Consider the following 112173-nt stretch of genomic DNA (forward strand, 5'->3'; position numbering starts at 1 on the left):
TCAGCAGCGCCGGTGAAGGGGGTTCTAAGTATTACAACAAACCTCCGCAACCGAAAAATGCAGCTTTTGGCAATTTTTTTCCAATATGGATGAAAGACAAACAAAAACAGATACTTAAAAGACACCCTCGACCATCATTTACACCAACTAATCCACCTTATCGACAAAACCCCAAAAGACCGGGAGCCTTTCCGCGCACCACCACCCCTACATATAGTCCAACGGCTGACGCCGAGCACAAGACTCAAGCGACTCGGCAGCGAGTCACCGAGTCGAAATTGGACAAGTGAAGTGACTCGGATGCCCGAAAATGAGCCCTCATAACGACGGGCTTGCGTATTTGAACCGGATGCTGTGTGGTCGCCTGTAGAATACGCTCGGGTTTGCTGTGAAATGACGACCACTGAAGACAAGGCCTTTCCCCGCATCCGCACGGTTGGTTTCGACGGCCTTCTGGTTTCCTTCTCCGATGTAATGGCCGAACCATCGAACCGCGCGGCGCTGGCGTTTCGCAGCGAGGTCATGCGCCAGGTCTGGGATGGCATCATTGAAACATCGGCCTCCCTCGCTTCGGCCTATATAAGGTTCGACCCGGAAAGACTGCCCCATGCAGATATTCAGGAAAGGGTTCGGCGACTTCTGGCGCTCCGAAACTGGTATGAGGCCCCTTTGCCAGCCGGCCGTTGCCTTTGGCGTGTTCCCACTGTCTATGGAGGCGAGCTGGCCCCACAACTGGATGAGGCTGCCGCAGCAGCCGGGCTGGATCCGGCTGAGGCGATCCGGCGGCTTAGCAACAGCCGGGTGCGTGTTCTGACCATCGGCTTTGCGCCAGGTCAGCCCTATCTGGGTCCGCTTGGGCCGGAATTCGACATTCCGCGCCTCAAAGAACTGACACCCATGGTCCCTGAAGGCGCGTTGGTTCTGGCGATCTCGCAATTCGTTTTGTTTTCGGGGCCGACGCCCACCGGGTGGCGGCACGTGGGTCAGACAGCATTCCGCTGCTTTCGGCCAGAAGCGCCTCAGAGCTTTGCGTTGAAGCCCGGGGACGAAATGCAGTTTGTTTCTGTCACCCGTGAGGAGCTTGAAGCCGCCCGCGCCGACAACGCGAGCGGCACCGGCGGCGCAACATGCCAGGAGATCGCGGGATGAGCTTGATTGTCCATCGCATCGGTCCCGCGTGCAACGTTCAGGATCAGGGCCGCGTCGGATATCTGGATCAGGGCTTATCCCGATCTGGCGCCGCAGATCTGACGGCATTACATGAGGGGGCGGCCTTGTTGGGCCAAAACCCAGGCCTTGCTGCGTTGGAAATGGCGGGGACTGGGGGCGAGTTTGAGGCAACGAAACCTCTGGGCATCGGGTTGACCGGCGCCCCGATGCAGGCCAGCATTGATGGTGCCCCGGTCGTTTGGAATGCGTCTCATCATATGGAAGCGGGACAAAGACTAGTAATCGGCGCAGCGACGCGCGGCACATTTGGTTACCTGCACGTCAGCGGTGGTATTGCGTCCCAAGCCTTTCTTGGGTCACGCGCGGCGCATCTGACGGCCAAGGTCGGGCAAACGCTCCGGGTCGGGGATAAGTTGCCCGTCGGCAGTGGACCAGGGGTGACAGGCATGAAGCTGGGGCACGATGATCGCTTTTCGGGTGGCGTGCTGCGCGTGGTCGCCAGCTTTCAAACCCCGCTGTTCGATCAGCCCACGTTGGATCGCTTTGCCCAGACCGAGTTTCGCCGGGGAAGTCGGGCCAACCGGATGGGAATGCAACTCGACAGTGCGGGGGAAGGGTTCGCCGCCAAGGGTCAGCTGAATATCCTATCCGAAGTCATCACGCCGGGCGACATACAGATGACGGGCACTGGAAACCCGTTCATCCTGCTGCCCGAATGCCAAACGACCGGAGGGTATCCCCGCATCGCAACAGTTCTGCCGTGCGACCTGCCGCGCGCCGCACAAACCCCGGCGGGTGGGTCGATCAGGTTCCAGTTTGTGTCACTGGAGGAGGCAACTATCCTGCAAGCCGCCTATCACGCCGGGCTGGCCAAACTGCCTGCTCAAATCGAGCCACTGGTTCGCGATCCGCATGACATACCGGACCTGTTGTCCTACCAATTGATCAGCGGGATGATCTCGGCCACCGACTAGAGAGGATTTTGGATGCCAAGCGTCGATCTAAATGCCGACATGGGCGAGAGCTTTGGCCCATGGAAGATGGGCGATGACGAAAACCTGTTGAAGATCATTACGTCGGCCAATATCGCCTGCGGCTTTCATGCCGGTGACCCCGATGTGATGGGTAAGACGATGAAACTGGCCGCCGAGAATGGTGTCGGCATCGGTGCCCATCCCGGCTTTCCTGACCTGCAAGGCTTTGGCCGCCGCAACATGAAAGTGCCTCATGACAGCCTGCGCAATATAGTGCGGTATCAACTGGGCGCAGCAATAGGTATGGCCAAGGCCGTTGGTACCGAAGTCCGGCATCTGAAACTGCATGGCGCGCTGGCCAATATGTGTTCGGTCGACCTGGACATGGCGCGGGCCTGCTATCAGGGCGCGCTGGATGTGGACCCGGATATCATCATCATGGTGCTGGCCGTTACCAAACAGGAAGAGGCGGCGCGCGAACTGGGTTGCAAATGGGTTGGCGAGATTTTTGCGGACCGCGCCTACAACGACGATGGCACTCTTGTAGACCGCAGCCTGCCGGGCGCTGTTATCCACGACCCGGACGTTGCTGGCCCCCGCATTCTCAACATGGTCCGCGAGGGCGCCATCATCACCGAAAGCGGGCAGCGGCTTGAGACCTCAATCGATACGATCTGCCTGCATGGCGATGGTCCGACGGCCGTACAGATTGCCCGCTCTGTCCGCAAAACCCTGATCGACGGCGGTGTCGAGGTGACAAAATTCATGCGATAGAAATCTGGTTGTTAGACTGACGATCTATTCTCGGACTGTTGCTCGTAGGGGATTCAGCCCCTAGCATGTCTGCAAGTGCATGTTCTGAATACCACAATTCCAAGCAACGCTATGCCGGACTGGTATGGGCAAGGAGATTGGCCAATGTCTTTTGATCTGATGACTTACGAACCGCGCGGCGACAAAAAGAACTCAGAGTTCTTTCACCAGTATCTGCCGATGATTTACGAACGCCGCCAAAGCTCGGGCGTGGCGGATCAGGTCGGGGCGATGCGGGCGATCGTAATTCAGGTTGAACCGGACGCGTTGTTCGACACGCTGCTGGAGCTCTACGTCATGACCCCGTACCGGCACACGGCCAGATATCTGGGACAGACGCACAAGTTCGCAGTGCTTCATTCGCATGCCGACTATCCCGTGATGATCGTGATGGCCCCTCTCAGCCCATCGTTCGAAGACTTCATCCCCCGCATCAACCGCATGTACCCGCTGGCCCGCAATACGCCTCAGACCCGCTATGTCGGAGAGGTGTTTGGCGCATCGGACCTGAAGACTCTGACCAAAACACTTGAGGATCAGAACATTCGGTTCGAGTACAAGGGTGACACCGAAAACCCGTTTTACACCCTAGACGGCTTTCGCTTTACGACTCCTTCGGATTTCACCTGCAACAGGGTCGGCTACTCATCGTTGGACTTCAGTGACACCGACAGTCTGGGCCTAGGCGACCGCATCTTGCTGAGCGATGACGAACAGGCCCGGCTGGATCAGGCGGCGGCGTTTGGGGCAGACAGCAAAATTGCGCCCCTGATGCTGGGGATCGACCATCTGGCCACGCGTATTCTGGCGGGCGAGCGTGAGGACGCAATCCTCGAGTTCCTGACCATGGTCCCCTATTACTTTTGGGGTGCGTATAATATCTTTGACATGAATTCGTCGACCAATGTGAACCGGAACGCAAATGTGGATGACGACAAGAAATCCCCCGCCAAGGTCTTTACCGCCAACAACACCCCGTCCTTTGTGAATTCGTTCGAACAGCTGCCGATGCCGACCGAGGACTTCGTGCGGAACTTTGGCCGCCGGCTACATCACATGGCCGTTGAGATTCAGGACGGTGATCATGGAGCCGGTGAAAAAAACGTCGACTTCGTGGTCAACACGCTAAAGGACAAGGGCGTGCCGTTCCTGGCCCATGTGGTCGGTGAATGTAAGGACGATCCGAACCTTAAACAGATCTTCTCAAAACACTCAAAATATACGCTGCTGATCACCGAGTATATCGAGCGCTGCCATCACTATGACGGGTTCTTTACCAAGGACAATGTGGCAGCTCTGACCGCAGCCGCTGGTCAGGACGAACAATACCAGCACGGTCACGTCTTCGACTGACAAAAAAAGGCTGCGAGTTTCCTCGCAGCCAATACCCATTCAGGAGAGAATATGTCGGGTCTTATGACGGCCCGATCATGAAACAGGTGACATTGCGGGCCTGCAGCCTGCGGCAGGCCAGATCAGCCTGTTCGCGGGTCATGCCCTGGAATGTCGCGTCAAAGCCGCGCGAGCTTTGGTTTACCTTGCGCAGCGTGCCTTCCAGAGTGGTCATTTCCGATAGCGCGGTTTTCAGAAGAATCTTCTCCGCCTCATATCGGGTGGTATAGCGGCCAACATTCACGCCCCACAAACGTCCGCCCGATGTGGACAGGCGCGTGACAATCTCTTGCTCAGGCTCTGGTTGGGCCGCCGGATCGGTTGAGGCCAGAACCAGATCTTCGGGTCGTGCCGAGGGCCGCGGTGTATCGGTACCGGCCGAAGGCTCGATGTCTGCCGCAGCAATCGCCGCAGCAATGCCGTCCTGGATCCGTGTGCGGTTCTTCGCAGCCGTTTCAACCACGGTGCCTGCAACCTGTACGGCTGCACCCGGTCCGGGACGCAGAACAGGACGCAGGCTGGATTTCGGCGCACCAGTCAGAGCTGCAACGGTTGCTCCCAAACCGGCATTTCCAGCATAGGCAGGGCGGGCCGGTTTCCGGATCGGCGCGCGCGAAGGGGCACGACGGAAACCCATGTCCAGCAACTCGGCTACTTTGGCATTCCGCGACGCACCAGATTTACCGCCAAAAACGGTCGCGATGATGCGTTCATCCTTGCGCTTGGCCGATGCCACCAGATTGAAACCTGCAGCTCGCGTGTATCCGGTTTTGATTCCGTCGGCACCCTTGTAGGCGGCCAACAAGCGACGGTTTGTATTGGGAACCGTCTTGATCCCGGCATGCGTGGATTGGCGCGAGAACAAGTTGTAGTACTGCGGATAATCATAAAGCAGGTGACGGCCCAGCGTGGTCATGTCACGTGCCGTGGACAAATGACCCGATTCCGTCAGGCCGTGTGCGTTCTTGAATGTCGTCCGGCTCATCCCCATGGCTTTAGCAGTGCGCGTCATACGACGCGCAAACGCGGCCTCGGACCCGCTGATCGCGATACCGATCGCAGTGGCCGCATCGTTGGCGGATTTCACCGCAGCCGCCCGGATCAGATACCGGAACGCGATCGTCTGCCCGCTCCGTAGGCCCAGCTTCGAGGGGGGTTCAGCCGCTGCCTTTTTGGTGATCCGAACTGGTGTATCCAGCGTGATCTCGCCGTTCCGCACCGCCTCGAATGCGATGTAGAGCGTCATCATTTTGGTCAATGAAGCCGGATGGAGCCGCGTATCAGCGTTGCGCGAATGCAGGACCTCTCCGGTTCGCGCGTCGATGACCATCGCCGCATAAGGTGCTGCCCAACCTTGCAACGGCGCGAAAGAGAGCAGCCACAAGAATGCTATAAGAAATAAGCCCATTCGGGCCGGAACTGTCCGCCGAACCTGCACGATCTTTGCCTCTGTCTACCTCTGGCCGCCGGATTTTCCCGGTCGGCGCGAATTTTATTTTATTGTTACCAAGGCTAACACAGAGACCCCGTGAAATAAACCGAAAGCGTGCAAATTCGCCGTTTCGTTATCGCTGCGACGAGGCACTATATATGGCGCTGGATGCAACCGAACGCACTACATCGGCACCGGCGACGTTTTCAGAACACGCACAGAGCACCGTTTTTCGGAAACTGCGGCGAATTGGCAACATCAACTTAATTGCCGAACAAGATCGGCCAATCCGCCCAAATTCTGTAATTCTTTGTACCGCGGGTTATCTGTTGGAGTTTCCGCCTTCTCAATCTCCCACACCAGCCCATGCGGCACATACACGCCCCAACATCCGGCCTCAATCGGGGCCACCACGTCAGAGCGCATCGAATTGCCCACCATCATCGCGGTATCCGTCCCTTCGCCGTGACGGGCAAAGATCTCGCGATAGGTCTGGGGTGCCTTTTCGGACACGATTTCGACCTCGTCGAACAGCTCTCCCAACCCGGATTGTGCAAGCTTACGTTCCTGATCGATCAGATCGCCCTTGGTGATCAGAATCACCCGATGTGTGTCTGCCACCGCTTCGATGGCTTCGCGTGCGTGGGGCAACAACTCGATCGGGTGCGCCAGCATCTCTTGTCCCGCCTCGACCAGTTGCCGGATGACCGAGGCTGGCACACGGTCTTCGGTCACCTCGATTGCGGTTTCGATCATCGACAGGATGAACCCTTTGATTCCGTATCCATAGTGGCGGATGTTGCGTTTTTCAGCTGCAAGCAAGCGGTCCAGCAGGTGATCGCGATCCGCATGATCTGCCAGCAATTCTGCGAAATGGGCTTGGGTCAGTTGGAAAAAACGTTCGTTGTGCCAAAGGGTGTCGTCGGCGTCGAACCCGATAGTGGTCAGCGCTTTTTCCATTTCGATTACGTCCTGCTGGCTCTTTTCTCTGACCCCTTGAACGTTATATAACGCTGCAGACAAACCGAAGCCTGAATCGGACAAAAGGCGCGCGATGACTAAACACATATGGATGATGTCTGACAGACCGGACGACGACGGTGATCCGTCGCTGTTGGTACAGACGCGCCCCAAGACCAAGCGCCCGCCCCTGTATAAAGTGCTGTTGCTGAACGACGACTACACCCCGATGGAATTCGTGGTCCACGTGCTGGAAAGGTTCTTTGGCATGACCCACGCCGAGGCGTTCGAGATCATGCTGACGGTCCACAAAAAGGGCGTCGCGGTTGTTGGTGTGTTCAGCCATGAAATCGCCGAGACCAAAGTGGGCCAGGTCATGGATTTCGCCCGCAGGCACCAACACCCCCTGCAATGCACAATGGAACGCGAAGAGTAAGCCTGTCCCGGCCCCTCTTCCAAAATTGCCGATGTCCCCTCGCCTAGACCTCGCCCTGCAAAGCGGCCTCGACCTGTCGCAACCACTCAGCGTGCTGGGCCCGACAATGGACAACGATCTGTCGAATTTGCTGCGCGAAACACAAGTGGTGCAGCCGTTCAAACCGTTTCACGACCATTTTGCAGCGCAAGGCTTCAACACAACGCCCGAGACCAGCGAGCCATGTCAGGATGCCATCGTCATTCTGCCTCGCGCCAAGGCACTGGCGCGCAGCATGGTGCATCAGGCCTGTCAGCGTGCCAGCGGGCTGATCGTGATTGACGGTGCCAAGACCAATGGTGTGGACAGTTTGCTGAAAGACATCCGCAAGCGCGTTGATGTCGAAGGCCCGATTGCCAAGGCGCATGGAAAGATCTTCTGGTTCCAATCCAGACTCGAAGCGTTTGCCGACTGGGCCGCACCGCAAGCGCAAATGGTCGACGGATTTCGCACCGCACCCGGCGTGTTTTCCGCTGATGGGATCGACCCGGCTTCGGCGTTGTTGCTGAAGTCTTTGCCTCAAAAGCTGGGTGCGCGAATCGCGGATCTGGGCGCGGGCTGGGGCTATCTGTCTGCTGAAGTGCTCAAGCTGACCAATCCCCGCGCGCTTCACCTGGTTGAGGCTGATCACATCGCCCTGACATGCGCGCGCACCAATCTGGCAGACAGCAATGCGCAGTTCCATTGGGCCGATGCCGTTACTTGGAAAGCGCCAGAGCCTTTGGACACGGTGGTCATGAACCCTCCATTCCATACGTCCCGCGCGGCCGATCCCGAACTCGGGCAAGGCTTTATCAAATCCGCAGCGCGCAACCTGACCCGCAACGGCAGCCTTTGGATGGTTGCCAACCGCCACTTACCTTACGAGGTCACGCTGGCTGACAGTTTTGCTCAGGCTCAGGAAGTGGCCGGTGACAATCGGTTCAAGGTGTTTCACGCCTCTCGCCCCAGGGTCTAATCCCGGTTAACCTGCGCCGCAACTCAGGAGACAACGCATGTCCTTTTCCATAGCCGGCAAGACAGCCATCGTCACAGGCAGCGCCAACGGCGTCGGGCTGGCCATCGGGCGCCACTTTGCGGATGCAGGTGCCAATGTCATGTTCGCGGACATGGACGAAAAGCGGTTGTCTGAAGAGTTGGGTGAACAGGCAGACGACAGCAACATCCGGTTCTTTGCCGGAGACCTTCGGGAAAAACTGACCATCGCAAACCTGCTGTCCGCAACGCTGGATGCCTTTGACCAGGTGGACATCCTGATCAACGGCTCGCGACAAGTGATCACGTCAGACCCGCTGGACACGGACGATGATTCTGTACGGACCCTTCTCAATCAGAACCTGATGCCTGCGCTGCGCCTCAGCCAAGCGGTGGCCAAACGCATGATCAAACAAGCAGGTGACGAGGACGAAGGTCCCGCGGGATCGATCATCAACCTGTCCTCGATCGCGGCGCGGCGCACGCACCCGGACCTGATGGCCTATTCCGTTTCCACGGCTGCGCTGGATCAGATGACCCGCTCGCTGGCGGTCGCTTTGGCACCCAACCGGATACGCGTTAACTCGATTGCTCTTGGATCGGTGATGAGTGCATCGCTGCAGTCTACACTGAAAGAGAACCGGGATTTCCGGTACGACATCGAAAAACACACGCCTCTGGCCCGAATTGCGGCCCCGAACGAGTTGACCGAGACTGCGCAGTTTCTGGCCTCGGACGCTGCCGGGTTCATCACCGGACAAATCCTGACAATTGACGGCGGCCGCACGTTGCTGGACCCCGTCGCAGCCCCAGCCCATTAAGCCCTATGTTCGACACAGAAAAAGCAACCGCCGCCGCCTGGTTCCGCGAACTGCGCGATGAGATTGTCACCGCGTTCGAGGCATTGGAAGACAGCCACGACACCGGCCCCCTGTCCGACGCCCAAGCCGGGCGGTTCGAGGTCAAGGAAACCAAACGCCAATCTGCGGACGGATCGGACGCAGGCGGTGGATTGATGTCGGTGATGCGCGGCGGGCGGGTCTTTGAAAAGGTCGGCGTCAATGTCTCGACCGTCTACGGAACACTGGGCGAGCGTGCGCAGCAGGCAATGGCCGCCCGCAAGGGCATTCCCGGAATGGCCGACGATCCACGGTTCTGGGCCTCAGGCATCTCATTGGTGGCCCATATGCAGAACCCTCATGCGCCTGCTGTTCACATGAACACCCGCATGTTCTGGACGCCCCACGCTTGGTGGTTCGGCGGTGGATCGGATCTGAACCCCTGCATCGAGTATGATGACGATACCGCGCATTTCCACGCCACTCAGAAACAGTATCTGGACCCGCATGGTCCCGGCCATTACCCCCGCCTCAAAGAGTGGGCGGATGAGTATTTCTATATCCCCCACCGCAAACGCGCCCGCGGCGTGGGCGGGATTTTCATGGATGATTACTGTACTGGCGATTGGACCGCAGACTTCGCGCTGACGCAGGACATTGGTCGCGCCTTCCTGCCCGCATTCCTGCCCTTGGTCGAAAAGCGCCGAGTGCAGGGTTTTGACGATGCCGACAAGAACACACAACTGGTGCACCGTGGCCTCTATGCCGAATACAACCTGGTTTATGACCGGGGCACGAAATTCGGCCTGGAAACCGGTCACGACCCGGATGCAGTGCTGATGAGCCTGCCGCCGCTGGCGAAATGGGTCTGAGGCCTTACCTAAACCCAAGGTCCAGTACGTTGTCCCAGCAGTAACCCTGCGCGGATCCAGCCGACATGTTTTCGCCCACTCGTTTCACCGTGATCGAATAGCCCGGAGTCGTATCCACCCCGTCAGGTGGGGTCAGCGAAAACTCGACCGTGCGGGTTCCCTTTTCGTATGCGCGTGAGATGTAAATCCTTTGCGTCGCCTTGGTTCTGAGCTTGGTGATTGCGTAATCACCGATCCCGCACCAATACGTCACCGGAGCGGACGACCCGCTGACCGCAACACGGTAGGTGCCGTTTTCCAAAGGTGTCACATCGGTCTGAAACCCTCGGTACACTCCAAACCGAAATCCCACAGCCTCGGCCAATGCTGGTAACAGCATAATCGCGGTCACCGCCGTTATTTTTAATACGCGCATAACTGCAATTCCCATTTTGAAACAGAACCTGCCCCAAATCATAGTGAACCCGGGAACCGAGTAAAGCTGCGGCACGAGTCCTCCCGACCGGACGCCCGGGGTAAAACTGTATCAATTCACGCCGTAACCAATTAGTATCAAGTCAGTTTTGGACCGAGGTTTGTTTTGAGCAAAGCGTTTCCAGAAGGTTGGTTTGACATTCCGCCCGAGAAATACGCGGATTTTGGCGCCATGTTCTATCTTGCGTCGCTGACCAAAACTCATCGGCCTCGCAATCTGGGGCAGGTTCTTTATGCCTTTGAAACACCCTTCCGGCTGAATCAATATCACATCTTTCGCCAGAACGGTTTTCCAAGGGGCTTTGTGACCTTTGCAGGCCTCAGCCCCGATGCCGAGCGTCGCTATGCCATTCAGGAAAAGCCACTGAAGGACACCGATTTTGCCAGCGGGACCTCTTTTTGGATCATCGATCTTGTGGCCCCGTTCGGACAAACAAATCAGATCGTGGATATTCTGAAAAAGGAAATCCCGCACCCGCGGGTTCGCACCAATCGAATGGACAGCGACCTGACCCGCAACCGGATCGTAGAATGGACCCGTGACGACGCCGGTGAGGTTCATATGAAGCTCTACCGAAAAAAGGAGTTTCGTGAGATCCTTGAGAAAGGAGGGGCATGAGATGGTATCCATCGTAGGCACGACAACCGGGACCGTGACCGGTGACCCTCCGAATGAGGCCACCGGGGATCTTGGGCTGAGCGGCTTCCCCTTGTCGCAGAACTGGTCGATCTCTGAACAACCGTCCCTAGGCGTGGCATCAATCGATCCGAATACCGGGGAATGGACCTATACGGTCAATCCAAGCGACTACGATGACATCCCATTCGGGACGACCGTCACGGACACATTCACCGTTCGGGTCACCGGGTTCGAAATCAACGATGAACTCGAAATAGCCCCTTACGATCTGACTCAAGAGATCACGATCTCCATAGAAGGTGTTTGTTTTACATCCGGCACTCTGATTTTGGCCGAAGGGGGCCATCGGCACATCGAAACGCTGGACGTTGGCGACAGGATCATGACCGCTGATCATGGTTTGCAACCGATCCGATGGATCGAAAGCAGCGCGCTGCCACCTGAAAGACTGCATGAAAACCCTGCCATGCGTCCGGTTCGGATTAGGGCGGGCAGTTTGGGTCAGGGGCAACCCAAGCGCGATCTGCTGGTCTCGCAGCAACACCGCATTCTGGTCAGCGGGCCAAAGGTCGAACTGCTGTTTGGTGCGCCTGAAGTTCTGATTGCGGCCAAGCATCTATGTTCTTGGCCGGGGATCGAAATTGAGGCCTCAGATGACCCGGTCGAGTACTATCATATCCTGCTGGACAATCACGAAATCCTGACGGCCGAGGGCGCATTGGCTGAAAGCCTGTTTTTGGGTGAGGAGTCCCTCTACACCTTGTCTTCCGACGCCCTTCAGGAACTGGCTGCGATCTTCCCGGACGCTCCTACCCCGAACGGAATGGGCTTTGGTAGGGCCGCTCGCCGTATCCTGCGCGAGTTTGAGGCGCGTGCTTTGGCCTAGTGCCCGCCCAGATGTCCACCGACATCCTGCGGCGCAAGGGCAACCGTTTTGATCACCGCGTAACAAGGCTTGCCCGGTTGCAACCCAAGCGCCTCGACCGAACGGCGCGTGACACGGGCCAGAACTGTGCCCGCGGGTGTCTTTACGGACACGATGGCCCCCGGCCCCTCGCCCGCACGGATCGTATCAACCGCGCCTTGCAGCACGTTCAAAGCTGACAAGCCTTCGGGCGGTTTGCTGGACAGGATGACTTCTTGCGCAGGGATGCGTATACGCAGTTCTTCCGCAACCTGATGCGGTATACGGGGCAGGTACAGGGGCGTACCGCCCGCGTCCAATTCTGTCAGCCCATCTAAATGATGTCGGACGACCCGCACCTGTAATACCGCGCCCACGGCCCGCACGCCCGCCGGTGCAACCGACGGATCGGCCAGAACCTCTGACGCAGGACCGTGCCGCAAAACCTGCCCATCCTGCAGCGCCACCACGGATGTGGCCAGCCGCGCGACCTCGGCCGCTGAGTGGGTCACGTAAAGAATTGGGACTGAGACCTCATCCCGCAGACGTTCAAAATATGGAAGAATCTCAGCCTTGCGCGCATCGTCCAGGGCCGCTAGCGGTTCATCCGCCAGGATCAAACGCGGGCTGGCAAGCAATGCACGTCCAATGGCCACTCGTTGCTTTTCACCACCCGACAAACCTGCGGGCCTGCGATTCAAAAGCTGCCCGATTCCCAGCATCTCGATCACTTTGTCCGGGTCTTCTCGGCGGGCCCCTTTGGGAGCAAACCATGTCCCATAGAAAAGGTTCTGGCGCACAGTCAGGTGCGGGAAAAGGCGACCTTCCTGAAAAATGTAACCCAACCGCCTTTTGTGCGGCGGCAACCACAGGCCCTGCGCGGTATCGAACAAATCCCAACCATCGATACTGACGCGCCCGGCCATAGGTTTCAGCAACCCTGCCACGGCATTGACGATCGTCGTCTTCCCGGACCCTGAACGCCCGAACAGAACCGTCACCCCCGGCGGAGCATCAAAGCTCAGGTCCAGCCTGAGGTCATTCAGATCGTGCTGAAGGCGGACGGACAGGCTCATGATCCGGCCACCCTTGCGGCAACGCGGCGGCCAACAAATTCGGACAGCAACAACGCCCCCATGGCGATCACGATTGAAATCACGACCAGACGAGTCGCAGCGGCTTCGCCCCCCGGAACCTGCAGGAAGGCGTATACCGCCGACGGCAGGGTTTGTGTTTGCCCCGGGATGTTTGAGACAAAGGTGATCGTAGCCCCAAACTCTCCCATAGCTTTGGCAAAGGCCAGGATCGCGCCCGCGATTACACCCGGCAAGATCATCGGTAAAGTCACCGTGGCAAACACAAAAAGACGCGAAGCCCCCAGCGTCGCGCCAGCTTGTTCAAGCTTTGGGTCTACGGCCTCAATCGACAGCCGGATGGCGCGCACCATCAACGGAAAGGCCATGATACCCGCAGCCAGCGCAGCCCCGGTCCAGCGAAAGGCCACCACGATCCCGAATTCCGCCAGCAGCTTGCCCAGCGGCCCCTGAATGCCAAAGGTCAACAGCAGCAGATACCCGGTCACCACCGGCGGCAGGATCAAAGGCAGATGTACCAGCCCGTTCAACACCTGCCGACCCGGAAACCGCCAGCGCGCCAACGCGTAGGCAACAAGAATACCCAAAGGCAAAGTCACCAGCGTCGCCCAGAAGGATACGCGCAATGACAGTTTGAGCGCCTCCAGCTCTGCCGGTCCCAGCCACCCCATGCAGTTATCCGTTTGGCAGGGCAAAACCCTGCTTTTTGAACACCACAGCCGCAGTCTCAGACTGCAGATGTGCCAGGAACGCACGCGCGTTTTCAGGGGCTCCTGTCGTCACAGCCGCCGGATAGATGATTGGAGGATGCAGCTGGGATGAAAACTCGGCAACCACGCGAACCCTGTCTTCGACCTGCGCATCCGAGCGGTAAACGATCCCCAGAGGCGCAGCACCCGTCGCTACAAGCGCAAGCGCCGCACGCACATTGTCCGTCTGCGCAATCTGGCCCTGGACGCCCTGCCATAACCCAAGGCTTTGCAATGCGGCTTTGCCGTAGATTCCGGCGGGTACCGCATCCACCAGTGCCATCGCAAGATAGCCACCGTTCAGAGCCGATGACAGGTCAACATCCGGCTGCATTGCGCCGAGGTCAGATTGACCCGCACCGCCGATCAGAACCAGCCCGTTCCCCAAAAGGTCGACCCGCGACGCGGCCTCTACCAACCCCTGGTCCTGCAGCACATTCATCCAATCCACATTGGCCGAGATAAACAGGTCCGCCGGTGCCCCAAGCTGAATTTGCCGCGCAAGCACTGACGAGGCCGCATAAGAAACGGTGACGTTCTTACCCGTCTCCTGCTGGTACCCCATCGCAACCTCATCCAGCGCTGTCTTTAGGCTTGCTGCGGCGAATACCAAAATCCCCTCAGCCCCTGCACGAAGCGGAGCCAGCACCATTGCGCCCAGAACCAGGGCCGCGATCAAAACTCGGCGCGCGTTGGACAGGATCCTGTTTCCCCCGCCTGGAAATTGCAGTTCCTTTCGGAATATCTGAGGCGGCATGTGACACGCAAGCGCCTTTGCACGCGCCTCACTGGGTTCTGCCCCTCAGTTCAACACAAATCGATTTTGAGTAAAGAAATTCTGCCGGACCCTCTTGCGCCCGGACGCAGGCTTGGCTACATGCACCGTCACGGGTGATTAGCTCAGTTGGTAGAGCGCTTCGTTTACACCGAAGATGTCGGGAGTTCGAGTCTCTCATCACCCACCATTCTCCCCAATGATCCCCGGCACCCAGCGTCAAAAACACCAGCGCATTGCAACCGATTGCAAGTCTGATGCATTAGTGCATAGTGTTTTCACAATGAATTCACGATTTAGCCTTACCCTGAACCGAGGGTGCCAATCATGGGTGTGACCCTAAAGGACGTGGCCGCACTGGCCGGTGTATCGCGGTCTGCCGTTTCCAGGACATTCACTGAAGGTGCGTCCGTTTCTGCTAAGACCCGCAGCAAGGTTGAAAAGGCCGCGAAAGAGCTGGGGTACAGCCCAAATGCGCTGGCCTCCTCGCTCACGACTGGGCGCACCAAGCTGATCGGTTTGATTTCCAACAACTTTCACAACCCGATCTTCCTTGAGGTGTTCGACCAGTTCACGCGGGCTTTGCAGGAACGAGGTCTGCGCCCGCTGATCGTGAATTTGACCGACGAAACAGAACCGGCCAATTCGGTCCGGATGCTGCGGCAATATTCGGTCGATGCGGCGATCGTCGCTTCGTCCACTTTGCCGCCCAGTTTTGCCAAAGCCTTTCACGACGCAGGGGTTCCTGTGGTTCACACATTTGGGCGCTCGGCAACCTCACCCGAGGTGCATGTGGTTGGGATCGATAACGTTGAGTGCGGTCGTATGGCGGCCCGCGAACTGCGGGCGCGCGGCTACAAGCGAATCGGATATCTGGGCGGCCCCAAAGATGCGACCTCGGCGATGGACCGATATCGCGGCTTCATGGAAGAGGTCGAGAAACACCCCGATCTGGAAGTTTCTCACTCGTTCGCAGGCGCGTATTCGTTTGAGGCCGGACGTGAGGAAATGCTGGCGCTGTTGGAGGAAAAACCGGCAGAAGGGTACTTCTGCGGCGATGATATTCTGTCCATTGGTGCCTTGTCCGCATTGTCGGATCATGGCCTGAAGCCCGGCAAGGACATCGGAATAATCGGGCTGAACGACATGGAGATGTCCCGCTGGGAGAGCGTGAACCTGACGACGATTCACCAGCCGATCAAACAAATCATCACATCGTCGGTCGATCTGGTCGAAGAGATGCTGAAAGACCCGGACCGCTATCCCGAGGCGCGGATCTTTCCCTGTCGTGTGATCGAGCGGGGCACTCTGCGGCCCCGCCTTTGATCAACGGAACATCGGCGGGCGCGCGTCCGTCCAGGCTCCGTCTGCCTTGGACGAGGCGACCGCGGCATGGACCGCCGCAATGGAACGGACCCCATCAGACGGCGTGGGCAGACCGTCCCGGACCTTTCCCACAATCGCGTCGGCCAGATCGCAATAGATATTTGCAACCGCCAGAGGGAAACCTTCGGGATGCGCGATGGCAACACGGGAAAGACGCTGCGCTTCGTCATGCAGCCCGCCTTCGCCTTTTTCGATGATCTGCGTACGGCCACCCACCGGGGTATAGATCAACTGATTGGGCTGCTCGGACGCCCAACGAAGGCCACCGGTTTCACCAAATACCTGAATGTCAAAGCCGTGCTGGCGGCCGATAGCCACTGACGAAGTCCACAACCGTCCAACCGCGCCGCCTTCGGTGCGGAAGTTGACCATCGCGTCATCTTCCAGTTCGCGGCTAGAGATGGTCGACGCCATATCGGCCGACAGGCTTTTGACTTCGTCATCACTGATAAAGCTGGCCATGTGCAGCGCGTGAATACCGCAATCGGCGAACTGCCCAGACACGCCGGCCATCGCGGGATCATAACGCCAGCGGACACGAGGATTGTCCGCGTCGGTGGCAGCGCCGTGGTGACCGTGGCTGAAATTGGTCACGACCAGCCGGACTTTACCGATATCCCCTGCGCGCACCATTGCACGGGCCTGTCGGACCATCGGGTAAGCGGAGTAACAGTAGTTCACCGCGCAAATCTTGCCCGAGGCTTCGGCCACGCGCACGATCTCTTCCCCCTCTTCCACTGTCATGGTCATAGGTTTTTCGCACAGGACGTTGAACCCGGCTTCAAGAAACGCTTTGGTGATTTCGAAATGGGTCGAATTCGGCGTAGCGATCGTCACTAGATCAATTCGGTCCGCCCGATCCGTTTCACCCGCCAGCATCTCTTGCCAGTCGCCATAGGCACGATCCGCAGCGACGCCCAGCCTTTCGGCGTATTCGCGACCGACATCGGGTCGATGATCCAGCGCGCCGGCGGCGAATTCGAACATCCCGTCGGCCAGTGCGCCCAAACGGTGCGCAGGTCCGATCTGGCTGCCTTCGCCACCACCAATCATTCCCCATTTCAGCTTTGCCATGGTTCTCGTCTCTCTTTGGTGTTTTTGTTGTTTTCAGCGCTCAGAAGTCGCCGATTTGTTGCCATTGCCGCCGCTCGGATGATGCCAAAGCCGCGGCCAGAACACGGTTGACCTCATGCCCGTCACGGAACGTTGGCCAGATCGCTTTTCCGGTATGAATTGCCTCAAGGAAGTCCTTGGCCTCGATTATGATCTGGTCCTGATAGCCGGTCCCATGTCCAGGTCCCTGGCAGAACGGCTCATAGTCCGGATGGGCGGGGCCTGTCAGGATCTTGGTAAAACCTCGTTCCGCCTCAGGCCCTTCTCGACGGTAGAACCACAGGGCGTTCTGATCCTCCTGATCGAACCTGATGGCACCTTTGGTGCCCGATATTTCATAGGCATAGCCCATCTTGCGGCCCGTAGAGATCCGGCTGACGTAAATGTTCCCCATCGCGCCATTGGCAAAGCGGCACATGATCTGGGCGTGATCATCATTGGTTACCTGCCCACCGGGACGCTCGTGGTGAACGGTTTCGACCTCGGCCATAACCTCGATAATCGGCCCGATCAGGGCAATGGCGCCGTTGACCATATGCGGGGCCAAGTCGCCGATTGTACCGTTGGCCATTCCGGTCGTGCGCCACGTCGCCGGAGCGTCGGGGTCGGCATAAAAATCCTCGGTATGCTCGCCGCGGAACCAGGTGATGTCACCCAGCTCTCCCTGCGCAATCAGCTGGCGTGCAAACTGGGTTGCCGGGGTCCGGACGTAGTTGAACCCCACCATGTTGGCGACACCTGCTGCCTCGGCCGCTGCGACCATGGCTTGACCATCTTCCAGCGACGAACCGAGTGGTTTTTCACACAGAACCGGCTTGCCCAATGCGAACGCCGCCTCAGCAATCTGACGATGCGTTGTTTGCGGCGACGCAATCACGACGGCCTCGACCGCCGGGTCATTGACCAGCGCGCGCCAATCCTCGGTCGACCGTCGGAAACCATAGGCTGCACGATACCGCTCGGCGCTTTCCGGGCTGGACGCGCAAATCATCTCAAGACGCGGTCGAAGCGCAGTGTTGAACACCGCGCCGACGGCAGACATCGCGACCGAATGAGCCTTGCCCATATAGCCGCCACCAACGATTCCAATTCCGATTTCAGGCATCCGTCACGGCTCCGAACAATGTATTTGCAACCGGTTGCAAAATCAGTATCGTGTGAATCGATTCAACGCAAGGACCAACGATCCTCGCCAGCCCCTTTTTGCCGGAGGTAACGACGTGAACGCTTTGATAGACGGTATCAAAGGAAACCGGTTTGCGGTCTTTGGCCGTGCTGGCATGGACCTTTATGCCGATCCTGTTGGCGTCAAAAGCGAAGACGCCGACACGTTCCACGCGGATCTGGGCGGGTCATCGGCGAACATCTGCGCCGGGCTGGTCAAACTGGGCAGCCAGGCGTCGCTGATCACTTCGGTCTCAGATGATGCCGTGGGCCGGTTCTGTTTGAACAAGCTGGCGCATTACGGCGTCGATACGTCCTATATCCGGGTCGTCGGTGGCGAATACCGCATGTCGCTGGCCGTCTACGAAAGCCGGATCGAGAATTTCCAGAATGTCATCTACCGAAATGGTGCTGTCGACTTTCAGGTGACCGAAGATGATATGGACAAGGTCGACTACGTTAAGTTCTCGGCGGTGATCTCTGCCGGGACGGTGTTCGCCTCGGAACCGTCGCGCAGCGCCACGTTTCGCGCTTTCGACAACGCCCGCAATGCGGGATTGCCAGTCATTTTCGACGTTGACTACCGCCCGTACAGCTGGCCATCCCCCGAAGTCGCCGCTGAGGTCCTGTCGCGTGCAGGCGAGGCCAGCGATCTGATCGTCGGCAATGACGAAGAGTTCGGGTTCATGGCCGGAGGCATCGAAAAGGGCTTGGACAAGGCAAAGGAACTGGCCGCAAAACCGGGGCGCATCGTCATCTACAAGATGGGCGAAAAAGGCGCGATCACGTTTGCAGACGGGCAAGAAATCGAAACCGGCATCTATCCGGTTACGGCCGTGAAACCCAATGGTGCAGGTGACAGCTTTATGGCTGGTCTGTTGGCCTCAATTGCAGCAGGCAGCGAGCTGAAAGACGCCGTTATGCGCGGTTCAGCCTGCGCATCAATCGTCGTTTCAAAACCCGGGTGTGCCCCGGCCATGCCAACATTGCCGGAACTGGACGCGTTTCTCGCCTCTCATCCCGGCCCAACGACATAGGAGACTTCCATGCATATCGCGCCCTATGACAATCAGAACAAACCCATCGTCGATGCCGATGACCCCACAGTCCCGCTGAATTACTTCAACATCGTCAAACTGAAAAACGGCGAGGCGTTCGAGTATCAGGTGCCGGGTTATGAGACCTGCATCGTTCCTGCCACCGGCAGTGTCGACGTTGACGTTGAAGGCGTACACTTCGCCAAGCTGGGCAACCGCGGCGAAGATGTATGGGACGGTGACCCGGAAGGCGTTTACGTTCCCGTCGGCGCTAAAGTTCGGCTGGTCTGCGTTTCAGACGAAACGGAAGTTTTTATCGCGGGAGCTAAGTACGATAAGGTTCTGGATCCCTTCGATGTGCGCGAACACGACTTGGTTCAATACGGCAGCGACGACACCAAAACTCATCGCAAGATCAAGCACATCCTCGGTCAGAAACAGCACGACAAGGTCGGTCGCCTGCTGGTCAGTGAGCTGTTCACCGTTGGTCAGGGCGGCTGGTCCGGCTTTCCCAGCCACAAGCATGACACCAACCGTCTGCCGGACGAAACCCGTCACGACGAGACCTACAACTTCCGCTTCAAGCCGAACTGGGGTTCGGGCCTGCAAATGTTGCAGCGCGAAGACAACGAGCCCGGTGACGCCTATCACATCGTCGACGGCTCAACGATCTGCATCGACAAGGGCTACCACCCCTGCTGTGTGCTGCCCGGATACGAGATGTATTACTTCACGATCCTAGGCGGCCTGTCACAGCGCTCTCTGGTCCAGTTTTTCCAGCCCACCCATGCCTATCAGGTCGAAACGATCCCGGGCATCAAAGACATGATTGCCAAGTTCAAATGACACTGGTCACTCTCAAAGACGTCCTGACCCCGGCATATGAACAAGGTTATGCCGTGGGTGGCCTTGTCACCCTTGGGTGGGAAGACATGCGCGCCTATGTGGCCGCAGCCGAAGCCGAAAATGCTCCAGTGATCTTGCAAGCGGGCCCAAGCTGCCGCGAGCATACTCCGCTGCCCATTCTGGGTAAGATGTTCCGCCATCTGGCCGAGAACGCCTCGGTTCCGGTCGTGGCGCATTTGGATCATGGTTATACGTTCGAGGACTGCAAGATCGCGTTGGACAGCGGGTTCACCTCGCTGATGTTCGACGGTTCGCGCAAGCCGCTGCAGCAAAACATCGACGAAACCGCCGCCATTGCCGAGATGGCGCATGCGGCCGGTATATCATGCGAAGGCGAGATTGGGTTCGTTGGCTATTCCGGTGGCGAAGGGTCGAACGGTACAGATCCGTCCGAAGCTGCCCAATTCGCTCGCGAAAGCGGCGTCGATGCGATGGCCATCTCAGTGGGTAACGTCCACCTGCAGCAAAACAAAGAGGGCGGGCTGGACAAAGCCCGCATTGCGGAAATCGACGCCGCAACCGACGTGCCTTTGGTCATTCACGGCGGCTCAGGCGTGCCGGTCGAACAACGCAGCCGGTTGGCGCGTGAGACTTCGATCTGCAAGTTCAACATCGGAACCGAGCTGCGCATGGCATTCGGCCACGCCCTGCGCGAGGCGGTTAATCGCGACCCGGAACGATTCGATCGCGTGACGATCCTGAAAGAAACCCATGACCCGGTCGAGGCCGCAGCGCGCATAGTCATTCGCGCCTTTGGAGCCCCGCCACAAGGGTAAAGCCCGGGGGCGGGGTCGGTTCAGATTATCCGTCCCGCTCCATGATCCATTCGACCTCGGGGGCCGGGACGAACCGCCATTTCCGCAGCGGTCCCGCCATGACGTTCAGATAGTACATCTCGAACCCATAAGGCGCGCCGCAGGGATGATGACCGCGCGGGACAGTCACGACATCTCCGTCCGAAACGGCCATGGTTTCATCCAACTGACCGTCATCGGTATAGACCCGCTGAATGCCAAAACCGTTGGCTGGATTCAGACGGTGGTAATAGGTCTCTTCCAGGTAAGTGATCCGGGGATAGTCGTCCTCGTCATGGCGGTGACTGGGGTAGGACGACCAGTGGCCGTTGGGTGTAAAGACTTCGGTCACCAAAAGACTGTCGGCGTAATCCTCGGCCTCCATCGCGATGTTGTTGATATAGCGCGTGTTCACGCCCTTTCCCCGTTTCGTCAGGGTGATACCGTCGGGGCCGATCCGGCGCGCTTCGTGACCACCTTTGCCCGGCGCGGAACACACAGCGATTACGCAATCGGTTTCGGCCACAGCCGTCCAATCAGTGCCATTCGGAAGGTAAAGGCAATGCGGCGGCGTCTTCTCGAACACGTTCATTCGGTCGCCCAGAACGCCCCAATCCTGCCCCGCCCCGGTAATGCTGGCCTTGCCCTCGACCATGACCAGAATGACCTCACGATCGCCGGTTGCCTCGCTGACCCTACCCCCAGCCCGCAGGTGGTAAAGGCCAAACCCGACATAGCGCCACCCGGCACTGGCCGGAGTTATGTCATGCACTTTTCCTCTGCGCCCAAAGGGCTTTTTGAGCAGATCCGACATGTGTTCTCTCCGTATGAGGCGGGCTTGACGGGCCCGCCTTTAGTTCCTCAGGCAGCTTGCCTTGTTTGCAGGGCCGAGAACGCCTCGGCCAGTTGTCCTTCGCTCCATCCTTCGGCCACCGCGCGGCGCAGAATATCGGCCTGACTTTCGGGCGCGTTGCCGCCGATGGGCGGGTCAGTGTCCAGATTGGTCGGGAATGGATAACCCTCTGCCGTGGCTGAAATAACGGCATCCAGTTCGGCCCCACTCAGTTCACCACGTTGTTTCAAGGCAACGAGAGAGGTGAACACCGCTTGGGACATGGATCGCCGATCAATGGCTTCCATCGCGCGTCCAAAAGCGGATGAGATTTGCAACAGGTTGGCCATCCGGTTGATATCTGCGCTGCGGTTTTCGCCCGCCGCGTGGAACAGCGCCGGATTGAAGAAAACGGCATCTCCCTTGTCCAACGGCAACTGAATGCAGTTTTCCTCGAAATGGGCACGGTGGCTCTCGTCGTGGAACGCAAGGTAGCCCGGCGGATACAACTGGGAAAAGGGCAACAGCTTGGTTGGTCCGCTTTCCACCGGCATGTCGCAATGCGCGACTGCACCCTGCAGCGTCAGCGATGCCGTAACCAAATGAGCGTGCGCCGGATAACACGCCGCGCTGTCCGCGCTCTGAAACCCCAGGTGGTAATCCCTATGCGCCTGTTGCGCTTTACCGCCAGGACGCACTTGGTTGATCTGAGCGGTGACCTGATAATTTGGCCCCAGCCACGCCTCACACGCCGCCGCTGTCGCGGTGTTCCCGAAATAGAGTGCAAATCCTTCGGGGTCACGCAGGCACTGCTTTTGCAGCGCATTCCAGATCCGGTCGTTCGCGTCCGACGCGGCGAAGTGATCGCCTTCGCCGGCACCACTTTGACGTTCCTCTTCGATGATCTGGCGAAAAACATCGCTGGCGCGATCGATGACAGATGTATCTGCGAACGCTCCCTTCAGGGCGATCACTCCGGCCGATTTACCCAAAACATGGCCCCACTCGGCCAACAGAGCTTTGCGCTTGCCTGCGTCGTCCAACAGCGGCCGCAATGCGTGCATGTCGTAGATCGGAACGTTCTTTTCAATCGAGGCGGCATGGGGCACCGCTTCGGCTGCAAGACTCTGCGAGGTCAACACCTTGAATTCATCCAGATCACAGGATTCACGGTCGAAGTAACCAACAAAACCCAGTTCTTGATTTACCATGAGACATCTCCCTTTTTCATGGCTTCGGTGTCGCCCCGCAGGGCTGGTTATTACGCTTGGACCTCCAATCCTGCTTGCGCGCAGACGTTGAGAATATGCTCATAGCCCTTCTTGGAATACTCGTAGGGCGGTGCCTTGGCCGGGTCTTGCTCGGCCTCGACCACGATCCAACCGTCGTAGCCCATGGATTTCAAAGCGTTCGCCACCGCCTGAAAGTCGATGCACCCGTCACCCGGTACTGTGAACGCGCCCGCGACGACGGCATCCAGGAAACTACGGTCGTTTTCGCGCACATCCTGAACAACTGTCGGACGGATGTCCTTGAAATGAACATGATGGACCCGGTCCCCCCAACGGTTCAGGGTGGCCATGACATCGCCACCGCCGAACAGCAGGTGGCCGGTGTCAAAGCACAGCTTTACCTCGGGACCTGATCCTTCCATCAGCCAGTTCACATCGTCTTCGGTTTCGATGATCGTGCCCATGTGGTGGTGGTAGGCCATCGGCATGCCCTGATCGCCCATCCATTTGGCCAACTCGGTGATCTTGGCGGCATAGGCCAAGACCTCATCCCTAGACAGTTTGGGTCGGTTATTGACCGGGGTACCGGCCTGCCCCTGAACGGTGTTCGAGCATTCGGCATAGACGATGCACGGGCTGTTCAGCGCCACAAACTGCTCGACCTGTTCGCGGACGGCTTCGCGTTCAGTCGCGAAGTCGTTGACCAGAGACGCACCCGAACACCACCCACCGCACAGCGCAATGTCATTGCCTTCGAGATATGCGCGCAACCCTTCGGTATCGCTGGGCATACGCTGGCCGCGTTCGACACCGACATAACCGATCTCACGCGCTTCCTTCAGTGCTTGCTCCATCGTATAAGCCGCCGTCAGGTCCGGCAGATCATCATTCTGCCAGGCGATCGGAGAAATCCCGATTTTCACGCTCATTTCGTGTTTCTTTCCTTAATCGCCAGCTCATAGGCTGCGCGTTTTTCGTTCACTTCGGGACGGATGCTGACTTCGGGAACCGCCACTTCCCACCACGTGCCGCCGTATTCGGTCGAGGGGTAGGGATCAGTGTCGATGACAACCACATAAGGCCCTTTGACATCGCCCCGTTTGGCAAGCGCTTCTTCAAGCTCAGCAACCGAGCTGACCTTGACGGAGGTTGCCCCCATTGCCGCCGCGTGGGCCGCGAAATCAATGGCCGAGGGATTCTCATGCACCGCATGGTCCAGCAGGTTGTTAAACTCGGCCCCGCCGGTGCCCATCTGAAGACGGTTGATGCAGCCAAAGCCACGGTTGTCGGTAATGACTACGGTGAACGAAACACCCATCATCGCCGCCGTCGCCATTTCAGAATTGGCCATCATATAGGTTCCGTCGCCGGTAAAGCAGATCACATCGCGATCCGGCTGTGCCATCTTGATGCCCATCGCACCGGCAATCTCATAACCCATGCAGCTAAAACCGTACTCCATGTGATAGGCACCTGGGCGCGGCGCTTTCCAGAGTTTGTGGAGTTCTCCCGGCATTGTTCCTGCGGCGCACATAACGACCGTATCGTCATTTGAGGCACGTTGGACCGCGCCAACAACCTGCATGTCCGTTGGCAGCGCGTTTCCGTCGCCCGGCGCATCCGTCAGCTTGTCGACCTTGCCGTACCATTCGGCCTTCAGCGTATCCGCCAAAGGATCGGCCCGGTATCCCTGCAACGCTGCGCCCAATTCCTCCAACCCAACAAGCGCGTCTGACTGCAGCGGCATCGCGCCGTGCTTTTCTGCATCATAGGCAGCCGTATTCAGGCAGATCATCTCGCGTTCCGGGTTGGAAAACAGGCCCCAAGACCCAGTGGTAAAATCCTGCAGGCGAGAGCCGACGGCCAGCACAAGATCCGCCTCGGCGCAGACCGAGTTTGCCGGTTCGCCACCGGTCACGCCTACGGGTCCAAGGTTCAACGGGTGATCCCATGCCAGAGCGGATTTTCCAGCTTGTGTCTCGGTGATCGGGATATTGTGCGTTTCCACGAAACTCTGCAGCGCATCAGTTGCGCCCGAGTAGTGAACACCGCCTCCGGCCACGATGACCGGGCGCTTTGCCGCCTTGATGGCCGCGACCGCGCGGGCCAGTTCGCCTTCATCCGGACGGATGCGGCGCTGATACCAGATACGCGGTTCAAAGAAGCTTTCCGGATAATCGTACGCCTCGGCCTGTACGTCCTGACAGAAAGCCAAAGTCACCGGCCCACAGTCCGCCGGGTCCGTCATCGTGCGGAACGCGCGCGGCAACGCGGTTAAAAGGTGTTCGGGCCGTGAAATTCGATCGAAGTACCGGCTGACAGGCTTGAAGCAATCATTGGCACTGACCGTTCCGTCGCCAAAGCTCTCGATTTGTTGCAGCACAGGATCAGGGCCACGTGTCGCGAAGACATCGCCGGGAATGATCAGAACCGGCAACCGGTTCACATGGGCCAGCGCGGCTGCCGTGACCATATTGGTTGCACCCGGCCCAATGGACGAGGTTACAGCCATGCCCCGCGTACGTCGCATTTGCTTAGCATAGGCGATGGCACAATGCGCCATGGTCTGCTCATTATGGCCGCGATAGGTCGGCAGGCTGTCCTTTACGGCATGCAACGCCTCACCCAATCCGGCCACATTGCCGTGACCAAAAATCGCCCAGACACCTGCGATGAATGGCTCTCCGGCCTCATTCATCTGCGCGCCCAGATAGCGGACCAGAGCTTGCGCTGCGGTCAGTCTGATTGTCTTGCCCATTGTGATCCCTTTCAACTTAAGGCCACCCCGGCCAGTCGGTTGAATTCTAGTTTCTTCAATATGTCCGGTCCACGCGGGAACGCGTCAGACCGTGCCGCCCAATGACCCTTCCAGCTCGGCCAGCTCCTGACCGCCTGCCATCAGGTCCTGTAGTTCCTCGGGCGAGATTTCGCCGCGTTTCGCGGTGCCCAGCGTCTGTCCCCTGTTCAACACGGTGAAGCGATCGCCGACAGCCAGTGCATGGCGCACGTTGTGGCTGATGAAAACCACGCCCACACCCTGACTTCGCACCTTATCGATAGTCGCCAGAACATTGGAAGTCTGACGCACGCCCAACGCCGAAGTCGGTTCGTCCAGGATCAGGATCTTGGCACCAAAATGCACCGCACGAGCAATTGCAACCGTCTGACGCTCACCACCGGACAAGGTACCTACGGCCTGATCCGGTCCACGCAGGTTGATGCCCATCTTGCGCATTTCTTCCATGGTGATTTCATCGGCCAGTTTCTTGTCGAAAAAATTGATCCCGGCGACCTTGCGCGTGGGTTCGTTACCCATGAAGAAGTTCCGACTGACACTCATCAGCGGGATCATCGCAAGGTGCTGGTGCACTGTAGCGATCCCGGCTGCAATGGCGTCACGCGGGTCTTCGAAATGCATGGGCTTGTCTTCGAAGAAGATCTCACCGGCTGTTGGCTTGTGGACACCGGACATGGTTTTGATGAAGGTCGATTTGCCCGCACCATTGTCCCCCAGCAGACAGTGACACTCCCCCGGTTTCAGATCAAAGCTGACACCGGCAAGGGCGATCACAGAGCCAAAGTGCTTCTGGATGTCGACCATCCGAATGATCGGTTTCTGGTCCTGCGCGTCGCCGTGATGGAATTTGGTATCTTCGGTCATCTCAGCGTTCTCCTGTGATGATACGACGGATGTAGGTGTTCAGGATTACGGCTCCCAGCAGGATAACGCCGAGGAACACTCGGAACAGCGAGCTTTCGACCCCTGCAAAGAACAGCCCCTGCTGAACCACGCCAAAGATCAGCGCCCCGAGAGCCGCACCCAGAACCGAGCCATAGCCGCCGGTCAGCAACGCGCCACCGATCACCACGGCGATAATGGCCTCGAACTCTTTGAGCAGGCCACGGTCCGCACCGGCCGAGCCGAACTCCATCACCTGACAGGTCGCAAAGACGGTCGCGCAGAAGGCGGTGAACATGAACATCAGAACTTTGACCCGGTTCACAGGAACACCCGAGTTCCTTGCGGCTTCGGCGTCTCCGCCCGAGGCAAAGATCCAGTTTCCGAACTTGGTCTTTGTCAGCAGCACGTGGCCAAAGATGATGATCACCAGTGCCCAGACCAGCAGCATCGGAATCCCGTCGACCACCGGCTGCCCCTGGCGCGTGCCACGTTCGAAGGTTTCGATCAGGCCGTTGTCACCGAGCCAGACGAAAAAGCCCTGCCCGATCTTGCCGCCGAAAACCGATGCCAGCCAGTCGCCCTCGGCCACGTCGCGGATGCCGCCGATGATGGTTTTCCGCTCGATGGTCTGGGGCAGATAGATGGTAAAACCGCGCAGAATGAACAGGAATGCCAACGTCACGATAAAGCTGGGCAGGCCCGTGCGAACAACGATGTACCCGTTGACCGCCCCGATCGAAACGCAAAGCACGAAAGTTACGATGATGGCCATCCAGACCGGCCAGCTGAGCGTGACGGAAAAGATCGCGATCATCATGCCTGCAAAGCCAATCATCGAACCAACCGACAAGTCGAACTCACCCGCGATCATCAGCAAACAGGCCCCAACCGCGATAATCATGAACTGAGCAGAAACCACAGACCAGTTCATCACGCCCTGGGCGGTGAACATACCGCTGTCAAAGGCGAACAGCAGAAAAAACGTAAACACTGCCACCGTGCCGACCATGCCACCCAATTCCGGGCGGATCAGGGCTCGGCGCAGGGGTGAGATCTCTTTGATCCGCTCGTCGCCGCCGCTTGCGGTTTGCGCTGACTCAGCCATTGTTGCCTCCTTCGCGCGTCGTTCTGAATGCTTGAATAAGGGGGTGCGGACACACGACCGGCGTCCGCACCGTTATGAAGATCAGCGGTATTCGCCCGCGAATTCTTCGATCTTTTCCAACCCGTCTGCGGTCACGAAACCGGGACCCGAGTTGATGTTGTTGCCCGGCAGAACGCCGTAACGGTGGTAGTTGGCCATTACGACAACCGGCAGATAGGCCTGCAGGAAGGGCTGTTGGTCGATACCCCACTGGATCACGCCGCTTTTGATGCCTTTGACGATCTCTCCACCCAGGTCAAAGGTGCCAAAGTAGATGTCACCAGCCATGCCGTTTTCTTCCAGCGCCAGAATGGTCGGGTCAGCCGAGGTCGGGCCGAGCGTCAGAACTGCTTCCGTTTCAGGGTTAGCTGACAGATACGCCAAAACACGGTTCTTGATCTCGGCCGGGTCCTGACCCGCGTCGATCATCTGCTCGCCCAACTCGATACCCAGACCGTCGGCAAAGCCTTGGCAACGTTCCTGGCTGGACGGCTGCACGATGTAGTGGTTCACACACAAGAAAGATCCGATGCCATCGTCTTTGGCGCGTTGGCCTGCAGCGAAACCGGCGTCGTATTCCGGCTGGCCCACATACATCAGCGCGCCAACCTCACGCGCCTTTTCTGGTGTCCCGGTGTTCATGATGATGACGTCGATGCCAGAATCCACAGCCGCCTTGATCGGGCCTTCCAGAATGTCCGGGTCGGCCAGAGTGGTGATGATGCCATTTGGTCCCGAAGCTGCGGCCTGATCGATGATCCGGGCCATGTCTGCCAGGTCACCGGTGGGCGGGTTGCGGTATTCAACCTCAACGCCCATTTGCTCGCCCGCCAAGGCGATGCCGTTTTTGATGGTGTTCCACCAGCTGTCACTGTCCGGGGCGTGGCTGATCAGAATGTACTTCTCGCCCTCCGCTGCCGCGCCAGTGGCACCGGCGAATGCGACGGCGCTGGCCATCAGAACCCCTTTTACGAACGTTTTCATTTCCATTCCTCCCAATAGAACTGTCAATCGTATTGTCTGGGCTTCAGCCCCAGTCATTCGGTCTTGGCCGAATCTCCTCCGCCCCCAAGTGAACCGGGGCTTTGTCCAGTTTCCGTAAATCCGATCATTTTGCAACCGGTTTCAAAACATCACTCATCATCACCGGCGTTCTGGAGCGCGCCGAACGGGTCGCAGCCTCGGCCATCGCCAGTGCTGCGACGCCGTCTTCCAAAGTGACCGGCATATCCGCCCCGGCTTGTACAGCGTCAACAAATGCACTCCATTCTGTCCGGTAAGCAGTCATGTAACGTTCCAGGAAAAAGTAGGTCGGCTTGGCACCGACAACACCATCCGCCGTCGACTTCACCACCGAGTTTTCCAGGATGTTATGCGCCTGAAGCAGCCCCTTTGATCCCAACAGCTCAACCCGCTGGTCATAACCATACACGGCGCGTCTGGAATTCTTGATTACAGCGACCCTGCTATCTGCGTAAGTCATTGTAACAACAGCGGTATCATAGTCCCCCGCCTGACCGATCTCAGGGTCGACAACTGATGTTCCGACGGCCGAAATCATTGTGGGCAACTGCCCCATCAGAAAGTTCGCCATGTCGAAATCGTGGATCATCATATCCCGGAACAAACCGCCCGAGACTTTGACGTAGCTGATAGGTGGCGGGGCCGGGTCGAAAGATGTGATCGATAGAAGTTCCGCCTTGCCGATTTCTCCTGCCTCGAACGAGGCTTTTAGCGCCGAGAAATTGGGATCAAACCGACGGTTGAACCCGACCATAACCGGCTGACCGGTTTCCGATGCGTTTGTCTGACATGTGATAGCCCGATCCAGATCCAGATCGACGGGTTTTTCGCAAAGCACGGCTTTTCCCGCGCGAGTCGCCGCCTCGATGAGGTCGGAATGCGTGTCGGTGGGCGTGGCAATCAGAACCGCATCAATGGACGCATCCGCGATGATGTCATCTGAACTGCGTGTTTCGGCCTGATATTCTTCCGCCAGACTTTCTGCCGCTTCGGGAACAGCATCTGACACCGCAGCCAATACGCTCTTAGGATGCTCACTGATGGCTTGCGCATGTACGCGGCCAATCCGTCCGGCCCCTAACAATCCGATCTTGAGCATGCGGCTTCTCCGAATCCAGTCTTCGCGCGCAGCATGTTTCTCTTTGCAACCGGTTGCAAGTTTTTTTTCATCAACCTGGGAAAGTTGCGAGGGATCGCCTTGTCCTCAGCATCCCTCAGACAGCCCGACAGGCACGCAGCCTGCTCTTGGTTTTGTTGTGTCTTGGGGAAATTGATCGCTGAAGAAAGCCGAAGTCTCCTTCGGCTTTATCGTGCTGTCATTGATTTACTTGCGCCCGCTACACGCCAGATTAAACGGCGTCCGCCTCGACACGGGTAACGGAAAAGACGACATCTTCGAAATCAAAATCCCCGCCACCGGTCAGATCTTCGAATCCAATGATCATCGCCTCACCGCCTCTGGCGATTCCGGACAGCGCGTGTTGCTGATCATCGGCGTTCAGTGTCGCTTTTTCCGAGTGGAAAGTGGTAACGCCCGCCGAATCCCCGTTCACCGTCAGAACAAAGTCGAATTCATCATCCACATCAGCCAAACCGCCGTTGCTGGCGATGAACCCAAGATCGTCGGTATCGGACAAACCTGCCGCCCAAGCCGCCCCATCCTGAACAACGAAGAACCCGAGGCGGTTTCCGTCCGCAAGATTGCTGAGCTCTACCGCTCCGTTGGCTTCTTTGGTGTTGGCAAAGATAAGGCGCACATTTGCAATTTGGCCATTTTCAAGGATGTCATAGACGCCCAGAACATTGTTGAAATCTGCGGTTCCCAGATTGACCATCTCAACGCGGAAATCCGCGGTGCCGTCACCTTCAAGGAAGTCCTTACTGACGATCCCGTTGACCGCGCTGTCCGCAACACGGACTCCGGGCGCAAGGCCCGGCAGGAAATTCGCGTAACTGACGACTGTGTTTCCATCCTTGGTAAAGACAAAAACGTCACCATCCGCCCGACCGTCACCCAGCAGGATCGTCAAATCCGTATCGCCATCGCCGTCTGTGTCAACTTCCAAGTCCGAGTTGCTGTTGAACCGGATATTCGAGCGGCTGACCTCGACCCCTTCGATGACAAGCGATTTGCCAGCTTCAAACCCTGTGACGACATCCCGATCCAACTCTTCCGGGGTTCCGCTGACCGTTTCGGAATCGCCAAAAGACACGGTTTCCAGCGACGATGTCGACCCGGGGCCATCCGCTGGCTCTGTCGGCTCAGGTGCGACGACCACTGGTTCTGAAGGTGTCTCTGATGCACCGCTCGTATCAACCTGCACCGCAGCCGAGGTACGCGCAAAATTCTGAGTGACGATGATTGCGGGAACGCCGCCGAATGAGCCGACTTCAATCCCGATGCCGATATACCTCAGGTTCGGATCAAGAATATTGGCGCGGTGATCGGGGCTGTTCATGAGCGAGTTGTGCAGCCCCACGACGTCGTCCGAGAACCCGGGCTCTCCACGTTGGCTTTGCCAGGCAATGTTTTCAGCGGTCCCCCATGAACCAGACAAAACAAAGCCTGCGTCACGCATACGTTGAGTGGCCGAACTGCCGCCCTCGCCGGTGTGAGAGAAGTTCCCGGTCGCCAGCATCCATTGGCTGTGCTCTTCCGCCGACGCATTCAGACGAAGTTCAAGCGCAAGGGGCTCAAGGCCGCGCGAGGTACGCTCGGCGTTGATCAGTTCTAGCATTTCCCGCTCAAGTGTGCTGGCCTGAGTCATCCCCAACTCTCCATTTTTGCGCATATGTCGAAGCCACGTTGGGCAATAAACGGGCAGATAGCAGTGCAAAAGACTGGACCCGTCTCAATCGGCAAAGTCTTGCCCGTACGCGTAGTCGCTATGGCAATATCTTGCGTAAACCAGGATCAGCTGGGGCAATATCTACGCATTGGAATACGTAACTCATCCAGTCGCCGCCCCGCTGGTATCGCGGTAAGCGCATCCAAATATTGGCGAAAATGGCGATCCCGGAAGGACTCGAACCCTCAACCTGCTGATTAGAAGTCAGCTGCTCTATCCAGTTGAGCTACGGGACCGCTGGGCCCTTCTTGCGGTTTTTAGTTCCGGGGTTCAAGAGCCAAGCGCATAAAGGCGCTGTTCGGATCATCTTCATACCCGAAAATTGGCCCGCAATAGGAATAGCCAAGCCGTTCATAGAGTTTACGGGCCGCCAAATAGTCCGGCAGATGCGCGGCACCGGTCTCGAGAACAAGGGCCTTTGCTCCCTCAGCGCGGGCGACATCGGTTAGGTGATTCATCATTTTGCGCGCCAGACCGCGCCCACGTGCCTGCGCCACGATGTGCACCGATTTCACCTCGACCGTACCATCGGGCAGAGCTTTCAGAGCGCCACAACCAACCGCCTGATCGCCATCGAACATGGCCCAGAACCGAATCCCGTTCCCGGCCAACGCATCAGCATCCATGGTGTGGTTACTTTCCGCAGGCCCGGCTGTTTCACTATGCGCAAAATGAGCCTCTATGACCGGGCGCAGTGCGTCCGCGGTCGGGTCGGCTTCACGGATTTCGATCATTCAGTGTGTCCAGGGCGCGCGCCGATCAGTGGCGAAGTTTTCGCCATAGCCACGCGCGCGCAGGTTGGGTTTGCGCTTGTGCGGCTCACTGACCTGAACCTCGATCCCATTGTCTTTGGCGTAATCCAACGCCTCTTCCCTGGTGTCGAACTTCAGCCGTACCTGAGTTTGCGTGTCATCAGACGACGTCCAACCCATCAGCGGATCGACCTCCCGCGCGGACGCTGGCGCATATTCCAAAACCCACTTGCGGGTCTTGGCCATACCCGAAGTCATCGCATTCCTTGCAGGCTTGTAAATCCGTGCGCGCATGTCGCCTCTCCGTCCTCACTTGGCTGGCAATGTTTATGCGTCAGAGCGCAGGCCGGGACAAGGTGGCAATTGTCGCGGTCACTCAGGCGCCTGATGACAGAAACTGGCACCAGACCCGTTTATGAATCGTAACACCCCATGAAAAGGACACCGACATGATCCACCACGAAAGAAGCCTTAGCATTGACGCCCAGCCCTATGCCGTTTGGGCTATCCTCAGCCGCTTCATGCATATCGATGACTTCGCACCGCAGGTCACCTCGGTCGATGCTTTGACCAAAGGCGAAATCGGCGTCGGATCAAAACGGCGCTGCCACTTCGCAAACGGAACCTCGCTGGTCGAAGAAGTCACCGAGTGGCACATCAACAAGGGGTACCGGGTGCGCCTGTCTGAAATGGCGGCCATGCCGCTGACCGAAGCGTATGCGGCGATTACAATCGAACCCTTGGCCGGCGGCCGCTCGCGTGTGATTTGGAGCATGGACTACCAGATGAAATACGGTCCCTTGGGCTGGCTGATTGGTCAAACGCTTATGAAAGCCATGATAAGCCGCGTTCTGGATGGCAACCTGAAAGCCCTCGCCGACAAGGCACAGGCAGACGAAATCCCGTACATGCAGTTCGCCTATTACTGAAACTGAGTTTCCAAGCCGGATCAGGCCTTGCAGTTGGACAAAATAAGAACAAATGTAAGGGCCAGACCCGGAGCCTGTCCATGCCATACGCCCATTCCGACAAGACGCAACTGACCGCCGAAGACGTCCGCGCGCGCCTGAAACTTGAGGGCGGCAAGCAGTTTGTCATGCACACTGAATTCGCACCCGCAGGGGACCAGCCGACTGCCATCAAAGAACTGGCTGGCGGAGTTATGGACGGGGAACGCGATCAGGTTCTGCTGGGCGCGACCGGCACGGGCAAGACGTTCACCATGGCCAAGGTGATCGAGGAAACGCAGCGCCCCGCCATCATCCTTGCCCCAAACAAAACGCTGGCGGCGCAGCTCTACGGCGAGTTCAAGGGCTTCTTCCCTGAGAACTCGGTCGAATACTTCGTCTCGTACTATGACTACTATCAGCCCGAAGCCTATGTGCCGCGGTCGGACACCTATATCGAGAAAGAATCCCAGATTAACGAACAGATCGACCGGATGCGCCACTCGGCTACCCGGGCGTTGCTGGAGCGCGATGACGTGATCATCGTGGCCTCGGTTTCGTGCATCTACGGTATCGGTTCGGTCGAAACCTACGGTGCGATGACGCAGGACCTGAAGGTGGGCAGCGAGTATGACCAGCGGCAGGTGATGGCCGATCTGGTCGCCCAGCAATACCGCCGCAACGATCAGGCGTTTCAGCGGGGCTCGTTCCGGGTACGGGGCGATTCACTGGAAATATGGCCCGCGCACCTTGAGGACCGCGCGTGGAAATTCTCGTTCTTCGGAGAAGAGCTGGAACAGATCACCGAATTCGACCCCCTGACCGGCGAACGCGCCGCGACGATGGAACAGGTTCGAGTATATGCGAACTCGCACTACGTGACGCCGAAACCGACAATGCAGCAGGCGATCATCGGGATCAAAAAGGAATTGCGCATCCGGCTGGATCAACTGGTCGGCGAAGGCAAATTGCTGGAGGCGCAACGGCTGGAACAGCGGACCAACTTCGATCTTGAGATGCTCGAGGCCACCGGCGTCTGCAATGGGATCGAGAACTATTCTCGCTATCTGACAGGTCGCGCGCCGGGTGAACCACCCCCGACCCTGTTCGAATTCATCCCCGACAACGCCATCGTCTTTGCCGACGAATCCCATGTCAGCGTCCCGCAAATCGGCGGCATGTACCGGGGCGACTATCGGCGCAAGTTCACGCTGGCCGAACACGGGTTCCGCCTGCCGTCCTGCATGGATAACCGCCCCCTGAAGTTCGAGGAATGGGACGCCATGCGCCCGCAATCCGTCTTCGTCTCGGCGACGCCTGCGAAGTGGGAGATCGAACAGACCGGCGGCGTCTTCACCGAACAGGTGATCCGCCCCACGGGCCTCTTGGACCCCGAGGTCGAAATCCGTCCCGTCTCCATGCAGGTGGACGATCTGCTGGACGAGGTGCGCAAAGTGGCCGCTGATGGCTATCGCACGCTGGTCACCACGCTGACCAAACGCATGGCTGAGGATCTGACCGAATACCTGCACGAACAGGGTATCAAGGTGCGCTACATGCACTCGGATATCGACACGCTGGAACGGATCGAAATCCTGCGCGACCTTCGCTTAGGGGCCTTCGACGTGCTGGTCGGCATCAACCTGCTGCGCGAGGGTCTCGACATCCCCGAATGCGGGCTGGTCGCGATTCTGGACGCAGATAAAGAGGGCTTCCTGAGGTCTGAGACTTCGCTGATCCAGACCATCGGCCGCGCTGCGCGAAACGCCGATGGCCGGGTGATCATGTATGCCGACAAGATCACCGGCTCGATGGAACGCGCGCTAAACGAAACCAACCGCCGCCGCTCCAGACAGATCGCCTATAACGAAGAGCACGGCATCACGCCTGAGACGGTGAAGAAGAATGTCGAGGACGTTCTGGCCGGTCTCTACGAAGGCGACGTCGACATGAACCGCGTCACCGCCACCATCGACAAACCGATGCACGGCGCCAACCTCGAGGCCCATCTGGACGGCCTGCGCGAGCAAATGCGCAAAGCCGCCGAGAACCTGGAATTCGAAGAGGCCGCCAACATCCGCGATGAAATCAAACGTCTGGAAGCGGTCGATCTGGCCGTCGCCGACGACCCCATGGCGCGCCAATGGGCGGTCGAGAAAGCCTCGGAAGACGCGGTGAAATCGCGCGGGCGATCAACGGCTGGGCGTCCGGGGCAGCGGGGTGGGAACGTGAAGAGAAGGAAGCGATAGGACAAAAGTGGCTGTCGAGATCAAGTTAGCAGTTTAGTTGGCACAAGCCTTGGGCTGAACCTCTGTACTTCGTCGTGTGGCCTTGATCCGGATCAATGTCGAAACATGAATATGTTGGCAGTGTGCGACGTATGAAGGCTCACAATCCAACCGGCGTAGACGCTTACAAACCTGCACAGATTGCAGAACTGGTTGAAACATCTGGTGTCGCAAAGGCACATCTTTCCATCGTTCAAACGCTGACACTTGCAATACTCGCAGGTGTCTTCATCGGCTTCGGCGGGGCCGCCTACACTATGGTTATGACCGGCGTAGATCCCGGATTTGGGCCAGCCCGGTTTCTTGGTGGGGTGGTGTTTTCTCTGGGCCTGATCCTTGTGGTCGTTGGTGGGGCGGAACTGTTCACCGGAAACGCGCTGATGACCATCGCGGCGGTGGACCGAAAAATCTCGATGCGTGACCTTTTGAGGAACTGGGGATTCGTGTATCTTGGGAATTTAGTCGGAGCCGTCGCACTAGTCCTGGCTTGCGCTGCAAGCGGTTTGCTGGAAGGACCAATGGGGGCCACTGCTGCAGCGATCGCAAATGGCAAGATTGATCTCTCTCCAACGCAAGCCTTTGTACGAGGCATTCTGTGCAACGCCTTAGTGTGCCTTGCCGTCTGGCTGAGCTTCGCCGCCAGATCGGTCGTGGGAAAGGTCATGGCAATACTCTGGCCAATTGCGGCGTTTGTTCTGTTGGGTCTCGAACACTCGATCGCAAATATGTACCTGCTGCCTCAGGGTGCACTAGCAGGTGCCGAACTCGGTTGGGGCGCCACCATCAGCAACCTTTTTTGGGTGACAGTCGGCAATGTAGTCGGAGGCGCGGGCGGTGTCGCCCTCGCCTATCGACTTGCCTATTTGGGCAAGGCAAGCGGCTGACACTACCTCAAGTCCTGTCTCGATCGACAAAATCCATACACTACAAGGTTGCAGCGCAGCCCTCTCTCCTCCACGTTCGCAATCACAGATTGTGATTCCAAACGGCTGATATGACGAAACCCAACACCCTGCCCAGCACGCATGAGGTCCAAAGAGCAATTCAACGGGTGCGTGGTACCCGCGTGGTACTGGCCGAGGATTTGGCTCAGTTCTACGGAAAATCCGTCAGCGCCTTCAATCAGGCGGTCTCGCGCAACAAGGACCTGTTCGAGGGCTACCGCTTTCAGCTGACCGATGCCGAGGTCGCCGATTTGCAATCACAGAATGTGATCTCAAAACCCAAGGGCCGCGGTGGGCGGCGGGTCAATCCTTGGGTCTATACGGATTACGGCGTGGCCATCGCCTCGGCCCTGTTCAAGGACCCGCGCGCGATCAGGATTACCCGGATGATCACCGAAGCCTTTGTCGACGGCGCGAATGCTCTGGCCGAGACCCCGCGCAGCGTGCCGGAAATCCTGCCGCCCGAAGGAGCCCCCGCCCCGCTGCTGCCCAATGGCGAGCAGTTGCGGGCTTTGGCCGAAAACATCCTCGATTCCGGGCAGCAGAGCCTTGTCGATTACATCGCCAACCCCACCACCAAGCGACAACAGGCGGTGGCGGTGATCATGAAGACGCTGGCCGAGACCGCAGGCGAGGAGGTGCGAACCCAGCAGGAACGCCTGCGCCTGCGCATCGCCGAGCGTTTGGCCACGGGCGACTATACCGACGATGACGACCGGAAAGGCTTGTTGGAACTTTTGCAGGCAATGAAGAGTTAAACGCCCAGTTCAGCCCGTAGCTTTTTGGTCAGCTTGGCCACAACCAAATCATAAGACGTCAAGATATGCTCGCGCAGCGAGGTGTCGCTCATCCCGCGTTCCTCGTAGACTTGCAGCCATTTCATCCCCCGCGACGCCAGGTACGGCGCTGGGCGGATGCCGGGTTCATCGCCCAGCACCTCAAAGGCCAGATCGGTGGCCTTGAAGGTGAACGCATCCGCACCATCATTCCAGCCGCAAATCGCAAAGACCTTGCCACCCACTTTCCACACGTCCGCATTGCCCCACTGCACGACGTGGCTGGTGGCCTTGAGGCTGGCGCAAAAGCTGTTGAACTCATCACGGGTCATCGCCCCAACTTTGGCGATTGGCCGGGGTTTGGCAAGCGCTGGGCGGCGCTTTATCCTTTGTCCCAGTGCACCACCACGTCGAACCCTGCCGGCGCGGGCGGGCCTTCGAGGAATTCAGCGAACTGGCCCCAAAGCTCTGTCACTTTGGGGGCGTTGGCGTTGGAAAGTTCTTCGCTTTGGACCACCGCAACAACAAAGCCACTGCCATCTTCGTTCATGACGTTGGTAAAGCTGTGCATGCCTTCCATGCCCATGATCTGGTCTTTCAGCTCATTCATCCTGGCCTCGGCCGCATCGCGCATGCCGGGCTTCATTTTGAACTGTGTAATACGTGCGAACATGACTTCTCCTCCCTCGCTGGGCGAAATCCCCGATGACCGCCGGACCGGCGTGACGGGCGCAGTCTACCACACTCTGTCAGATTCCCCGATCAGCCTGTTCAGGGCCGCACGAATTTGGCCGTACCAAGCTGCCGCGATTGTGGAGCCTCGGGTCGTAGGGGCGATTGCAGAGCCTCGGCTGATTGGGGCGTCGCGGTGATCGGGGCTATTGTGCCGCAGGCAACCCCATCCCCATCCGCATCGTTGCGCGCGTGATAGCCCGGCTCGCCCTTTCGGTACGGGCCCGGTATCAATGAACCAGCCGTGTCGCAACTCACCATCGCGATAAGGTGGAGCAGCGCCTCGTGGCTTTCGAATTCAGAGGTCCGCAGGTACACAGCGACCGTAATCGCCGCAGTGGTCGCTGGCAGCATGAGAACCATCAGAACAATGCGCACGGGCGACAGCGCCCGCCTGCGTAGTGCGTCCGCACGGCGATGACGTGCTGAGGTTCTTGAGGTTTTTTGCGGATTGTCCTGATTGGGCTCATTATGTTCCATGCATGAAGCCTTAGATCGAATTTATGGCAAAACCGAGACCCGCCCCCGTCGTACCTTGGCCAATAGGCATATAGGGTCAGGCCGGAAATCAGTTGTGACGGCAAATACGCAGATGACAAAGACCGACCCCTATCGTCCCGTTGACGAAACAGCCAGACAAATGGCCCGAAATCTGATCGAGGAGGCAAGCTATGGTGCGCTCGCCGTGTTGCGCCCGGATAGCTCGTTGCCGTCCGTTTCACGCGTGGCTCTGGCGACGGACGATGACGGCCTGCCGATCACGTTGATCTCAACTCTTTCCGATCACACACGAGCATTGCAGGCCAATCCGGACTGTGCCCTTTTGGTCGGGGAACCCGGTGAAACCGGCGATCCGCTGACGCATCCGCGACTGACATTGCACGCCACCGCCCGGTTCGTTGCGCGCGGGACCAGAGAGCACGATGCACTGCGCACGCGCTATCTGAGCTTGCGTCCGAAGGCAAAGCTCTACGCGGATTTTACCGATTTCGGCTTTGTCCGGTTTTCTGTGTCCGATGCCGTACTAAATGGCGGATTTGGCAAGGCATGGCGCCTTGCCCCGACTGATATATGGCCCGCTTAACGCACCACATGAACAGCGCAGGCCGCATGGCGCACCACATGGTTTGCTGTTGAGCCCAACAGCAAATCCTGCATCCCCGGGCGGTGAGATGCCAGAATGATCAGGTCAGGCTTATGCTCATCAGCCCAATCCAGAATGGTTCGGCCCGAGTGGCCCTCCACCAACACACCTTTGGCGTTGGGCAGCTTTTCCGCCAGAGCGTCCAACTCGGTCTGTAGGGCCTTGCGCGCCTCGGACAGATATTCAGGCGGCATGTAGGAAATGGCATAGTTCGGAATGTGCTCGACAACGTGCAGCAGGGTGACCTGCGCATCTGGCGTCGAAAGCACTTGGGCCAGTTTCAACGGTCCAGAGATGTCTCGTTCGGCATCAAAGGAAATTGGGACAAGAATGTTGTGATACATGACGCGCACCTCCGTTTTCACACCTAAAACCTGCACCAGGTCAGACGGTTAGGCATTGATCCAGATCACGCTCCGCCAAATGTCTCGGCCACGTCATACATGACGGGCTCAAAGCTTTTGCACAGCTCGTTGATCTTGCGATTACGGTCCCGCATCTCTGGGGTTCGCAGCATGGCCAGAAAATCTTCACGGCTTTGCCACTGCGAATAGTTGGCGATCCGGGTCTGAGCATCATTCACATGAAGACCTGCAGACACAAAACCGGGTTGTTTCGAGATAAACTCGGCATAGGCATCCGTCAGCGCCTCCAACAAGTCCTGACAGGTGCCGGGCGTCATTTCAAAGGTTGTGATGACAGTCTGTACGCTTGCGTCTTTGGCAATGTTCGGCATCTGGATTCTCCTTTGTCTCGCCTAAGCTTAACATAGGTTGCCCAAAGGTCTCGCCTTTCCTTCACCTGTCCACGAATTGCGAAGGACAGCAAAATCCTAACGATCCGTTAACCATGCTCGCGGATGCTGCGCGCATGCGATGGGTTTCTTTCCTCCTTGTATGGCTGCTGGCGGTCTCCCCCGCCTGGTCTGGTGCGTGGTTGCGCGACAAAGGCAGTGCCTTTGTGTCGGCAGCCGTAACCGCCTTTGCAGACCAGAGCCACGGCTACGACTTCAAGGGCTCGCTTTACGCGGAATATGGGTTGCGGGAAAACCTGACCCTTGGGCTGGATATCGAGCAGAACCGCGAAATTTACGGCCACGCGCTGATTTTTGCGCGTCTGCCCGTTGCGGATTTCGGAAACGCTGGCCGCTTTGCTGCTGAATTAGCGGTTGGCGCGCATCACCAACAGATCCGTGCCTGGGCGGTGTACAAGGCCACCCTGTCCTATGGAAAAGGGTTTCAGACCGGTTGGGTCAGTGGCTGGGTCGCAATTGACGCCGCGCTAGAGTACCGAACGCATGACGCCCTGTATCGCAAGTTGGATCTGACGGTTGGCTTGTCCTCTGCACGATTGATCAACCCGCTTTTGCAGATCGAGACCGCCTACCGCAGCGACCGCCCTTTGCATTGGAGGATAAGACCCTCGATCATGATCCGTGCAAAGGACAGCCCGAGGACTTGGGTTCTGGGTGTGGAGCGCAGTGATGCCCGCAAGAACACGGGCATCAGATTGGCGCTTTGGAACACGTTCTGAATCACTGGCAGGGGTAGCCCCGCTCGGTTATCCATACGCATCATGGTCGAAACCGAACCGCTTAGAGGCAAGGGCCAGCGCAACTGAATGTTGTCCCGGTTTGCCCCCTGCTCCAACTCGACATAGGGTGTCGCGTGTACGATCTGCGCGCCTGCGTTTTTCAACGGACCCAAGACGGCAACCGCATCACAGCCCCGCGCTTTACCGCCAAAGGGCAGACGGCCGCCAGCAGAGATTGACCAAACCGATGATGCCGAGTTTTGCGAGCTTCGGATCCGCAACGGGTTTTCGACCTTTGCGTTGATACCGTTGAACGTATTGTCCTCGAAAATCACGTTCAGATGCGCCGAATGGTTCAGATCGGCAAAGCTGGTGTCGACACGTTCGGCCCGGTCGATACGGCCACTGCTAGAACGGAATTTGTTCCCCGTCACAACGACTCCGTTCAGGTAATGCCCCGCACCATGAGGTCGAATAACGATCTGACTGAACCAAGGTGCGACTTCATTTGCATAGAAAATGTTGTCCGAGATCGTCATCGAGCTGAACGAATAGCCGCTGGTATAGACGGGATTCGCGTCGCGTTCGTTCGTCCACTCTACAAAACAGTTATCGACGTAATTCTCGGAAATAGTCGAACTGTTGTAGGTCCCGATCATGATCAGTCCGGCACTGCGGACACCCTGCGGGATGCGGTCGCCCTGAAAGAAGTGGTTGCCAAGCACGAGGTTGTTTGTCCCCGCCAGTACAGCAAAATGAAGGAACCGCACCGCGCGATTGTGGCGCAACTTGATATCGTTGGCACTGGCGTTCAACGCGATGGACTTACGATCAGGCACGTTCAGGGATTCTTCGGTCGACAGGAACTGGCAATTATCGATCAACATGCCCTGACACCCGGTTCCGTGCGAGGTGATACCACGGTCCTTGGGACGGCTGATAAAGCAATTCGTCACCGCAAACGTGCTGCCGGAAGGTGCAAGCCGGATTGCGCTGCATCGACCGTTGCACTGGAACTCGATCTCTTCCATGCCAAACTTGCGCAACGTACTGAACCCGCTGAAATCAAGAAGGTATTTGAAAGACTGAAAGGTGAAAGTCTGCGTACCTGACGCATCAAAAATCGGATCGTTCAGCGTGATTTCACCCGCCCCGACATCTTTGGACCGGACGTAGATTTCGCGTCCCACACCGTTGCCCTGGACCAGCGCGCCAACCGGGATGTTGGCAATGTTTTCGACATTGGTCAGCTTGGTGGCGTCAGACGGGTTGTACGTCGCGACCGAGGTGAAAGTCTCGGTATCCCAGGCCGCGCTGCTTTTGACATCAAACTGCCCGTTGCGGATCACGCGCCGGGTCGAAAAACCGCCTTGCCGGTTCGGAACCGCAGCCGCCATGTCAATCGGTGCCGTGACCGAAATTTTCCGACCACCCATATCCAGCGATTCATGATCAGAGTTGTTCAGCAGGGCTTGGAACGCTTTTTTGAACGCCAGCTCTTCGTCTCCAAACGCCGAGATATAGGCTGGAAGGTCGAAATTCTTGGTCAGCAACAGCATCTTGTCGTCGGGCATGGTGATCGTGCCCTCAAAATCCATCTCGGATGCCATCGAGGTGTTCTGCGCCAGAAGATATGTGCCTTTGGGAACATAGATCCGACGTCCGCTGGCCGCCTGATCAGCTGCTTCGAAAGCGGCGGAGTCGTCCACAACGCCATCGCCAATCGCCCCATAATCCCGCACATCGACTGTGCTGATCATTTCGCGCAGGAAGATACTGGTCGCGTCTGTGATCTGGATATCGTCTACGCGTATGACCGCGCCATTCGCACCATCGATGTTCAGTCCAAAATGACCATAAAGCGCAGCGACGCCCCACGGCATATCGACGCCGGATCGTTTACCAGTGCCAACAATCGCCGTGATTTCGTGCACTTTGCCGTAACCTGACAATTGGGTCGCCGGGCCCTGATCGATCACACCCGTTACCTGCTGATCGCCCGCACCACCAGCCCAGGCGGCAATACGCACCTGCGGCAAGGGTCCACTGATCGCCTTGACCCGAGCCTTGATCTGCAGGTAGCAGCCGGGGATCAGAGGCGTTTGGCCCATGTAGCGCAGCTTTTGCGTGGCCTGCACCTTCAGAATTTCCAGACAACCGCCGAAATCCGGGTCTGCAGGAACAAATGCCCCAACGCCAGAGCCTTCGTAAATCGGCGAACCCGGAGTACCGTCGCCTCTGGACCAGACGTTCAGACCATTTGCAAAAGCAGCTGGCATAAAGACGATTCCGTCGGTGATTGCCTTGTTCATAGAAATCCCTTTCCCAATCGCGCGCCGCAGATCGCCACGCGCACAAACCCAGTGTCCGGGGCTGCCCGAACGCAGAGGCCTGAGTAAAGAAAAGGGATTAACCGCCGCTCATATCACCGTGACGGTGGTGTTGCGCTAGGCGGCTGGGTCGGAATTGCCCAAAAGCTGCACACCGTTGATCTTCCAGCCGTTTTCCCGCTGCACCATTTGATAGTCCAGAATGTGCACTCGCCCGTCGCCATCTGTAATCATGACCTTCTGCCACAAGGCGCCAGCGATTTCGCGAAGTTCCAAGAACCTCACCTCGGCGGGTCGCCAGACCATGGGATAGCCATTGCGGACCATAGCTCCGAAATTCTCGGGCGTCCGAAACAGGTTTTGGATGTTGGGGCTGGCAAAGGTAAAGGCGGTGACAAAATCGTCCGCCTCAAACGCCTTAATTTGCGCCGCGATGTTGGCTTCGATCTCATCACTCTGGGCAAACGCACCCGAGGCCAGTCCGGCACTGAGTGATAGGGCAAGCAATAAACGACGCATAGGGCCACCTCCTGACGAAAGGGTAGCCCCATGCAATGTCAGGTCAAATCAGACCAGCTCTCCGGCCAGCGCCTTGTCGATCAGCGCGATGGTTTCCGGCACGCCATAAAGCGCGATGAACCCGCCAAAACGCGGGCCCTGCGACGCGCCCAGCAGCACCTCGTAGAGTGCAGTGAACCACCCACGCATCGGATCGAACCGCTCGCGACCGATGGAATAGACCACCGATTGCAGTGCCTCGTCCTCGATCGGTCCATCGTAGGATTCAAGCGCGCCTTTCAGCGCCTCCAGCGCTTCGCGTTCCTGATCGGTCGGTGCGCGGTGCTGGCGGGTGGGTTTCACGAAGTCGTTGAAGTACCGCACGGCAAAGCCGGCCGCCTGATCCAGATCGGGATGCGTTTCGGCCGTAGCTTCGGGCGCATACCGGCGGATAAAACCCCACAGCGCCTCTTTGTCTTCGGCACCCGACACGGACGCGAGGTTCAGCAACATTGCGAAGTGCACCATCAGGGTGGATTCCGGTACATCACCACCGTGGATGTGCCAGACAGGGTTGTTCAGCTGAGCCTTCAGATCCTGCCCCGGATAGGCACGCAATTGCTGGTGGTACTCATCCACAGCCTTCGGGATTACATCAAAGTACAGACGCTTGGCAGTTTTGGGCTTCTGATACATGAAGTATGACAGGCTTTCCGGTGCGGCATAGGTCAGCCACTCCTCCATCGACAACCCGTTGCCTTTCGACTTCGAGATTTTCTGGCCCTGCTCATCATTGAACAGCTCATAGCTCAGCGCCTCGGGCGGCTGTTTGCCCAGCGCCCGACAGATTTTCGAAGACTGCGTGACCGAGTCGATCAGGTCCTTGCCCGACATCTCGTAATCGACGCCCAGCGCCGCCCAGCGCATGGCCCAGTCCGGCTTCCACTGCATTTTGACGTTGCCGCCGGTGACCGGGATCTCGACCTTTTCGCCATCGGGCTCCTGATAGACGATCGTACCTTTGGCCACGTTGCGTTCCAGCGTCGGTACCTGCAGCACGTGGCCGGTCTTTGGACTGATCGGCAGGAAGCACGAATAGGTCTCGCGCCGCTCGGGCCCAAGGGTCGGCAGCATGATCTCCTGAATCTTGTCAAACCGCTCCAGCGCAATCAGCAACGTCTCGTCAAACTTGCCGCTGGTATAGTAATCGGTGGCCGAGGCGAATTCGTATTCGAACCCGAAACTGTCCAAAAAGTCACACAGCATCGCGTTATTGTGCTGCGCAAACCCCGCGTGCGTGCCGAACGGATCGCGCACCTTGGTCAGCGGCAGATGCAGGTCTTCCTTCAACTCTTCCTGCATTGGCACGTTGGTCGGCACCTTGCGGAAGCCATCCATATCGTCCGAGAAGCAGATCAGCTTGGTCGGGATGTCGCTAATCTGCTCAAACGCATGCCGTACCATCGAGGTCCGGGCGACCTCGCCAAACGTGCCGATATGCGGCAGGCCCGACGGACCATAGCCGGTTTGAAACAGGACGTATCCCTTTTCCGGGGCGGCTTTCTGATAGCGTTTGAGCAACCGGCGCGCCTCTTCAAAAGGCCAGGCCTTGGACGACATCGCGGTTTCGCGCAGTTCAGACATCAGATTTGCTCCATCGGGAAAAACATTGCCAGTCGCCCCATGCAACCGACCGGCCCCTCCTATTGTGCCGGTGCAGCATGAGTCAATAAAGAGGGCTGTTTTTCCTGATGGAAAGGCCGTTCTAAGCGGTCAACTGATCCAGCTTGGCCGCCCAGATAAAGTCATTCTCGCTGAGCCCGCCAATCTCATGGGTGGTCAGTTTGACGTCCACGTAGCCCCAACCGAAACAGACATCCGGGTGATGCCCCTGCTGATCGGCAAGCCACGCGCAGAGATTGGCCAGATAAGTCGCCTTGGCGAACCCTTTGAATTTGAAATGACGGCTTAGCAACTTTGCATCCGTATCCAGCTGCCATTCCGATGATAGCTCGGCCAAGTGAGTGTTGGCCTCATCACGTGTCAGCGCAGGTACGCCACCAGAACAGGGCACGCAGGTTTTGTCCGACAGGCTGCAAGTTTCTCCGGTTAGTGTCATGATCCGTTCACTCCGCTGCGGTTGCTTTTTCAGGGAACTTGTTTGGCAACAATCCAAGAGATTGAGCGTGCCGCACATCGGCCAGCAGGTCACGTTCGGCGGCTGCAAACAGTTCCTCGGGCGACTCTAGCACGAAATAGCCCATCTGATGCATGTCGATCCGGTAGGGCGTGCGCAGGATCGTCATGATGTCGAAGGGATCGCGGTCAGGAAGATCGCTCTCGACGGCGTAGACCAACTCGGTCGGCGACGAAGCAAGCCCTGACCCAAGTGCCTTGATCTGACCATTCTGACGGCGCAGACCAAACTCGATCGAGAACCAATACAGTCGGATCAACCAAGAATAATCCTTGTCACTCGCCTGAACGCCAGCCTTCCCGATGGCATGGCTGAAGGCAGCGAAGCGCGGATCACTTAGCAAGGGTGTATGGCCGAAAATCTCGTGAAAGATATCGGGCTCTTCAATGTAGTCGAAATCCTCACGCGACCGGATGAAAGATGCGGCAGGAAAAACCCGGTCGGCCAGCATTCCAAAGAAGGTCTTGAAACCAATAAGGGCGGGCACCGGCTGCACCCGCCAACCGGTCAGATCCAAAAGCCGCTCTGATATGGCAGCACAAGAAGGCACAGACGTTTTTGGCAAATCCAGACGGGCCAATCCGTCCAGGTAATCCTGAGCCATGTAGCGTTGAACGTTTTCCTCTTGTGCAGCGTAGAGATCCGCCCAAACAGCGTCCTCTTCCGGGGTGTAGGCAATATGGCCGCGCGCGTCGGCGATTTTGGCGACATATTTGGTCGACTTGGGCATCACGTTTCCTCCTCGGGAAAAGTTTAACGCCACTGGTCGGAAAATTTGGTTTGGAATAACATATCTTCCCCGGTATTTTGGCAAATACATCTCACTGAGTCATAATTTATGAAACAAACCCTCCAACCTGCCGACATCGCCATTCTGCAAGAGCTGCAAGCAGATGGTCGCCTATCCATGCAGGACCTTGCTGATCGCACCGGGCTTTCCGCCTCCCAATGCTGGCGGCGCGTGCGCGATCTTGAGGCCGGCGACATCATCGCGGGCTATGCCGCACAGGTCCGCGCAAAATCCGTTGGGTTGAACGCAATCGCCTACGTCCATGTGGCCCTGCGTGAACATCAGGAGGACAGCATCAACGCATTCCTGCGCCTGATCGAGACTGAACCACAGATCGTCGAGTGTGCTTCAATAACCGGAGATCACGACTTCATCCTAAAGGTCTATGCCAAAACCCCCGAAGAGCTTGAGCACTTCATCATGCAGCGCCTTTTGAAATCCGGCCTGGTCCGCGACACGCGCAGCAATTTCGTGCTGCGCCAAACCAAAACCCGCGGACCGTTGCCCATTCTCTAACGGCGGCGACGCGAAATCCGTTGAACCCTCGCGCCAGCCCACCTATCGTGCGGGCGCAGAAAGCCTAATCAGGACGACACCATGACCGATCAAGTACCTCACCCAATGTCCCCTCAGGATTGCCTTGTTGCGATCATGGTTGCGATCTCTGCCTCTGACGAAACCATCCGGACGGCCGAACTGGTCAAGATCGAAGGTGCGGTAAACATGCTGCCGGTGTTTGCGGAATATGATATCGACCGCACCCGCCGCGTGTCGCAGATCGTGTTTGACCTGTTCGAACAAGAGGACGGGTTGGATGCTCTGTTCGGCCTGATCCGCGACAACCTGCCAGAGCGGCTGCACGAAACCGCCTATGCCCTTGCCTGCGATGTGGCGGCGGCAGATGGATCGCTGGCCGAGACCGAACTGCGGCTGTTGGAAGAAATCCGGTACGAGTTGAACATCGACCGTCTGCACGCGGCGGCTATCGAACGGGGCGCGCGGGCTCGCCACACCACCTGACCTCAGCTTCCGGCCATTGACCCCCAACGCTCGATTAGAGCGCGTTGCAGTTTGCGCGAGCGACTGTTCCAACTGCGCGCGCCCTGAGGCCGCTCACGATTTGCACGCGGGATCGTCGCCCGATGGTCGACATCAGCGGTAAAGATGGCAAAGGCCAAATCCGCACCACCCGGTGTTGTGATGAACCCACCCAGACCGGATACGAAATTCAGCGTCCCGGTCTTGGCATCCACTTTGATCGGGTGGTTCTTGACGGGTCGCCCTTGACTGTCCGCAAGGGTGAATTTCTTCAGCAGCGGTCGCAACGCACCCGCCTGTTTCGCAGCGACCAGAGCGGTCACCAAATCACCCGGCGCCATGCGCGAGGCATCACCGAGCCCCGAGTGATCCACCATCGCGATCCCCGTCACGCCATAGGTTTCAGCCGCCCAACGATTCATCTCGGCAGCCGAGTCCTGCAGCGTCTCCAACTGAGCGCCGCGCGCCTTGGAAGCCGCCATGCCGACCATTTCAGCCGTCAGGTTGGTCGAGTACTTCAGCATACCGCGCAGAATACTGTCCAATGGATCGCTTTGGTGCACCACCAGCACTGTGCCCTGCGGCGCTTCGCGTGTGACTTGTACCCGGCCCAGCACAATCCCATTTGCGCGCGCAAGTGTCTGGAAAACATCGCCCGCGTACAGCGCGGGTTTGCGTACCGGCAACCACCGCGCGCCGCCATTGCCAAGCGCGCCCTTGGCCACGGTCCAGCGATCCTGCCGCGCGCTGGATTCATAAGTGTAAATTGGCAGCTTGCGGTTCTCGACCCGCATCGAGGCCATTTCGACCGAAGGTTGGTAGCGTGCACTGCGCGCATCCATTGTCACGTCATAACTGGTGCCGTCACGCTTCCACTCGAAATGCACCCGATTGAAGTTCAACGATATCCCACTGATTGAAGGGCTGTAGCCCAGATGATCCGGCTGCCCGGGATCGATACTGAACACATAAGGCAGAGCCCCTTCGTAGACCTTGAACGCACCCTGAACTTCGGTAATCCCGGCCTCGCGCAGGTTCGCCGCCATCGTCGCCAGAGCGTCCGTATCCAGCAAGGGGTCGCCTCCGCCAACAAGGATCAGATCTCCTTTGATAATCCCGTTTTCGATCGGGCCATCTGCCATGAGAACCGTCTCGAACCGGTGATCCGCGCCCAGAACATCCAACGCATAAAGCGCCGTCAAAGCCTTTCCGACGCTCGCCGGAGGCAACCCCTGATCGCCTCCGTATGCCTCAAGCGCCGCACCTGTTGCGGCGTCGGCTACCGCGAACACAACCTCGCCTCGTAGTCCGGCCGCCTGAACCAAACGCTCGGCCCCCGAGGGCAGGTCGCCGCGCAATTGCGGGCGCAGCGAGACCAATGGAGCCTCGGCCAAAGCCATACCAGGGGCCAAAGCCGCGCCCAGCCCTGCTAGAAATCCACGTCGAGAAAACCGATCAGCCATGGGTCAGATAAAATCTCACGGAACAAATACGCACAACCATTGATGTAGATTATGCGCGCATTGGGGCTATTCCGGCAACACCCTGCCATCCCATTCGCCGCGCGCCCGGATCTGGCTCGAGCTGACATCGACCATCGGCACGTTCACGAAACACCACGCGGGCGCATCGGCCCGTCCCAGCAGATGTCGCGCCTGGCCATCGATCCGGTATTTGGCATAGAGCCGCGCCGCAGGTGACATGCGCGCCGAAATCCGATCACCGGGACGCGCAATCACCCCCACAGGCACGCTGTCCATGATCAGCCGCCAGTTCTTCCATTTGTGGAATTGCGCCAGATTGTCCGCGCCCATCAGCCAGACGAACCGCACCCCGGGATAAAGCCGCCACAACGCCATAAGCGTATCCGCAGTGGCCCGCGTTTTGGTCAGCGCTTCGATGTCCGTGATCTCGACCCGGGGATGATCGATGACTGCTCGCGCCGCCTCGACCCGTTGCGCCAAAGGTGCGGGCCCGCGTGCTTTCAAGGGATTGCCGGGGGACACCAGCCACCAAACCCGATCCAGCCCAAACGCTTTCATCGCCTCAAGCGTTACATGCACATGCCCCTGGTGCGGCGGATCAAATGACCCACCGAACAGCCCCACGACCTGCCCGGGGCGTGCGTATGGAATGCTGTACCGATCCATGCCATGCTGATGTTCAGAACTGCGAGGCGTTGTCAATCAACAGGTTGCACCAGATCACCCAGCGCAACCCGCCCGGGCCGCACCACTTCGGCGCACCACCCGCCATGCCCGCGAACGGCAGAGTATCCACCTTTGCCCAGCGCCTCCTCCATCCGGCTGCACGGCGCGCATATCACGGTAAAGCGCAAAATCGCCTCGCCTACCTGCACCTTACGCCCCTTGAGCGCCGTGAGATTTATCCCGGAAACCACCAGATTGCGCCGCAGGGTTTCCGGGGAAACTGGTCCCTGACCCAGATAAGAGCCGATTGCTTTAAGGTGCTCCCGCTGAATCAAAGTCACCGCCCGCTTGCCTGCTCGACTTCTATCGCCGTCCAGCCCGTCCGCTGAAATTCCGGCCACGTCAACAGTTTCCATTACGTCCCGTCGCGAGGGCCGCATCCCAATCCAATCCACCCGCCCTGGCTGGGCCCAACCCGCTATCAATTTGGCTAGTTCCGACAAAACACCCCTCCCCCCTAGCGGACTAAACTTAGCTGAACCCGAATCCATACTAAATTCCCAAAACCACCAGCTTGCCCCGCTCGCCCGGCTCGGATATCCAGCGGTTTAACCCAATTTCCCCGACCCAGAGGACGCGACATGGCCGCCTATCAATATGTCTACCACATGCAGGGTGTCTCCAAGACCTATCCCGGTGGCAAGAAGTGCTTTGAAAACATCCACCTGAGCTTTCTGCCCGGTGTGAAAATCGGTGTCGTCGGCGTCAACGGCGCGGGTAAATCGACACTGATGAAGATCATGGCGGGCCTCGACACTGACTTCACCGGTGAGGCATGGGCGGCCGAGGGCGCCAAAGTCGGCTATCTGCCGCAGGAACCGCAGCTGGATGAATCCCTCACCGTCCGCGAAAATGTCATGCTGGGCGTGGCCGCGAAAAAGGCCAAAGTCGACCGCTTCAACGAGATCGCCATGGAGATCGCCGAGAACTATTCGGACGAGTTGATGGAGGAAATGACCACCCTGCAGGACGCGATCGACGCCGAAAACCTCTGGGACCTCGACAGCCAGATTGATGTGTCGATGGAGGCGCTGCGCTGCCCGCCGGACGACGCCAATATCGCCAACCTCTCGGGCGGTGAGAAGCGCCGCGTAGCGCTCTGCAAGCTACTGCTCGAAGCGCCCGACATGCTGCTGCTCGACGAACCGACCAACCACCTGGACGCCGAGACCATCGCCTGGCTGCAACAGCACCTGATCGACTACAAGGGTACCATCCTGATCGTCACCCACGACCGCTATTTCCTGGATGACATCACCGGCTGGATTCTGGAGCTCGACCGTGGCCGCGGTATTCCCTACGAAGGCAACTATTCCGCATGGCTGGAACAAAAGGCCAAACGGCTGGAGCAGGAAGCCCGCGAGGATAAGTCCAAGCAGAAGACTCTGCAGCGCGAGCTGGAATGGATGCGTCAGGGTCAGAAGGCCCGCCAGGCCAAATCCAAGGCCCGGATCAACGCCTATAATGAGCTGGCCGAACAGTCCGAGCGCGAAAAACTGACCCGCGCCCAGATCGTCATCCCCAACGGCCAACGCCTTGGCGGTAAGGTGATCGAGGTTGAGGGGCTGTCGAAACACATGGGCGACAAGCAACTGATCGAAGGGCTGAACTTTGCCCTGCCCCCCGGCGGCATCGTCGGCGTCATCGGCCCCAACGGTGCCGGTAAATCGACCCTGTTCAAGATGCTCACCGGTCAGGAACAGCCCGACAGCGGCACCATCACGCTGGGCAACACGGTCGAGCTGTCCTACGTTGACCAGTCCCGTGACGACCTGAAAGATGGCGATACCGTGTGGGAGGCGATCACCGGCGGCGCCGAAATCATCCAACTGGGTGACGCGCAGGTCAATTCCCGCGCCTATTGCTCGTCCTTCAACTTCAAGGGCGGCGACCAGCAGAAGAAGGTCTCGCTGCTGTCAGGGGGTGAGCGCAACCGCGTCCACATGGCCCGCCTGCTGAAAGAGGGCGGTAACGTCCTGCTGCTGGACGAACCGACCAACGACCTGGACGTCGAAACCCTGCGTGCGCTGGAAGACGCGCTGGTCGATTTCGCAGGCTGCGCCGTGGTTATCTCGCACGACCGCTTCTTCCTCGACCGGATCTGTACGCACATCCTGGCCTTTGAAGGTGATGCGCATGTCGAATGGTTCGAGGGCAATTTCGAAGACTACGAAGAAGACAAGAAGCGCCGCCTGGGACCGGACGCACTGGAGCCCAAGCGGTTGAAGCACAAGAAGTTTACGCGGTGAATGACGTTTGGCGAACACGTGCCAAAAAGTGGCGGCGCAGCGTCCGCAAGTTGCTGGCGCCACTCCGGGCACGCGTTCGGCCATATAGCGGGCAAGAGATCTGCATCATAGTCGCAAGCAATGGGCGGTCCGGAAGCACGCTGACCTATGCAGCCTTTGTAAAATCAATGGAGGAAGTTGACCCTCTTGCCGGAAAACGGTCGGCATTCGTTGAGCGGCTGAAGGAAGCCACCTTCCAATCTCCGTGCGTTTTCAAGACACATGATTTCCCGGATGCGCTGTCTTCCTGGCCCGAAAATACCCCTGTCGTCTTTTGCTTCGGATCTTCCAAGGAATCGGCATTCTCAGTATATTCCGCCAAGGAAAAATACGGCGACGCATGGGTTGAGCAGCACTTCTACAATCTGAATGCGACCGGCACCTATGATGAGTTGTTCGAACGGGATGTCCTGCAACAGGCGCGGCAGGTAAAGGAATAGGCCACCTTTGAAAGTGTCCCGGTTCTGTGCGTGCACTATGATGCGCTTTGGGAGCATAAAGAGACCATTTCGCGGTTTGCCGGTTGGAAATTCAACCCACCCGAGCGTCGCGACCGTGCACCTAAAAACATCCCGAACCACCTCAGGGCGGCTGCGGACAGGGTCTATGGTCCAATCGACTCAGTAATCGACCAACTGCCCATGTGCTTTGTTGCTTCTTCCATCTACCGCAGAACCGTGGACGAGCTACCCATAAACGATTAAGCACCGCTCGCACCCCTTGGCGTGATCCTCCCTTGTCCTGCGCCTTTCAGGATGCCATATCCAAGGGGCAAACGTTTTTCTATTTCGACCTACTGTCTCCGTCATCGGCGCTCAGTCACTCGATCCAGACCGACGACGCCAGGCTGCCGCAGCAACGTGGGCAGCACCAAACAGGAGAAAACGGATATGCCCGCAGGCACCGTAAAATGGTTCAACACCACCAAAGGCTACGGCTTTATCGCACCCGAAGATGGCGGCAAAGACATCTTTGTACACATCTCGGCAGTCGAGCGTTCGGGCCTGACCGGCCTGGCCGACAACCAGAAAGTCACGTACGAGCTGCGCTCGGGTCGTGATGGCCGCGAAAGCGCCGACGACATCGCGCTGGCCTAAAGCCATGAAAGGGCAGAGGAAACCTCTGCCCTCTTAATTTCTCGCAGGGCAGTGTCGCAACACAAGTGTGGCTCTGCGATGACATCACATTTCGTTTACTCTTCACCAATGATTGACCAGATCGGCTATCATTCCGACACTGGTTTATGATTTTTCTGTTGTCCTGAAGAGAGCCGATATGTTCACACGTCGCACATTCCTTGCAGCTTCCGCAGCCGCGGGCCTGACGCCCGGTCTTGCGTCGGCCAAGAAAAAGGCCGTTGAATACGACCCCACACCTCAGTTCGTTCGGGTCAAGAAACAGTTCCTGCCCGGCCAGTTGCTTGTCGCGCCACGGTCGTACTATCTGTATTTCATCACCGAACCGCGCAAAGCGATCCGCTATGGCTGCGGCGTTGGTAAGGCGGGGCTGGAATTCACCGGCACTGCCACCATCGACGTCAAGAAAGAATGGCCAACCTGGCGCCCCACAGACGAGATGATCGAGCGCGAGCCGACCACTTACGCCAAGTTCAAGGACAATGACTATGTCCAGCCCGGCGGCGGAGACAATCCGCTGGGGGCACGCGCGCTTTACCTGTTCCAGAACGGTGTAGATACGTATTTCCGCATTCACGGCACCACGCAGCCGCAGACCATCGGTCGGGCGGCTTCGAACGGGTGCATCCGGATGTTGAATTCGCACGTGATCGACCTGTACGAACGTGTCCCGATCGGTACCGTCGTCACAGTCGTCTAAGACGCTTACGGCCCGGACCAGTCGACATCTGTCGCCTCTTCGATCTGCAATAGCCCGTCCGGCCACGGTCGGGTCAGCGCCTTGGCCTCGTCTTCTGTGCCATTAAGCCATGTCCAAACGTCACCAGGGTTCAGCAGCACGCCCATACGATGATGTATCGGCTCAAGATCATTATTGGGCGGACACGTCACCGCAGCAAACTGGTCCACGCGCAAGCCTCCGGGCGCTTGCCACGTGTCGGTTATGGCTGCGAAGAACAGCGGCTTTCCATCGGCTGAAGCTATGCGCCAAGCGGTTTTGCGGCGTTTTTCGCCGGTCCACTCATACCACCCGTCCACCGGGACCACAGCTCTGCCCACGCCTTCGAAGGCTGTCTTGTCAAAGACGGTTTCGGAGCGAGCGTTGACGATGGTCTCCATTACGGGCCTGCCACGGGCGTTGACCCGGCCTACCGGGATCATTCCCCAACGCATCGGTCTAAGGCCATCCGAGGTCAGCACAATCACCTCCTGCCCCGGTTGGATGTTTTTGCGAGGAGGCTGCGCGGCGATCTCGTCCGAAACATTTAGGGCCTGAGCAATTTCGGACATCGAACGTGTCAGAAAAAAACGCCCCGGCATGGTTCAGTCCTGCCCAGCTGACAGATTGACCAGTTCCAGCACGGACGGCCCAAGCGCTTCGACAATCCGGGCCACACCCTCTTTGTTGGGGTGAATCCCGTCAGGCTGCATGTACTGCCGAACTGCGTTCGGATCGCCATTTGGTTGAAGCCCCTCAAAGAAACTTTCCGCAAAAAGCAACTGATACTCACCCGCCAGATCCGGGTACATCGCATCAAAAGCCTGCTTGTAGTCGACCCCGTAGTTGCCCGGTGCCTGCATGCCAATCAGCAGAACGTCGACATTCGAGCCTCTTGCGGATTGAACAATTGTTTCAAGGTTCGCGCGCGACACAGCCGGGTCGATGCCGCGTAGCAAATCATTGCCACCCAGCGCCACGATCATACCATCAACCTCCGGCGTCAGGGTCCAATCCACGCGCGCCGCGCCACCAGCGGTGGTATCACCGGACACGCCCGCGTTGATCAACCGAACGTCCGCGCCCTGACTCTTTAGCCATTGATCCAGCTGAGGCACAAATCCATCCTGTTCCGGCAAACCATACCCTTGTGTGAGCGAGTCCCCCAATGCCGCGATCACCACCGGCTCGGCTGTGGCGGCAAAGCCGCAGAACACAAACAGCACCGACATCAAGGCCTTGCGCATTTTTTGAACCGCTCCATATCCCAATTGTCCGCCCCCTTTCTGGAAAGACCTATGACGACACCTGTTCTTTCGCTTAAAAATGCCGCTTTGTCGCTGGATGGCAATGCCGGACGGGTCGATATCCTGCACGAGGTTAACTTGACCGTCCAAAAAGGTGAAACGCTGGGGCTGGTTGGGCCGTCCGGGTCGGGCAAATCTTCGCTCTTGATGCTGATGGGCGGCCTGGAACAAGCGACCGGCGGAACGATAACAGCGCTCGGCCAGAACCTGACCGATATGGACGAGGACGCCTTGGCCCGTTTTCGACGCAATGCCATGGGCGTTGTGTTTCAGAACTTCCACCTGATCCCGACCATGACCGCGCTGGAAAACGTAGCGACACCTTTGGAGTTGGCAGGTCAGAAAGATGCGTTTCAACGGGCCGAGGCAGAATTGGACGCGGTCGGGCTGTCCCATCGGCGTGACCACTACCCGGCGCAATTATCAGGCGGTGAACAACAGCGTGTGGCACTTGCAAGGGCCGCGGCTCCGCGTCCGCAGATATTGCTTGCGGATGAACCCACCGGAAACCTTGATGAAACGAACGGCGCGGCCATCGTGGACTTGCTGTTTGGCCTGCGGGACCGACACGGGGCAACTCTGGTGCTGGTGACCCACAGCCATAGCCTGGCGCGCAGATGCGACAGGGTTGTTCGTTTGCGCGACGGGCGGATCTCGGAAGACAGTCAGCAAGAGGCGGCGGAATGAGCCTTCGGCTGGCCGGGCGGCTGGCACGCCGGGAACTTCGGGGCGGTCTGCGCGGGTTTCGCGTTTTTCTCGCCTGTCTGGCGCTTGGGGTCGCGGCGATCGCGGCTGTCGGCTCGGTCCGCCACGCGATACAGGCCGGCCTGACCGAAGAGGGCGCGGCGCTGCTGGGCGGGGACGCCCAGTTGGAATTCACCTATCGCTTTGCAACTGATGAAGAGCGTAGCTGGATGGACCAAACCGGGACGAACGTCTCGGAGGTGGTTGATTTCAGATCAATGGCCGTGGCCGGTCAGGGCGACCAAACGCAGCGCGCGCTGACGCAGGTCAAGTCGGTCGATGACGCTTATCCGCTGCTGGGCACACCGGTTCTGGACCCTCAGATGCCCCTGTCGACGGCCCTTGGCGCGCAGCAAGGTCTACCCGGCGCGGTTATGGACCCGGCACTGATTGACAGGTTGGAGTTATCCGTCGGGGACCAGTTTGCCCTAGGAACGCAGGACTTCGTTCTGAAAGCTGCACTGATCCATGAACCCGACGGGGCCGCTGATGGCTTTGGTCTGGGCCCCCGCACACTTGTTCGGACCGAGGATTTGCAAGCCTCGGGACTGTTGGCCCCCGGCACCTTGTTTTCAACCAAGTACCGCCTGACCCTGCCCCAAGGCACCAATTTGGCAGGCCTGTCTATGGAAGCCCGCGAGAATTTCGAGGGCACCGGCATGCGTTGGACCGATGCGCGTAATGGCGCACCCGGTATTGCCGAATTTGTCGGGCGGCTCAGCGCGTTTCTGGTGCTGGTGGGTTTGTCTGGCCTTGCGGTCGGTGGCATCGGCGTTTCGGCAGCGGTACGCGCCTATCTGTCCCAAAAGACCGAGACCATTGCAACACTGCGCACGCTGGGTGCAGACAGAGCGACGATATTTCAAACCTACATGATCCAGATCGGCGTCTTGTCCGCAGTCGGTATCCTGCTGGGCCTGGCTCTAGGTGGGCTACTCCCGTTGCTTTTGGCCCCGGTGATTGAGGCCAGCCTACCGGTCCCTGCCGTATTCTCGCTTTATACCGCTCCGCTGGCCGAAGCCGCCCTATATGGCTTGCTGACAGCATTCCTGTTTACGCTTTGGCCCCTTGCACGCACCGAAGACGTGCGCGCAGCGACCTTGTTTCGCGACGCGCTGACCTCGGCCCAAGCACTTCCCCGAGGCGTTTACCTGGCAGCCACCGGCCTTGGACTGGCTTTGCTGATCGCGTCGGCGGCCTGGTTCAGCGGCTCGGCCCGGCTGACACTCTGGACTGCCGGAGGGTTGGTGGGCGCGCTCCTCCTTCTTTCGCTCGCCGCGTTCGCTGTGCGAAAGCTGGCCCGCGTCAGTGCCCCATCGGCGCGTGGGCGCCCGGCCTTACGCTGGGCCTTATCCGCCATTTCCGACCCGCGCGAGGGCGCTGCATCTGTGGTGTTATCTCTGGGGCTGGGGCTTTCAGTCTTGGCTGCCGTCGGACAAATCGACGGCACCTTGCGCAACGCCATTTCCGGGAACCTACCGGATGTCGCGCCGTCGTACTTCTTTGTCGACATTCAAAAGGACCAGATGCCGGGATTTTCCGAGCGGCTGACCTCGGACCCTGCGGTCAGCCGGATCGAAAGCGCGCCAATGCTGCGCGGGATCATCACGCAGATCAACGGCCAACCCGCGCGCGAGGTGGCAGGCGACCACTGGGTTCTGGATGGCGACCGGGGTGTGACCTATTCTGTGTTACCGCCCGAAAATGCCCGGATCACCTCGGGCGAGTGGTGGGCCGAAGACTATTCCGGTACGCCGCAAGTAAGTTTCGCCGCCGAAGAAGCCGAAGAAATGGGCCTCAAACTGGGCGACCAGTTGACAGTGAACATTTTGGGCCGGGACATCACCGCAGAGCTTACATCGACACGCGAGGTCGACTTTTCGAATGCGGGGATGGGCTTCATCATGTCCATGAACCCGTCGGCCCTTGCTGGTGCGCCACACAGCTTTATCGCGACGGTCTATGCCGAAGAAGAAGCTGAAACCGCGATCCTGCGCGATCTGGCGGAGCAGTTCCCCAACATTACCGGGATCCGGGTTCGCGACGCGATAGACCGTGTCTCGGGCCTGTTGGCGGGCATCGCCGCCGCCACCTCTTATGGCGCGGGGATTTCCCTACTAACAGGTTTTCTGGTTCTGATCGGTGCTGCAGCAGCCGGAGAACCAGCCCGCCGCTATGAGGCTGCGGTTCTCAAAACGCTCGGGGCTGACCGGCGGCGCATCCTGTTCAGCTTTGCCTTGCGCGCCATCCTGTTGGGTGCGGCCGCTGGTGGCGTGGCCCTGTTGACCGGCATCTTGGGCGGCTGGGCCGTGGCCACATACATCTTCGACACCAGTTTCTCGGTCATCTGGCCGTCAGCCATTGGCATCGTTGTGGCCGGCATCATCGTGACGCTTGGCGCCGGGTTGATCTTCGCCTTGCGCCCCTTGGCCGTTCGTCCGGCCCGCACCCTGCGCGCCAGCGATTAACCGACGCGCGCGCAGGCCACAGGTTGCAGGATCTGCAGCAACTGATCGTTGTTACAGACAAGAGCATCCAAGGTGATATCGTCCAGCGAGGCATAAAACACCTCGGCCGCGTCCTGCAGCGCAAGACGTAACCGGCAGGCGTCGGTCAACGGGCACGTGTTATCGGCATCCGCAAAACACTCGGCCAGCGGCAGGTTTCCTTCGACATCGCGGAACACCGACCCGATGCGAATTTGACCGGCAGGCCGCGCCAGCATCATCCCGCCGTTGCGTCCGCGCTGGGTGCTGAGATAGTCCAGCTGGCTCAGTTGATTGATCACCTGCGCCAAGTGATTTTCCGAGATATTGCACACTTCTGCGATCTCTGACTTGGTGACCAGCCTGTCCTGATGAGCCGCACAATACATCAGCAGGCGCACCGCTATGTTCGTCCGTTTGGTTATCCGCATCGTGACCTCCCAAAATTCCAGATGCGACCTTATTGCATGTTCGGCAAAAAACCGGTTTGACATACATCAATCGTCACGAAAGGACGCTGAGGCTGATGGCAGACCCCTATTTCTTTGGCTACGGCAGCCTTGTGAACCTGTCGACGCATGATTTTCCCGACCCGCGACCGGCCCGCCTGAAGGGATGGCGACGCGCCTGGAGGCACACCGACCTGCGCCCGGTCGCCTTTCTGACAGCGGTTCCTGATGCTGGTTCCGAGATTGAGGGCATGATCGCACACGTTCCCAAAAACGACTGGGCCGCGCTGGACGAACGGGAATGGGCCTATGACCGGGTGCCTGCGACCCAGTCTATTTCGCATCCACTGAAACATGAGGTCGAGATCGCCGTCTACGCCGTGCCGCACGACAAGCACAATGCGCCGAGCAATCATCACCCTTTGCTGCTCAGTTACATTGACGTTGTGGTTCAGGGGTATTTGCGCGCGTTTGGAGAAAAGGGCGCGGATCGTTTCTTTGAGACCACCGACGGTTGGGATGCACCGATCCTGAACGACCGGGCCGAGCCTCGCTATCCGCGTCACCAACAATTGAAACCCACCGAGACGGAATTCGTAGATGACCGGCTCAACCGGATCGCGGCGCGGATCGTGCAGACCGCATAGAAAAAGGCGGGGCCGCTAGATCCCGCCTCTCCGAATGCATGTCCTGAAACGATCAGGCCTTAGCGCGGATTACCTGCAACAGCGGCAGCAGGGCGGCCATCTCGGGCCCACGCTCCATCCCGGTCAGCGCCTTGCGCAACGGCATGAACAGACCCTTGCCTTTACGGCCCGTGGCTTCCTTGACCGCGCTGGTCCATTTGCCCCATGTATCCCCGTCAAAGGGGCCTTCGGGCAGAAGAGCGATGGCTTCGGCAATAAAGTCGCGATCCTCATCCGCAATAAGCGGCTCGGCCCCATCGCGGCACAGCGCCCACCAACCTTTGAGGTCGGCCAGAGTGGTGATGTTCTCGCGTGCCATTGCCCAAAACGGCTCGGCCAGATCAGCGGGCACGCCTGCTTCTGCCACAGCCTCAGCTACATCGGTCAACGGCAGCGACTGCAGGTGCTTTGCGGTCAGAGGGAACAGATCCTGCACGTCGAACTTCGTCGGTGCAGCACCGAACCGGCCAATATCGAACCCGTCAATCAACTCGGCCATATCCGAGCGCAGTTCGACCGGATCAGACGAGCCCAAACGCGCCATCAGGCTCAGCAGAGCCATCGGTTGGACGCCTTGCTCGCGCAGATCACGCAGGGCGAGCGTACCCAGACGTTTCGACAGCGCCTCGCCCTGCGGGCCGGTCAGCAACGAATGGTGGGCAAAGCGCGGACAAGTGCCGCCCAGCGCCTCGATGATCTGAATCTGGGTCGCAGTGTTCGTGACGTGATCCGAGCCACGTACCACGTCCGTCACACCCATCTCGGTGTCATCGACAACGGACGCAATCGTATACAGAACCTGACCATCACCGCGGATCAGCACCGGGTCAGACACCGAGGATGCATCAATCGAGATGTCGCCCAGAATGCCGTCATTCCACTCGATCCGCTCATGATCCAGCTTGAAACGCCAGACGCCGTTGCCACGTTCGGCGCGCAGCGCTTCCTTCTCGGCATCACTCAGGTTCAGTGCAGCACGATCGTAGACCGGCGGCTTGCCCATGTTCAGTTGTTTCTTGCGCTTCAGGTCCAGCTCGGTCGGCGTCTCGAACGCCTCATAGAACCGACCCATATCGCGCAGCTTATCGGCGGCCTCGGCATAGCGATCAAGACGATCCGACTGACGCTCAATCCGATCCCATTGCAGTCCCAGCCATTCCATGTCCTGCTTGATGGCATCTACGTATTCTTCCTTCGACCGCTCGGGGTCGGTGTCGTCGATACGCAGGATGAACGTACCGCCAGCTTTGCGGGCGATCAGATAGTTCATCAGGGCGGTACGCAGGTTGCCCACATGGATGTAACCGGTGGGCGACGGGGCAAAACGGGTGGTGGTCATAGGTGTCTCCTGTTGGCGCGGCTCTTGTCACAGGATGGCGCAATTGTCCAGCAAAGGCGTTTTGGACGGAAAGGGCCGGATCGAGCGCATTTTTCCAGCTACCCGGACCGCAGATCGCGACCTAAACAAAAATTAACACGTAATGTTCATCCACGCAGCCCATCTTACAAGTGTATAAACTGGCAACAGACTCGCGCAGACCTAGACTTAACAAATGGTGTTCTGACAGGGAGAACCAAAATGACCATCAAAATGACACGCCGCGCAGCACTTGGAAGCGCAGCGGCTTTGCCCTTTGCCGCCGCCTCAACACCGCTTCTGGCGGCCGGGGCTGAGACCAAGGCAAATTCGACCATCGCCAAATCCTTTTCGCTGGGTGATTTCACCGTCACCACTCTGCTGGATGGCAGTCTGCCACGCGACGGTGCGCAGGAAATCTTTGGCGGCGGGGCTTCGGACGAAGACTTTGCCAAAGTCTCGGCAGACAACTTCATTTCGCCCGACGTTGCGCAATTTTTCTTTACCCCAACGCTGGTCAATACCGGGTCGGAACTGGTTCTGTTTGACACCGGCCTCGGCCAGGGCGGTATTCAGGCCGCGCTTGCGGATGCAGGTGTCACACCGGACCAGATCGACGTTGTGGTCATCACGCACATGCACCCCGACCATATTGGCGGCATGACAACCAATGATGCGCCAACTTTCGCGAACGCGCGTTATGTCACTGCATCGCCTGAATATGACTTCTGGTCAGCGCAGGATGCCGGCAACCGTGTTGGCGATCTGGTCGCCGCCAAGGTGACGCCACTGGCCGAGAAAATGACATTCCTTGAAGACGGCGGTGAAGTTACGTCCGGCATCACGGCTGTCGCAGCCTATGGCCATACGCCCGGCCACACGGTCTATCATCTGGAAAGCAACGGACAGCGGCTGGTCCTGACCGCCGATTTGGCCAACCATTACGTCTGGTCCTTCGCCCATCCCGAGTGGGAGGTGCGTTTTGACATGGACAAAGCCGCCGCAACAGCGTCGCGCCGCAATGTGCTGGGTATGCTGGCTGCCGACAAGGTTCCGATGATTGGCTATCACATGCCGTTCCCGGCAGCCGGGTATGTAGAAACCCGTGGCGATGGTTTCCGTTTTGTCCCGGTCAGCTATCAGATGATGGGCTGACGCCTTAGTAACCCGCGTCCGGCCGCACTTTCGACCCGTCCGAGAATCTGGACAGGCGAAAGGCGGTCGGATCGACACACGGCGCGGTCTCGCACACCAGATCGGCCATCAATCGCCCCGCCCCGGGTCCGATACCAAAGCCGTGGCCCGAGAATCCGGTTGCGATGAACATCCCCGAAATCTCATCAACCGCCGAGATGACCGGGACCGCGTCCGGTGTGACATCGATCATTCCAGCCCAGCTTTGCACGATCTCGGCCTGATCCAGCGCCGGGAAACCCTTTCGCGCGTGAGCCCAAGCCCGTCTCAGCGCTTTGGCGGATGGCTCTGGGTCCAAAACGCGGCAGTGTTCGAAGGGCGTGACGTCAGTCGGCAGCCATGACCGGTCCTGCCCGGCTTCAATCGACCAGCGCTTGGATAGGCGGAACCGCAAAGACCTCCATTCCTGTCGAAACGCGGGCAGAAACTGCCGCGCAAGCCGGAAACTATCCGGCACAATGTCGACCGTGTTTTCATGTCCGGATGCAATCGTATAGCCGCCATCGGCCCTTTTTCGGATAGCAAAATCGTCCGACCACAGAGCGGTTTCCGGTCCTTGCACAGGCGACGTGCGCAGAACTGTGTTCAGGACCTTGAGTTGCGGCAGCTCTATCCCTGCATTTCCGGCGAACAAGCGGGACCATGCGCCCCCCGCCAGCACGACACGAGCGCAAGAGACCCGGCCGCGTTCGGTAAAGACTCCTGTGATATGACCGTTTTGAACATCGACGCTGCGCACAGCGCAGTTGGTCATTACACACGCGCCTTTGTCGCGCGCCGCTTCGGCTATAGCCGGAGCTGCCCATTGCGGCTCGGCCCGCCCGTCCCTCGGCATGTGCAATGCCGTCTTCAAGCGGGTCTGGTTACCTGGTAACAAATCGTCCAGCGCGGCGCCCGAAAGCATCTGCGCGCCGGTTTGCATGCCCTCGACATTGCGCATCCAGCGCTCAAGATTGTTCTGATCGCGCGCACCTGATGCGCCGAAAAGAATACCAGACCGCGTGAATCCGGTTTTGCGGCCAATGCGCTGGTCGAGGTCTTGCCAAACACGATGCGATTCCACCATCAACGGAATTTCACGCGGGTCCCGCAGCCCCAATCGCACCCAACCCCAATTTCTGGAACTCTGCTCGCCTGCAATCTGCCCCTTTTCGCATAGCAGAACCGATGCGCCGCGTTCGGATAGTTCCAAAGCCGTCGAGGCACCAATGATTCCCCCGCCAATGACGACGACGTCCACGGCCTTGGGCAGATGCAGGTCAGGTTCTACGGGGGTTGGCTTGGGGCCGGGCATCTGCCGCTCTTACTTCATTGCTTGGACCGCAATGAATGCGTGCTATCCGCCCTTAAGCAACACGTCGCAGGGCACGCAGATCACAATTTTCAAAAGATGTGTCCATAGTGCCAGATTGATCCCTGGCACCATTCATTTTCCCTGATCAGAAGGTCAGGCAGCTCCGCAAAGCTCGGCCCATTTCTGGCGCAACGTAGCTGCCAGACCGGCCTCTTGAGCAGAGATATCTTCGTTCATGCTTTCCTGGGAAGGTAGCTCAGGCAGACCCGCTGCAGTTGCTGGTTCTTCCTGCGGCTTTGGCTGCTTGGTCGGCTGTTCAGCCCCCAGCAGATCGGCAATTGCGGAATCAAGCTTGCCTTCGTCCAGTTCGTGTCCCTCAGACTCCATGGTTTTCCACGGCAATGGCGAGTGGAGAGACCTGTCGTATTGCTCACGCATTTTCACACCAAATCGTTAACACAGACACCCAATTAATGACGCGTCACATAAAGAGCCCGGCCGAAATAACGAGCTAACCTAAAATGCGCCGCATCTGCCCCACTTGAGGCGGCAATTAAGCTAAAATGTGGCAGAAAAATGTCGTGATTTCAAGCCCATTGGGCATCGCTGCGCGAATCAAACCGACCATTGTCTCCGCAACGGAACCAATACGGGGTCAGTCAGGTTAATTCCTGAATCTTAGAAACCATGTGGCGACGCCAAAAACTCGGGCGGAATCGACTTAGGTGCGATCTCGCCAACGGTTCACAATCGGGTATCTGCGGTCCAGCCAGAAGGCGCGGCTGGTCAATCGGGTTCCAGGGGCGGACTGAAACCGTTTGTACTCGCTGATGTAGATCAGATGCTCGACTCGGCGGGCCACATCCGCATCGAAACCTGCTGCCTCGCAATCCGCGATCGAGCCTTCCTGATCCACCAGGATTTCCAGAATGGCATCCAGCTCGGGATAGTCCGGCAGACTGTCGCTGTCTTTTTGATCTTCTCGCAGTTCAGCACTGGGCGGCTTGTCGATCACCGAAGGTCGGATCACCTCGCCCCCTGGCCCCATCATCCAGTCGCGGTGATTGGCGTTGCGCCAGCGGCAGGTTTCAAACACGCGCGTTTTGTACAGGTCCTTGATCGGATTGTAGCCGCCATTCATATCGCCATAGATGGTTGCGTACCCAACCGCGACCTCGGATTTGTTGCCTGTGGTCAGCAGCATTTCACCAAATTTGTTCGACAGCGCCATCAGTAGCAGGCCGCGCAAGCGCGACTGAATGTTTTCTTCGGTCAGATCCTCGTCTCGCCCCGCAAACAGAGGCGCAAGGGTTTGGGTCACGGCAGCACGGCTGTCCGAGATCGGCACATAATCGTAGTGCACACCCAGCGCCTTGGCGACAGCTTCGGCATCGTCCAGAGAGGCTTGGCTGGTGTATTCCGACGGCAGCATGATACAACGTACGTTGTCCGCACCGATTGCATCCACCGCGATGGCCGCGACCAGCGCCGAGTCCACACCCCCGGACAGCCCCAACAGCGCCTTTTTGAACCCGGTTTTGCCCATATAATCGCGCAGGGATTGAACCATTGCGCGATAGTCCTGCTCCCATTCGTCGGGTTGCGGTACAATATCGGCCGGGACGATGCGCCAGCCGTCATTTCCGCGCTCAAGGTCTACATGCGCGACAGCCTCGTCAAAGACGGGCATGCGGAACGCCATTTCTCCGCCGGGGTTCAGACCGAAGGTGGCACCATCAAAGACCTGATCGTCCTGCCCGCCCACCATGTTCAGATAGATCAGCGGTAGGCCCGTCTCGACCACCCGGGCGACCATGTGGTTCAGGCGAACATCGTACTTGTCGCGAAAGTAAGGCGAGCCATTCGGGATCAACAGAAACTCGGCGCCTGTTTCCTCCAAAGTTTCAGCGACATCCGGGTGCCAACTGTCTTCGCAGATCGGGCTGCCGATCCGGGAGTTGCCGACCGAATAGGGCCCGCCCAGCGGACCGGCGTCATACAAGCGCACCTCGTCAAACACGGTTTCGTTCGGCAGATGATGCTTCAGCACTTTGCTGCTGATACGGCCTCCCTTGAGGATCAGGTAAGCATTATACAGCTTGTCGCCCTCGACCCATGGCCCGCCAATTGCGATGGCTGGTCCATCGGCACAATCCTCGGCCAGTTGCTGAACCGCCGCCATCGCTGCCCGATGGAACACGGGCTTCATGATCAGGTCCTGAGTGTTGTAACCGGTGATAAACATTTCCGGAAAGGCCACCAGATCGGCGCCGGCGTCTTGCCCCTGTTTCCACGCTGCACGCGCTTTGGCCGCGTTGCCTTGGATGTCCCCAACGGTGGGGTTCAGTTGCGCCAGAGTAATGCGGAAACGGTCGGCCATGCTGCCCTCTTGCCCTCGTCAGTCCTATTGCCATTTAGCAGATCGCACCGCGAGTAAAAGGCAAATGCGGCAAAACACGTTGCTCTGTCCGCACGGGTATCTTAGTTTTGCGCGAACAAGTCATAAACCTGGGCAAAGCAGGAACAACCATGAACGCATTCCGCATTTCTTTTGCCGTAACGGCGTTGGCATTGCTGGCCACATCCGGCTTTGCGCAAGACGGGCAGGTGATCGTTGCGGATGATGACGTCGGCGGCGTGTACGAAGGCACTTTCCTAAACGGCCTGCGCCATGGCGAAGGCACCTACCGCCTGCCCAACGGGTTCGAATATGTCGGCGAATGGGTCGAAGGCGAGATTCAGGGCAAGGGCATCGCGCGGTACGTCAACGGCTCGGTCTATGAAGGGATGTTCGCTCAGGGCCAGCCCGAGGGTCAGGGCAAGATTATTTATCCCGATGGCGGCAGCTATGAAGGTGAATGGGCAGACGGATCAATCAACGGAACCGGAGTCGCAAAATACACGAACGGCGTCCGGTACGAGGGCGGCTTCAAGGACGCGCGCTATCACGGCAAAGGCATTCTTACCGATCCCAGCGGGTACACCTACGAAGGCGACTGGGTGGATGGCGTCAAGCACGGCACCGGCAAAATCACCTCGGCGCAGGGCAGTGTTTATGAAGGCGACATCAAGGACGGCCTGCGCGATGGTCAGGGCACCCTGACTGTCCCGGATGGCATGACCTATACCGGCACATGGTCTCAGGACCGCATGACCGGCAAGGGCCGCTTGCTGCAAGCCAATGGCGATCTGTACGAAGGGGACCTGGTTGATGGCCGCCGTCAGGGCACGGGCAAGGCCACATACGCCAATGGCGCGACCTACGAGGGCGAATATGCCGACGACAGGCGCCACGGCAAAGGGCGTTTCCTGGGTACCGACGGGTTTGACTATACCGGTGAATGGGTGGACGGTCAGATCGAAGGGCTGGGTGAGGTCACCTATCCCGACGGAGCGACCTACACCGGTGACTTCAGCGCCGATCTGCCCCACGGCAAGGGCGTCCAAACCTATCCAGACGGAACGGTCTATGATGGCGAGTGGCAAGCTGGCATCTTCGAGGGGAATGGCAAGGCCACCTACCCCAATGGCGTTGTATATCAGGGCCAGTTCAAAAACGGCCTCAGCCACGGAAATGGCGTCCTGACCTTCGCAAACGGATACCGGTACGAGGGCGATTGGGTTGAAGGTGCGCGTCAAGGTCAGGGCAAAGCGACTTTTCCTGACGGCACCATCTATGAAGGCGCATTCAACGATGGGCAACGTCATGGCGAGGGCACCATCACCACACCGCGCGGCTTTAGCTATACCGGCGGTTGGGTCGAGGGCAAAATCAGCGGTCAAGGCGTGGCAACCTATGCCACTGGCGATGTCTACGAAGGCACATTTCTGGACAACAAGCGCCACGGCACCGGCACGATGCGCTATGCCAATGGTCAGGAAGAGACCGGCGTTTGGGAAAATGGCGTCTTGCCGCGCGAAAACGTGAGCGCGCCCGAAGAAAGCGATACCGAAGCCGTACCCGATACATCGGCTTCGGACGGCTGATCGCCTACCAAGGCACCGGTTTTCCGGCCCAGTCAAAAAACCCGCCCGTATCCTCGGGGCTAAGTGTTTCTGTGACAGCCAGCAGGTTCCGGGCGGCCTCATCAGGCGCGACGGCGGGGTGTCGCCCGACATACTTCTGGGTAAAGGCCGTCTGCACCGTGCCCGGATGCAACGCAACGCAGATTGCCTGTTTGTGGGTTCGGGCCAGCTCGATCGCGGATGTATGGACGATCTGGTTTACCGCCGCCTTCGCTGCCCGGTAACTGATCCAACCGCCCAGACGATTGTCTCCAATCGACCCCACCCGCGCTGACAGCACCGCAAAAACGGCTCGACGGTCGCGCGGCAACAGGCGTGCGGCATGCCGCAATACCAGTGCTGGCCCGACCGCGTTCAGCGCAAACTGATCCATCATCGCCTGCGCTGACACCGACCGAATGGTTTTTTCGGGTGTTGCGCCATCAATCTCGAGCGCGCCGGAGGCAACGAGGATCAGATCAAACGGGCCGGGCAGGTTCGACAAGGCCTTATCAACGACCTCAGGATTGGTCAGATCAAAACCGTCCTGCGACCGCGACAGGCTGATGACAGTTACTGACTGCTGTTTCAGCCTTGCGGCAATTGCGCTGCCGATGCCACCTGACGCGCCGATGATAAGTGCCGTTTCCATTCTGACTGACCTAGCCGCTTGATCCGATCGATCAACACGGGCGCAAAAAAAGAATTCGTCATGCAGAGATGGCGAAAATTGGTTCTTTTCATTCCCGTCGCGCAATGTATAACCTCATCCCCATGATCAACCGCGCAGATATCCTGATTGCCGACACCGCCCTTCGCGGTGCGTCTCTGCGTGGCCTACTGATCCTAATCCGCCTCTGAGCGTGCCATCCGGCGCGCCCGCTCAGAGGAGGACGCCCGCGCGCCAAAAGGCTTTAGGACAGACAAGAAAGAGATTCCCATGACTAATGTGACCGACCAAGACCGCGTCTTGATCTTTGACACCACCTTGCGCGACGGCGAGCAAAGTCCCGGCGCAACCATGACCCACGCCGAAAAGCTTGAGATTGCCGAGCTGCTGGACGACATGGGTGTCGACATTATTGAGGCTGGTTTCCCGATCGCTTCCGAAGGTGACTTCAAGGCCGTTTCCGAGATCGCCGAACGGTCAAAAAACAGCCGCATATGCGGGCTGGCCCGCGCCAACTTTGCAGATATCGACCGCTGCTGGGAGGCGGTGAAACACGCCAAGAAGAACCGTATTCACACCTTCATCGGCACCTCTCCGTTGCATCGCGCCATTCCGAACCTGACGCAGGACGAGATGGCCGACAAAATCCATGAAACGGTCACCCATGCGCGCAACCTGTGCGAAAACGTGCAGTGGTCGCCGATGGATGCCACGCGGACCGAGTGGGACTACCTTTGCCGGGTGATCGAAATTGCGATCAAGGCCGGGGCGACCACGATCAACATCCCGGATACCGTGGGCTATACCGCTCCGATGGAATCTGCGGACCTGATCAGACGCCTGATCGAAACGGTCCCCGGCGCGGATGACGTCATCTTTGCCACCCACTGCCATAACGACCTTGGCATGGCGACCGCGAACTCTCTGGCGGCTGTCGCCGGTGGTGCGCGCCAGATTGAATGTACAATCAATGGTCTGGGCGAACGGGCTGGCAATACGGCGCTGGAAGAGGTTGTGATGGCGCTGCGCACCCGCAATGACATCATGCCCTGGCATACTGGCATCGACACTACCAAGATCATGCATATCTCGCGCCGGGTCGCGACTGTGTCGGGCTTTAACGTGCAGTTCAACAAGGCCATCGTCGGCAAGAACGCTTTTGCCCACGAAAGCGGCATCCACCAGGATGGGATGCTGAAGAACCGCGAAAACTTCGAGATCATGCGACCCGAAGATATCGGCCTCTCGGGTACATCCCTGCCGCTCGGCAAACACTCGGGCCGCGCGGCGCTGCGCGACAAGCTGGAAACGCTGGGCTATGAGGTCGGCGACAACCAGCTCAAGGACATCTTCGTGCGGTTCAAGGATCTGGCCGACCGCAAGAAAGAGGTGTTCGACGACGACCTCATCGCGTTGATGACGTTGGATGAAGAGTACGACCACCTGCAACTGGTGTCGATGAAAGTCACCTGCGGTACAGGCGGTCAGGCGGAATCGACCGTCGAACTGGAAGTGGACGGCAAGGATATCATTGCTACCGAACACGGCGACGGTCCGGTTGACGCGACCTTCAAAGCCATCCGCGCGATCTACCCGAACAAGGCGCATCTTCAGCTGTATCAGGTGCATGCGGTGACTGCGGGCACGGATGCACAAGCCACCGTTTCGGTGCGTTTGGAAGAGGACGGGATGATTGCAACCGGTCAATCAGCGAACACTGATACAGTCGTGGCTTCGGCCAAGGCCTATATCCACGCGCTGAACCGCCTGATCGTACGCCGCGAAAAAACCGGCCCCGGCGCAGACGCGCGCGAGATCAGCTACAAAGACCTGACCTGATAGCGGATGGGGGCGGCACCCTGCGTGCCGTCCCTAAAACCCGCACCCCGCTGAACTGTGGGTTGCCATAACGGGCTTGCCTGCATAATCTGCCGCAAGGTTCACATTCAACAACGGGAGGGCAAGAGCTGAACATGCGTATCATCCGCCGACTTCAGCATGGTCCCCGTTTTGCCCTGCAGATCCGTTTGCAGGGCTGACCCGAGAACACCACCTTCATCGACGGTCTGCCCATAGCCGCGCCGCGGCCCTATTTTTACGACCCGAGATACCTATGACCATCATCAATATCCGTGCGCTGGGGATGACCCTGGGCGACCCGTTATTCTCAGACCTGAGCCTGACGATCTCGAAATCTGACCGTATTGGTCTTGTCGCCGCGAATGGCCGCGGCAAATCCACGTTACTCGCCTGTCTGGCGGGTGAGCTGGAACAGACCACCGGCGACATTACACGTGCCCGCGGTCTGCGGGTAGGCCACGTCCGCCAGAACATCCCGCCCGAGGCATTGTCACAGACACTGTACGACCACGTCCTCGCTGCTCTCCCGGCCGAACAGGCCGAATACGAAAGCTGGCGGGTTGATGTTGTGCTGGATGAACTGAGCGTTCCCTACGATCTGTTTCACCAAAAACTCAGCGCTCTTAGTGGAGGCTGGCAACGCACCGCTCTGCTGGCCGCTGTTTGGATCACAAGGCCGGACCTGCTGTTGCTGGATGAGCCAACAAACCATCTGGACCTGCATCGCATCGCGCTGCTCGAAAGCTGGCTGGCCGGGATGCCCAAGGATACGCCGGTTGTCATCACCTCGCATGACCGGGCGTTTCTGGATGCCTCGACCAACCGAACCCTGTTTCTGCGGCCCGAAAGCTCTCAGGTCTTTCAGTTGCCCTACTCGGCAGCCCGAGCAGCGCTGGCCGAGGTTGACGCTTCGGACGAACGTCGACACGCCAACGACCTGAACAAGGCACGTCAGTTGCGGCGTCAGGCGGCCAAGCTGAAAAATGTCGGGATCAATTCGGGCTCTGACCTTTTGCTGACCAAGACCAAGCAACTGGCGGATCGGGCCGACAAGTTGGAATCGGCAGCCAAACCTGCGCATCGCGAACATTCGGCCGGGGATATCCGACTGGTCAACAGCGGTACGCATGCAAAAGCGTTGATCACTTTGGAGGATCTGGCCGTTGAAACCCCTGATGGGACGATGCTGTACAGGACCGGTCAGAAATGGATCAACAAGGGCGACCGCGTTGTTCTGTTGGGGGCCAATGGCACCGGCAAAACCCAATTGGTTCGTATGATCCAAAACGCTCTGACCGGTGGCAACAGCCCAGTCAAAAGTGCGGCTTCACTGGTTCCTGCCTACTCGGACCAACATCTGAGCCAGTTGGACAGTGAAAGGACGCCGCTGGAGACTGTGACACGTCGGTTCGACACCGGCGATCAACGCGCGCGCACCGTGCTGGCGGGGGCCGGTATCAACTTTGGGATGCAGGACACTCGAAGTGGTGAGCTGTCAGGCGGGCAAAAAGCACGGCTGGCGATGCTCATGCTGAGGCTGCACAACCCAAATTTCTACCTTCTGGATGAGCCGACAAACCACCTGGATATCGACGGGCAAGAGGCGCTGGAAGCCGAACTGATCCGCAATGACGTCTCATGTCTGCTTGTCAGTCACGACCGAAGTTTCCTGCGCAACGTTGGCAACCGGTTCTGGCAGATCAAAGGTCGCAGGCTGGAAGAGGTCGACACCCCCGAAGAGTTTCTGAGCGCGGAAATGAAACCGCGTTCATAGATCGTTTGCCGGATGCCGGGAAGGCCGGCATCCGGTAAGTTATTACCAGTAGAACAAGGTCAGGTCTGACGCCTTGCCTGGTTCGATCAGCGAATACTCGAAGACCGGCATGTCATTGAGATCGTTCATCCCCGACACCGCATAGCCTTCGGTCGGGATGTAGTTGGCATCAGTGTTCAGGTCGTAGTCACCATTCTCGTCATGGAAGGCGATGACGGCGTAATACCCGTTTTTCAGATCGGGAAAATCAAACCGCATTGTCTGTTCCGACGCAGGGACCTCAAGGTATCCAGCCGCCTTGGTGTGGTCCATATTGTCAAAGGCCGTCGCCTGATCAAAGGCCATGACGATCACGTTGCCCTTTGTGCTGCGCGCTCCGTGCAGGTTGACGCTTAGTCCATCATTCTGCGCGATTGCAGAATTCGGCGCTGCGGCTTCGCTGACGTTTGTCCCGAACCCCGAGGCGACCCAGGCGCCTCCGACGAACAGCCCCGCCGTTACGATGGCCGCGACGATGCGTTGTGTGTTGCTTGGCATGTTGTGCGTTCCTTCGGCTTATTCTGCGGGCTCGCGTTGTTTACGAGCGTTCTTTGGCTGCCAGCCCGGCGGGCCGAAGAAAACGCCCAACTTGTTACCGAACCCGGGCATATTCCAGACATCCTTGAACAGCCGGGCAAAGCCGTGAAGGAAAGCGACGAACGGGTTGACCGAGTCGATTGGCTTGACGAGGCCATAAACCACCTCTTCCTTCTCTTCCTCGAACGTACCGAACATGCGATCCCAGATGATCAGTATACCGGCATAGTTTTTGTCCAGGTACTTCGGGTTCGACCCATGGTGGACACGGTGATGCGAAGGCGTGTTGAAGATGTACTCTATCGGGCGCCAAAGCTTTTTGATCACTTCAGTATGCAGGGCCGTTTGATACAGCTGCACGAGCAGTTCCACGATCAACACCATGAACGGGTTGAAACCCAGCAGAACCAGCGGCAGGTGAAAGAACAGCGGCCAAAGCCCGTCCAGCGGACCGTGCCGATACGCCACCGAGATGTTGAAGAAGGGCGAGCTGTGGTGGACCGAATGCGTTGCCCAAAGGAAGTTGATCCGGTGCAGAATCCGATGCTCCCAATAATAGGCAAGGTCAGCCAGGATCAGCACGATGATGAACGAGGCCCACATCGTCGGGATATCGAACACCGCATATTGCGAGGCCCAGACATACGCACCGATGTAAAAGCTGGCCAGCAAGATAAAGCTGATGCCGAAGAAGAAGGCCAGAGTGATAAAATTGGTGACCGTGTCACCAACCATCGTCCAGTTCAGTTTTTTGACGACGGCGTAACGGATCAGCTCAAAGGCCAGAAAGGCCAAAGCAAAGACGAAGAACCAGTCGTCGATCATGGTTTCCCAGTAACTTAGGTGAAAGTCACTGATATGGCGGTTTAGGAAGTCCATCGAAGTAATCCGATTCCCATTTATTGTCACTTGTGACAGCTTAATTACGAAGTGATCGCCAAAAATCAAGGCGCAGGCCTTGAAAAAAGGCATTCATCCCGCGAGGTCATTGTTGTCACAAGTGAATTTATGCCAGACGGGGACGCCGTTCAGCAAAGAAAGTTCGCGTGAACCGGGAGTAACTGAGCCACAAAAACCTAGGCCGACAGGCTGCCAAACAGCCCATCCAACTGGTTCACGGCATTACCCAGGCCATAAGGCGCGTTCACGACAAACATGCCAGACCCGATCATCCCGTGCCCCTCCCGCGCGGCTGGAAACTGCACCTCATGGTGCAACACTTTCGGAAAATCCCGCTTTGCCAAGGCGTCACGCATCGCCCGTTGGCGGCCATTCGCAAGGAGCGGGTACCACAATGCGATCACGCCCACATTCCACTTGCGATTGAGCGAGGCGATAATGCCGGGAAGCCGCTCGTAGTCGGATTTGATTTCGTAGCTTGGGTCAATCAGTACCACACCGCGCCGGGGCGTGGGCGGCAGCAGGGATTGCGCCAACTCGAAACCGTCCTGGCGATAAGTTTTAGCGTCGGTCGTTACCAGAGCCGCCGACAAGGCGCGGAATTCCTGTGGGTGCAATTCCGCCAGGTGCATCTTGTCTTGCGGGCGCAGCAACTTCGCCGCGATCAGCGGTGACCCCGGATATGTGGATGGGCCATGTTGAGCCTGCACAGCCGCAATCGCCCGGCTCAGCGGATGATCGGCATCGAACCAGCCTTCGGTCTGCGCACGCTCAATCCCTGCCGCAGCCTCACCGGTCTGAACAGCCTGATCCGAGTCCAGATAATACAGCCCGCGCCCCGAATGGGTTTCGATATAGCTCAGCGGTTTGTCCTTCTGGGTCAGATACGCCAGCGTTTCTGCCAAAATCGCGTGCTTGTGGACGTCAGCAAGGTTACCTGCGTGGTAAATATGTTGATATGAGAGCATTTTGCCTTCTAAAGTCCCTACCATTAAGGCGGAAAGGTGCTGATTGCCGTGGAATCAGCCCTTTTACCGGGCGAGTTGGCACCCTATAAGTCATCCGTCCCGGAACCGTCGAGTCGCGGGCAGTAGAAAAAACCGACATACAGGATCAGGGGAAACATGGGGATCTTTGGCAATCTGGGCGGCCTGTTCACAGCGGACATGGCTATCGACCTTGGGACAGCGAACACGCTGGTTTATGTCAAGGGGCGCGGTGTGATCCTGTCTGAACCTTCGGTTGTCGCCTATCACGTCAAGGACGGTGTCAAAAAGGTTCTGGCCGTTGGCGAGGACGCCAAACTGATGCTGGGGCGGACGCCCGGTTCGATCGAAGCCATCCGCCCGATGCGCGAAGGCGTTATCGCCGACTTCGACACCGCCGAGGAAATGATCAAGCACTTCATTCGCAAGGTGCACAAACGTTCGACCTTCTCGAAACCCAAGATTATCGTCTGCGTCCCCCATGGCGCGACTCCGGTCGAAAAGCGGGCGATCCGCCAGTCGGTTCTGTCAGCAGGCGCGCGCCGCGCAGGCCTGATTGCCGAACCGATTGCCGCTGCGATTGGCGCTGGTATGCCGATCACCGATCCGACTGGCAACATGGTCGTCGACATCGGCGGTGGTACAACCGAAGTTGCCGTCCTGTCGCTGGGCGACATCGTTTACGCCCGTTCGGTCCGTGTTGGTGGAGACCGGATGGATGAGGCCATCATCTCGTACCTGCGTCGTCAGCAAAACCTGCTGGTCGGTGAATCCACCGCCGAACGCATCAAGACCACTATCGGCACAGCGCGAATGCCTGACGACGGCCGTGGCCAGTCGATGCATATCCGCGGCCGCGACCTGCTGAACGGTGTGCCCAAGGAAATCGAGATCAGTCAGGCTCAGGTGGCCGAAGCGCTGTCCGAACCTGTCCAGCAGATCTGCGAGGCGGTGATGACCGCGCTCGAAACCACTCCGCCTGATCTGGCAGCGGACATCGTTGACCGTGGCGTGATGCTGACCGGTGGTGGTGCGCTATTGGGCGATCTGGACCTTGCTCTGCGCGAACAGACCGGTCTGGCCGTGTCGATTGCCGATGAAAGCCTGAATTGTGTGGCTTTGGGCACCGGCAAGGCGCTGGAATACGAAAAACAACTGCGCCACGCGATTGACTACGAAAGCTAAGGCGCGCACCCTTTAGCACATAGGGTAATTTCGGCACGAGCAGCACGGGAAGGTAACCTGTGGCAAAAGACCGATCACAGCGCGATGAATACACCACCCCTTTGCGCCGCTTGTTGCTGGGGATCGTTGTTCTGTGCCTGCTTGGCATCTTTCTGATCTGGCGGATCGACAGCCCACGCGTGGAACGGTTCCGCGCGCAAGTCGTAGACCGTGTTGTGCCCTCAATGGAATGGGCCATGGTGCCGGTCACCGCTGCGGTCAATCTGGTGCGCGATTTCCAAAGCTACCAACGGCTCAGCGCCCAGAACCAAGAGCTGCGCAGCGAATTGCGCATCATGCGCGCGTGGAAAGAGGCGGCGTTACAACTGGAACAGGAAAACGCCCGACTGCTGGACCTGAACAATGTCCGTCTTGACCCCCGCCTGACCTACATCACCGGCGTTGTCATGGCCGACAGCGGCTCACCCTTCCGCCAATCGGTCCTGCTAAACGTGGGCGAGCGCGACGGCATCCGCGATGGCTGGGCCACTATGGACGGGATCGGCGTCGTTGGGCGCATCTCGGGCGTTGGTCCCGACACTGCCCGCGTAATCCTGATGACCGACGCCTCCAGCGCGATTCCAGCGACGATACAACCGTCCGGCCAGACCGCCTTGATCACCGGCGATAACACGCAATCCCCATCTGTAGAGTTTCTTGAAAACCGCGAGTTGGTGCGCCCAGGTGACCGCGTTGTGACCTCGGGCGATGGCGGTGTGTTCCCCGGTGGCCTCCTGATTGGCCAAATCACCGAAGACCCCGGCGGCCGCCTGCGCGTACGACTGTCGGCAGATTTTGAACGGCTCGAATTCCTGCGGGTACTGCGCTTTCATTCGGCCCCCGTGATCACCGACCCCGGAGACATTGTCGGCCCCCGCCGACCCGAGGCCGCCCTGACCCCGCCGGAGACCGGCGATGGATAGGCAGACCTCGCACATCTGGATCATGCGGGCGCTGTACCTGTTTCTGGCGGTTCTGATCATGTTCCTGCATCTTCTGCCGCTGGACACTCAACCCGATCGCTGGCCATTTCCTGATTTTCTGATCGCAATGACATTTGTTTGGGTTTTGCGCCAACCTGACTATGTTCCGATCCTGCTTGTGGCGGCGGTGATGTTGATGGCAGATCTGCTTTTGCAGCGCCCCCCGGGGCTGTTGGCCGCACTTGTTGTGTTGGGAACCAGCTATCTGCGTTCGGCCGCGCCGGGGATGCGAGACGCGGGATTTGTCGCCGAATGGACAAGTGCAGCCGTGGTGATCACGGGGGTTTTTCTTTTGAACCGCATCATTCTTGCTATTCTATCCGTACAACAAGCGGCATTGGGCCCGGTGGTGGTGCAAGTGGTTCTGACAATTGCAGTCTATCCTCTGTTCGTTCTTCTCAGCCAAAATGTGTTTGGCGTCCGGCGCGTGTCGGTATCTGACTCTGGCACCGGAGGGGTGCGGGCATGAAACAGCGTAAGCCCAAAAGCCAAGGCCTTGCCTATAAGCGCCTCCCCCGCCGAGCCTTGGTCCTAGGCGGGCTACAAGCGGCGTTCATTGGTGGTCTGGCGGCCCGAATGCGCTTCATGCAAGTGGATCAGGCTGACGAATACCGCCTGCTGGCCGAAGAAAACCGGATCAACATTCGCCTTATCCCGCCGACACGCGGGCGCATCTATGACCGCACCGGCCAGATCATTGGCCAGAACACGCAGTCTTATCGTATTGTCATGGTCCGCGAAGATGCGGGTGATGTCGACAAGGTCATTGCCAAGCTTTCAGAGCTGATCCCGCTTACACAAGACGAAATTGACCGCGCCAAGACCGAAATGCGCCGGTCTGCCCCATTCCTGCCCGTCACGCTGGCTGATCAGGTTACTTGGGAAGATATCTCGAAAGTTGCCGTGAACGCGCCCGCCCTGCCGGGCGTCACGCCCGAGGTTGGCACCGCGCGCCTTTACCCCCGGTACGAGGATTTCGCCCATGTGGTCGGCTATGTTGGACCGGTCAGCGACTATGACCTCAGCCAGATGGAAGACCCCGAACCTGTGCTGCGCATTCCCCGGTTCCAGATCGGTAAAGTCGGCTTGGAAGCGAAACAAGAAGGCACGCTGCGCGGCAAAGCAGGCGCTAAACGGGTCGAAGTCAACGCAACAGGCCGCGTCATGCGCGAGTTGGACCGACAAGAGGGCGAGGCCGGGGCCGATCTGCAATTGTCCGTCGATGCGGACTTGCAGCAGTATGCTCAGGCCCGGCTGGCCGGGGAAAGTGCCGCTGCGGTCGTCATCGATTGTGAAACCGGAGACATCCGGGCGATCAGTTCGGCTCCCAGTTTCGACCCCAACCTTTTCGTGCGCGGCATCTCGGTCGCTGATTACCGCACGCTGACGAATGATAAATATCGCCCGCTCGCGAACAAGACTGTACAGGGTACCTATCCGCCCGGATCGACCTTCAAAATGATCACCGCGATGGCCGCGCTTGAGGCTGGCGTTGTCGGCCCCGGCAACACGGTCTATTGCCCCGGTCACCTGAAAGTTGGTAGCCGCCGGTTCCACTGTTGGAAGCGCGGCGGGCATGGGACGGTCGACTTGAACCTTTCGTTGAAGCGCAGCTGCGACGTCTACTATTACGATGTTGCACTGCGCACCGGTATCGACAAAATCTCGGAAATGGCGCGCAAGTTCGGCTTGGGCGTCAAGCACGACATCCCGATGTCCGCCGTCGCGGCTGGACTGGCACCCAATCAAGCATGGAAAGAGCGGGTCCACGGCGAAAGCTGGTTGGTCGGTGACACGGCCAATGCGTCGATCGGCCAAGGGTTCATGCTGGCCTCGCCACTGCAGCTTGCGGTCATGACCGCGCGCATCGCCACGGGCCGAGCCGTGAAACCACGTTTGGTTCGATCCGTGAACGGTGTCGAAGAACCCTCGGGCGCGGGTGAGCCGCTTGACGTCAATCCCGCCAATCTGGAACAGGTGCGCAAAGCGATGTTCTCGGTCTCGAACGACCGGGGCGGCACGGCATATCGCAGCCGCATCATCGCCGACGATCTGCGCATGGCCGGCAAGACCGGAACCAGCCAGGTGCGCAACATCACCAAGGCCGAACGCGCGGCCGGTGTGATCCGCAACGAAGATCTGCCCTGGGAACGGCGCGACCACGCTCTGTTCGTCAGCTACGCACCCTATGACAATCCGAAATACGCCATCGCGGTTGTGGTCGAGCACGGCGGCGGCGGCTCTAAGGCCGCGGCCCCGGTCGCGCGCGATATCCTGCTGCAGGCGCTTTACAACGGCACGCCACCGCTTGAGGCATATCCCGTCGCAGATCGCGAGCGCATCAAGGAACAACAAAAACGGCTTGAGGGCGACCGCCGCCCCAAAGCGCGCCCGTCCGAAAAGGACCGCGCATGAGCTATCTTGAGTATGCCGTCAAATCCACCCCGACTGGGTTTCGCAAGTTTCTGTATATGAACTGGCCGCTGACGCTGCTGTTGATCAGCGTCGCCAGCGCTGGCTTCCTGATGCTGTACTCGGTCGCAGGCGGTTCGTGGATGCCATGGGCCGAGCCACAGATTGAGCGTTTCGGGCTGGGCCTCACCGTGATGTTTATCATCGCGCTGGTGCCGATCTGGTTCTGGCGAAACATGTCGGTTCTGGCCTATCTGGGTTCGATTGTCCTTTTGGTTTTTGTAGAACTGTTCGGCACCATCGGCATGGGCGCGCAGCGGTGGATCGACCTTGGCTTCATGCGGCTACAACCTTCCGAAGTGATGAAGGTCGCGCTGGTCATGGTTCTGGCGGCCTACTACGACTGGTTGCCGTCTCACAAAACCTCGCGACCGCTTTGGGTTTTGATCCCGGTTGTGCTGATCCTTATCCCGACGGCCATGGTCCTCAAACAACCAGATCTTGGCACATCGATCCTTTTGCTGGCCGCGGGTGGCGGATTGATGTTTCTGGCCGGTGTCCACTGGGCCTATTTCGCGGCCGTCATCGCCGCCGTAGTCGGTTTGATTGCCACGGTGTTCAATAGCCGCGGGACCGAGTGGCAATTGCTCAAGGACTACCAGTTCCGCCGCATCGATACGTTCCTTGATCCCTCAACCGACCCGTTGGGGGCTGGCTATCACATTACGCAGTCCAAAATCGCCCTGGGATCGGGCGGCTGGAACGGTCGCGGTTTCATGCAGGGCACCCAGTCGCGCCTGAACTTCCTTCCGGAAAAGCACACTGATTTCATCTTTACCACGCTGGCCGAAGAGTTCGGCTTTGTGGGTGGTATCACCCTGCTGATCCTCTACGCGCTGATCATCATCTTCTGCATGGTCACGGCTCTGGCCACCAAGGATCGGTTTTCATCCCTGGTCACACTGGGCATTGCGCTGAACTTCTTCCTGTTCTTCGCGGTCAACATGTCGATGGTCATGGGCCTTGCACCGGTTGTGGGTGTGCCCCTGCCGATGGTCAGCTATGGCGGTTCGGCCATGCTGGTTCTGATGGCCGCCTTCGGCATCGTCCAAAGCGCACATATTCACCGCCCCCGTTAATCTGAAAGGCCCTTCATGCCCGTAAACGTCCTGTTTTCCGCGCGCCCTGAACAATGGCCCGTGTATGAACCGTTGCTGTCCGAAGGTCTGACGCAAGCCGGATTGGACTTCCATCTCGCGACCGAATTTGAACCGGATCAGGTCGATTACGTGGTCTATTCCCCTGCCAGCGGGCTGCTGGACTTCTCGCCGTTTACTCGCCTGAAAGCAGTTCTGAGCTTGTGGGCCGGGGTCGAGAAAATCGCCGGAAATGACTCGCTGACTGTACCTTTGGCACGGATGGTGGATGACGGCTTGATGCAGGGTATGACGGAATGGGTCGTTGGGCAGGTGCTGCGCTATCACCTGGGTATGGATCGCTATATCACGGTGCAAGACGGCGTTTGGGCCCCCGATGCCCCGCCACTGGCGACCCAACGGCATGTCTGCGTGTTGGGTCTGGGTGCATTGGGCGAGGCTGCAGCGCGCGCCCTTGCCGCGCTGAACTTCAACGTGACCGGCTGGAGCCGTACCGCAAAGGACATCCCCGGCGTAACCTGCTTGCACAGTGCCGAAGGGTTGCGCGCCGCGCTGTCCAGCGCCGAGATCCTGGTTCTCTTACTGCCCGACACCCCGGCCACTGAAAACGCAATGAACGCGGATACACTAGCCCTGCTGCCCAAAGGCGCGCGGATCATCAACCCCGGTCGTGGGCCGCTGATTGATGACGACGCCCTGCTGGCCGCCCTCAAGACGGGTCAGGTCGGTCACGCAACTCTGGACGTGTTCCGCGTGGAACCGCTGCCTGCGGAACACCCATACTGGGCGCATTCCAAGGTCACGGTCACACCGCATATCGCGTCGGAAACCCGGCCGGTTACTGCGGCGCAGGTCATCTGCCAGAACATCATCCGAGGAGAAGAAGGCAAACCCTTCCTTCACCTCGTTGACCGTTCTTTGGGCTATTAAGCCGCGATCAGTCCACGGCCTTTCAACAAAGCCTCAACCCCCGGCAAACGCCCGCGGAAGGCCAGATAGAGGTCCTCCGCCTCGCGGGAACCACCGGTGGACAGGATGTTCTCCTCAAGCGCTTTTGCGCGTCCCGTATCGAAGGCCCCGCCCGCCTCTTCAAAGGCGGCAAAGGCGTCTGCGTCCATGACCTCGGACCACATGTAGCTGTAGTAGGCCGAGCTGTAACCGTCGCCCGCAAAGACATGCGCGAAATGCGGCGTGGCGTGGCGCATGCCAATAGCCTGCGGCATACCGATTTCAGCCAGTACCTCGGCCTGTTTTGCCATCGGATCAGCGGGTGCTGCGCCATCGTGGAACGCCAAGTCAACCAAAGCCGAGGCCACGTATTCCACCGTTTGGAAACCCTGATCAAAGTTTGCGGCTTTCAGAACCTTCTCCAACATCTCCTGCGGCATTGGTTCACCGGTTTCAGCATGCGTGGCAAACTCGGCCAGCACTTCGGGCACTTCCAGCCAGTGTTCGTAAAGCTGGCTGGGTAGTTCCACGAAATCGCGCGCAACGCTGGTGCCCGAGATGCTTTCATAGGTCACATTGGACAGCATCTGGTGCAGCGCGTGACCGAATTCGTGGAACAATGTGCGCGCATCGTCATAGGACAGCAACGCCGGATCGCCTTTGGCAAAGTTACACACGTTGATCACAATGGGGGCCTGCACCTTTGGGAACTTCGCCTGGCTCCGCATTGCGCTGCACCACGCGCCCGAGCGTTTTGATCCGCGCGCGAAATAATCGCCTATGAACACCGCGATATGCTGTCCATCCCGCGTCACTTCCCAAGCGCGGCAATCCGGATGGTACAGCGGCACGTCCAATGGCGCGAATTCCAGACCGAATAACCGGTTGGCGCAGGAAAAAGACGCCTCGATCATGCGGTCGAGCTGGAGGTAGGGCTTCAGTGCCGCCTCATCCAGATCATGCTCGGCCTTGCGGCGTTTCTCGGCGTAGTAGCGCCAGTCCCAAGCCTCGAGCGGGCCGTTGACGCCATCGTCTTGCATCATCGCAGTCAGGATTTCCGCGTCCGCATCCGCTCGTTTCTTCGCAGGCTCCCAGACCTGCATCAGCAGATCACGAACCCGGTCCGGCGTGCGCGCCATCTCGGTTTCCAGTTTGTAGGCAGCGAAATTGTCATAGCCCAGCAGCTTGGCCCGTTCTTCCCGCAGGTTCAGAACCTCTGCCGCAATCTCGCGGTTGTCAGTTTCACCGCCATTGGCCCCGCGCGCGGTCCAGGCCCGATAGGCTTTCTCACGCAGATCGCGACGGGGGGAAAACTGCAGGAACGGAACGATCAGGGACCGGGACAGAGTGACCACGGGACCATCTGCGCCCTTTTCTTCGCCAGCGGCGCGGGCGGCATTCACGACGAAATCGGGCAAACCTTCCAGGTCGTCCTCGGACAGGTCCATGTGCCAATCGCGTTCATCAGCCAGCAGGTTCTGCGTGAAGGAAGTTCCCAGTGAGGCCAAACGCGATTTGATCTCTTGCATGCGGTCGTCATCGGCACCTTCCAGTGCAGCACCTGCGCGGACAAACCCGCGATGGGTCAGCATCAGAACACGGGCCTGTTCTTTGGACAGGTCCAGTTCATCCTTACGCGCCCAAAGATCTGCCACACGTTGAAACAGAGCCTTGTTCGATGAAATACCTGAGAAATGCGCCGACAGCTTTGGAGAGAATTCGCGTTGCAGTTCTTCCCGCTTGGCATTGCTGTCTGCACCTGAAACTGTGAAGAACACCGACAGAACCTTGTCCATCTGCTCTCCGGCGGCTTCAAGCGCTTCGATGGTATTGGCAAAGCTCGGCGCTTCGGAATTGGCGGCAATCGCGTCGATCTGGGCGTTGTGGGCGGCCATGGCCTGTTCCAATGCGGGCGCGAAATCATCGTCCGAGATCGTCGCGAAGGGCGCGATTTCGAACGGCGTGGTCCAATCGGACAGGATCGGGTTTGTCATGCGGATCTCCTTTGCTGGTCAAGCTAGGGAGCGTGAGCCGGATGGTCCAGAGGTCGCCCTGAATATGGCTGCGAAAAAGGCGAATTTTGAGATGCGCAACAACCATGTCGAACGAGGGTCTCCCGCCCCCGCAGAGCGCATCAAAGATGCGCAATAGCAGGGTTGGGCCGAGCCGCGCGCAAGCGCGCGGCGGTTGCGCCTAAGACTTGGCCGTCCCGCAAATGGGGCAGTCCGAACGCCGGGTCAGAGTGATTTTTCTGCTTTCGCCATAGAGCGCATCGTAGATCAACATCTCGCCCCTCAGCGCTTGCCCTGCCCCGGTGATCACCTTGATCGCTTCGACCGCCATCATGGACCCGACCACACCGGGCAGAGGGCCGATCACTCCGGCCTCGGCGCAGGACGGTGCCAGACCCGGGGCCGGGGCTTCGGGGAAGATACACTGATAGCAGGGCGCATTGTGGGCTGGGTCAAAGACGCTCAGCTGCCCTTCCCATTGCGACAAAGCGCCAGAGATCAGCGGTTTGCCCAATGCGACAGCCGTTCGGTTGGCCAGATAGCGGGTGTCGAAATTGTCGGTGCCATCCAGGATCAGATCGAAATCGCCGAACAGGTCTGTCGCGATCTCTTCGGTCAAACGGCGGTGGTACGGCAGAACGACCACATTGGGGTTCTGGGCCTGCATGGCCTGCTGCGCCGAGAACACCTTGGGCATACCAATATCCGCATCGCGGTGGATCACCTGCCGCTGCAGGTTGGCGTTTTCCACAACATCGTCGTCGATCACGCCGATCGTTCCCACGCCGGCCGCTGCGAGATACTGGAGTGCAGGAGCTCCAAGCCCGCCCGCGCCAATCACCAGCACGCGGGCCTGTTTCATCTTTTTCTGCCCCGGACCACCCAGTTCACGAAGAACGATATGGCGGGCATATCGCTCTAGCTCGGTTTCTGTGAACTTGTCGGACGGCGCGGCGGGTTCGTCCGCTGTCTGTGGGCTTGCCCGGTTACGCAGTACCTTCAGCACCCGGCCATAGATCAGCACCAAAACCGCGGCGCCCCCCAGGATCAGCCACAAGGCCGCCGATCCGCCCGTTGCCTCGCGCAGAGGGTGCCCATCCGGCAAAGTCAGCTGAATAATCAGTACGCCGGCCAGCAACACACTGACCGAGACGATGCGAGCGGTCCGGGATACTCCGGCCAGATAGCCAACGCCCCACAAACCGGCAGCAAGGATCAGGACAAGAAACATCAGCGGCGCCCGGTCGAGCCGAAGCCGCCTGCGCCACGGTCAGTGTCACTGAGAACCTCAACTGCTTCAAACGTGGCCTGCACCACAGGGGCGACGACCAGTTGTGCAATACGTTCGCCGTGCGCAACCTCAAAGCTTTCCTGACCCGCATTCAACAATATTACGCCCAAAGGCCCCCGATAATCGCTGTCGATTGTACCCGGCGTATTGGGCAGCGTGATGCCGTGCTTTAAGGCAAGGCCCGATCGTGGCCGCACTTGCACCTCATACCCGTTAGGGATTTCGATCCGCAATCCTGTGGGAATCAACGCGCGTTCACCCGGCCCAAGCGTGATGGACGCGCCATCCGGCAGGTTCGCGCGGACATCAGCTCCGGCCGCTCCGGTCGTTTCGTAAGACGGCAAGGCAATCGCCGGGTCGGCCCCTTCGTCGCGGATCACACGAATTGCTACCATTCGGTCCCTCTTGTTCAGCTTTTCAAAGCGTCGGCGATCTTTTGCGCCAGACGTTGCGCCACGGCATCTTTGCCCATGCGCGGCCATTCCTCGGCCCCATCGTCAGAAATCAGGGTAACCGCGTTTTCCGAACCGCCCATGATACCCGTAGCCGGACTAACGTCATTGGCCACGATCCAGTCGCACCCCTTGCGCGCCCGTTTCGCCGTGGCGTGTTCGATCACATTGTCGGTTTCCGCCGCGAAGCCAACGACCAGCGGGGGGCGTCCAGCCTCTAGCCGTGATATCCGTTTGAGGATGTCCGGGTTCTCGGCAAATTCGAGCACGGGCAGACCATCGCGACTTTTCTTGAGTTTCTTGTCCGAAGCCGCAGCCATGCGCCAATCTGCAACGGCGGCAGCAAAGACACCCGCATCCACCGGCAGAGCCGCATCAACAGCGTCCGACATTTGTTGCGCGGTCTCGACGCGAACAACCTGCACGCCCTCGGGCGGCGGAACATCCGCTGGACCTGTGACAAACACCACGTCGGCGCCCAGCGCGGACAAAGCTCCCGCCACTGCTGTGCCCTGCGCACCAGAAGAACGGTTGGCGATGTAGCGCACCGGATCAATCGGCTCATGCGTCGGGCCGGAGGTGACAAGAACACGCTTACCTTTCAGTGGTCCGTCGCCCAGAGCGGCCTCAACTGCTGCCACGATTTCAAGCGGTTCGGACATCCGGCCGGGGCCGTATTCACCGCAGGCCATATCGCCCTCATTCGGGCCGACAAAGCGGATACCGTCGGCCTGCAGTTGCTTGAGGTTGCGCTGGGTCGCCGGGTGATCCCACATGCGCACATTCATCGCTGGTGCACAAAGAACGGGCGTGTCCGTTGCCATCAACAGGGTCGAGGCCAGATCGTTGGCCAAACCGGACGTCATCTTGCCCATCATATCCGCCGTAGCCGGGGCAACAACGATCAGATCGGCAGAGCGCGACAGCTGTATGTGGCCCATTTCGGCTTCATCCGTCAGGTCGAATAAATCACGGTACACCTTCTCACCGGCCAGAGCAGACACGGACAATGGGGTCACGAACTCTTCGGCGGCGCGGGTCAGGACCGGAGTGACCGAAGCACCGCGTTCTTTCAAACGCCGGATCAAATCCAGCGATTTATAGGCCGCAATTCCTGCGCCTATAATCAACAGAATGCGTTTCGATACCAGCATGTCGTGCCCTTCCCGTCCCGGTCGGCCCCGACATTAGGCAAGGCCAAGGGACAGTTCCAGCGTTTAATTCTGAGTCTGAAACGCCAGACAGGGGTCTTCTCGCTCGATGCCGGGACTGTCGATCACAGCGTCGAATTCTCCGGTAATCTCACCATCCTCGGACTGGCCCAGAACAAAGACGTTCAAACCCGGACGCAGGCGGGACAGGAACGTGGGAATACCACGGTCTTTTCGGGCGTGCCCGTTGCCCGTGATTACAGCCACAGGCCCACCGGTTTCGTCGGTGGCGCGCAGGATCGAACGGGTCAAAACCGCATCCCGCAACCTTTGGATTGCAACCAACTGCGGCAGGGCACTTTCGGGGATCGCATCGCAGTGGGCAGCCAGTTGATCCGCCTCACGCGCTGCCTGTTCGTCTCGCGGCAAAGGAACCGTCAGGCCATAGCGCGCAGCGTCCGCACCCAAGGCGGTGGCCGCTCCACGCTCCATCGCGGCCCGCGCGGCCGTGCGCGGCACCATCGCGCCGTAAACAGGCGCATCAGATGCCTGGAAAACCGGGTAGTACATGCTAAGCGGCGGCCAACCGGATTCGATCCACTCAAGGATGCGGGCAAGCTCTTCAGGGTTCGACACCGCCTTGTCCGCAAGTCGCTGCGCGCCTTCTTCTGTCACCATTTCCCAGACGACAGCAGAGGGGTTGATGGCCTTCAATGCCTCGGCCTGAATGACGTGATGCTGGGGGTTGTCGTGAATTTCACCCAAAATGACGACGTCTGCCGAGGTCATCGCGGACAAAACGTCGTCAGGTATAAGCTCATCGGCATGGCCCGGGGATGCCATAACCACAAGTGCGCAAAGCAGAATCGCAAGGTTTCTCATGCGATGAAGTGTTGCACCTCACGAGACTGGGCTTCAAGGTTCTTGCGCATCTTCACAAAGGCCGCAGCCTCAAGTTGGCGTACGCGTTCCTTTGACAATCCAAGCTCTTGTCCAAGACTTTCAAGGGTCCGCGCCGGTTCGCGGAGCTTGCGTTCGCGTACGATAAATCTTTCGCGATCATTCAGCGATTTCATCGCCGTAAGCAGCCATTCACGCAATTGCTCGGTATCGTGGCTGTTTTCGACGGTCTCGGCAGCCTGTTCACGATCATCTTCGAGCGCGTCGATCCATTCCCGACCATCCTCATCAGCCGATTGCACTGCGTTCAAAGAGAAGTCGGACCCGGACAAGCGGCCCTCCATCATTTCAACATCCCGCAGTGGAACGCCGATCTCAGCGGCGATCATCTGGTGCAACTGATGCCGATCCAGATCCATCCCCTCGGTCGCGGCTTCTCGCTCAAGCCGTGCCTGTACACGTCGCATGTTGAAGAACAGAGATTTCTGGGAAGACGTCGATCCCGTGCGAACCATCGACCAATTGCGCATCACATAGTCCTGAATGCTCGCTTTGATCCACCAAACCGCATAGGTCGAAAAGCGGACGCCGCGGTCCGGATCAAACTTGTCGGCAGCCTTCATCAGACCCAGACCAGCCTCTTGGATCAGGTCATTCATCGGCGCGCCGTAGCGCTTGAATTTTGCAGCCATTGAAATAGCTAAACGCATGTAGGCCGTGATCAAACGGTGCAGGGCCTGTTCGTCTCGGTCATCCCGCCACGCATACGCCAGTTGCAATTCGGTTTCCGCGTCCAGAAGCTCGGCTTTCATCGCTTGCCGGGACATCGAGAAGTCGTTCGCATTGTCCAGTGCCATTGAAATCTCCCCTTTTCACAGGCGCGGGCCGGGGTTGCTTTGCCGACCTATGACCGATACGCAAAACAGAACCGGGTGGATCACATGAAAGGTAATAATAGTGAATCCGGATTTAACCTTTGTGTTGGGCGGGGCAGCCTCGGGAAAGTCGGCTTTTGCCGAGCAGCTTGTTGTTTCATCAGGAAAAAAACGGGTCTATCTCGCGACATCACAAGTGTTTGATGACGAGATGAAAGATAAGGTTCAGCGCCATGTCTCTCAGCGTGGCAAAGGTTGGGAGACGATCGAAGCCCCTCTGCACCTCGGCCCAACGCTAGCGACTTTGCCGCCCAACAGCGCCTGCCTGATCGACTGTGCGACAATGTGGCTGACCAACCATCTGCTCGCCGAAAGCGATCTGGAACAGGCTCAAAGCACCCTAATGCAATCCCTACGCCTGTGCCCGGCGCAGGTCGTGATCGTATCGAACGAGGTCGGCCATGGGATCGTCCCCGATAACGCCTTGTCCCGCCAATTCCGCGAGGCCCAAGGGCGGTTGAACATCGCCTTGGCTGCTGAGGCTGACGTCGTGGTTCAGGTCACTGCAGGATTGCCTTTGGTTCTGAAAGGGCGCTTGGATTGACCCGCTTGCACCTTGTCCGTCATGGCCCCACACATGCCAAAACAATGGTCGGATGGTCTGACCTACCCGCCGATCTAAGCGATCACGAGGCCATTGCCCGACTACATGACCATCTGCCTGCTGAGGCGATTGTTGTCTCTTCCGACCTCAGCCGCGCTGATCAGACCGCCTCGGCCATTCAGGGAACTCGGCACCGGCTGCCACATCAGCCCGAGCTGCGCGAAATCCACTTCGGAGCGTGGGAACTGCGCGGCTTCAAAGAGATCGAGGCCGAAGACCCCGAGCTGGCCTTTACTTATTGGGACAATCCCGGCGATGTGCGTCCCCCGAACGGCGAAAGCTGGAATGAGGTTCGTGCACGGGTGGATGGGGCCGTAGATAAGCTGATCGCACAGCATACCGGGCGCGATCTTGTGATCGTTGTGCATTTCGGTGTGATCCTGACACAAGTTCAACGCGCGCTTGGTGTCGACGCACAAGAAGCCTTCAGTCACCGTATCGACAACCTCTCGGTCACCGAAATCACGCATCACCGAGATCGCTGGTCCGTCGGGCGGATCAATCACCTTCCGTGATGCGACCCCGCACAAATCAAGGTTTTACTGAACGCGCGTGACGCGGCATCGTTCTGTCATGACCTATGATTTGTTTATTGGGGACCGCCTGTTTTCCAGCTGGTCCATGCGCGGGTGGCTGATGCTGGAAAAATTCGGCCTGCCCTATCGATCCCATATGATCGGGCTGTATTCCGGCACGATGGCTGAGGATATGAAACCTCTCGCTCCGGCTCGACTCGTTCCGGTTCTGCGCTTGCCAGATGGTACGGTCGTGGGCGAAAGCCTTGCAATGGCTGAAACCTTGGCCGAATTGCACCTCGAGGCAGGATTGTGGCCGGACGCCCCCGCTGCACGCGCAACCGCACGGTGGCTTTGCGCGGAAATGGTAGCCGGATTCACCGCGTTGCGCGGCCAGTGCCCAATGCAACTGAAACACTGCTGGCAAGGGTTTGAACCATCGCCCGAAACGCGCGCCGATCTGGACCGGATCGAAGCGCTGTGGGCCCATGCCCGGAGTGTTTCCGGCGCGGCCAGCGGCCCATTGTTCGCACAGTATTCGTTGGCGGACGTGTTCTACACGCCAGTCGCGGCGCGGATCATCGGGTATGGTTTGCCGGTCTCAAACGCAAATCGCGCGTATTGCATTGAATTGCTGTCGGATCTGTCGGTGCGTCAATGGCGCGCGATGGGGCTGACGGTGCGCTACGAGCCGTTCCCTTACGCAATGGATCTACCGTCCGAAACCTGGCCGATTGGCGGAGTATCCCGGGCAAAACCTGTTCAGGGCGACGCGGCGATCAACGATGCTTGCCCCTATTCGGGGAAACCTGTGGCCGATGTCCTTGAACTTGACGGTCAACGCTGGGGGTTCTGCAACCGCTTCTGCCGGGACAAAACCGTCGCAGACCCCGGAGCGTGGCCACAATTCTCGTCCATGATCGGAGCTGTTAACGATTCTTAAACCGTGACCGTGGCAGCAACGACCTGTTAACCAAAAAGGTCGTTCATGGTCGCCCGCGCCCACACAGTTGCTTTTCAAGGCGTAGAAGCTCGCCCAGTTGAGGTTCAATGCGCCGTCTCACCGGGCCTGCCCGCGTTTTCCATCGTTGGGCTGCCCGACAAAGCAGTTTCCGAGGCACGGGATCGTGTGCGCAGCGCACTCAGTTCGATGGCGATTGCACTTCCGTCCAAGCGGATTACAATCAACCTTTCGCCGGCCGATCTGCCCAAAGAAGGCAGCCATTTCGACCTGCCAATCGCAGTGGCCCTGCTGTCAGCATTGGAGATCATACCACCCGACGCCGCCGAGGGTTCGGTCTCGCTGGGCGAGTTGTCGCTGGACGGATCGTTGGTGCCGGTGGTCGGCGCCCTGCCCGCTGCCATGACCGCGGCGGCCGAAGATCGGGCGTTGCTTTGTCCCCGTGCGTCCAGCGCCGAGGCCGCGTGGGTCGATGCAACTCAGGTGATCGGGGCCGGATCATTGGGCGATGTGGTCAGACATTTCTCGGGGCAATCCCCATTGCCCGCCGCGCAACCGGGCGAAGTTACGCTAGAGCAAAGCGCGCGTGATCTGCGCGACGTCAAAGGGCAAGAGCGTGCCAAGCGCGCATTGGAAATCGCGGCGGCCGGGCGGCATCACCTGATCATGACCGGCACGCCCGGTTCAGGCAAATCCATGTTGGCCGCCCGACTACCCGGCATTCTGCCCCCACTCACCCCATCCGAGGCGCTGGAAACCTCGATGATCCAATCTCTGTGCGGGCTGTTGGATGAGGGCGGGATCAGCCGCAGCCGACCGTTCCGCGAACCGCACCACACCGCATCCATGGCGGCCATTGTCGGAGGGGGTCGGGGCGCAAAACCCGGTGAGATATCGCTGGCCCATAACGGCGTGCTTTTCATGGACGAATTTCCCGAGTTTCCGCGTACAGTTCTGGAAACTCTGCGCCAGCCGATTGAAACCGGCGAAGTCATGGTGGCGCGGGCCAACGCGCATGTGAAATACCCCTGCAGGTTCATGCTGGTCGCTGCGGCCAATCCCTGCAAATGCGGATACCTGACCGATCCGGCCCGCGCTTGCTCTCGCGCGCCCATCTGTGGTGAAGACTACCTGAGCCGTATCTCGGGCCCGCTTATGGATCGGTTTGACTTGCGGATCGAGGTGCCTCCGGTCGGGTTCACCGACCTGGATCTGCCGCCATCCGGCGATAGTTCGGCGACTGTGGCGGCGCGGGTCGAACAGGCCCGCAGCGTTCAGGCCGAACGCTTTCATGAGGTGCCAAACGTCCGTCAAAATTCCGATGTCGAAGGCAATCTGCTGGAGGAAGTCGCAGCGCCCGACGCTGAAGGCAAAGAGTTGCTTGTCCGAGCCGCAGAGCGGTTCGGCCTTTCGGCGCGCGCCTTTCATCGCATCCTTCGGGTCGCGCGCACAATTGCGGATCTGGATGGTGAACCAGAGATTCGCCGCCCTCATGTGGCCGAAGCGCTGAGCTTTCGCATCAGCGCCAAAGCGGCGCTTTAGAGTTTCGCTTCGATCGCCTGCCAGATCTTTTCGGCGATATTCACACCGTTGAAACGCTCAAGCTCTTGGATACCTGTCGGAGAGGTCACGTTGATCTCGGTCAGGTAATCGCCAATCACGTCGATGCCCACAAAGACCTGCCCCTTTTCTTTCAGCAATGGGCCAATTGCGGCACAGATTTCAAGATCGCGGTCCGAAAGACCGATTTTCTCGGGCCGACCACCCACGTGCATGTTCGACCGCGTCTCACCTGCGGCTGGCACACGGTTGATCGCACCCACGGCCTCACCATCGACGAGGATGATGCGTTTGTCGCCATTGCTCACGTCCGGCAGGAACTTCTGAACGATCAGCGGCTCACGCGAGAAACCGGTAAACAGCTCGTGCAAAGAGGTCAGGTTGCGGTCGTTGGCATCCAACCGGAAAACCCCGGCGCCACCGTTGCCGTAAAGCGGTTTCAGGATGACGTCGCCGTGCTTTTCCTTGAACGCCTTTATGGTCTGCAAATCGTGCGCGATTGTTGTTGGCGGCGTCAGATCCGGGAAATCCAGCACCAGCAGTTTCTCGGGATAGTTCCGCACCCAGAACGGATCGTTAACCACCAGGGCTTGCCCTTTCAGGCGGTCCAGCAGGTGGGTCGATGTGATGTAGTGCATGTCGAACGGAGGGTCCTGGCGCAGCCAGATCACGTCAAACTCTGCCAAATCAACCTCGCGTTCAGGGCCCAGTTCAGCAGGGTCACCCGCTACGCGCTGAACCTTCATGTCGTGACCGCGCGCGGTAATCCGCCCCTCTTGATACGCCAAATGGTCCGGGCTGTAGAAAAACAGCGAATGCTCGCGCGCCTGTGCCTCTTCGGCCAGTCGGAATGAGCTGTCAGCATTTATGTCTACGGCCCCGATCGGGTCCATCTGAAAGGCGATTTTCATGGCGTGTCCCTCAGTTTCACGCCCGATACATGGCCCAGCCGCGCTGGCGGTTCAATGGGGATCAGCCCAAATCGAACGCGTTTTCGATGATTTGAACAGCACCTGAGCCATCCACCAAAGCGGCATCAAAGCGAACATTCGTCAGCTGCCCGTTGGGTTCGGTTTCAAGAAACTGAGCGGCTGAGGCACAAATCCGATCCATCTGACGGCGGTTGATCCGGTGCGCAGCGACATCGAAGCTGCGGCTTTTCTTAACCTCGACAAAGATTACATCGTCGGTGCCACGCACGATCAGATCAATCTCACCTCCAGCACCGCGCCAACGGTGATGGGCAATCGAGTAGCCTCGGCGCTCATAATCGGATGCAACCTGCCGTTCCGCCGCTTGCCCAGAATGATACGATACCGAGCTTTTGACGGATCGCGCAGTCATGTCATCCCTTCCCCAGTTTCAGAGCCTTCTGATAAATCGGACGACGCGGCAGTTTGTACATTTCAGAAACCAGATCCGCCGCATCCCGAACCGAATGAGTTTCCAAGGCTCGTTTTAACGCCTCTTCTATGTCGGATTCGTTAACAGTTTCCGAATGTCCCCGGTCCACGAGCAGAACAATCTCTCCTTTGACCGTCTGCGCCTGCAGCGCGGCGGCCAACTCCTCCAACGACCCACGTCGGACCTCTTCGAATTTCTTAGTTAGCTCTCGGCACATCGCTGCCTGACGGTTCCCGCCCAACACATCGGCCAGGTCAGACAGGCAAGCCGCCACGCGTTTGGGAGATTCATAAAACACCAGTGTCCCGGGTACGTCCCGCAGCGCCTCGATCCGCGAACGGCGGGCACCGGAGGCATTGGGCAGGAAGCCCGCAAAGAAAAACGCATCCGTTGGCAACCCGGCCAGTGTCAACGCCATCAGCGCAGCGGATGGTCCAGGCGCACACGTCACCGTATGTCCCGCCTCGGCTGCTTGCCGCCCTAGATCGTACCCCGGATCAGCAATCAGGGGCATCCCGGCCTCAGAGGCATAGGCGACGGACTTGCCCTCACTCAGAGCGTCCAGAATCTTCCCGCGTGCACCCGCACCACTGTGATCGTGATAGGCTAGGATTCGCCGCCCTTCGAGCGGGACGCCGTGAATCTCCATCAACCGGCGCAAGCTGCGCGTGTCTTCGGCGGCGATTACATCGGCCGAGGCGAGCACATCCAGTGCTCTGAGCGTGATATCGCGCGCCGTTCCGATCGGAGTGGCAACAAAATACAGGCCAGCGCCCAATCTTACTTTTTGGAAATTCAAAGCTGGACCCTCACAGCGTGACGTTTATTATCGCGGCCTAACAGATTGGTGGTACCCCAAGCCGCCGGGACAGGGAGTTTTCATTTAGATGTTTACCGTTTGCAAGCCCGTTCGCAAGCTGGCGCAATCCGCTGCTATTCTTGCCACTGCCGCGTTGCTGGCCGCATGTGAGCCCGGAAATCTGGGCGGAGGCCCCTCGATCAACACATCCAAACCCGTTCCTGTTGCCCTGTTGGTCCCCGCAGGGTCGGGCAATTCCGGAGATGCAGCTCTGGCCCGCAGTTTGGAAAACGCGGCGCGTCTGGCGATGTCCGATCTTCAGAATGTGCAGATTGATCTGCGCGTTTATGACACGCGCGGCAGCTCAAACACGGCGGCCGAAGTTGCGCAGCGCGCGGTGGCCGACGGAGCGAAGGTCATTCTGGGTCCGGTCTATGCACAAGCAGCCAACTCGGCTGGTCTGGCCGTGCTAAGCAACAACGTCAACGTTCTGTCATTCTCGAACAACACAAGCATCGCAGGCGGCAACGTCTTTGTGCTTGGTCCGACCTTCCAGAACACGGCAAACCGTCTGGTCAGCTTTGCCGGATCGCGCGGCAAGTCGAACATGGTCATCGTTCACAGTAATGATTCTGCCGGTCAGCTTGGACAATCCGCAATTGCCAATGCAATAAGCAGCAGCCGCGTCGGAAATGCAGGAACGGTTGGGTATGACCGCTCGCAGCAAGGCGTGATCAATTCGGTCCCCACGATCAAGTCAACCGTCGACGCATCAGGGGCGGATTCGCTGTTCCTGACGGCCACAACAGCCGGAGCACTGCCGCTGTTTTCGCAGCTACTGCCCGAAGCTGGCGTCTCGCCGTCGACAACGCAGTACATCGGACTGACGCGGTGGGATATCCCTGCCCAAACGCTGGAACTGCCGGGCGTACAGGGTGGCTGGTTCGCCCTGCCTGACCCGTCCAAGGCACAAGCGTATCGCCAACGGTACAACAACACCTATGGTGAGGCCCCGCACCCGATCAGCGGTCTGGCCTATGACGGGATCGCCGCGATTGCGGCGCTGGTCAGCCAGGGCAAATCCGACGCGCTGACCGCTTCGGCATTGACACAGAACGCCGGTTTCCAGGGCGTTGGCGGTATCTTCCGCCTGCGGTCTGACGGCACGAACGAACGCGGTCTGGCCGTTGCCACGATCCAAAACAAACAGGTAGTAGTGATTGACTCCGCCCCTCAAAGCTTCTCTGGCGCCGGTTTCTGATCAACCGGTTCTTAAGCTCACCCCGCAGGGTGAGCTGATCTGTCCGGCCGATGAAATATTCGACAGTACCGCCGTCCTGGCACAACTGTCGGAAGCCTTTGAAAACACGCAGGACAATAGCGCACGGCGGAACGAGACCGTGCGCATTTTGCGTGATGCCCAGAAAGCCGGGCGCAAGGCCATCGCAGATGCGTTTGCGCGGCGCCCCTTCGACGCAAGGCCTCTGACACGGTCCTATACCTACCTGACTGACGGTCTGGTCTGCACAGCGATGCAAGTCGCCAGTGTCGATCTGCATCCGCTGGCCACGCCGACACAGGGCGAAAAGATCGCCGTTCTAGCCGTGGGCGGTTACGGGCGGGGCGAAATGGCCCCGGCCTCGGACGTCGATCTGCTGTTCCTGACCCCATACAAGATCACCGCATGGGCCGAGAGCGTCATTGAATCCATGCTCTACATCCTTTGGGACTTGCGGCTGAAGGTCGGCCATTCATCGCGTACGATCAAAGATTGCCTTCGGCTTGGGGCAGATGATTTCACCATCCGCACCGCCATGCTGGAACAGCGGTATCTGGCAGGGGACGCAGCCTTGGCCGACGAGCTGGAAAGGCGCCTCAAGACCGAACTGTTCAAAGGCAGCGAGCGTCAGTTCATCGAGGCCAAGCTGCAGGAACGTGACGAACGCCACCAGAAACAGGGTGAGCGATACATGGTCGAGCCCAACGTCAAAGAAGGCAAAGGGGGGCTGCGCGATCTGCAATCGCTCTATTGGATTGCTAAGTATATCTACGGCGTTCAGGACGTCGCCGAACTGGTCCCGCTGGGTCTGTTCACCGCCGAAGAGTTCAGCACCTTCGCCCAAGCAGAAGAGTTCCTGTGGGCGGTGCGATCGCATTTGCACCTTGTCACCGGACGCGCGACCGAACAGCTAACCTTTGACCTGCAGGTCGAGGTCGCCGACCGCATGGGCTATGAAGATCGGGCCGGACGCCGGGCGGTAGAAGTGTTCATGCAGCGCTATTTCCGCGAAGCGACGCAGGTAGGGGAACTGACCCGTATCTTCCTGACGAAGCTCGAAGCATCCCACGTCAAAGGCGAAGCGCTGCTAGAGCGGATATTTCGACGCAGACCGCGTGTCAAATCCGGGTACAAGGTTGTCCATGGCCGCCTGGACGTGGCTGATCCCAAGACCTTTTTAGCGGACAAGTTGAACCTGTTGCGCCTGTTCGAAGAGGGCCTGCGCACTGGTATGCTGATCCACCCGGACGCGATGCGACTGGTGACGGCCAACCTTCACCTGATCGACGATGACATGCGCCACGACAAAGAGGCTCAGCGCATTTTTCTGGACTTGATGCTGAAACACGGCAATCCGGAACGCGCCCTGCGCAGGATGAACGAGTTGGGCGTGTTATCGGCCTTTTTGCCTGAGTTTGAGCACATCGTGGCGATGATGCAGTTCAATATGTATCACAGCTATACGGTGGACGAGCACACCATCCAGACCATCGTCAATCTGGCGCAAATCGAACGGGGTGAACTGGTCGAGTCGCTGCCGCTGGCCTCGTCCATCCTGAAAGGCGGGGTCAATCGCAAAGTTCTGTACGTGGCCCTGTTGCTGCATGACATCGCCAAAGGCCGCCCCGAGGATCACTCGATCCTAGGGGCACAGATCGCGCGCAAGGTGGCCCCACGACTGGGACTGAACAAATCTGACTCGGAAACCGTGGAATGGCTGGTACGCTATCACCTTCTGATGTCGGACATGGCGCAGAAACGCGACATCTCTGACCCGCGCACAGTGCGGGACTTTGCCAAAGCGGTGAAGACTGTCAAACGGCTGGACCTGCTGACGGTTCTAACCGTTTGCGACATTCGCGGCGTTGGCCCGAATACCTGGAACAACTGGAAGGCAACCCTGCTGCGCGCCCTTCATGCTGAAACCAAACGGGCGTTGGAAACCGGCATGGAAGACCTCAACCGGGCCAACCGCGGCGCCGAGGCCAAGAAAGCCCTGCGCGCGGCACTTGGTGATTGGTCCAAGGCCGACCTCAAGGCCGAGACCGGACGGCACTATGCGCCCTATTGGCAGGGTTTGAACCTGTCGACGCATGTTGAATTTGCCAAAATGCTGCGGGCGCTGGAACACAGCGGCGATCCCGGTGCGATGGAAATTCACCTGCATCCGGATGACGACCGCGACGCGACGCGTGCCTGTTTTGCCATGGCCGATCATCCGGGTATTTTCGCTCGCATCGCCGGTGCACTGGCACTGGTCGGGGCCAACGTGGTTGATGCGCGCAGCTATACCACCAAGGATGGCTACGTCACCGACGCGTTCTGGATACAGGATGCCGAGGGCCACCCGTTTGAAGCTAGCCGCCTGCCACGGCTGACGCAGATGATCCACAAGACGCTCAAGGGTGAAGTGGTCGCGCGCGATGCTCTGAAATCCCGCGACAAGATCAAGAAACGCGAACGTGCGTTCAACGTGCCCACCCATATCATCTTCGACAATGACGGGTCCGAGATTTACACGATCATCGAAGTCGACACACGCGACCGCCCCGGCCTGTTGTATGACCTGACAAGGACGCTGGCTGCGGCGAATGTCTATATCGCCAACGCCGTGATTGCGACTTACGGCGAACAAGTGGTCGACACCTTCTACGTCAAGGACATGTTCGGCCTGAAATACCATTCGGAAGGCAAGCAGCGCGGGCTTGAGGCCAAGCTGCGCAAAGCCATCACCGAAGGTGCGGAGCGCGCAAGCTCATGAAGCAGATCCGGCTGTTTTCCGGCCTGTTCACGGTCGGGTTCTGGACGCTCGCCAGCCGGATTCTCGGATTTCTTCGGGAAATCCTGCTGACCGCCTATATCGGGCCGGGCCCTGTTATGGATGCGTTTGTCGCAGCGTTCCGCTTGCCGAATATGTTTCGTCGGTTCTTTGCAGAAGGCGCGTTCAACGCCGCCTTCGTGCCGATGTTTTCTAAACGGCTCGAGGGCGAGGAAAACGCCGAAGGCTTTGCCCAAGACGCCTTTAACCTGCTGGCGGCAGCCGTATTGGGTTTGGTCGGGCTGGCGATGGTTTTCATGCCGGGGCTGGTCTGGCTCACGGCCGAAGGGTTTTACGGCGATGAACGGTTCGATATGGCCGTGGACTACGGCTATGTGGTGTTTCCCTACATCCTGTTTATGTCGCTGGCTGCATTGTTCTCAGGCGTTCTGAACGCCACAGGTCGATTTGCGGCTGCCGCCGCCGCTCCAGTTTTGCTGAACATCTTTGCGTGCACCGCGCTGATCGCCGGTGCCCTATCTGGCGGTGAGGTCATCCGCTGGCTCATCACCGTCATCCCAATCGCCGGGGTCGCGCAATTGGCACTGGTTTGGGTGGCGACCGAGCGCGCAGGCGTTCGCATTCGTCCCGGACGGCCCAAGCTTAGCCCGGAAATGCGCCAAATGGTGCGCATTGCGGTGCCCGCCGCCCTAGCGATGGGCGTGACACAAGTTAATCTGGTGGTTGGTCAGTTAGTTGCCTCGAAAACTGAAAAGGCCGTCAGCTGGCTGTTTGCTGCCGACCGGTTGTATCAATTGCCGCTGGGAGTGGTCGGTATCGCTGTGGGGATCGTTCTGCTACCCGACCTGTCCCGCCGCCTGCGCGCCGGGGACAAGGATGGCGCGCGAAATGCCTATTCCCGCGCCGGAGAGTTCACACTGCTGCTGAGCCTGCCGTCGACCGTTGCCTTTCTGATCATTCCCATACCACTGGTGTCGGTCCTGTTCGAACGCGGCCAGTTCAGCGCCGAAGACACGGCAGCTACTGCGCTGGCGGTGGCAGTCTACGGCATCGGTCTACCCGCATTCATGTTGCAAAAGTTGCTGCAACCTTTGTTCTTTGCGCGTGAGGATACGCGGTCTCCGTTCCGTTACGCCGTGGTTGCGATGGCCGTGAATGCCGGTTTGGCGTTTGGGCTTTATCCGCTGGTGGGATGGATTGCGCCAGCTATTGCGGCGTCGGTCGCGGGGTGGGCCATGGTTGCGTTGTTGGCGATCGGCGCGCGGCGTTTCGGTGAAGAGGCGCGCTTGGATGATCGATTCAAGCGTCGCGTATGGCGGATCGTTGCGGCCTCGGCGGGAATGGGTGTGGTATTGTATGCCGCGATGCATCTTTTTGGCTGGGCGTTCCAAGTACCCGGATGGCGCTATTTGGCGTTGCTGATTCTGATCGTTGTTGCCGCAGCGGCCTATTTCGTTCTTGGTCACCTTTTAAAAGCGTTTGAGCTGTCCGAGTTCAAAAAGGCCCTGCGCAGATCCTGATCAGTCGCGGCGGATGCGTCCTACGATCCGCGTCCATCCGCCGGGCGACAGGAAGAATGACAGGCCAAACCCAGTAGCAAACCCGCCCAGATCGGCAACCCAATCGGAGGTGCCCCCGAACAATAGCCCAAACACCAGCTGGATACCCATCAGAACCGCGATCAGGCTGAAGGCGCGGGATTGGTTTTCCCCGACCAGAGAAAGCTTGCGCCACAGCAACCACGTGAAGGCACCGATCAGGCCGTAAACCGGAGGGAACCCTCCAACCAACGGATACTGCGGATTCAACAGCAGCGCATAGACCAAAGCCCCGCCCACACCGGACAGGACAAAGATGATCAGCATCTGAACGCCACCGAACACTTCGGCCACCATTTTCCCCATGGCCAGAACGAAGACACTGACGAAAATAGCCTGCGTAAAGCTGCCGGACACGAACGGATAGGTGACAAACCGGATCAGATGTTCAAATGGCCAGCGACCATTTTCAATCATCCAATGGAAAATATCGGGGGAAAAGGCATAGCTCTGCAGAGCCTCCAGCCGCCATCCTACAGCCGAGGGGCCACCGACGATCCCGCGCGAGCCCAGCGTAAATGCCAGTTCGATCCCCATGATGAACACCACCAGCGCCACTACGACGGGCGGCAGAGGGTTCACGGCGGGTGTATAATGCTCACTGCTCATTGGGCTGGCCTTTCGCGGCTGTTGACGTCCCTTGACCTCATGGGTAAGCGACGGGGGCTGATTTTTCCAGACGGGAGTTCCCTTCGATGACCGAAACTCAATTCACGCCGCGCGTGTTTTCCGGCATCCAGCCTTCGGGAAACCTGCACCTTGGCAACTACCTCGGTGCGCTCAAGCGTTTTGTGGATATGCAGGGCGAAGATTACGAGACCATTTACTGCATGGTCGACCTGCACGCGATCACCGTCTGGCAAGACCCGGCCCGACTGCGTGAGAAGACACGCGAGGTTTGCGCCGGCTTCATTGCCGCCGGTCTGGACCCGGAAAAATCCATCCTGTTCAATCAAAGTCAGGTGGCCGAGCACACTCAGTTGGCTTGGATTTTCAACTGTATCGCCCGCATGGGTTGGATGCAGCGGATGACTCAGTTCAAGGACAAGGCAGGCAAGAACGCTCAAAACGCCTCGCTGGGTCTGTTCGCCTATCCGGCGTTGATGGCGGCAGACATCCTGACCTACCACGCGACGCATGTGCCCGTAGGCGAGGATCAGAAACAGCATCTGGAGCTGACTCGCGATATCGCAATCAAGTTCAACCATGACTATGGCGTGGATTTCTTTCCGGTGACCGAACCGGTCATCGGCGGCCCTGCACCGCGCGTGATGAACCTGCGCGATGGTTCGCGGAAAATGTCTTCGTCGGATCCGTCCGACATGACCCGGATCAACATGACTGACGATGCCGACGCGATTGCGAAGAAGATCCGCAAGGCCAAGACAGACCCGGACGCTCTGCCCTCTGAGGTTGATGGCCTGTCCGAACGCCCTGAGGCGCGCAATCTGGTCAACATCTATGCTGCGCTTAGCGATCAGACGGCGGAACAGGTACTGGCCGAAGTTGGCGGAAAGCAGTTTGGCGAGTTCAAGCCGATGCTGGCTGATCTGGCCGTGGCCAAACTATCCCCGATCTCGACCGAGATGGCCCGTTTGATGGGTGAAGAGGCCGAGATTGACCGGATTCTTGCCCAAGGCGCGGAAAAGGCACGGGCGATCGCCGCTCCGATCCTGCAACAGACCTACGAAATCGTGGGTATGGTGGGCGCAAAACAGGGTTGATTGCGCTGGACCTTCCCGTGACGCCTTCCTAGGTTGCCCCAAGGGCAAAGGAGGGCGTCATGGCAGTTGGTAAAAATATCCGCACCTATTTTGATGGTCAGTGGCACAACGGGGACGCCCCTATCATGCGGGCGGCGGATCATGGCGCTTGGCTGGGGTCTTCGGTCTTTGACGGCGCGCGGTTCTTCGACGGGCTGGCCCCCGATCTTGAGGCCCATTGCGAACGGGTAAACCGTTCCGCCGAAGCACTGATGTTGACCCCGACAGTGACGACCGAACAGATGGTCGAGATTGTTCGCGAAGGGTTGGATAGCTACGCCAAAGGCTCTGCCGTCTACATCCGCCCAATGTATTGGGGAATAGACGGCGACGTCACAGCAATCGTTCCACAGCAGGACAGCACGGGCTTTGCCATCTGTTTGGAAGAAATCCCAATGGCCCCCGAAACTGCTTCGGTCACGCTGACCACCACCCGGTTTCGCAGACCCGTTCTGGAATCTGCGGTAGTCAATGCCAAAGCTGGGTGCCTGTACCCGAACAACGCTCGGATGCTGAAAGAAGCCCGGTCCAAGGGGTTCTCGAATGCCCTCGTCGCGGACGCTCTGGGCCACGTGGCGGAAACAGCCACGGCTAACATCTTCATGGTGCGCGATGGCGAGGTGTTCACCCCTACTCCAAACGGCACATTCCTAGCGGGAATCACCCGCGCGCGGCATATCAAGAACCTGCGCGCTGATGGTGTAACGGTACACGAATCTGTCCTTGGTTTCGAAGACTTCCACGAGGCGGACGAGGTATTTATGACCGGAAACATGAACAAGATTACCCCAGTCACTGCCCTGGAAGATACGCAATACCAGATCGGACCAATTGCGCGCCGTGCGCGCGAACTGTACTGGGACTGGGCTGCAAGCGCCCGCTAGTCATCCACTCTGTTGCCAGCCCGTATCAGGTCAGGCATGATCCCCGAAATACATGAGGATACCCATGCGTAAGTTTCTAGTCATTCTTGATGACAGCCGCGAATGCCTGAATGCGATGCGTTTCGCTGCAATGCGCGCAGCCCATACCGGCGGGGGTGTGACAATCCTGTCTGTCATACCGCCGGATGAGTTCAACCACTGGATTGGTGTCGCGGAAACCATGCGGGAAGAGGCGCGGGAACGTATCCACGCGCATTACGAGGTATTCGCCAAATGGATGCGTGACAAACAGGGAATCGACCCCGAATTGTCCATTCGCGAAGGTGAACCCGTTCCTCAGATCATTGAACACGTTCAGTCCGACCCCGAAATCGGCGTTCTGGTTCTGGGTGCAGGTATCGAAAAGAAGGGGCCGGGTCCTTTAGTGACGCAGTTGACCAAGAATTCTGGCAGCCTGCCAATCCCGATAACGATCGTGCCCGGTGATCTGAGCAAGGAAAAGCTTGAAGCCATCACCTGAGGTCCACCTCATGCAGCGCCGCATCCAATTCTGGTTCGAATTCGCGTCGACCTATTCCTACCTCAGCGCCATGCGAATCGAAGCGACGGCGGCACAGCACGGTGTGGACGTGGAATGGCACCCTTTTCTGTTGGGTCCCATTTTCGCGGCGCAAGGCTGGGATAACTCGCCCTTCAACATCTACCCGGCCAAGGGGCGCTATATGTGGCGCGATATGGAGCGTTTGACAGCCCAGCGCGGCCTGCCACTGTGTCAGCCAGACCCGTTCCCACAAAACGGCCTGAAGGCCGCGCGGCTGACTCTGGCGATAAAGGATCAGGCCCAGAAAGGCCGTTTCGTGCGCGCGGTGTACGCGGCCGAATTTGCTGATGGTCGCAATGTGTCAGAAGAGTCAGTTCTTGTGGATTGCTTGAAGGCTGCGGAATTACCGGCAGACCTGATGGACATGACCAAAGACCCTGAGATCAAAGAAGCCCTCATAGCGCAGACCAAAACTGCGCAAGCCAAGGGCCTGTTCGGCGCGCCCAGCTTTCTGGTTGGGGATGAGCTGTTCTGGGGCGATGATCGGTTGGATGATGCAATACGGCTGGCCGCTGAAATTTAGAATCGTTCCAAATCTTGACTTATCCGGCGCGGACCCGCATATCAGAACCAACTGAAACGGAGCCGTGACATGTTCATCCAGACCGAATCCACGCCGAACCCCGCAACTTTGAAATTCCTGCCCGGCCAGACCGTGCTGGAAGCGGGCACTGCAGATTTCCCGTCGGCGGAAGCCGGTGAGAAATCTCCTTTGGCCAAACGGATTTTCGCGGTCAACGGCGTGACTGGCGTATTTCTTGGCAATGACTTTGTGACCGTCACTAAATCAGACGACGTTCAGTGGGATCACATCAAGCCTGCGATCCTGGGTGCTGTCATGGAACACTACCAATCCGGCCAACCGGTTATCGGCGCGGACGCAACCCCGGCGTCGGGCCATGCCGAGCATACGGGTGAGGATGCAGAGGTTGTGAACCAAATCAAAGACTTGCTGGACAGTCGCGTGCGCCCGGCGGTTGCGCAGGACGGCGGTGACATCACCTTCCACGGCTTTGACCGAGGTGTCGTCTATCTGCACATGCAGGGTGCCTGCGCGGGTTGCCCGTCTTCGACTCTGACGCTGAAGATGGGCATCGAGAACCTGCTGCGCCACTACATCCCCGAAGTGACCGAGGTTCGCCCCGTTGCCGTCTGATCCGATCATTCTGGCATTTGACACATCGGCCGCGCATTGCGCGGCCGCTTTGTTACGCGGTGGCCAAATCGTCACGTCGCGTGTCGAACCCATGACACGCGGTCAAGCCGAACGCCTGATGCCACTGCTGGAAGATATTCTGGCTGAGGCCGGTTGCGCATGGAAAGATCTAACCGCAATCGGCGTGGGCGTTGGGCCTGGGAACTTCACCGGCATCCGCATCTCGGTCTCAGCCGCACGTGGTCTGGCCTTGGGCCTTGGGATACCGGCCGTAGGAGTATCGGGATTCGAGGCTTTGGCCGAGGTATCATCGGACGCACTGCCCGCTATCCGCGCACCGCGTGAACAGGTTTACGTTGCTGTACCTGACAAAGGCCCGGTGCTGATGGCGCAGGCCGAAGCAGAATCACTCGGCCCTCTCATCATGAATGACGACGCGGACGCGCAGGTCTGCGCGATTGCCCGGATTACCGGGCAGCGATGGCAGACCACGACCTTGCCCCCGGCCCCTCTGTATGTGCGACCTGCAGATGCGGCACCGTCCAAGGACACTGCTCCGGTTTTGTTGGACGGATGACCCCGGAAGAGTTAGCCAAAACGCATGTCGCGGCCTTCACTCAGTCGCGCCCATGGACGGCGGATGAATTTGCCGGCCTTCTGGCAAATCGATTCACTCATGTTGTTGGAAACGCTCAATCATTTGCACTGTTTCAAGTGATTGCGGATGAGGCTGAGCTGTTGACAATCGCGACCCATCCAACCCTGCAACGCCAAGGCATGGCCCTTGCGCGGATGCGCGAATGGCATGCGCAGGCCGCAGAACTAGGGGCCACCCGTGCGATACTGGACGTTGCGGCAGACAATCTACCCGCGATCGCTTTGTACGACCTCTGTGGGTATCGCCGCTGCGGGCTGCGCAAAGGATATTATCCGCGCGAGAACAATCAGAAAATAGATGCGATCGTGATGAATTTTTCACTTCGGTAAGCCATCACGCTGCTTTTTTTCGACCATTTGGTCAAAAATCAGTTGACCACGGCGGTTGCAAACGGCCTTAATTCCCGCCATCACAACAGTTATGCTCGCTCACAGTGGGTGAACGGGGCTATCTTGGCCCCGACCGACAATAACCAACGGGAGTAACAAATGACCCTGATGAAATCTTTGATGGGCGCTGCCGCCGCTGTCGCACTGACGGCAGGTGCAGCCTTGGCCGAACCGGCCCTGATTTTTGACCTTGGCGGCAAGTTCGACAAGTCGTTCAACGAAGCGGCCCACAACGGCGCGCAGCGTTGGGCCAATGAGACCGGCGGCACTTATCGTGAGATCGAGCTTCAGTCCGAAGCACAGCGCGAACAGGCTCTGCGCCGTTTCGCTGAGGCCGGTGCCAACCCGATCATCACCATGGGCTTTGCCATGGCTGATCCGCTGTCCGCTGTTGCTGGCGACTATCCTGACACCAAGTTTGTTGCGGTTGACGTGAACTGGCTGGACGCTCCGAACATCCGTCAGGTCAGCTTTGCCGAGCATGAGGGTTCGTACCTGGTTGGCATGATGGCCGCGATGGCCTCGGAATCGGGCACCGTTGGCTTTATCGGTGGTATGGATATCCCGCTGATCCGTCACTTTGGCTGCGGCTACGCGCAAGGCGCCAAGGCCGTGAACCCGGACATCAACGTCGTTGCCAACATGACCGGCACCACTCCTGCAGCATGGAACGACCCGGTGAAAGGTTCCGAGTTGACCAAGGCACAGATCAGCCAGGGCGCTGACGTGATTTATGCGGCCGCTGGCGGCACCGGTGTTGGCGTTCTGCAGACCGCAGCCGACGAAGGCATCCTGTCGATCGGCGTGGACAGCAACCAGAACCACCTGCACCCCGGCAAGGTTTTGACTTCGATGCTGAAGCGCGTGGACGTTGCCGTTTATGACGCGATGACAGCGGGTACCGATCTGGAAACCGGCAAGTTCGCGATGGGTCTGGCCGAAGAAGGTGTTGGCGTTGCGATCGACGACAACAACCGCGAGCTGGTTGACGCACAAATGGCTGACGCGGTTGAAGCCGCGCGTCGTGGCATCATCGACGGCGACATCTCGGTCGTTAGCTACTACGAGAACGACAGCTGCCCGGCACTGCAGTTCTGATAACGCGCGGGGCGGGGGTTTGACCTCCGCCTCGCCTCCACTCTGCCGCGTGTGCACCGCGGCCTTTCGGCAATTGAGGGCAAGACATGACCGTCCCCGCCATTGAGCTCAAAGGGATTTCCAAAGCCTTTGGGCCGGTTCAGGCCAACAAAGACATTTCCATCAGCGTCGCCCCCGGCACGATCCACGGGATCATCGGTGAAAACGGTGCGGGCAAATCCACGCTGATGAGCATTCTCTACGGCTTCTACAAAGCCGACAAAGGCGAAATCTGGATTAACGGCAACAAGACCGACATCCCTGACAGTCAGGCCGCGATTGCGGCTGGCATCGGAATGGTGTTCCAGCATTTCAAACTGGTCGAGAATTTCACCGTTCTGGAAAACATCGTTCTAGGCGCCGAAGATGGTGGGCTACTGGCCCCGTCCTTGTCCAAGGCCCGGAAAGAGTTGAAGGCTCTGGAAGAAGAATACGAACTGTTCGTCGACCCCGACAAGCGCATCGACGAGATCGGCGTTGGGATGCAGCAGCGGGTCGAGATTCTGAAGGCGTTGTATCGCAAGGCCGAGATTCTGATCCTCGACGAACCCACCGGTGTTCTGACCCCGGCCGAGGCCGATCAGCTGTTCCGCATTCTGGACCGATTGCGGGCCGAAGGGAAAACAATCATCGTGATCACGCACAAGCTGCGTGAAATCATGGAAAACACCGATACCGTTTCGGTCATGCGGCGCGGGCAGATGACCGCCACCGTCAAAACCGCCGACACCAGCCCCGAAGAACTGGCCGAGCTGATGGTCGGTCGTAAGGTTCTGCTGCAGGTCGACAAGGTGCCCGCACAGCCTGGCAAGCCTATCCTTGAGGTCGAGAACCTGCGCGTCTTTGACTCGGCAGGTGTCGAGCGTGTCAAAGGCATCGACCTGACCGTACGCGCCGGAGAGATCGTCGGCATCGCCGGTGTTGCCGGCAACGGTCAGTCGGAGCTTTTGGAGGTTCTGGGCGGCATGCGCCCAGGAGAGGGATCGATCAAGCTGAACGGCGCGCCCTTGGCGCTAAGCGGCGCGGGGTCGGACGGGCAGGCCCGCCGGGCTCAGCACATCGCGCACGTGCCCGAGGACCGTCAGCGTGAAGGTCTGATCATGGACTTTCACGCCTGGGAAAACGTCGCCTTCGGCTATCACAGGGACCCCGCCTACAAGCGCGGGATCTTCATGGACAACGCCGCCCTGCGTGCTGATACCGAAGCAAAGATCGAGAAATTTGACGTCCGCCCCCCGAACGCGTGGCTTTCCGCAAAGAGCTTTTCGGGCGGCAACCAGCAGAAAATCGTCGTCGCGCGCGAGATCGAGCGTAACCCCGACCTTTTGCTGGTGGGCCAGCCGACCCGCGGTGTCGACATCGGCGCGATCGAGTTCATTCACAAACAGATCGTTGCCCTACGCGATCAGGGTAAGGCGATCCTGCTGGTATCGGTCGAGTTGGAAGAGATCTTCTCGCTCTCTGACAGGATCGCGGTGATGTTTGACGGACATATCATGGGTGAGCGTCTGCCCCATGAAACAGATGAAAAAGAACTGGGCCTGCTGATGGCCGGTGTTGCGGGAGAGGCCGCGTAACATGGATAAAATGCCCAAATGGGCCGACGTCGTTCTGATCCCGCTGATCAGTCTGATACTGGCCGCTATTCTTTCCGCGCTGGTGATCCTTGCCATCGGTGAAAACCCGGTTGAGGCCGTCAACCTGATGGTAACCGGCGCGCTGGGGTCAACCTATGGCTGGGGCTATACCCTGTACTACGCCACCAACTTCATGTTCACCGGACTTGCTGTGGCCGTCGCCTTTCACGCACGTCTGTTCAACATCGGTGGTGAAGGTCAGGCAATGCTAGGCGGACTTGGCGTAGCGATGGTCTGCCTTTATATCGACTGGCCGCATTGGAGCATTGCCCTGCTGGCCGCAGGCTTGGGGGCCGCTTTGTTTGGTGCCGCATGGGCTGCAATTCCGGCCTATCTGCAGGCCAAGCGCGGCAGCCACATCGTGATCACAACGATCATGTTCAACTTTATCGCCGCCGCTTTCCTGAACTATATGCTGGTCAACGTGATGCGCCCGCAGGGCTCACAAGACCCGGCCACCGCGCGGTTCCCGGAAACCGTTCACCTGCCGACTTTCCAGTCGATGTTCTCGACCGCAGAAAACGTAATGTTCCGTGGTGCGCCCGCGAATATCTCGTTCTTCGTGGCGCTTTTGGCCTGCGTGGTTGTCTGGGCGCTGATCTGGCGGACACGGCTGGGTTATGAAATTCGCGCATACGGCCATTCTGAAACCGGAGCGGTCTATGCCGGGATTTCGCCGGTGCGGATCACCATTATCGCGATGCTGATCTCGGGTGCTCTGGCCGGTCTGATGGCCATCAACAATGTGATGGGTGAGGCGGAACGTCTGGTTCTGAACTCGACCGAGGGCGCAGGTTTCATCGGGATCGCCGTGGCGCTGATGGGTCGGTCGCATCCGTTCGGCGTTTTTCTCGCCGCAATCCTGTTCGGCTTTCTCTACCAGGGTGGCGCAGAGCTTGCGCTTTGGACTTCGATCCCGCGTGAGCTGATCGTCGTTATTCAGGCGCTGGTGATCCTGTTCACCGGGGCGCTGGACAACATGGTTCGCATGCCGCTTGAAAAGCTGTTCCTGGGTATGCGGAAAGGGGCCGAGTGATGGAGTTCTTCGTTACACTTATCCAGGTCCTCGACTCGACCATCCGTCTGGCCACGCCGCTGCTGCTGGCCTGTCTGGCAGGGCTTTATTCCGAGCGCGCGGGCATTTTCGACATCGGTCTGGAAGGCAAAATGCTGATCTCGGCCTTCTTCTCAGCGGCAGTCGCAGCCGTGACAGGGTCGGTCTGGCTGGGCCTGCTGGCCGGTATCGGCGCGTCGCTGGTTCTGTCGGCGCTCCACGGTGTTGCCTCGATCACATTCCGGGGCAACCAGCTGATTTCGGGCGTTGCCATCAACTTTTTGGCCTCGGGCCTGACCGTGCTGATTGCGCAAAGCTGGTTCCAACAAGGTGGTCGTACGCCATCGCTGTTCGGTGGCGGTCGGTTTGAGCCGATCGAGTTCCCCTTCGCCGAAGCCATCAGTGGTGTTCCGATTATTGGCCCGATCTACTCCGAGCTTTTGTCGGGCCATTCCATTCTGGTCTACATCGCCTTTCTGATGGTCCCGCTAACATGGTGGATTCTGTATCGCACACGCTTTGGTCTGCGCCTGCGGGCTGTGGGTGAAAACCCCGCCGCCGTTGATACCGCTGGCGTGTCGGTCGTAGGCCTGCGCTTTGCAGCGGTTGCCATCTGCGGTGTGCTCTGCGGGATCGCCGGTGCCTATCTGGCGACCGCGTTGCAGGCCGGGTTCGTCAAAGAAATGACTGCCGGTCGTGGATTTATCGCACTGGCCGCGCTGATCTTTGCGAAATGGCGGCCGTGGCACGCGATGTGGGCTTGCTTGTTGTTCGGTCTTTTGCAGGCCGTCGCACTGCGATTCCAGAACATCGACTTGGGGGGTGTGGTCATTCCGGTACAGGTCATGGACGCCCTGCCCTATATCCTGACCGTCGTCATTCTGGCCGGGTTCGTGGGCAAAGCCATCCCGCCGCGCGCGGGTGGTGAGCCCTATGTGAAAGAACGCTGATAAGTCCAGTTTCGGACTCAGTTCAGTCCTGTTCGCTGCAGAGCGGCATGCAGAGTTGATTTTGCATGCCGCAACCGTTCTAAAGGGGTATGCACGTGCCCCCAAATATATCCCGCGACTCAAAGCTGGCCCTGAACAGGCTGGCGATATCGCATGAGCGCCTAAGATTTGGGGCACGCCGGGTTTCTCAGCCTTATCAATCTGCTGACACAATACCCGTTGCACAAAAATTCGCTATGGGGCGTCGGTGCTTTATTGCCGCGCGTCGCATCAAATTCACCCCCTTTCCCACCCGAGGCAGCCTGCGCCACCATTCGTGATCCGTCAGCCCTCGTTCAGTAGCTCGATATGCAAATTTACCTTCCTATCGCCGAAGTTTCCGTCAACGCCTTCCTGCTTTTGGGGCTTGGAGGGATGGTCGGCATCCTGTCGGGCATGTTCGGTGTCGGCGGCGGCTTTTTGATGACGCCCCTGCTGTTCTTCATCGGCATTCCGCCCGCCGTTGCAGTTGCGACCGAGGCCAACCAGATCGTTGCGTCTTCGTTCTCAGGCGTGCTGGCGCATTTCCGACGAAAGACGGTGGACCTGAAAATGGGGACCGTCTTGTTGATAGGAGGGTTAACGGGCGCCGCGCTTGGTGTGGTGATCTTTAACTATCTCAAGGGGCTGGGGCAGGTCGATCTGCTTGTGACTCTGTGCTACGTCGTGTTCCTTGGCGTGGTTGGCAGCTTGATGTTCATCGAAAGCCTGAACGCGCTGCGTAAATCCAAGAAAGGCGGGTCCGCACCGCCCAAGCGCCGCCAGAGGGGCTGGGTCCATGCGATGCCGTTCAAGATGCGGTTTCGAACCTCGGGCCTGTATATCTCGGTCATTCCACCAGCGCTGGTTGGTCTGTTCGTCGGCATTCTGTCGGCCATCATGGGCGTCGGCGGCGGCTTCATCATGGTCCCCGCGATGATCTATCTGCTGGGAATGCCGACCAAGGTGGTTGTCGGAACCTCCCTGTTCCAGATCATCTTCGTGACTGGCTTCACCACCATGCTGCACGCAACCACGAACTATACCGTCGACGTTGTTTTGGCAGTTCTGCTGCTGGTCGGCGGTGTGATCGGGGCCCAGATCGGCACTGTGATCGGGGCGCGTATGCCAGCCGAACAGCTGCGCGTGCTGCTGGCCGCATTGGTTCTGGTGGTCTGCGGCAAGCTGGCTCTGGACCTGTTGCTTGAACCGGCCGAGTTGTACTCGCTTGGTACTGGCGGGGGGCACTGATCATGCTGAAACGCTTGCTTGCAGTGCTTGCCTTCTGCGCCAGCCCGGCGCTGGCCACAGACGAAGCGGTTGTTCTGGGCCTCAGCCAGGATCGCGTGGCCATTACGGCCAACTTCGACGGTTCTGAAATTCTGATCTTTGGTGCAGTAAAACGCGAAGCGCCTATTCCCGACGGGCCTCCACTTGAGGTGATCGTGGCATTGGCTGGCCCCTCCAGCCCGGTGACCGTGCGACGGAAAGAACGCAAACTGGGTATCTGGGTGAACACCGACAGCGTGCTGGTTGACCTTGCCCCCAGTTTCTATGCGGTTGCGACCAGCGGACCACTGGACGATATCCTGTTGGATACCGAAGACCTCCGGTATCGGATTTCAATCGAACGGGCGATCCGGTCTGTTGGCGCAGCCATGAATGTGCGTGGCGCACAGGACTTTGCCGATGCGGTCGTGCGTATCCGCGAAGACGAAGGGTTGTATTCAATCCGCGAGGATACCGTGGCCGTGGACGAGCAGACCTTGTTCAGAACCTCGATCGAGATGCCGGCAGACCTAACCGAAGGCGAATACGCGGCGCGGATTTTCCTGACCCGCGGTGGTTCGGTCATTTCCCAATTCGAAACCACAATCGACGTACGTAAAGTCGGGTTGGAGCGGTTCCTGTACAACATGTCTCGCCAGCAGCCGGTCTGGTACGGCCTGATGTCGTTAGTCATTGCCATTGCGGCAGGTTGGGGGGCTTCGACCGCGTTCCGATTGCTGCGCGAAAACTGATCGTTATCCACGTCCGATGTAAGGCATCGTGGTCGCCATAACGGTCATAAACTGGACGTTCGCCTCAAGCGGCAGGTTCGCCATATGCAGGACGGACCGTGCGGCATCTTCAACGGCCATTGTTGGGTCGGGTTCCTGCCCGTTGGCAATGGCCGCATCGACCAGACCCTGAACCATCTGAGTGCGCGCGTTGCCGATGTCGATCTGCCCACAGGCAATGTTGAACGCCCGGCCGTCCAGCGACAGGCTGCGCGTCAGACCAGTGATGGCGTGTTTCGTTGCCGAATAGTGCACCGAGTTGGGGCGCGGGACATGGGCGGCGATTGAGCCATTGTTGACGATGCGCCCGCCCTGCGGCGATTGTTGGCGCATGATCCGAAAGGCCGCGCGGGCACACAGGAACATACCGTTCAGATTGACGTTGACGCTTTGGTACCAGTCGTCCAAGGCGATCTCGTCGATTGTGCCGCCGGGCGCGAATATGCCTGCGTTGTTGAACAGGACATCCAGGCGGGCTGTCTTTTCCTGAAACGCCTCAAAAGCGGCTTCGACGGCTTGAGCGTCGGTGACATCCGCCACCAGAGGTACGGCATTGGCGTGGTCCGCCGCCATCTGGTTCAGCGTGTCCGCAC

General features: G+C 58.7%; 112 protein-coding genes and 2 tRNA genes (1 of these 114 running past the window's edge). 59 read left to right on the plus strand and 55 right to left on the minus strand.

All coding sequences use genetic code 11. From position 1 onward, the window contains the following. The first annotated feature begins 393 nt into the window (after nt 1-393). The 4 genes from GOV53_RS11825 (at nt 394) to GOV53_RS11840 (ending at nt 4310) form a co-directional block, all read left to right on the plus strand. On the plus strand, nt 394-1149 hold the full coding sequence (locus tag GOV53_RS11825; RefSeq protein WP_170466903.1) for a 5-oxoprolinase subunit B family protein: 756 nt from the start codon (nt 394-396) through the stop codon (nt 1147-1149). Then, nucleotides 1146-2144, plus strand: coding sequence for a biotin-dependent carboxyltransferase family protein (locus tag GOV53_RS11830; protein WP_170466905.1), 999 nt, complete (start codon nt 1146-1148; stop codon nt 2142-2144). The genes GOV53_RS11825 and GOV53_RS11830 overlap by 4 nt, the downstream gene beginning before the upstream one ends. Before the next feature lie 12 nt (nt 2145-2156). Beyond that, nucleotides 2157-2918, plus strand: a complete 762-nt coding sequence (locus GOV53_RS11835; RefSeq protein ID WP_170466907.1) for a LamB/YcsF family protein — start codon at nt 2157-2159, stop codon at nt 2916-2918. Nucleotides 2919-3062: 144 nt separating this feature from the next. Next, nucleotides 3063-4310 carry a hypothetical protein gene (locus GOV53_RS11840; RefSeq protein WP_170466909.1) on the plus strand — a complete coding sequence of 416 codons (1248 nt, stop codon included), beginning with the start codon at nt 3063-3065 and terminating at the stop codon, nt 4308-4310. A 61-nt stretch (nt 4311-4371) separates the two neighbouring features. Here GOV53_RS11840 and GOV53_RS11845 read toward each other — a convergent pair whose 3' ends face one another. Further along, nucleotides 4372-5757, minus strand: coding sequence for a D-alanyl-D-alanine carboxypeptidase family protein (locus tag GOV53_RS11845; protein ID WP_170466911.1), 1386 nt, complete (start codon nt 5755-5757; stop codon nt 4372-4374). A gap of 282 nt (nt 5758-6039) precedes the next feature. Beyond that, entirely contained in the window at nt 6040-6741 is a 702-nt protein-coding gene (locus GOV53_RS11850) for an HAD family hydrolase (RefSeq protein ID WP_170466913.1), read from the minus strand. Between the two features lie 94 nt (nt 6742-6835). Between GOV53_RS11850 and clpS the strand changes: the two genes are divergently transcribed. From clpS to hemF, 4 genes are read left to right on the plus strand one after another with little or no spacing between them, the layout of a single operon-like run. Further along, nucleotides 6836-7177, plus strand: a complete 342-nt coding sequence (gene clpS, locus GOV53_RS11855) for an ATP-dependent Clp protease adapter ClpS (protein ID WP_170466914.1) — start codon at nt 6836-6838, stop codon at nt 7175-7177. Nucleotides 7178-7208: 31 nt separating this feature from the next. Then, complete coding sequence (locus tag GOV53_RS11860) at nt 7209-8174, plus strand: class I SAM-dependent methyltransferase (RefSeq protein ID WP_170466916.1); 966 nt, start codon at nt 7209-7211, stop codon at nt 8172-8174. Nucleotides 8175-8211: 37 nt separating this feature from the next. After that, on the plus strand, nt 8212-9012 hold the full coding sequence (locus GOV53_RS11865; RefSeq protein WP_170466918.1) for an SDR family NAD(P)-dependent oxidoreductase: 801 nt from the start codon (nt 8212-8214) through the stop codon (nt 9010-9012). Nucleotides 9013-9017: 5 nt separating this feature from the next. Then, a complete protein-coding gene (hemF, locus tag GOV53_RS11870; protein WP_170466920.1) occupies nt 9018-9902 on the plus strand; it encodes an oxygen-dependent coproporphyrinogen oxidase in 885 nt (294 codons plus the stop codon). 4 nt (nt 9903-9906) lie between these two features. On the opposite strand, the gene GOV53_RS11875 is transcribed toward hemF, so the two are convergent. Next, nucleotides 9907-10317: a hypothetical protein gene (locus tag GOV53_RS11875; protein WP_170466922.1), complete on the minus strand. Its 411-nt coding sequence runs from the start codon at nt 10315-10317 to the stop codon at nt 9907-9909. A gap of 165 nt (nt 10318-10482) precedes the next feature. Between GOV53_RS11875 and GOV53_RS11880 the strand changes: the two genes are divergently transcribed. Together GOV53_RS11880 and GOV53_RS11885 are read left to right on the plus strand one after the other, a co-directional pair. Next, on the plus strand, nt 10483-10995 hold the full coding sequence (locus GOV53_RS11880; protein ID WP_170466924.1) for a toxin-activating lysine-acyltransferase: 513 nt from the start codon (nt 10483-10485) through the stop codon (nt 10993-10995). Nucleotide 10996: 1 nt separating this feature from the next. Then, on the plus strand, nt 10997-11902 hold the full coding sequence (locus tag GOV53_RS11885; RefSeq protein WP_170466927.1) for a Hint domain-containing protein: 906 nt from the start codon (nt 10997-10999) through the stop codon (nt 11900-11902). Here the strand turns inward: GOV53_RS11885 and modC are convergent. Genes modC through modA form a run of 3 tightly spaced genes read right to left on the minus strand, consistent with a single transcriptional unit; the run spans nt 11899 to nt 14442 of the window. Further along, nucleotides 11899-12996 carry a molybdenum ABC transporter ATP-binding protein gene (gene modC / locus GOV53_RS11890; protein WP_170466929.1) on the minus strand — a complete coding sequence of 366 codons (1098 nt, stop codon included), beginning with the start codon at nt 12994-12996 and terminating at the stop codon, nt 11899-11901. The two genes, GOV53_RS11885 and modC, sit on opposite strands and share 4 nt — an antisense overlap. Next, complete coding sequence (modB, locus tag GOV53_RS11895; RefSeq protein WP_170466931.1) at nt 12993-13685, minus strand: molybdate ABC transporter permease subunit; 693 nt, start codon at nt 13683-13685, stop codon at nt 12993-12995. Before modB ends, modC begins: the two co-directional genes overlap by 4 nt. Before the next feature lie 4 nt (nt 13686-13689). Beyond that, a complete protein-coding gene (gene modA, locus GOV53_RS11900; RefSeq protein WP_254439275.1) occupies nt 13690-14442 on the minus strand; it encodes a molybdate ABC transporter substrate-binding protein in 753 nt (250 codons plus the stop codon). Between the two features lie 210 nt (nt 14443-14652). On the opposite strand from modA, the gene GOV53_RS11905 reads away from it, so the two are divergent. Both GOV53_RS11905 and GOV53_RS11910 read left to right on the plus strand, forming a co-directional pair. Further along, nucleotides 14653-14728: transfer RNA gene (locus tag GOV53_RS11905), tRNA-Val, on the plus strand. A gap of 137 nt (nt 14729-14865) precedes the next feature. Continuing rightward, a complete protein-coding gene (locus tag GOV53_RS11910) occupies nt 14866-15864 on the plus strand; it encodes a LacI family DNA-binding transcriptional regulator (RefSeq protein ID WP_170466935.1) in 999 nt (332 codons plus the stop codon). Here GOV53_RS11910 and GOV53_RS11915 read toward each other — a convergent pair whose 3' ends face one another. Together GOV53_RS11915 and GOV53_RS11920 are read right to left on the minus strand one after the other, a co-directional pair. Beyond that, the gene (locus GOV53_RS11915) at nt 15865-16998 is read right to left on the minus strand and encodes a Gfo/Idh/MocA family protein (protein ID WP_170466937.1); all 1134 of its coding nucleotides are present in this window, start codon (nt 16996-16998) and stop codon (nt 15865-15867) included. 40 nt (nt 16999-17038) lie between these two features. Beyond that, the gene (locus GOV53_RS11920; RefSeq protein WP_170466939.1) at nt 17039-18142 is read right to left on the minus strand and encodes a Gfo/Idh/MocA family protein; all 1104 of its coding nucleotides are present in this window, start codon (nt 18140-18142) and stop codon (nt 17039-17041) included. Between the two features lie 115 nt (nt 18143-18257). Between GOV53_RS11920 and iolC the strand changes: the two genes are divergently transcribed. Genes iolC through GOV53_RS11935 form a run of 3 tightly spaced genes read left to right on the plus strand, consistent with a single transcriptional unit; the run spans nt 18258 to nt 20920 of the window. Beyond that, nucleotides 18258-19238, plus strand: coding sequence for a 5-dehydro-2-deoxygluconokinase (gene iolC, locus GOV53_RS11925; protein WP_170466941.1), 981 nt, complete (start codon nt 18258-18260; stop codon nt 19236-19238). A gap of 9 nt (nt 19239-19247) precedes the next feature. Then, on the plus strand, nt 19248-20084 hold the full coding sequence (locus tag GOV53_RS11930; protein WP_170466943.1) for a 5-deoxy-glucuronate isomerase: 837 nt from the start codon (nt 19248-19250) through the stop codon (nt 20082-20084). Continuing rightward, nucleotides 20081-20920 (plus strand): class II fructose-bisphosphate aldolase, encoded by an 840-nt coding sequence (locus GOV53_RS11935; protein ID WP_170466945.1) that lies wholly within the window; start codon nt 20081-20083, stop codon nt 20918-20920. Before GOV53_RS11930 ends, GOV53_RS11935 begins: the two co-directional genes overlap by 4 nt. Before the next feature lie 25 nt (nt 20921-20945). Here the strand turns inward: GOV53_RS11935 and iolB are convergent, their stop codons facing one another. The 12 genes from iolB to GOV53_RS11995 form a co-directional block, all read right to left on the minus strand. Further along, the gene (gene iolB / locus GOV53_RS11940) at nt 20946-21752 is read right to left on the minus strand and encodes a 5-deoxy-glucuronate isomerase (RefSeq protein ID WP_170466947.1); all 807 of its coding nucleotides are present in this window, start codon (nt 21750-21752) and stop codon (nt 20946-20948) included. A 47-nt stretch (nt 21753-21799) separates the two neighbouring features. Next, nucleotides 21800-22981 carry a phytanoyl-CoA dioxygenase family protein gene (locus GOV53_RS11945; RefSeq protein WP_170466949.1) on the minus strand — a complete coding sequence of 394 codons (1182 nt, stop codon included), beginning with the start codon at nt 22979-22981 and terminating at the stop codon, nt 21800-21802. 50 nt (nt 22982-23031) lie between these two features. Further along, the gene (iolE, locus tag GOV53_RS11950) at nt 23032-23931 is read right to left on the minus strand and encodes a myo-inosose-2 dehydratase (protein ID WP_170466950.1); all 900 of its coding nucleotides are present in this window, start codon (nt 23929-23931) and stop codon (nt 23032-23034) included. Further along, complete coding sequence (iolD, locus tag GOV53_RS11955) at nt 23928-25760, minus strand: 3D-(3,5/4)-trihydroxycyclohexane-1,2-dione acylhydrolase (decyclizing) (RefSeq protein ID WP_170466952.1); 1833 nt, start codon at nt 25758-25760, stop codon at nt 23928-23930. Before iolD ends, iolE begins: the two co-directional genes overlap by 4 nt. A gap of 84 nt (nt 25761-25844) precedes the next feature. Continuing rightward, nucleotides 25845-26663 carry an ATP-binding cassette domain-containing protein gene (locus tag GOV53_RS11960; RefSeq protein ID WP_170466954.1) on the minus strand — a complete coding sequence of 273 codons (819 nt, stop codon included), beginning with the start codon at nt 26661-26663 and terminating at the stop codon, nt 25845-25847. A 1-nt stretch (nt 26664) separates the two neighbouring features. Continuing rightward, the gene (locus tag GOV53_RS11965; RefSeq protein ID WP_170466956.1) at nt 26665-27789 is read right to left on the minus strand and encodes an ABC transporter permease; all 1125 of its coding nucleotides are present in this window, start codon (nt 27787-27789) and stop codon (nt 26665-26667) included. Nucleotides 27790-27870: 81 nt separating this feature from the next. Next, nucleotides 27871-28812, minus strand: coding sequence for a sugar ABC transporter substrate-binding protein (locus tag GOV53_RS11970; protein WP_170427125.1), 942 nt, complete (start codon nt 28810-28812; stop codon nt 27871-27873). A 124-nt stretch (nt 28813-28936) separates the two neighbouring features. Next, nucleotides 28937-29950 carry an inositol 2-dehydrogenase gene (gene iolG, locus GOV53_RS11975; RefSeq protein WP_170466958.1) on the minus strand — a complete coding sequence of 338 codons (1014 nt, stop codon included), beginning with the start codon at nt 29948-29950 and terminating at the stop codon, nt 28937-28939. Nucleotides 29951-30200: 250 nt separating this feature from the next. Then, on the minus strand, nt 30201-31619 hold the full coding sequence (locus tag GOV53_RS11980) for a CAP domain-containing protein (RefSeq protein ID WP_170466960.1): 1419 nt from the start codon (nt 31617-31619) through the stop codon (nt 30201-30203). A gap of 240 nt (nt 31620-31859) precedes the next feature. Continuing rightward, nucleotides 31860-31936, minus strand: a tRNA-Arg gene (locus tag GOV53_RS11985). Between the two features lie 21 nt (nt 31937-31957). After that, nucleotides 31958-32434 (minus strand): GNAT family N-acetyltransferase, encoded by a 477-nt coding sequence (locus GOV53_RS11990; protein ID WP_170427122.1) that lies wholly within the window; start codon nt 32432-32434, stop codon nt 31958-31960. Continuing rightward, nucleotides 32435-32746, minus strand: a complete 312-nt coding sequence (locus tag GOV53_RS11995; protein WP_170466962.1) for an ETC complex I subunit — start codon at nt 32744-32746, stop codon at nt 32435-32437. It abuts the gene before it with no gap. Nucleotides 32747-32901: 155 nt separating this feature from the next. On the opposite strand from GOV53_RS11995, the gene GOV53_RS12000 reads away from it, so the two are divergent. From GOV53_RS12000 to GOV53_RS12015, 4 genes are all read left to right on the plus strand, one after another. Next, nucleotides 32902-33381, plus strand: coding sequence for an SRPBCC family protein (locus GOV53_RS12000; RefSeq protein ID WP_170466964.1), 480 nt, complete (start codon nt 32902-32904; stop codon nt 33379-33381). A gap of 80 nt (nt 33382-33461) precedes the next feature. Then, nucleotides 33462-35648 carry an excinuclease ABC subunit UvrB gene (gene uvrB / locus GOV53_RS12005; RefSeq protein ID WP_170466966.1) on the plus strand — a complete coding sequence of 729 codons (2187 nt, stop codon included), beginning with the start codon at nt 33462-33464 and terminating at the stop codon, nt 35646-35648. A gap of 95 nt (nt 35649-35743) precedes the next feature. Next, nucleotides 35744-36571: a formate/nitrite transporter family protein gene (locus tag GOV53_RS12010; protein WP_254439276.1), complete on the plus strand. Its 828-nt coding sequence runs from the start codon at nt 35744-35746 to the stop codon at nt 36569-36571. Nucleotides 36572-36681: 110 nt separating this feature from the next. Continuing rightward, nucleotides 36682-37389 carry an ORF6N domain-containing protein gene (locus tag GOV53_RS12015; RefSeq protein ID WP_170466968.1) on the plus strand — a complete coding sequence of 236 codons (708 nt, stop codon included), beginning with the start codon at nt 36682-36684 and terminating at the stop codon, nt 37387-37389. Here GOV53_RS12015 and GOV53_RS12020 read toward each other — a convergent pair. The 3 genes from GOV53_RS12020 to GOV53_RS12030 form a co-directional block, all read right to left on the minus strand. Further along, complete coding sequence (locus tag GOV53_RS12020) at nt 37386-37739, minus strand: MmcQ/YjbR family DNA-binding protein (protein ID WP_170466970.1); 354 nt, start codon at nt 37737-37739, stop codon at nt 37386-37388. The two genes, GOV53_RS12015 and GOV53_RS12020, sit on opposite strands and share 4 nt — an antisense overlap. Before the next feature lie 50 nt (nt 37740-37789). After that, complete coding sequence (locus GOV53_RS12025) at nt 37790-38080, minus strand: antibiotic biosynthesis monooxygenase family protein (protein WP_170427115.1); 291 nt, start codon at nt 38078-38080, stop codon at nt 37790-37792. A gap of 98 nt (nt 38081-38178) precedes the next feature. After that, complete coding sequence (locus tag GOV53_RS12030) at nt 38179-38619, minus strand: excalibur calcium-binding domain-containing protein (protein WP_170466972.1); 441 nt, start codon at nt 38617-38619, stop codon at nt 38179-38181. A 112-nt stretch (nt 38620-38731) separates the two neighbouring features. Here GOV53_RS12030 and GOV53_RS12035 point away from each other — a divergent pair, with 112 nt between their 5' ends. Next, a complete protein-coding gene (locus tag GOV53_RS12035) occupies nt 38732-39223 on the plus strand; it encodes a HugZ family protein (protein WP_170466974.1) in 492 nt (163 codons plus the stop codon). On the opposite strand, the gene GOV53_RS12040 is transcribed toward GOV53_RS12035, so the two are convergent. From GOV53_RS12040 to phhA, 7 genes are all read right to left on the minus strand, one after another. Then, nucleotides 39220-39627, minus strand: coding sequence for a universal stress protein (locus tag GOV53_RS12040; protein ID WP_170427113.1), 408 nt, complete (start codon nt 39625-39627; stop codon nt 39220-39222). The two genes, GOV53_RS12035 and GOV53_RS12040, sit on opposite strands and share 4 nt — an antisense overlap. A gap of 65 nt (nt 39628-39692) precedes the next feature. Next, nucleotides 39693-40019: an antibiotic biosynthesis monooxygenase family protein gene (locus GOV53_RS12045; protein ID WP_170466976.1), complete on the minus strand. Its 327-nt coding sequence runs from the start codon at nt 40017-40019 to the stop codon at nt 39693-39695. Between the two features lie 646 nt (nt 40020-40665). Beyond that, nucleotides 40666-43128, minus strand: a complete 2463-nt coding sequence (locus tag GOV53_RS12055; RefSeq protein WP_254439277.1) for a glycoside hydrolase family 55 protein — start codon at nt 43126-43128, stop codon at nt 40666-40668. A 135-nt stretch (nt 43129-43263) separates the two neighbouring features. Next, nucleotides 43264-43665 carry a DUF4864 domain-containing protein gene (locus GOV53_RS12060; protein ID WP_170427109.1) on the minus strand — a complete coding sequence of 134 codons (402 nt, stop codon included), beginning with the start codon at nt 43663-43665 and terminating at the stop codon, nt 43264-43266. A gap of 48 nt (nt 43666-43713) precedes the next feature. Beyond that, nucleotides 43714-45288 carry a lysine--tRNA ligase gene (locus tag GOV53_RS12065; RefSeq protein WP_170466980.1) on the minus strand — a complete coding sequence of 525 codons (1575 nt, stop codon included), beginning with the start codon at nt 45286-45288 and terminating at the stop codon, nt 43714-43716. 121 nt (nt 45289-45409) lie between these two features. Further along, on the minus strand, nt 45410-45763 hold the full coding sequence (locus GOV53_RS12070) for a 4a-hydroxytetrahydrobiopterin dehydratase (protein ID WP_170466982.1): 354 nt from the start codon (nt 45761-45763) through the stop codon (nt 45410-45412). Nucleotides 45764-45770: 7 nt separating this feature from the next. After that, nucleotides 45771-46571: a phenylalanine 4-monooxygenase gene (gene phhA, locus GOV53_RS12075; protein ID WP_170466984.1), complete on the minus strand. Its 801-nt coding sequence runs from the start codon at nt 46569-46571 to the stop codon at nt 45771-45773. A gap of 108 nt (nt 46572-46679) precedes the next feature. Between phhA and GOV53_RS12080 the strand changes: the two genes are divergently transcribed. Beyond that, nucleotides 46680-47147, plus strand: coding sequence for an Lrp/AsnC family transcriptional regulator (locus tag GOV53_RS12080; RefSeq protein ID WP_170466986.1), 468 nt, complete (start codon nt 46680-46682; stop codon nt 47145-47147). 81 nt (nt 47148-47228) lie between these two features. After that, complete coding sequence (locus GOV53_RS12085) at nt 47229-47651, plus strand: tellurite resistance TerB family protein (RefSeq protein ID WP_170427104.1); 423 nt, start codon at nt 47229-47231, stop codon at nt 47649-47651. Between the two features lie 2 nt (nt 47652-47653). Here GOV53_RS12085 and dacB read toward each other — a convergent pair whose 3' ends face one another. From dacB to GOV53_RS12100, 3 genes are all read right to left on the minus strand, one after another. Beyond that, nucleotides 47654-49132, minus strand: coding sequence for a D-alanyl-D-alanine carboxypeptidase/D-alanyl-D-alanine endopeptidase (gene dacB / locus GOV53_RS12090; RefSeq protein ID WP_170466988.1), 1479 nt, complete (start codon nt 49130-49132; stop codon nt 47654-47656). A 66-nt stretch (nt 49133-49198) separates the two neighbouring features. Then, nucleotides 49199-49819 (minus strand): nicotinate-nucleotide adenylyltransferase, encoded by a 621-nt coding sequence (locus GOV53_RS12095; RefSeq protein WP_170466990.1) that lies wholly within the window; start codon nt 49817-49819, stop codon nt 49199-49201. 32 nt (nt 49820-49851) lie between these two features. Continuing rightward, nucleotides 49852-50235: an MOSC domain-containing protein gene (locus tag GOV53_RS12100; protein ID WP_254439278.1), complete on the minus strand. Its 384-nt coding sequence runs from the start codon at nt 50233-50235 to the stop codon at nt 49852-49854. A gap of 225 nt (nt 50236-50460) precedes the next feature. Between GOV53_RS12100 and ettA the strand changes: the two genes are divergently transcribed. The 4 genes from ettA to GOV53_RS12120 all read left to right on the plus strand — a co-directional run bounded on the left by ettA (nt 50461) and on the right by GOV53_RS12120 (nt 54003). Continuing rightward, nucleotides 50461-52128 carry an energy-dependent translational throttle protein EttA gene (ettA, locus tag GOV53_RS12105; protein WP_170466993.1) on the plus strand — a complete coding sequence of 556 codons (1668 nt, stop codon included), beginning with the start codon at nt 50461-50463 and terminating at the stop codon, nt 52126-52128. A 167-nt stretch (nt 52129-52295) separates the two neighbouring features. Next, the gene (locus tag GOV53_RS12110) at nt 52296-52607 is read left to right on the plus strand and encodes a hypothetical protein (RefSeq protein ID WP_170466995.1); all 312 of its coding nucleotides are present in this window, start codon (nt 52296-52298) and stop codon (nt 52605-52607) included. A 450-nt stretch (nt 52608-53057) separates the two neighbouring features. Beyond that, on the plus strand, nt 53058-53264 hold the full coding sequence (locus GOV53_RS12115; protein ID WP_039523244.1) for a cold-shock protein: 207 nt from the start codon (nt 53058-53060) through the stop codon (nt 53262-53264). A gap of 178 nt (nt 53265-53442) precedes the next feature. Then, complete coding sequence (locus GOV53_RS12120; protein ID WP_170427098.1) at nt 53443-54003, plus strand: L,D-transpeptidase family protein; 561 nt, start codon at nt 53443-53445, stop codon at nt 54001-54003. 5 nt (nt 54004-54008) lie between these two features. Here the strand turns inward: GOV53_RS12120 and GOV53_RS12125 are convergent, their stop codons facing one another. Both GOV53_RS12125 and GOV53_RS12130 read right to left on the minus strand, forming a co-directional pair. Continuing rightward, entirely contained in the window at nt 54009-54623 is a 615-nt protein-coding gene (locus tag GOV53_RS12125) for an SOS response-associated peptidase (RefSeq protein ID WP_170466997.1), read from the minus strand. A 3-nt stretch (nt 54624-54626) separates the two neighbouring features. Further along, entirely contained in the window at nt 54627-55268 is a 642-nt protein-coding gene (locus GOV53_RS12130; protein WP_170466999.1) for an arylesterase, read from the minus strand. Between the two features lie 51 nt (nt 55269-55319). On the opposite strand from GOV53_RS12130, the gene GOV53_RS12135 reads away from it, so the two are divergent. Together GOV53_RS12135 and GOV53_RS12140 are read left to right on the plus strand one after the other, a co-directional pair. Continuing rightward, nucleotides 55320-56015, plus strand: a complete 696-nt coding sequence (locus GOV53_RS12135; protein ID WP_170427095.1) for an ABC transporter ATP-binding protein — start codon at nt 55320-55322, stop codon at nt 56013-56015. Next, nucleotides 56012-58540, plus strand: coding sequence for an ABC transporter permease (locus tag GOV53_RS12140; RefSeq protein ID WP_170467001.1), 2529 nt, complete (start codon nt 56012-56014; stop codon nt 58538-58540). Before GOV53_RS12135 ends, GOV53_RS12140 begins: the two co-directional genes overlap by 4 nt. On the opposite strand, the gene GOV53_RS12145 is transcribed toward GOV53_RS12140, so the two are convergent. Beyond that, nucleotides 58537-58989, minus strand: a complete 453-nt coding sequence (locus GOV53_RS12145) for an RrF2 family transcriptional regulator (RefSeq protein WP_170427093.1) — start codon at nt 58987-58989, stop codon at nt 58537-58539. The genes GOV53_RS12140 and GOV53_RS12145 overlap by 4 nt on opposite strands. Nucleotides 58990-59084: 95 nt before the next feature. Here GOV53_RS12145 and GOV53_RS12150 point away from each other — a divergent pair, with 95 nt between their 5' ends. Then, nucleotides 59085-59654: a gamma-glutamylcyclotransferase family protein gene (locus GOV53_RS12150; protein WP_170467003.1), complete on the plus strand. Its 570-nt coding sequence runs from the start codon at nt 59085-59087 to the stop codon at nt 59652-59654. A 52-nt stretch (nt 59655-59706) separates the two neighbouring features. Here the strand turns inward: GOV53_RS12150 and gltX are convergent, their stop codons facing one another. Continuing rightward, on the minus strand, nt 59707-61032 hold the full coding sequence (gltX, locus tag GOV53_RS12155; protein ID WP_170467005.1) for a glutamate--tRNA ligase: 1326 nt from the start codon (nt 61030-61032) through the stop codon (nt 59707-59709). Nucleotides 61033-61272: 240 nt separating this feature from the next. On the opposite strand from gltX, the gene GOV53_RS12160 reads away from it, so the two are divergent. Continuing rightward, nucleotides 61273-62205 (plus strand): MBL fold metallo-hydrolase, encoded by a 933-nt coding sequence (locus tag GOV53_RS12160; protein ID WP_170467007.1) that lies wholly within the window; start codon nt 61273-61275, stop codon nt 62203-62205. 4 nt (nt 62206-62209) lie between these two features. Here the strand turns inward: GOV53_RS12160 and GOV53_RS12165 are convergent, their stop codons facing one another. The 3 genes from GOV53_RS12165 to GOV53_RS12175 all read right to left on the minus strand — a co-directional run bounded on the left by GOV53_RS12165 (nt 62210) and on the right by GOV53_RS12175 (nt 65918). Continuing rightward, nucleotides 62210-63538 carry an NAD(P)/FAD-dependent oxidoreductase gene (locus GOV53_RS12165; protein ID WP_170467009.1) on the minus strand — a complete coding sequence of 443 codons (1329 nt, stop codon included), beginning with the start codon at nt 63536-63538 and terminating at the stop codon, nt 62210-62212. Nucleotides 63539-63691: 153 nt separating this feature from the next. Then, complete coding sequence (locus GOV53_RS12170) at nt 63692-63925, minus strand: hypothetical protein (RefSeq protein WP_170467011.1); 234 nt, start codon at nt 63923-63925, stop codon at nt 63692-63694. A 334-nt stretch (nt 63926-64259) separates the two neighbouring features. Beyond that, the gene (locus GOV53_RS12175; RefSeq protein ID WP_170467013.1) at nt 64260-65918 is read right to left on the minus strand and encodes an NAD+ synthase; all 1659 of its coding nucleotides are present in this window, start codon (nt 65916-65918) and stop codon (nt 64260-64262) included. A gap of 149 nt (nt 65919-66067) precedes the next feature. Between GOV53_RS12175 and GOV53_RS12180 the strand changes: the two genes are divergently transcribed. Then, complete coding sequence (locus GOV53_RS12180; RefSeq protein ID WP_170467015.1) at nt 66068-67525, plus strand: MORN repeat-containing protein; 1458 nt, start codon at nt 66068-66070, stop codon at nt 67523-67525. A gap of 4 nt (nt 67526-67529) precedes the next feature. Here the strand turns inward: GOV53_RS12180 and GOV53_RS12185 are convergent, their stop codons facing one another. Then, nucleotides 67530-68195, minus strand: coding sequence for an SDR family NAD(P)-dependent oxidoreductase (locus tag GOV53_RS12185; RefSeq protein WP_170467017.1), 666 nt, complete (start codon nt 68193-68195; stop codon nt 67530-67532). 288 nt (nt 68196-68483) lie between these two features. Between GOV53_RS12185 and GOV53_RS12190 the strand changes: the two genes are divergently transcribed. Both GOV53_RS12190 and GOV53_RS12195 read left to right on the plus strand, forming a co-directional pair. Then, nucleotides 68484-70052: a 2-isopropylmalate synthase gene (locus GOV53_RS12190; protein ID WP_170467019.1), complete on the plus strand. Its 1569-nt coding sequence runs from the start codon at nt 68484-68486 to the stop codon at nt 70050-70052. Between the two features lie 274 nt (nt 70053-70326). Beyond that, a complete protein-coding gene (locus GOV53_RS12195) occupies nt 70327-71847 on the plus strand; it encodes an ABC-F family ATP-binding cassette domain-containing protein (RefSeq protein ID WP_170467020.1) in 1521 nt (506 codons plus the stop codon). 42 nt (nt 71848-71889) lie between these two features. Here GOV53_RS12195 and GOV53_RS12200 read toward each other — a convergent pair whose 3' ends face one another. The 3 genes from GOV53_RS12200 to GOV53_RS12210 all read right to left on the minus strand — a co-directional run bounded on the left by GOV53_RS12200 (nt 71890) and on the right by GOV53_RS12210 (nt 74291). Next, nucleotides 71890-72384, minus strand: a complete 495-nt coding sequence (locus GOV53_RS12200; protein WP_170467022.1) for a DUF2141 domain-containing protein — start codon at nt 72382-72384, stop codon at nt 71890-71892. Nucleotides 72385-72402: 18 nt separating this feature from the next. Continuing rightward, entirely contained in the window at nt 72403-73302 is a 900-nt protein-coding gene (locus GOV53_RS12205; protein ID WP_170467024.1) for a sterol desaturase family protein, read from the minus strand. A gap of 197 nt (nt 73303-73499) precedes the next feature. Continuing rightward, complete coding sequence (locus GOV53_RS12210; RefSeq protein ID WP_170467026.1) at nt 73500-74291, minus strand: 23S rRNA (adenine(2030)-N(6))-methyltransferase RlmJ; 792 nt, start codon at nt 74289-74291, stop codon at nt 73500-73502. Nucleotides 74292-74447: 156 nt separating this feature from the next. On the opposite strand from GOV53_RS12210, the gene GOV53_RS12215 reads away from it, so the two are divergent. From GOV53_RS12215 to GOV53_RS12240, 6 genes are read left to right on the plus strand one after another with little or no spacing between them, the layout of a single operon-like run. Beyond that, nucleotides 74448-75494, plus strand: a complete 1047-nt coding sequence (locus tag GOV53_RS12215; RefSeq protein ID WP_039523195.1) for a rod shape-determining protein — start codon at nt 74448-74450, stop codon at nt 75492-75494. A gap of 59 nt (nt 75495-75553) precedes the next feature. Next, entirely contained in the window at nt 75554-76456 is a 903-nt protein-coding gene (gene mreC / locus GOV53_RS12220; RefSeq protein WP_170467028.1) for a rod shape-determining protein MreC, read from the plus strand. Beyond that, nucleotides 76449-76985: a rod shape-determining protein MreD gene (locus tag GOV53_RS12225; protein ID WP_170467030.1), complete on the plus strand. Its 537-nt coding sequence runs from the start codon at nt 76449-76451 to the stop codon at nt 76983-76985. Before mreC ends, GOV53_RS12225 begins: the two co-directional genes overlap by 8 nt. Further along, on the plus strand, nt 76982-78931 hold the full coding sequence (gene mrdA / locus GOV53_RS12230; RefSeq protein ID WP_170467032.1) for a penicillin-binding protein 2: 1950 nt from the start codon (nt 76982-76984) through the stop codon (nt 78929-78931). Before GOV53_RS12225 ends, mrdA begins: the two co-directional genes overlap by 4 nt. Then, nucleotides 78928-80067, plus strand: a complete 1140-nt coding sequence (gene rodA, locus GOV53_RS12235; RefSeq protein ID WP_170427077.1) for a rod shape-determining protein RodA — start codon at nt 78928-78930, stop codon at nt 80065-80067. The genes mrdA and rodA overlap by 4 nt, the downstream gene beginning before the upstream one ends. Before the next feature lie 15 nt (nt 80068-80082). Continuing rightward, the gene (locus GOV53_RS12240; protein WP_170467034.1) at nt 80083-81015 is read left to right on the plus strand and encodes a 2-hydroxyacid dehydrogenase; all 933 of its coding nucleotides are present in this window, start codon (nt 80083-80085) and stop codon (nt 81013-81015) included. Here the strand turns inward: GOV53_RS12240 and GOV53_RS12245 are convergent. From GOV53_RS12245 to GOV53_RS12270, 6 genes are all read right to left on the minus strand, one after another. Beyond that, complete coding sequence (locus GOV53_RS12245) at nt 81012-83027, minus strand: M3 family metallopeptidase (protein ID WP_170467036.1); 2016 nt, start codon at nt 83025-83027, stop codon at nt 81012-81014. The genes GOV53_RS12240 and GOV53_RS12245 overlap by 4 nt on opposite strands. Before the next feature lie 199 nt (nt 83028-83226). Beyond that, a complete protein-coding gene (locus tag GOV53_RS12250; RefSeq protein WP_170467038.1) occupies nt 83227-84276 on the minus strand; it encodes a HesA/MoeB/ThiF family protein in 1050 nt (349 codons plus the stop codon). After that, nucleotides 84276-84731 carry a dUTP diphosphatase gene (dut, locus tag GOV53_RS12255; RefSeq protein ID WP_170467040.1) on the minus strand — a complete coding sequence of 152 codons (456 nt, stop codon included), beginning with the start codon at nt 84729-84731 and terminating at the stop codon, nt 84276-84278. The genes GOV53_RS12250 and dut overlap by 1 nt, the downstream gene beginning before the upstream one ends. Nucleotides 84732-84745: 14 nt before the next feature. Further along, nucleotides 84746-85942, minus strand: coding sequence for a bifunctional phosphopantothenoylcysteine decarboxylase/phosphopantothenate--cysteine ligase CoaBC (gene coaBC / locus GOV53_RS12260; RefSeq protein ID WP_170467042.1), 1197 nt, complete (start codon nt 85940-85942; stop codon nt 84746-84748). Nucleotides 85943-86005: 63 nt separating this feature from the next. Continuing rightward, nucleotides 86006-86821 (minus strand): ChaN family lipoprotein, encoded by an 816-nt coding sequence (locus GOV53_RS12265; protein ID WP_170467044.1) that lies wholly within the window; start codon nt 86819-86821, stop codon nt 86006-86008. Further along, a complete protein-coding gene (locus GOV53_RS12270) occupies nt 86818-87696 on the minus strand; it encodes an RNA polymerase factor sigma-32 (RefSeq protein WP_170427070.1) in 879 nt (292 codons plus the stop codon). Before GOV53_RS12270 ends, GOV53_RS12265 begins: the two co-directional genes overlap by 4 nt. Nucleotides 87697-87796: 100 nt before the next feature. Between GOV53_RS12270 and cobU the strand changes: the two genes are divergently transcribed. Genes cobU through GOV53_RS12290 form a run of 4 tightly spaced genes read left to right on the plus strand, consistent with a single transcriptional unit; the run spans nt 87797 to nt 91396 of the window. Beyond that, nucleotides 87797-88318: a bifunctional adenosylcobinamide kinase/adenosylcobinamide-phosphate guanylyltransferase gene (cobU, locus tag GOV53_RS12275; protein WP_170467046.1), complete on the plus strand. Its 522-nt coding sequence runs from the start codon at nt 87797-87799 to the stop codon at nt 88316-88318. Continuing rightward, complete coding sequence (locus GOV53_RS12280) at nt 88315-88893, plus strand: histidine phosphatase family protein (RefSeq protein WP_170467049.1); 579 nt, start codon at nt 88315-88317, stop codon at nt 88891-88893. Before cobU ends, GOV53_RS12280 begins: the two co-directional genes overlap by 4 nt. Before the next feature lie 58 nt (nt 88894-88951). Further along, entirely contained in the window at nt 88952-89836 is an 885-nt protein-coding gene (locus GOV53_RS12285) for a glutathione S-transferase (protein ID WP_170467051.1), read from the plus strand. A 45-nt stretch (nt 89837-89881) separates the two neighbouring features. Then, a complete protein-coding gene (locus GOV53_RS12290) occupies nt 89882-91396 on the plus strand; it encodes a YifB family Mg chelatase-like AAA ATPase (protein ID WP_170467053.1) in 1515 nt (504 codons plus the stop codon). Here the strand turns inward: GOV53_RS12290 and gshB are convergent. From gshB to rsmI, 3 genes are all read right to left on the minus strand, one after another. Next, a complete protein-coding gene (gene gshB, locus GOV53_RS12295; RefSeq protein WP_170467055.1) occupies nt 91393-92325 on the minus strand; it encodes a glutathione synthase in 933 nt (310 codons plus the stop codon). The genes GOV53_RS12290 and gshB overlap by 4 nt on opposite strands. A 61-nt stretch (nt 92326-92386) precedes the next feature. After that, nucleotides 92387-92758, minus strand: coding sequence for a YraN family protein (locus GOV53_RS12300; RefSeq protein ID WP_170467056.1), 372 nt, complete (start codon nt 92756-92758; stop codon nt 92387-92389). A gap of 1 nt (nt 92759) precedes the next feature. Further along, the gene (gene rsmI, locus GOV53_RS12305; RefSeq protein ID WP_170467058.1) at nt 92760-93617 is read right to left on the minus strand and encodes a 16S rRNA (cytidine(1402)-2'-O)-methyltransferase; all 858 of its coding nucleotides are present in this window, start codon (nt 93615-93617) and stop codon (nt 92760-92762) included. 88 nt (nt 93618-93705) lie between these two features. On the opposite strand from rsmI, the gene GOV53_RS12310 reads away from it, so the two are divergent. From GOV53_RS12310 to murJ, 3 genes are read left to right on the plus strand one after another with little or no spacing between them, the layout of a single operon-like run. Then, nucleotides 93706-94878, plus strand: coding sequence for a penicillin-binding protein activator (locus GOV53_RS12310; RefSeq protein ID WP_170467060.1), 1173 nt, complete (start codon nt 93706-93708; stop codon nt 94876-94878). Continuing rightward, on the plus strand, nt 94838-97657 hold the full coding sequence (locus GOV53_RS12315) for a [protein-PII] uridylyltransferase (protein WP_170467062.1): 2820 nt from the start codon (nt 94838-94840) through the stop codon (nt 97655-97657). The genes GOV53_RS12310 and GOV53_RS12315 overlap by 41 nt, the downstream gene beginning before the upstream one ends. Further along, entirely contained in the window at nt 97654-99195 is a 1542-nt protein-coding gene (gene murJ / locus GOV53_RS12320; RefSeq protein WP_170467064.1) for a murein biosynthesis integral membrane protein MurJ, read from the plus strand. Before GOV53_RS12315 ends, murJ begins: the two co-directional genes overlap by 4 nt. Here murJ and GOV53_RS12325 read toward each other — a convergent pair whose 3' ends face one another. Beyond that, nucleotides 99196-99882, minus strand: a complete 687-nt coding sequence (locus GOV53_RS12325) for a rhomboid family intramembrane serine protease (RefSeq protein WP_170467066.1) — start codon at nt 99880-99882, stop codon at nt 99196-99198. Between the two features lie 86 nt (nt 99883-99968). Here GOV53_RS12325 and trpS point away from each other — a divergent pair, with 86 nt between their 5' ends. From trpS to GOV53_RS12390, 13 genes are all read left to right on the plus strand, one after another. Then, complete coding sequence (trpS, locus tag GOV53_RS12330) at nt 99969-100997, plus strand: tryptophan--tRNA ligase (protein WP_170467068.1); 1029 nt, start codon at nt 99969-99971, stop codon at nt 100995-100997. A gap of 59 nt (nt 100998-101056) precedes the next feature. Continuing rightward, on the plus strand, nt 101057-101920 hold the full coding sequence (locus tag GOV53_RS12335; RefSeq protein ID WP_170467071.1) for a branched-chain amino acid aminotransferase: 864 nt from the start codon (nt 101057-101059) through the stop codon (nt 101918-101920). A gap of 64 nt (nt 101921-101984) precedes the next feature. Continuing rightward, the gene (locus tag GOV53_RS12340; RefSeq protein ID WP_170427056.1) at nt 101985-102440 is read left to right on the plus strand and encodes a universal stress protein; all 456 of its coding nucleotides are present in this window, start codon (nt 101985-101987) and stop codon (nt 102438-102440) included. Between the two features lie 10 nt (nt 102441-102450). Then, nucleotides 102451-103044 (plus strand): 2-hydroxychromene-2-carboxylate isomerase, encoded by a 594-nt coding sequence (locus tag GOV53_RS12345; RefSeq protein ID WP_170467073.1) that lies wholly within the window; start codon nt 102451-102453, stop codon nt 103042-103044. 69 nt (nt 103045-103113) lie between these two features. After that, nucleotides 103114-103677, plus strand: a complete 564-nt coding sequence (locus GOV53_RS12350) for a NifU family protein (protein WP_170427054.1) — start codon at nt 103114-103116, stop codon at nt 103675-103677. Next, complete coding sequence (gene tsaB, locus GOV53_RS12355) at nt 103667-104254, plus strand: tRNA (adenosine(37)-N6)-threonylcarbamoyltransferase complex dimerization subunit type 1 TsaB (RefSeq protein ID WP_170467075.1); 588 nt, start codon at nt 103667-103669, stop codon at nt 104252-104254. Before GOV53_RS12350 ends, tsaB begins: the two co-directional genes overlap by 11 nt. After that, the gene (locus GOV53_RS12360; RefSeq protein ID WP_170467078.1) at nt 104251-104664 is read left to right on the plus strand and encodes a GNAT family N-acetyltransferase; all 414 of its coding nucleotides are present in this window, start codon (nt 104251-104253) and stop codon (nt 104662-104664) included. Before tsaB ends, GOV53_RS12360 begins: the two co-directional genes overlap by 4 nt. A gap of 159 nt (nt 104665-104823) precedes the next feature. Next, nucleotides 104824-105822, plus strand: coding sequence for a BMP family lipoprotein (locus tag GOV53_RS12365; RefSeq protein WP_170467080.1), 999 nt, complete (start codon nt 104824-104826; stop codon nt 105820-105822). An 86-nt stretch (nt 105823-105908) separates the two neighbouring features. Beyond that, nucleotides 105909-107438: an ABC transporter ATP-binding protein gene (locus GOV53_RS12370; RefSeq protein ID WP_170467082.1), complete on the plus strand. Its 1530-nt coding sequence runs from the start codon at nt 105909-105911 to the stop codon at nt 107436-107438. 1 nt (nt 107439) lies between these two features. Then, nucleotides 107440-108534: an ABC transporter permease gene (locus tag GOV53_RS12375; RefSeq protein ID WP_170427049.1), complete on the plus strand. Its 1095-nt coding sequence runs from the start codon at nt 107440-107442 to the stop codon at nt 108532-108534. Further along, the gene (locus tag GOV53_RS12380; protein ID WP_170427048.1) at nt 108534-109502 is read left to right on the plus strand and encodes an ABC transporter permease; all 969 of its coding nucleotides are present in this window, start codon (nt 108534-108536) and stop codon (nt 109500-109502) included. Before GOV53_RS12375 ends, GOV53_RS12380 begins: the two co-directional genes overlap by 1 nt. A 348-nt stretch (nt 109503-109850) precedes the next feature. Beyond that, complete coding sequence (locus tag GOV53_RS12385) at nt 109851-110771, plus strand: sulfite exporter TauE/SafE family protein (protein WP_170427047.1); 921 nt, start codon at nt 109851-109853, stop codon at nt 110769-110771. 2 nt (nt 110772-110773) lie between these two features. Continuing rightward, nucleotides 110774-111541, plus strand: coding sequence for a TIGR02186 family protein (locus GOV53_RS12390; RefSeq protein WP_170427046.1), 768 nt, complete (start codon nt 110774-110776; stop codon nt 111539-111541). Between the two features lie 3 nt (nt 111542-111544). On the opposite strand, the gene GOV53_RS12395 is transcribed toward GOV53_RS12390, so the two are convergent. After that, a protein-coding gene (locus tag GOV53_RS12395; RefSeq protein WP_170467084.1) for an SDR family oxidoreductase crosses the window boundary here: on the minus strand, nt 111545-112173 show its 3' portion. The gene runs 100 nt beyond the window's last position; 629 of the gene's 729 nt are visible here — the last part of the coding sequence; its start codon lies off the right edge, out of view; it ends in the stop codon at nt 111545-111547.

The organism is Ruegeria arenilitoris (genome assembly GCF_013035315.1).
GTDB lineage: Bacteria > Pseudomonadota > Alphaproteobacteria > Rhodobacterales > Rhodobacteraceae > Ruegeria > Ruegeria arenilitoris_D.

Excerpts from the sequence above, each read along its gene's own strand:
- GOV53_RS12390 (WP_170427046.1), top strand. The coding sequence starts at position 110,774 with ATGCTGAAACGCTTGCTTGCAGTGCTTGCCTTCTGCGCCAGCCCGGCG.
- iolD (WP_170466952.1), bottom strand. The coding sequence starts at position 25,760 with ATGGGCAAGACAATCAGACTGACCGCAGCGCAAGCTCTGGTCCGCTAT.
- GOV53_RS12290 (WP_170467053.1), top strand. The coding sequence starts at position 89,882 with ATGGTCGCCCGCGCCCACACAGTTGCTTTTCAAGGCGTAGAAGCTCGC.
- GOV53_RS12170 (WP_170467011.1), bottom strand. The coding sequence starts at position 63,925 with ATGGAGTCTGAGGGACACGAACTGGACGAAGGCAAGCTTGATTCCGCA.
- GOV53_RS12380 (WP_170427048.1), top strand. The coding sequence starts at position 108,534 with ATGGAGTTCTTCGTTACACTTATCCAGGTCCTCGACTCGACCATCCGT.
- GOV53_RS12370 (WP_170467082.1), top strand. The coding sequence starts at position 105,909 with ATGACCGTCCCCGCCATTGAGCTCAAAGGGATTTCCAAAGCCTTTGGG.
- GOV53_RS11945 (WP_170466949.1), bottom strand. The coding sequence starts at position 22,981 with ATGGTAAATCAAGAACTGGGTTTTGTTGGTTACTTCGACCGTGAATCC.
- GOV53_RS12195 (WP_170467020.1), top strand. The coding sequence starts at position 70,327 with ATGACCATCATCAATATCCGTGCGCTGGGGATGACCCTGGGCGACCCG.
- GOV53_RS12360 (WP_170467078.1), top strand. The coding sequence starts at position 104,251 with ATGACCCCGGAAGAGTTAGCCAAAACGCATGTCGCGGCCTTCACTCAG.
- GOV53_RS12080 (WP_170466986.1), top strand. The coding sequence starts at position 46,680 with ATGAAACAAACCCTCCAACCTGCCGACATCGCCATTCTGCAAGAGCTG.
- GOV53_RS12225 (WP_170467030.1), top strand. The coding sequence starts at position 76,449 with ATGGATAGGCAGACCTCGCACATCTGGATCATGCGGGCGCTGTACCTG.
- iolG (WP_170466958.1), bottom strand. The coding sequence starts at position 29,950 with ATGCTCAAGATCGGATTGTTAGGGGCCGGACGGATTGGCCGCGTACAT.
- GOV53_RS12240 (WP_170467034.1), top strand. The coding sequence starts at position 80,083 with ATGCCCGTAAACGTCCTGTTTTCCGCGCGCCCTGAACAATGGCCCGTG.
- ettA (WP_170466993.1), top strand. The coding sequence starts at position 50,461 with ATGGCCGCCTATCAATATGTCTACCACATGCAGGGTGTCTCCAAGACC.
- GOV53_RS11860 (WP_170466916.1), top strand. The coding sequence starts at position 7,209 with ATGTCCCCTCGCCTAGACCTCGCCCTGCAAAGCGGCCTCGACCTGTCG.
- GOV53_RS12135 (WP_170427095.1), top strand. The coding sequence starts at position 55,320 with ATGACGACACCTGTTCTTTCGCTTAAAAATGCCGCTTTGTCGCTGGAT.
- GOV53_RS12270 (WP_170427070.1), bottom strand. The coding sequence starts at position 87,696 with ATGGCACTGGACAATGCGAACGACTTCTCGATGTCCCGGCAAGCGATG.
- GOV53_RS11835 (WP_170466907.1), top strand. The coding sequence starts at position 2,157 with ATGCCAAGCGTCGATCTAAATGCCGACATGGGCGAGAGCTTTGGCCCA.
- GOV53_RS12180 (WP_170467015.1), top strand. The coding sequence starts at position 66,068 with ATGAACGCATTCCGCATTTCTTTTGCCGTAACGGCGTTGGCATTGCTG.
- GOV53_RS12000 (WP_170466964.1), top strand. The coding sequence starts at position 32,902 with ATGATCCACCACGAAAGAAGCCTTAGCATTGACGCCCAGCCCTATGCC.
- GOV53_RS11935 (WP_170466945.1), top strand. The coding sequence starts at position 20,081 with ATGACACTGGTCACTCTCAAAGACGTCCTGACCCCGGCATATGAACAA.
- GOV53_RS12335 (WP_170467071.1), top strand. The coding sequence starts at position 101,057 with ATGGCAGTTGGTAAAAATATCCGCACCTATTTTGATGGTCAGTGGCAC.
- GOV53_RS12110 (WP_170466995.1), top strand. The coding sequence starts at position 52,296 with ATGGAGGAAGTTGACCCTCTTGCCGGAAAACGGTCGGCATTCGTTGAG.
- GOV53_RS11995 (WP_170466962.1), bottom strand. The coding sequence starts at position 32,746 with ATGCGCGCACGGATTTACAAGCCTGCAAGGAATGCGATGACTTCGGGT.
- modB (WP_170466931.1), bottom strand. The coding sequence starts at position 13,685 with ATGGGGTGGCTGGGACCGGCAGAGCTGGAGGCGCTCAAACTGTCATTG.
- GOV53_RS12140 (WP_170467001.1), top strand. The coding sequence starts at position 56,012 with ATGAGCCTTCGGCTGGCCGGGCGGCTGGCACGCCGGGAACTTCGGGGC.
- GOV53_RS12385 (WP_170427047.1), top strand. The coding sequence starts at position 109,851 with ATGCAAATTTACCTTCCTATCGCCGAAGTTTCCGTCAACGCCTTCCTG.
- GOV53_RS12185 (WP_170467017.1), bottom strand. The coding sequence starts at position 68,195 with ATGGAAACGGCACTTATCATCGGCGCGTCAGGTGGCATCGGCAGCGCA.
- clpS (WP_170466914.1), top strand. The coding sequence starts at position 6,836 with ATGACTAAACACATATGGATGATGTCTGACAGACCGGACGACGACGGT.
- GOV53_RS11990 (WP_170427122.1), bottom strand. The coding sequence starts at position 32,434 with ATGATCGAAATCCGTGAAGCCGACCCGACCGCGGACGCACTGCGCCCG.
- iolE (WP_170466950.1), bottom strand. The coding sequence starts at position 23,931 with ATGAGCGTGAAAATCGGGATTTCTCCGATCGCCTGGCAGAATGATGAT.
- GOV53_RS12145 (WP_170427093.1), bottom strand. The coding sequence starts at position 58,989 with ATGCGGATAACCAAACGGACGAACATAGCGGTGCGCCTGCTGATGTAT.
- uvrB (WP_170466966.1), top strand. The coding sequence starts at position 33,462 with ATGCCATACGCCCATTCCGACAAGACGCAACTGACCGCCGAAGACGTC.
- mrdA (WP_170467032.1), top strand. The coding sequence starts at position 76,982 with ATGAAACAGCGTAAGCCCAAAAGCCAAGGCCTTGCCTATAAGCGCCTC.
- GOV53_RS12020 (WP_170466970.1), bottom strand. The coding sequence starts at position 37,739 with ATGACCCGTGATGAGTTCAACAGCTTTTGCGCCAGCCTCAAGGCCACC.
- GOV53_RS12040 (WP_170427113.1), bottom strand. The coding sequence starts at position 39,627 with ATGTATCACAACATTCTTGTCCCAATTTCCTTTGATGCCGAACGAGAC.
- GOV53_RS12325 (WP_170467066.1), bottom strand. The coding sequence starts at position 99,882 with ATGAGCAGTGAGCATTATACACCCGCCGTGAACCCTCTGCCGCCCGTC.
- dacB (WP_170466988.1), bottom strand. The coding sequence starts at position 49,132 with ATGGCTGATCGGTTTTCTCGACGTGGATTTCTAGCAGGGCTGGGCGCG.
- iolB (WP_170466947.1), bottom strand. The coding sequence starts at position 21,752 with ATGTCGGATCTGCTCAAAAAGCCCTTTGGGCGCAGAGGAAAAGTGCAT.
- GOV53_RS12160 (WP_170467007.1), top strand. The coding sequence starts at position 61,273 with ATGACCATCAAAATGACACGCCGCGCAGCACTTGGAAGCGCAGCGGCT.
- GOV53_RS11875 (WP_170466922.1), bottom strand. The coding sequence starts at position 10,317 with ATGCGCGTATTAAAAATAACGGCGGTGACCGCGATTATGCTGTTACCA.
- hemF (WP_170466920.1), top strand. The coding sequence starts at position 9,018 with ATGTTCGACACAGAAAAAGCAACCGCCGCCGCCTGGTTCCGCGAACTG.
- GOV53_RS11980 (WP_170466960.1), bottom strand. The coding sequence starts at position 31,619 with ATGACTCAGGCCAGCACACTTGAGCGGGAAATGCTAGAACTGATCAAC.
- GOV53_RS11850 (WP_170466913.1), bottom strand. The coding sequence starts at position 6,741 with ATGGAAAAAGCGCTGACCACTATCGGGTTCGACGCCGACGACACCCTT.
- coaBC (WP_170467042.1), bottom strand. The coding sequence starts at position 85,942 with ATGCTGGTATCGAAACGCATTCTGTTGATTATAGGCGCAGGAATTGCG.
- rodA (WP_170427077.1), top strand. The coding sequence starts at position 78,928 with ATGAGCTATCTTGAGTATGCCGTCAAATCCACCCCGACTGGGTTTCGC.
- GOV53_RS11920 (WP_170466939.1), bottom strand. The coding sequence starts at position 18,142 with ATGCCTGAAATCGGAATTGGAATCGTTGGTGGCGGCTATATGGGCAAG.
- gltX (WP_170467005.1), bottom strand. The coding sequence starts at position 61,032 with ATGACCACCACCCGTTTTGCCCCGTCGCCCACCGGTTACATCCATGTG.
- GOV53_RS12265 (WP_170467044.1), bottom strand. The coding sequence starts at position 86,821 with ATGAGAAACCTTGCGATTCTGCTTTGCGCACTTGTGGTTATGGCATCC.
- GOV53_RS11965 (WP_170466956.1), bottom strand. The coding sequence starts at position 27,789 with ATGGCTGAGTCAGCGCAAACCGCAAGCGGCGGCGACGAGCGGATCAAA.
- GOV53_RS12200 (WP_170467022.1), bottom strand. The coding sequence starts at position 72,384 with ATGCCAAGCAACACACAACGCATCGTCGCGGCCATCGTAACGGCGGGG.
- GOV53_RS12300 (WP_170467056.1), bottom strand. The coding sequence starts at position 92,758 with ATGACTGCGCGATCCGTCAAAAGCTCGGTATCGTATCATTCTGGGCAA.
- GOV53_RS11865 (WP_170466918.1), top strand. The coding sequence starts at position 8,212 with ATGTCCTTTTCCATAGCCGGCAAGACAGCCATCGTCACAGGCAGCGCC.
- GOV53_RS12120 (WP_170427098.1), top strand. The coding sequence starts at position 53,443 with ATGTTCACACGTCGCACATTCCTTGCAGCTTCCGCAGCCGCGGGCCTG.
- phhA (WP_170466984.1), bottom strand. The coding sequence starts at position 46,571 with ATGCCCAAGTCGACCAAATATGTCGCCAAAATCGCCGACGCGCGCGGC.
- murJ (WP_170467064.1), top strand. The coding sequence starts at position 97,654 with ATGAAGCAGATCCGGCTGTTTTCCGGCCTGTTCACGGTCGGGTTCTGG.
- GOV53_RS12340 (WP_170427056.1), top strand. The coding sequence starts at position 101,985 with ATGCGTAAGTTTCTAGTCATTCTTGATGACAGCCGCGAATGCCTGAAT.
- GOV53_RS12250 (WP_170467038.1), bottom strand. The coding sequence starts at position 84,276 with ATGTTTCTTGTCCTGATCCTTGCTGCCGGTTTGTGGGGCGTTGGCTAT.
- GOV53_RS11825 (WP_170466903.1), top strand. The coding sequence starts at position 394 with ATGACGACCACTGAAGACAAGGCCTTTCCCCGCATCCGCACGGTTGGT.
- GOV53_RS12010 (WP_254439276.1), top strand. The coding sequence starts at position 35,744 with ATGTCGAAACATGAATATGTTGGCAGTGTGCGACGTATGAAGGCTCAC.
- GOV53_RS12060 (WP_170427109.1), bottom strand. The coding sequence starts at position 43,665 with ATGCGTCGTTTATTGCTTGCCCTATCACTCAGTGCCGGACTGGCCTCG.
- GOV53_RS12245 (WP_170467036.1), bottom strand. The coding sequence starts at position 83,027 with ATGACAAACCCGATCCTGTCCGATTGGACCACGCCGTTCGAAATCGCG.
- GOV53_RS12070 (WP_170466982.1), bottom strand. The coding sequence starts at position 45,763 with ATGACACTAACCGGAGAAACTTGCAGCCTGTCGGACAAAACCTGCGTG.
- GOV53_RS12055 (WP_254439277.1), bottom strand. The coding sequence starts at position 43,128 with ATGAACAAGGCAATCACCGACGGAATCGTCTTTATGCCAGCTGCTTTT.
- GOV53_RS11915 (WP_170466937.1), bottom strand. The coding sequence starts at position 16,998 with ATGGCAAAGCTGAAATGGGGAATGATTGGTGGTGGCGAAGGCAGCCAG.
- GOV53_RS11970 (WP_170427125.1), bottom strand. The coding sequence starts at position 28,812 with ATGAAAACGTTCGTAAAAGGGGTTCTGATGGCCAGCGCCGTCGCATTC.
- GOV53_RS12030 (WP_170466972.1), bottom strand. The coding sequence starts at position 38,619 with ATGGAACATAATGAGCCCAATCAGGACAATCCGCAAAAAACCTCAAGA.
- GOV53_RS12045 (WP_170466976.1), bottom strand. The coding sequence starts at position 40,019 with ATGCCGAACATTGCCAAAGACGCAAGCGTACAGACTGTCATCACAACC.
- gshB (WP_170467055.1), bottom strand. The coding sequence starts at position 92,325 with ATGAAAATCGCCTTTCAGATGGACCCGATCGGGGCCGTAGACATAAAT.
- GOV53_RS12015 (WP_170466968.1), top strand. The coding sequence starts at position 36,682 with ATGACGAAACCCAACACCCTGCCCAGCACGCATGAGGTCCAAAGAGCA.
- GOV53_RS12350 (WP_170427054.1), top strand. The coding sequence starts at position 103,114 with ATGTTCATCCAGACCGAATCCACGCCGAACCCCGCAACTTTGAAATTC.
- GOV53_RS12215 (WP_039523195.1), top strand. The coding sequence starts at position 74,448 with ATGGGGATCTTTGGCAATCTGGGCGGCCTGTTCACAGCGGACATGGCT.
- GOV53_RS12100 (WP_254439278.1), bottom strand. The coding sequence starts at position 50,235 with ATGGAAACTGTTGACGTGGCCGGAATTTCAGCGGACGGGCTGGACGGC.
- GOV53_RS12125 (WP_170466997.1), bottom strand. The coding sequence starts at position 54,623 with ATGCCGGGGCGTTTTTTTCTGACACGTTCGATGTCCGAAATTGCTCAG.
- GOV53_RS12095 (WP_170466990.1), bottom strand. The coding sequence starts at position 49,819 with ATGGATCGGTACAGCATTCCATACGCACGCCCCGGGCAGGTCGTGGGG.
- GOV53_RS12165 (WP_170467009.1), bottom strand. The coding sequence starts at position 63,538 with ATGCCCGGCCCCAAGCCAACCCCCGTAGAACCTGACCTGCATCTGCCC.
- GOV53_RS11930 (WP_170466943.1), top strand. The coding sequence starts at position 19,248 with ATGCATATCGCGCCCTATGACAATCAGAACAAACCCATCGTCGATGCC.
- dut (WP_170467040.1), bottom strand. The coding sequence starts at position 84,731 with ATGGTAGCAATTCGTGTGATCCGCGACGAAGGGGCCGACCCGGCGATT.
- GOV53_RS12205 (WP_170467024.1), bottom strand. The coding sequence starts at position 73,302 with ATGGACTTCCTAAACCGCCATATCAGTGACTTTCACCTAAGTTACTGG.
- GOV53_RS12035 (WP_170466974.1), top strand. The coding sequence starts at position 38,732 with ATGACAAAGACCGACCCCTATCGTCCCGTTGACGAAACAGCCAGACAA.
- GOV53_RS12285 (WP_170467051.1), top strand. The coding sequence starts at position 88,952 with ATGACCTATGATTTGTTTATTGGGGACCGCCTGTTTTCCAGCTGGTCC.
- GOV53_RS12150 (WP_170467003.1), top strand. The coding sequence starts at position 59,085 with ATGGCAGACCCCTATTTCTTTGGCTACGGCAGCCTTGTGAACCTGTCG.
- GOV53_RS12190 (WP_170467019.1), top strand. The coding sequence starts at position 68,484 with ATGACTAATGTGACCGACCAAGACCGCGTCTTGATCTTTGACACCACC.
- GOV53_RS11885 (WP_170466927.1), top strand. The coding sequence starts at position 10,997 with ATGGTATCCATCGTAGGCACGACAACCGGGACCGTGACCGGTGACCCT.
- GOV53_RS12375 (WP_170427049.1), top strand. The coding sequence starts at position 107,440 with ATGGATAAAATGCCCAAATGGGCCGACGTCGTTCTGATCCCGCTGATC.
- GOV53_RS11960 (WP_170466954.1), bottom strand. The coding sequence starts at position 26,663 with ATGACCGAAGATACCAAATTCCATCACGGCGACGCGCAGGACCAGAAA.
- GOV53_RS11910 (WP_170466935.1), top strand. The coding sequence starts at position 14,866 with ATGGGTGTGACCCTAAAGGACGTGGCCGCACTGGCCGGTGTATCGCGG.
- GOV53_RS12025 (WP_170427115.1), bottom strand. The coding sequence starts at position 38,080 with ATGTTCGCACGTATTACACAGTTCAAAATGAAGCCCGGCATGCGCGAT.
- GOV53_RS12065 (WP_170466980.1), bottom strand. The coding sequence starts at position 45,288 with ATGTCTGAACTGCGCGAAACCGCGATGTCGTCCAAGGCCTGGCCTTTT.
- GOV53_RS11840 (WP_170466909.1), top strand. The coding sequence starts at position 3,063 with ATGTCTTTTGATCTGATGACTTACGAACCGCGCGGCGACAAAAAGAAC.
- GOV53_RS12115 (WP_039523244.1), top strand. The coding sequence starts at position 53,058 with ATGCCCGCAGGCACCGTAAAATGGTTCAACACCACCAAAGGCTACGGC.
- GOV53_RS12345 (WP_170467073.1), top strand. The coding sequence starts at position 102,451 with ATGCAGCGCCGCATCCAATTCTGGTTCGAATTCGCGTCGACCTATTCC.
- trpS (WP_170467068.1), top strand. The coding sequence starts at position 99,969 with ATGACCGAAACTCAATTCACGCCGCGCGTGTTTTCCGGCATCCAGCCT.
- GOV53_RS12130 (WP_170466999.1), bottom strand. The coding sequence starts at position 55,268 with ATGCGCAAGGCCTTGATGTCGGTGCTGTTTGTGTTCTGCGGCTTTGCC.
- GOV53_RS12085 (WP_170427104.1), top strand. The coding sequence starts at position 47,229 with ATGACCGATCAAGTACCTCACCCAATGTCCCCTCAGGATTGCCTTGTT.
- modC (WP_170466929.1), bottom strand. The coding sequence starts at position 12,996 with ATGAGCCTGTCCGTCCGCCTTCAGCACGATCTGAATGACCTCAGGCTG.
- GOV53_RS12310 (WP_170467060.1), top strand. The coding sequence starts at position 93,706 with ATGTTTACCGTTTGCAAGCCCGTTCGCAAGCTGGCGCAATCCGCTGCT.
- GOV53_RS12210 (WP_170467026.1), bottom strand. The coding sequence starts at position 74,291 with ATGCTCTCATATCAACATATTTACCACGCAGGTAACCTTGCTGACGTC.
- GOV53_RS12175 (WP_170467013.1), bottom strand. The coding sequence starts at position 65,918 with ATGGCCGACCGTTTCCGCATTACTCTGGCGCAACTGAACCCCACCGTT.
- GOV53_RS11845 (WP_170466911.1), bottom strand. The coding sequence starts at position 5,757 with ATGGGCTTATTTCTTATAGCATTCTTGTGGCTGCTCTCTTTCGCGCCG.
- GOV53_RS12365 (WP_170467080.1), top strand. The coding sequence starts at position 104,824 with ATGACCCTGATGAAATCTTTGATGGGCGCTGCCGCCGCTGTCGCACTG.
- GOV53_RS11830 (WP_170466905.1), top strand. The coding sequence starts at position 1,146 with ATGAGCTTGATTGTCCATCGCATCGGTCCCGCGTGCAACGTTCAGGAT.